The sequence below is a fragment of the Streptomyces sp. NPDC051677 genome, from assembly GCF_044453465.1.
Classification (GTDB): Bacteria; Actinomycetota; Actinomycetes; order Streptomycetales; family Streptomycetaceae; genus Streptomyces.
On sequence record NZ_JBITCT010000008.1, the window covers coordinates 69541 to 166898 of the forward strand.

General features: G+C 71.4%; 93 protein-coding genes and 2 pseudogenes. 47 read left to right on the forward strand and 48 right to left on the reverse strand.

Annotation, left to right across the window (positions count from 1 at the left end; translation table 11 throughout):
* Both ACIBAF_RS11650 and ACIBAF_RS11655 read left to right on the forward strand, forming a co-directional pair.
* A pseudogene (locus tag ACIBAF_RS11650) lies at positions 1 to 102 on the forward strand (1,4-beta-xylanase); the annotation flags it as partial.
* Between the two features lie 27 nt (positions 103 to 129).
* Positions 130 to 1158 (forward strand): polysaccharide deacetylase family protein, encoded by a 1029-nt coding sequence (locus ACIBAF_RS11655; protein ID WP_399462994.1) that lies wholly within the window; start codon positions 130 to 132, stop codon positions 1156 to 1158.
* A gap of 77 nt (positions 1159 to 1235) precedes the next feature.
* Here the strand turns inward: ACIBAF_RS11655 and ACIBAF_RS11660 are convergent, their stop codons facing one another.
* Both ACIBAF_RS11660 and ACIBAF_RS11665 read right to left on the reverse strand, forming a co-directional pair.
* Positions 1236 to 2036: an NAD(P)-dependent oxidoreductase gene (locus tag ACIBAF_RS11660; protein WP_399462996.1), complete on the reverse strand. Its 801-nt coding sequence runs from the start codon at positions 2034 to 2036 to the stop codon at positions 1236 to 1238.
* A 68-nt stretch (positions 2037 to 2104) separates the two neighbouring features.
* The gene (locus ACIBAF_RS11665) at positions 2105 to 3070 is read right to left on the reverse strand and encodes an EamA family transporter (RefSeq protein WP_399462997.1); all 966 of its coding nucleotides are present in this window, start codon (positions 3068 to 3070) and stop codon (positions 2105 to 2107) included.
* Positions 3071 to 3149: 79 nt separating this feature from the next.
* Here ACIBAF_RS11665 and ACIBAF_RS11670 point away from each other — a divergent pair, with 79 nt between their 5' ends.
* Both ACIBAF_RS11670 and ACIBAF_RS11675 read left to right on the forward strand, forming a co-directional pair.
* Positions 3150 to 4037: a LysR family transcriptional regulator gene (locus ACIBAF_RS11670; RefSeq protein WP_399462998.1), complete on the forward strand. Its 888-nt coding sequence runs from the start codon at positions 3150 to 3152 to the stop codon at positions 4035 to 4037.
* Positions 4038 to 4114: 77 nt separating this feature from the next.
* A pseudogene (locus ACIBAF_RS11675) lies at positions 4115 to 4705 on the forward strand (class I SAM-dependent methyltransferase); the annotation flags it as partial.
* A gap of 47 nt (positions 4706 to 4752) precedes the next feature.
* Here ACIBAF_RS11675 and ACIBAF_RS11680 read toward each other — a convergent pair.
* The 4 genes from ACIBAF_RS11680 to ACIBAF_RS11695 all read right to left on the reverse strand — a co-directional run bounded on the left by ACIBAF_RS11680 (position 4753) and on the right by ACIBAF_RS11695 (position 9531).
* Positions 4753 to 6951, reverse strand: a complete 2199-nt coding sequence (locus ACIBAF_RS11680) for an MMPL family transporter (protein ID WP_399462999.1) — start codon at positions 6949 to 6951, stop codon at positions 4753 to 4755.
* Between the two features lie 16 nt (positions 6952 to 6967).
* On the reverse strand, positions 6968 to 7879 hold the full coding sequence (sigJ, locus tag ACIBAF_RS11685) for an RNA polymerase sigma factor SigJ (protein WP_399463000.1): 912 nt from the start codon (positions 7877 to 7879) through the stop codon (positions 6968 to 6970).
* Between the two features lie 99 nt (positions 7880 to 7978).
* Entirely contained in the window at positions 7979 to 9085 is a 1107-nt protein-coding gene (locus ACIBAF_RS11690; RefSeq protein WP_399463001.1) for an acyltransferase family protein, read from the reverse strand.
* Between the two features lie 71 nt (positions 9086 to 9156).
* On the reverse strand, positions 9157 to 9531 hold the full coding sequence (locus ACIBAF_RS11695; protein WP_399463002.1) for a BlaI/MecI/CopY family transcriptional regulator: 375 nt from the start codon (positions 9529 to 9531) through the stop codon (positions 9157 to 9159).
* Between the two features lie 217 nt (positions 9532 to 9748).
* On the opposite strand from ACIBAF_RS11695, the gene ACIBAF_RS11700 reads away from it, so the two are divergent.
* Positions 9749 to 10306, forward strand: coding sequence for a DUF4396 domain-containing protein (locus tag ACIBAF_RS11700; protein WP_399463003.1), 558 nt, complete (start codon positions 9749 to 9751; stop codon positions 10304 to 10306).
* A 93-nt stretch (positions 10307 to 10399) separates the two neighbouring features.
* Here ACIBAF_RS11700 and ACIBAF_RS11705 read toward each other — a convergent pair whose 3' ends face one another.
* On the reverse strand, positions 10400 to 10744 hold the full coding sequence (locus ACIBAF_RS11705; RefSeq protein WP_399463004.1) for a hypothetical protein: 345 nt from the start codon (positions 10742 to 10744) through the stop codon (positions 10400 to 10402).
* 536 nt (positions 10745 to 11280) lie between these two features.
* Here ACIBAF_RS11705 and ACIBAF_RS11710 point away from each other — a divergent pair.
* Together ACIBAF_RS11710 and ACIBAF_RS11715 are read left to right on the forward strand one after the other, a co-directional pair.
* Complete coding sequence (locus ACIBAF_RS11710) at positions 11281 to 12030, forward strand: hypothetical protein (protein ID WP_399463005.1); 750 nt, start codon at positions 11281 to 11283, stop codon at positions 12028 to 12030.
* Positions 12031 to 12063: 33 nt separating this feature from the next.
* A complete protein-coding gene (locus ACIBAF_RS11715) occupies positions 12064 to 12495 on the forward strand; it encodes a MarR family winged helix-turn-helix transcriptional regulator (RefSeq protein WP_399463163.1) in 432 nt (143 codons plus the stop codon).
* Here ACIBAF_RS11715 and ACIBAF_RS11720 read toward each other — a convergent pair.
* Positions 12479 to 13711: an MFS transporter gene (locus ACIBAF_RS11720; protein WP_399463006.1), complete on the reverse strand. Its 1233-nt coding sequence runs from the start codon at positions 13709 to 13711 to the stop codon at positions 12479 to 12481. The genes ACIBAF_RS11715 and ACIBAF_RS11720 overlap by 17 nt on opposite strands.
* 97 nt (positions 13712 to 13808) lie before the next feature.
* Here ACIBAF_RS11720 and ACIBAF_RS11725 point away from each other — a divergent pair, with 97 nt between their 5' ends.
* Both ACIBAF_RS11725 and ACIBAF_RS11730 read left to right on the forward strand, forming a co-directional pair.
* Positions 13809 to 14804: an ArsR family transcriptional regulator gene (locus ACIBAF_RS11725; protein ID WP_399463007.1), complete on the forward strand. Its 996-nt coding sequence runs from the start codon at positions 13809 to 13811 to the stop codon at positions 14802 to 14804.
* A 55-nt stretch (positions 14805 to 14859) separates the two neighbouring features.
* Positions 14860 to 15363 carry a glutathione peroxidase gene (locus ACIBAF_RS11730; protein ID WP_399463008.1) on the forward strand — a complete coding sequence of 168 codons (504 nt, stop codon included), beginning with the start codon at positions 14860 to 14862 and terminating at the stop codon, positions 15361 to 15363.
* Between the two features lie 151 nt (positions 15364 to 15514).
* Here the strand turns inward: ACIBAF_RS11730 and ACIBAF_RS11735 are convergent, their stop codons facing one another.
* The 3 genes from ACIBAF_RS11735 to ACIBAF_RS11745 form a co-directional block, all read right to left on the reverse strand.
* Positions 15515 to 15706: a DUF397 domain-containing protein gene (locus ACIBAF_RS11735; RefSeq protein ID WP_399463009.1), complete on the reverse strand. Its 192-nt coding sequence runs from the start codon at positions 15704 to 15706 to the stop codon at positions 15515 to 15517.
* 186 nt (positions 15707 to 15892) lie between these two features.
* Positions 15893 to 16750, reverse strand: a complete 858-nt coding sequence (locus ACIBAF_RS11740) for a helix-turn-helix domain-containing protein (RefSeq protein WP_399463010.1) — start codon at positions 16748 to 16750, stop codon at positions 15893 to 15895.
* A gap of 356 nt (positions 16751 to 17106) precedes the next feature.
* On the reverse strand, positions 17107 to 17862 hold the full coding sequence (locus ACIBAF_RS11745) for a GPP34 family phosphoprotein (protein ID WP_079661643.1): 756 nt from the start codon (positions 17860 to 17862) through the stop codon (positions 17107 to 17109).
* 238 nt (positions 17863 to 18100) lie between these two features.
* Between ACIBAF_RS11745 and ACIBAF_RS11750 the strand changes: the two genes are divergently transcribed.
* The gene (locus ACIBAF_RS11750) at positions 18101 to 21037 is read left to right on the forward strand and encodes a D-alanyl-D-alanine carboxypeptidase (protein ID WP_399463011.1); all 2937 of its coding nucleotides are present in this window, start codon (positions 18101 to 18103) and stop codon (positions 21035 to 21037) included.
* Between the two features lie 170 nt (positions 21038 to 21207).
* Complete coding sequence (locus tag ACIBAF_RS11755) at positions 21208 to 23217, forward strand: MFS transporter (RefSeq protein ID WP_399463012.1); 2010 nt, start codon at positions 21208 to 21210, stop codon at positions 23215 to 23217.
* Between the two features lie 65 nt (positions 23218 to 23282).
* On the opposite strand, the gene ACIBAF_RS11760 is transcribed toward ACIBAF_RS11755, so the two are convergent.
* Complete coding sequence (locus ACIBAF_RS11760) at positions 23283 to 24122, reverse strand: hypothetical protein (protein ID WP_399463013.1); 840 nt, start codon at positions 24120 to 24122, stop codon at positions 23283 to 23285.
* Positions 24123 to 24202: 80 nt separating this feature from the next.
* Here ACIBAF_RS11760 and ACIBAF_RS11765 point away from each other — a divergent pair, with 80 nt between their 5' ends.
* Together ACIBAF_RS11765 and ACIBAF_RS11770 are read left to right on the forward strand one after the other, a co-directional pair.
* Positions 24203 to 24988, forward strand: coding sequence for an SDR family oxidoreductase (locus ACIBAF_RS11765; RefSeq protein ID WP_399463014.1), 786 nt, complete (start codon positions 24203 to 24205; stop codon positions 24986 to 24988).
* 137 nt (positions 24989 to 25125) lie between these two features.
* Complete coding sequence (locus ACIBAF_RS11770) at positions 25126 to 26697, forward strand: sodium:solute symporter family protein (protein ID WP_399463015.1); 1572 nt, start codon at positions 25126 to 25128, stop codon at positions 26695 to 26697.
* A gap of 59 nt (positions 26698 to 26756) precedes the next feature.
* On the opposite strand, the gene ACIBAF_RS11775 is transcribed toward ACIBAF_RS11770, so the two are convergent.
* Entirely contained in the window at positions 26757 to 27875 is a 1119-nt protein-coding gene (locus ACIBAF_RS11775; RefSeq protein WP_399463016.1) for an ADP-ribosylglycohydrolase family protein, read from the reverse strand.
* Positions 27876 to 28004: 129 nt separating this feature from the next.
* Between ACIBAF_RS11775 and ACIBAF_RS11780 the strand changes: the two genes are divergently transcribed.
* Entirely contained in the window at positions 28005 to 28526 is a 522-nt protein-coding gene (locus ACIBAF_RS11780; RefSeq protein ID WP_399463017.1) for a DUF2165 domain-containing protein, read from the forward strand.
* A 58-nt stretch (positions 28527 to 28584) separates the two neighbouring features.
* On the opposite strand, the gene ACIBAF_RS11785 is transcribed toward ACIBAF_RS11780, so the two are convergent.
* The gene (locus ACIBAF_RS11785; protein ID WP_399463018.1) at positions 28585 to 29169 is read right to left on the reverse strand and encodes a hypothetical protein; all 585 of its coding nucleotides are present in this window, start codon (positions 29167 to 29169) and stop codon (positions 28585 to 28587) included.
* A gap of 99 nt (positions 29170 to 29268) precedes the next feature.
* Positions 29269 to 31872 (reverse strand): bifunctional FO biosynthesis protein CofGH, encoded by a 2604-nt coding sequence (locus ACIBAF_RS11790; protein WP_399463019.1) that lies wholly within the window; start codon positions 31870 to 31872, stop codon positions 29269 to 29271.
* A gap of 239 nt (positions 31873 to 32111) precedes the next feature.
* Here ACIBAF_RS11790 and ACIBAF_RS11795 point away from each other — a divergent pair, with 239 nt between their 5' ends.
* Positions 32112 to 32822 carry a hypothetical protein gene (locus tag ACIBAF_RS11795; RefSeq protein WP_399463020.1) on the forward strand — a complete coding sequence of 237 codons (711 nt, stop codon included), beginning with the start codon at positions 32112 to 32114 and terminating at the stop codon, positions 32820 to 32822.
* 53 nt (positions 32823 to 32875) lie between these two features.
* On the opposite strand, the gene ACIBAF_RS11800 is transcribed toward ACIBAF_RS11795, so the two are convergent.
* Positions 32876 to 33721 carry an LLM class F420-dependent oxidoreductase gene (locus ACIBAF_RS11800; protein ID WP_399463021.1) on the reverse strand — a complete coding sequence of 282 codons (846 nt, stop codon included), beginning with the start codon at positions 33719 to 33721 and terminating at the stop codon, positions 32876 to 32878.
* Positions 33722 to 34022: 301 nt separating this feature from the next.
* Between ACIBAF_RS11800 and ACIBAF_RS11805 the strand changes: the two genes are divergently transcribed.
* Both ACIBAF_RS11805 and ACIBAF_RS11810 read left to right on the forward strand, forming a co-directional pair.
* On the forward strand, positions 34023 to 35564 hold the full coding sequence (locus ACIBAF_RS11805; RefSeq protein ID WP_399463022.1) for a CehA/McbA family metallohydrolase: 1542 nt from the start codon (positions 34023 to 34025) through the stop codon (positions 35562 to 35564).
* Between the two features lie 55 nt (positions 35565 to 35619).
* Positions 35620 to 36507: a DUF4344 domain-containing metallopeptidase gene (locus ACIBAF_RS11810; RefSeq protein ID WP_399463023.1), complete on the forward strand. Its 888-nt coding sequence runs from the start codon at positions 35620 to 35622 to the stop codon at positions 36505 to 36507.
* A 171-nt stretch (positions 36508 to 36678) separates the two neighbouring features.
* Here ACIBAF_RS11810 and ACIBAF_RS11815 read toward each other — a convergent pair whose 3' ends face one another.
* Positions 36679 to 36924: a hypothetical protein gene (locus ACIBAF_RS11815; protein WP_399463024.1), complete on the reverse strand. Its 246-nt coding sequence runs from the start codon at positions 36922 to 36924 to the stop codon at positions 36679 to 36681.
* 43 nt (positions 36925 to 36967) lie between these two features.
* On the opposite strand from ACIBAF_RS11815, the gene ACIBAF_RS11820 reads away from it, so the two are divergent.
* Positions 36968 to 37162 carry a hypothetical protein gene (locus ACIBAF_RS11820; protein ID WP_399463025.1) on the forward strand — a complete coding sequence of 65 codons (195 nt, stop codon included), beginning with the start codon at positions 36968 to 36970 and terminating at the stop codon, positions 37160 to 37162.
* A gap of 36 nt (positions 37163 to 37198) precedes the next feature.
* Here ACIBAF_RS11820 and ACIBAF_RS11825 read toward each other — a convergent pair whose 3' ends face one another.
* The 5 genes from ACIBAF_RS11825 to ACIBAF_RS11845 form a co-directional block, all read right to left on the reverse strand.
* Positions 37199 to 38794, reverse strand: coding sequence for a hypothetical protein (locus ACIBAF_RS11825; protein WP_399463026.1), 1596 nt, complete (start codon positions 38792 to 38794; stop codon positions 37199 to 37201).
* A 63-nt stretch (positions 38795 to 38857) separates the two neighbouring features.
* Positions 38858 to 38986, reverse strand: a complete 129-nt coding sequence (locus tag ACIBAF_RS11830; RefSeq protein ID WP_399463027.1) for a hypothetical protein — start codon at positions 38984 to 38986, stop codon at positions 38858 to 38860.
* A gap of 43 nt (positions 38987 to 39029) precedes the next feature.
* Positions 39030 to 39578 (reverse strand): GNAT family N-acetyltransferase, encoded by a 549-nt coding sequence (locus ACIBAF_RS11835; protein ID WP_399463028.1) that lies wholly within the window; start codon positions 39576 to 39578, stop codon positions 39030 to 39032.
* Positions 39579 to 39715: 137 nt separating this feature from the next.
* Complete coding sequence (locus tag ACIBAF_RS11840; RefSeq protein WP_399463029.1) at positions 39716 to 39964, reverse strand: hypothetical protein; 249 nt, start codon at positions 39962 to 39964, stop codon at positions 39716 to 39718.
* On the reverse strand, positions 39940 to 40764 hold the full coding sequence (locus ACIBAF_RS11845) for a TauD/TfdA family dioxygenase (RefSeq protein WP_399463030.1): 825 nt from the start codon (positions 40762 to 40764) through the stop codon (positions 39940 to 39942). Before ACIBAF_RS11845 ends, ACIBAF_RS11840 begins: the two co-directional genes overlap by 25 nt.
* A 169-nt stretch (positions 40765 to 40933) precedes the next feature.
* Between ACIBAF_RS11845 and ACIBAF_RS11850 the strand changes: the two genes are divergently transcribed.
* Positions 40934 to 41410: an NUDIX domain-containing protein gene (locus ACIBAF_RS11850; RefSeq protein ID WP_399463031.1), complete on the forward strand. Its 477-nt coding sequence runs from the start codon at positions 40934 to 40936 to the stop codon at positions 41408 to 41410.
* Between the two features lie 6 nt (positions 41411 to 41416).
* A complete protein-coding gene (locus ACIBAF_RS11855; RefSeq protein WP_399463032.1) occupies positions 41417 to 42613 on the forward strand; it encodes a helix-turn-helix domain-containing protein in 1197 nt (398 codons plus the stop codon).
* 7 nt (positions 42614 to 42620) lie between these two features.
* Here ACIBAF_RS11855 and ACIBAF_RS11860 read toward each other — a convergent pair whose 3' ends face one another.
* On the reverse strand, positions 42621 to 43061 hold the full coding sequence (locus ACIBAF_RS11860; protein WP_399463033.1) for an ATP-binding protein: 441 nt from the start codon (positions 43059 to 43061) through the stop codon (positions 42621 to 42623).
* A 192-nt stretch (positions 43062 to 43253) separates the two neighbouring features.
* Here ACIBAF_RS11860 and ACIBAF_RS11865 point away from each other — a divergent pair, with 192 nt between their 5' ends.
* Both ACIBAF_RS11865 and ACIBAF_RS11870 read left to right on the forward strand, forming a co-directional pair.
* Positions 43254 to 44105 (forward strand): helix-turn-helix domain-containing protein, encoded by an 852-nt coding sequence (locus tag ACIBAF_RS11865; protein WP_399463034.1) that lies wholly within the window; start codon positions 43254 to 43256, stop codon positions 44103 to 44105.
* A 9-nt stretch (positions 44106 to 44114) separates the two neighbouring features.
* Entirely contained in the window at positions 44115 to 44309 is a 195-nt protein-coding gene (locus tag ACIBAF_RS11870) for a DUF397 domain-containing protein (RefSeq protein ID WP_399463035.1), read from the forward strand.
* Between the two features lie 65 nt (positions 44310 to 44374).
* Here ACIBAF_RS11870 and ACIBAF_RS11875 read toward each other — a convergent pair whose 3' ends face one another.
* The gene (locus tag ACIBAF_RS11875; RefSeq protein ID WP_399463036.1) at positions 44375 to 45112 is read right to left on the reverse strand and encodes an ALF repeat-containing protein; all 738 of its coding nucleotides are present in this window, start codon (positions 45110 to 45112) and stop codon (positions 44375 to 44377) included.
* Between the two features lie 208 nt (positions 45113 to 45320).
* On the opposite strand from ACIBAF_RS11875, the gene ACIBAF_RS11880 reads away from it, so the two are divergent.
* Positions 45321 to 45803 (forward strand): nuclear transport factor 2 family protein, encoded by a 483-nt coding sequence (locus ACIBAF_RS11880; protein ID WP_399463164.1) that lies wholly within the window; start codon positions 45321 to 45323, stop codon positions 45801 to 45803.
* Between the two features lie 170 nt (positions 45804 to 45973).
* Complete coding sequence (locus ACIBAF_RS11885; RefSeq protein ID WP_399463037.1) at positions 45974 to 46462, forward strand: carboxymuconolactone decarboxylase family protein; 489 nt, start codon at positions 45974 to 45976, stop codon at positions 46460 to 46462.
* 11 nt (positions 46463 to 46473) lie between these two features.
* Here the strand turns inward: ACIBAF_RS11885 and ACIBAF_RS11890 are convergent, their stop codons facing one another.
* Complete coding sequence (locus ACIBAF_RS11890; RefSeq protein ID WP_399463038.1) at positions 46474 to 47322, reverse strand: endonuclease/exonuclease/phosphatase family protein; 849 nt, start codon at positions 47320 to 47322, stop codon at positions 46474 to 46476.
* Positions 47323 to 47411: 89 nt separating this feature from the next.
* Between ACIBAF_RS11890 and ACIBAF_RS11895 the strand changes: the two genes are divergently transcribed.
* Positions 47412 to 47807 carry a nitroreductase family deazaflavin-dependent oxidoreductase gene (locus tag ACIBAF_RS11895; protein ID WP_399463039.1) on the forward strand — a complete coding sequence of 132 codons (396 nt, stop codon included), beginning with the start codon at positions 47412 to 47414 and terminating at the stop codon, positions 47805 to 47807.
* Between the two features lie 66 nt (positions 47808 to 47873).
* Here ACIBAF_RS11895 and ACIBAF_RS11900 read toward each other — a convergent pair whose 3' ends face one another.
* The 5 genes from ACIBAF_RS11900 to ACIBAF_RS11920 all read right to left on the reverse strand — a co-directional run bounded on the left by ACIBAF_RS11900 (position 47874) and on the right by ACIBAF_RS11920 (position 54024).
* On the reverse strand, positions 47874 to 48425 hold the full coding sequence (locus ACIBAF_RS11900; protein WP_399463165.1) for a DUF3455 domain-containing protein: 552 nt from the start codon (positions 48423 to 48425) through the stop codon (positions 47874 to 47876).
* Positions 48426 to 48668: 243 nt separating this feature from the next.
* Positions 48669 to 50177 (reverse strand): aldehyde dehydrogenase family protein, encoded by a 1509-nt coding sequence (locus ACIBAF_RS11905; RefSeq protein ID WP_399463040.1) that lies wholly within the window; start codon positions 50175 to 50177, stop codon positions 48669 to 48671.
* Positions 50174 to 51904, reverse strand: coding sequence for an amidohydrolase family protein (locus ACIBAF_RS11910; RefSeq protein WP_399463041.1), 1731 nt, complete (start codon positions 51902 to 51904; stop codon positions 50174 to 50176). Before ACIBAF_RS11910 ends, ACIBAF_RS11905 begins: the two co-directional genes overlap by 4 nt.
* Before the next feature lie 139 nt (positions 51905 to 52043).
* Positions 52044 to 53162 carry an LLM class flavin-dependent oxidoreductase gene (locus ACIBAF_RS11915; RefSeq protein ID WP_399463042.1) on the reverse strand — a complete coding sequence of 373 codons (1119 nt, stop codon included), beginning with the start codon at positions 53160 to 53162 and terminating at the stop codon, positions 52044 to 52046.
* A gap of 91 nt (positions 53163 to 53253) precedes the next feature.
* Positions 53254 to 54024, reverse strand: coding sequence for an SDR family NAD(P)-dependent oxidoreductase (locus tag ACIBAF_RS11920; RefSeq protein WP_399463043.1), 771 nt, complete (start codon positions 54022 to 54024; stop codon positions 53254 to 53256).
* Positions 54025 to 54245: 221 nt separating this feature from the next.
* On the opposite strand from ACIBAF_RS11920, the gene ACIBAF_RS11925 reads away from it, so the two are divergent.
* Entirely contained in the window at positions 54246 to 54992 is a 747-nt protein-coding gene (locus ACIBAF_RS11925) for a hypothetical protein (RefSeq protein ID WP_399463044.1), read from the forward strand.
* Positions 54993 to 55042: 50 nt separating this feature from the next.
* Positions 55043 to 55888, forward strand: coding sequence for a hypothetical protein (locus tag ACIBAF_RS11930; RefSeq protein ID WP_399463045.1), 846 nt, complete (start codon positions 55043 to 55045; stop codon positions 55886 to 55888).
* A 20-nt stretch (positions 55889 to 55908) separates the two neighbouring features.
* On the opposite strand, the gene ACIBAF_RS11935 is transcribed toward ACIBAF_RS11930, so the two are convergent.
* From ACIBAF_RS11935 to ACIBAF_RS11945, 3 genes are all read right to left on the reverse strand, one after another.
* On the reverse strand, positions 55909 to 56568 hold the full coding sequence (locus ACIBAF_RS11935; RefSeq protein WP_399463046.1) for a LuxR C-terminal-related transcriptional regulator: 660 nt from the start codon (positions 56566 to 56568) through the stop codon (positions 55909 to 55911).
* A 91-nt stretch (positions 56569 to 56659) separates the two neighbouring features.
* Positions 56660 to 57598, reverse strand: a complete 939-nt coding sequence (locus ACIBAF_RS11940; protein WP_399463047.1) for an LLM class F420-dependent oxidoreductase — start codon at positions 57596 to 57598, stop codon at positions 56660 to 56662.
* Positions 57595 to 58851 carry an amidohydrolase family protein gene (locus tag ACIBAF_RS11945; protein WP_399463048.1) on the reverse strand — a complete coding sequence of 419 codons (1257 nt, stop codon included), beginning with the start codon at positions 58849 to 58851 and terminating at the stop codon, positions 57595 to 57597. The genes ACIBAF_RS11940 and ACIBAF_RS11945 overlap by 4 nt, the downstream gene beginning before the upstream one ends.
* Positions 58852 to 59066: 215 nt before the next feature.
* On the opposite strand from ACIBAF_RS11945, the gene ACIBAF_RS11950 reads away from it, so the two are divergent.
* Entirely contained in the window at positions 59067 to 62054 is a 2988-nt protein-coding gene (locus ACIBAF_RS11950) for a BTAD domain-containing putative transcriptional regulator (protein WP_399463049.1), read from the forward strand.
* A 207-nt stretch (positions 62055 to 62261) separates the two neighbouring features.
* Positions 62262 to 62459, forward strand: a complete 198-nt coding sequence (locus ACIBAF_RS11955) for a sigma-like protein (protein WP_399463050.1) — start codon at positions 62262 to 62264, stop codon at positions 62457 to 62459.
* Positions 62460 to 62607: 148 nt separating this feature from the next.
* Here ACIBAF_RS11955 and ACIBAF_RS11960 read toward each other — a convergent pair whose 3' ends face one another.
* A complete protein-coding gene (locus ACIBAF_RS11960) occupies positions 62608 to 64002 on the reverse strand; it encodes an MFS transporter (protein WP_399463166.1) in 1395 nt (464 codons plus the stop codon).
* A gap of 153 nt (positions 64003 to 64155) precedes the next feature.
* Here ACIBAF_RS11960 and ACIBAF_RS11965 point away from each other — a divergent pair, with 153 nt between their 5' ends.
* Positions 64156 to 64572 (forward strand): winged helix-turn-helix transcriptional regulator, encoded by a 417-nt coding sequence (locus ACIBAF_RS11965; protein WP_399463051.1) that lies wholly within the window; start codon positions 64156 to 64158, stop codon positions 64570 to 64572.
* A 31-nt stretch (positions 64573 to 64603) separates the two neighbouring features.
* Here ACIBAF_RS11965 and ACIBAF_RS11970 read toward each other — a convergent pair whose 3' ends face one another.
* The gene (locus ACIBAF_RS11970; protein WP_399463052.1) at positions 64604 to 66256 is read right to left on the reverse strand and encodes a FadD3 family acyl-CoA ligase; all 1653 of its coding nucleotides are present in this window, start codon (positions 66254 to 66256) and stop codon (positions 64604 to 64606) included.
* A 154-nt stretch (positions 66257 to 66410) separates the two neighbouring features.
* Between ACIBAF_RS11970 and ACIBAF_RS11975 the strand changes: the two genes are divergently transcribed.
* The 3 genes from ACIBAF_RS11975 to ACIBAF_RS11985 are packed head-to-tail and all read left to right on the forward strand — an operon-like array spanning position 66411 to position 68808.
* Positions 66411 to 67559, forward strand: coding sequence for a lipid-transfer protein (locus ACIBAF_RS11975; RefSeq protein ID WP_399463053.1), 1149 nt, complete (start codon positions 66411 to 66413; stop codon positions 67557 to 67559).
* Positions 67560 to 67609: 50 nt separating this feature from the next.
* Positions 67610 to 68026 (forward strand): Zn-ribbon domain-containing OB-fold protein, encoded by a 417-nt coding sequence (locus ACIBAF_RS11980; protein WP_399463054.1) that lies wholly within the window; start codon positions 67610 to 67612, stop codon positions 68024 to 68026.
* Positions 68023 to 68808 carry an enoyl-CoA hydratase/isomerase family protein gene (locus ACIBAF_RS11985; RefSeq protein WP_399463055.1) on the forward strand — a complete coding sequence of 262 codons (786 nt, stop codon included), beginning with the start codon at positions 68023 to 68025 and terminating at the stop codon, positions 68806 to 68808. Before ACIBAF_RS11980 ends, ACIBAF_RS11985 begins: the two co-directional genes overlap by 4 nt.
* Before the next feature lie 7 nt (positions 68809 to 68815).
* Here ACIBAF_RS11985 and ACIBAF_RS11990 read toward each other — a convergent pair whose 3' ends face one another.
* The 3 genes from ACIBAF_RS11990 to ACIBAF_RS12000 form a co-directional block, all read right to left on the reverse strand.
* A complete protein-coding gene (locus tag ACIBAF_RS11990; RefSeq protein WP_399463056.1) occupies positions 68816 to 69391 on the reverse strand; it encodes a hypothetical protein in 576 nt (191 codons plus the stop codon).
* A gap of 191 nt (positions 69392 to 69582) precedes the next feature.
* Complete coding sequence (locus tag ACIBAF_RS11995; protein WP_399463057.1) at positions 69583 to 72054, reverse strand: PQQ-binding-like beta-propeller repeat protein; 2472 nt, start codon at positions 72052 to 72054, stop codon at positions 69583 to 69585.
* Positions 72055 to 72309: 255 nt separating this feature from the next.
* Complete coding sequence (locus ACIBAF_RS12000) at positions 72310 to 73065, reverse strand: VOC family protein (protein WP_399463058.1); 756 nt, start codon at positions 73063 to 73065, stop codon at positions 72310 to 72312.
* 144 nt (positions 73066 to 73209) lie between these two features.
* On the opposite strand from ACIBAF_RS12000, the gene ACIBAF_RS12005 reads away from it, so the two are divergent.
* A complete protein-coding gene (locus ACIBAF_RS12005) occupies positions 73210 to 73845 on the forward strand; it encodes a TetR family transcriptional regulator (protein ID WP_399463167.1) in 636 nt (211 codons plus the stop codon).
* A 105-nt stretch (positions 73846 to 73950) separates the two neighbouring features.
* Here ACIBAF_RS12005 and ACIBAF_RS12010 read toward each other — a convergent pair whose 3' ends face one another.
* Both ACIBAF_RS12010 and ACIBAF_RS12015 read right to left on the reverse strand, forming a co-directional pair.
* Positions 73951 to 74427: a nitroreductase/quinone reductase family protein gene (locus ACIBAF_RS12010; protein ID WP_399463059.1), complete on the reverse strand. Its 477-nt coding sequence runs from the start codon at positions 74425 to 74427 to the stop codon at positions 73951 to 73953.
* Positions 74424 to 75692, reverse strand: a complete 1269-nt coding sequence (locus ACIBAF_RS12015) for an acyl-CoA dehydrogenase family protein (RefSeq protein WP_399463060.1) — start codon at positions 75690 to 75692, stop codon at positions 74424 to 74426. Before ACIBAF_RS12015 ends, ACIBAF_RS12010 begins: the two co-directional genes overlap by 4 nt.
* A gap of 83 nt (positions 75693 to 75775) precedes the next feature.
* Here ACIBAF_RS12015 and ACIBAF_RS12020 point away from each other — a divergent pair, with 83 nt between their 5' ends.
* From ACIBAF_RS12020 to ACIBAF_RS12035, 4 genes are all read left to right on the forward strand, one after another.
* Entirely contained in the window at positions 75776 to 76948 is a 1173-nt protein-coding gene (locus ACIBAF_RS12020) for a thiolase C-terminal domain-containing protein (RefSeq protein WP_399463061.1), read from the forward strand.
* 84 nt (positions 76949 to 77032) lie between these two features.
* Positions 77033 to 77437 carry a hypothetical protein gene (locus ACIBAF_RS12025; RefSeq protein WP_399463062.1) on the forward strand — a complete coding sequence of 135 codons (405 nt, stop codon included), beginning with the start codon at positions 77033 to 77035 and terminating at the stop codon, positions 77435 to 77437.
* Positions 77438 to 77597: 160 nt separating this feature from the next.
* Positions 77598 to 78605: an expansin EXLX1 family cellulose-binding protein gene (locus ACIBAF_RS12030; protein ID WP_399463063.1), complete on the forward strand. Its 1008-nt coding sequence runs from the start codon at positions 77598 to 77600 to the stop codon at positions 78603 to 78605.
* 15 nt (positions 78606 to 78620) lie between these two features.
* On the forward strand, positions 78621 to 79289 hold the full coding sequence (locus ACIBAF_RS12035; protein WP_399463064.1) for a pyridoxal 5'-phosphate synthase: 669 nt from the start codon (positions 78621 to 78623) through the stop codon (positions 79287 to 79289).
* Between the two features lie 25 nt (positions 79290 to 79314).
* Here the strand turns inward: ACIBAF_RS12035 and ACIBAF_RS12040 are convergent, their stop codons facing one another.
* Positions 79315 to 79638 (reverse strand): helix-turn-helix domain-containing protein, encoded by a 324-nt coding sequence (locus ACIBAF_RS12040; RefSeq protein ID WP_399463065.1) that lies wholly within the window; start codon positions 79636 to 79638, stop codon positions 79315 to 79317.
* Entirely contained in the window at positions 79635 to 80150 is a 516-nt protein-coding gene (locus tag ACIBAF_RS12045; RefSeq protein ID WP_399463066.1) for an ATP-binding protein, read from the reverse strand. Before ACIBAF_RS12045 ends, ACIBAF_RS12040 begins: the two co-directional genes overlap by 4 nt.
* Before the next feature lie 270 nt (positions 80151 to 80420).
* On the opposite strand from ACIBAF_RS12045, the gene ACIBAF_RS12050 reads away from it, so the two are divergent.
* Positions 80421 to 81272, forward strand: a complete 852-nt coding sequence (locus ACIBAF_RS12050; protein ID WP_399463067.1) for a Scr1 family TA system antitoxin-like transcriptional regulator — start codon at positions 80421 to 80423, stop codon at positions 81270 to 81272.
* Positions 81273 to 81282: 10 nt separating this feature from the next.
* Positions 81283 to 81474 carry a hypothetical protein gene (locus ACIBAF_RS12055; protein ID WP_399463068.1) on the forward strand — a complete coding sequence of 64 codons (192 nt, stop codon included), beginning with the start codon at positions 81283 to 81285 and terminating at the stop codon, positions 81472 to 81474.
* On the opposite strand, the gene ACIBAF_RS12060 is transcribed toward ACIBAF_RS12055, so the two are convergent.
* Genes ACIBAF_RS12060 through ACIBAF_RS12070 form a run of 3 tightly spaced genes read right to left on the reverse strand, consistent with a single transcriptional unit; the run spans position 81443 to position 83461 of the window.
* On the reverse strand, positions 81443 to 82342 hold the full coding sequence (locus ACIBAF_RS12060; RefSeq protein ID WP_399463069.1) for a GNAT family N-acetyltransferase: 900 nt from the start codon (positions 82340 to 82342) through the stop codon (positions 81443 to 81445). The two genes, ACIBAF_RS12055 and ACIBAF_RS12060, sit on opposite strands and share 32 nt — an antisense overlap.
* A gap of 52 nt (positions 82343 to 82394) precedes the next feature.
* Positions 82395 to 83042, reverse strand: coding sequence for a GNAT family N-acetyltransferase (locus tag ACIBAF_RS12065; protein WP_399463070.1), 648 nt, complete (start codon positions 83040 to 83042; stop codon positions 82395 to 82397).
* A 23-nt stretch (positions 83043 to 83065) separates the two neighbouring features.
* A complete protein-coding gene (locus tag ACIBAF_RS12070) occupies positions 83066 to 83461 on the reverse strand; it encodes a Zn-ribbon domain-containing OB-fold protein (protein ID WP_399463071.1) in 396 nt (131 codons plus the stop codon).
* 213 nt (positions 83462 to 83674) lie between these two features.
* On the opposite strand from ACIBAF_RS12070, the gene ACIBAF_RS12075 reads away from it, so the two are divergent.
* The 5 genes from ACIBAF_RS12075 (at position 83675) to ACIBAF_RS12095 (ending at position 92002) form a co-directional block, all read left to right on the forward strand.
* Positions 83675 to 85357: a subtype B tannase gene (locus tag ACIBAF_RS12075; protein WP_399463072.1), complete on the forward strand. Its 1683-nt coding sequence runs from the start codon at positions 83675 to 83677 to the stop codon at positions 85355 to 85357.
* Between the two features lie 365 nt (positions 85358 to 85722).
* Positions 85723 to 86913, forward strand: a complete 1191-nt coding sequence (locus ACIBAF_RS12080) for a flavin-containing monooxygenase (protein WP_399463073.1) — start codon at positions 85723 to 85725, stop codon at positions 86911 to 86913.
* A 176-nt stretch (positions 86914 to 87089) separates the two neighbouring features.
* Positions 87090 to 88652 (forward strand): flavin monoamine oxidase family protein, encoded by a 1563-nt coding sequence (locus ACIBAF_RS12085; RefSeq protein WP_399463074.1) that lies wholly within the window; start codon positions 87090 to 87092, stop codon positions 88650 to 88652.
* A 184-nt stretch (positions 88653 to 88836) separates the two neighbouring features.
* Positions 88837 to 91077, forward strand: coding sequence for an acetate--CoA ligase family protein (locus ACIBAF_RS12090; protein WP_399463075.1), 2241 nt, complete (start codon positions 88837 to 88839; stop codon positions 91075 to 91077).
* A 133-nt stretch (positions 91078 to 91210) separates the two neighbouring features.
* Positions 91211 to 92002 carry an enoyl-CoA hydratase/isomerase family protein gene (locus tag ACIBAF_RS12095; RefSeq protein WP_399463076.1) on the forward strand — a complete coding sequence of 264 codons (792 nt, stop codon included), beginning with the start codon at positions 91211 to 91213 and terminating at the stop codon, positions 92000 to 92002.
* A gap of 3 nt (positions 92003 to 92005) precedes the next feature.
* Here ACIBAF_RS12095 and ACIBAF_RS12100 read toward each other — a convergent pair whose 3' ends face one another.
* Positions 92006 to 93010 (reverse strand): hypothetical protein, encoded by a 1005-nt coding sequence (locus ACIBAF_RS12100; RefSeq protein WP_399463077.1) that lies wholly within the window; start codon positions 93008 to 93010, stop codon positions 92006 to 92008.
* A 90-nt stretch (positions 93011 to 93100) separates the two neighbouring features.
* Between ACIBAF_RS12100 and ACIBAF_RS12105 the strand changes: the two genes are divergently transcribed.
* Positions 93101 to 93688, forward strand: a complete 588-nt coding sequence (locus ACIBAF_RS12105; RefSeq protein ID WP_399463078.1) for a flavin reductase family protein — start codon at positions 93101 to 93103, stop codon at positions 93686 to 93688.
* A gap of 21 nt (positions 93689 to 93709) precedes the next feature.
* On the opposite strand, the gene ACIBAF_RS12110 is transcribed toward ACIBAF_RS12105, so the two are convergent.
* Both ACIBAF_RS12110 and ACIBAF_RS12115 read right to left on the reverse strand, forming a co-directional pair.
* The gene (locus tag ACIBAF_RS12110) at positions 93710 to 95248 is read right to left on the reverse strand and encodes a multicopper oxidase family protein (protein ID WP_399463079.1); all 1539 of its coding nucleotides are present in this window, start codon (positions 95246 to 95248) and stop codon (positions 93710 to 93712) included.
* Between the two features lie 128 nt (positions 95249 to 95376).
* The gene (locus ACIBAF_RS12115) at positions 95377 to 95793 is read right to left on the reverse strand and encodes a winged helix-turn-helix transcriptional regulator (protein WP_399463080.1); all 417 of its coding nucleotides are present in this window, start codon (positions 95791 to 95793) and stop codon (positions 95377 to 95379) included.
* A gap of 95 nt (positions 95794 to 95888) precedes the next feature.
* Here ACIBAF_RS12115 and ACIBAF_RS12120 point away from each other — a divergent pair, with 95 nt between their 5' ends.
* Positions 95889 to 96827, forward strand: a complete 939-nt coding sequence (locus ACIBAF_RS12120; RefSeq protein ID WP_399463081.1) for an NADP-dependent oxidoreductase — start codon at positions 95889 to 95891, stop codon at positions 96825 to 96827.
* Positions 96828 to 97358: the final 531 nt, after the last annotated feature.

Consider the following 97358-nt stretch of genomic DNA (forward strand, 5'->3'; position numbering starts at 1 on the left):
GTCCTCACCGCCAAACCCAACGGCAACGGCGACAACTGGGGCGTCACCATCCAGCACAACGGCAACTGGACCTGGCCCACCGTCTCCTGCACCGCGTCCTGATCCCGAGTCACAGGCTGGAGCACCCCCATGAAAGCCAGACCGCTGAAAGCCAGACCGCGTCTCATGATCCTGACGGCCGTCGCCACAGCCGCCGCGAGCACCCTCACCCTCGGAACGCCCGCCCTCGGGACCCCCACGCTCGGAACCTCCGCCCTCGGAACCTCCGCCCCGGCGCAGGCCGCCGTCTGCAGCGGATACGTCGGCCTCACCTTCGACGACGGCCCCGGCGGCACCACCACGGCCCTGCTCAACGCGCTCACGCAGAACGGGCTGCGGGCCACGATGTTCAACCAGGGCCAGTACGCCGCCGCCAACCCGTCCCTCGTGCGGGCCCAGGTGAACGCCGGCATGTGGGTCGGCAACCACAGTTACACCCATCCGCATCTGACGCAGCAGAGCCAGGCCACGATCGACTCGGAGATCTCCCGGACCCAGCAGGCCATCGCGGGGGCGGGCGGCGGCACGCCGGTGCTGTTCCGGCCGCCGTACGGCGAGACCAACGCGACGGTGAAGTCGGTCGAGGCCAAGTACGGACTGACCGAGATCATCTGGAACGTCGACTCGCAGGACTGGAACAACGCCAGCACCGACGCGATCGTCGCGGCGGCCGGCCGGCTCACCAACGGCCAGGTCATCCTCATGCACGACTGGCCCGCCAACACACTCGCCGCCATCCCGCGCATCGCGCAGGGGCTGGCCGCCCGCGGCCTGTGCGCCGGGATGATCTCCCCGCAGACCGGCCGCGCGGTGGCTCCCACCGGCGGAGGCGGTGGAGGAGGAGGCGGGGGCAGCAGTTGTACCGCGACTCTCTCCGCCGGTCAGCAGTGGAGCGACCGCTACAACCTCAACGTCGCCGTCACCGGCTCCAGCAACTGGACCGTCACCATGAACATCCCCTCCCCCGCCAAAGTCCTCTCCACCTGGAACATCAGCGCCGCCTACCCCAGCACCCAAGTCCTCACCGCCAAACCCAACGGCAACGGCGACAACTGGGGCGTCACCATCCAGCACAACGGCAACTGGACCTGGCCCACCGTCTCCTGCACCGCGAGTTGAGCCGCTGCCACGAGTCGAGCCGCTCCCCTGTCGGCCTCGGACTCCTCGTCCGGGGCCGTTCGCGTGGGCGAAGCCGGTCAGCGGGTGGCCGCCGAGGTGCTGGGCGTTCGGGGCCGAGGCGACCCGGGGCTCGCGTGGACGACCGTGATGTGACGGTCGGGGCCGGGCACGGGCGTCTCCAGTTCGTCGAGGACGGCGACGGCCAGGTCCTCGGCGCTGATCCACGAGCGGCCGTCGGCGGCGGTGAGCAGGGTGTCCGTGCCGCGCAGGTAGCGGCCGGTGCGTTCACCGGGTTCGAGCAGGGCCGGCGGGCTCAGGAAGACCCAGTCGGCGTCGGCGTCGGCGTGGGCCTGGCAGGCCCGCAGCTGAGCGATCCCGGCAGCGGCCACGGCCTTCAACTCGGCGGGCACGTACGCGGGGTTGTCGGCGACCAGGAGATCGGTGTCGTCGGAGCTGCGCAACGCACCGGCGCCGCCGACCACGAGGAGGCGCGCCCCGAGCTGTGCGGCGCTGTCCAGGACGGTACGGGTGGCGTCGACCAGGAACTCCTGGTCGACCGGCTCGGTCCGCACGGTCAGCACCACCGCATCCACCGCCTCTCCTTTCTCCACCGCGTCCCTTTTCTCCACCGCCTCTCCTTTCTCCCCGGCGTCTCCTTTCTCCCCGTCGTCTCCCTTCTCCCCGGCACGCGCCGCAAGGCGTGACAACGCCTCGTGTACGGCACGTGGGTCGCGGGCGTCGACCGCTACCGGCGTCACGCCCGGGTCCGCACTCGCCGGCTTCCGGGACAGGGCCAGCACTCGGTGTCCACGTGCGCGGGCCTCGGTGATCACCCGGCTGCCGACCGTCCCGGTGGCGCCGAGCACGGCGATCGTCATCCCTGCACCTGTCCCTGCACCTGTCCCTGCACCCGTACCAGTCCCTGCACCCATACCTGTACCTGTCCTCATCGGTTCCGTGTTCCTCTCAGGTTCGGGGCGTTGAGCTGCGCCGCGAGCAACGCGGCCAGGGCGAGGACGAAACCGACGGTCTGCGGCAGGCTCAGCGACTCGCCGAGCACGATGCCCACGACCGTGGCGACCAACGGCGACAGCAGCACCAGCGGTGCGGACGCGCCGACCGGCAGCGTGGCGATCCCCCGGGACCACAGGGCGTGCGCGATCAGCCCTCCCACGGTGCCGAGCCACAGGTAGCCGCCGACCGCTCCGGCGTCGAGCCGCGGCGGCGGCCCCTCGATCGCGAAGGTCAGCGGGAGCAACAGCAGTCCGCCGGACGCCAGTTGCCAGCCGGCCAGGGTGAGGGGTCCGACCCCCGCGGGACGCCCCCAGCGCTTGAGGAGGACGATCCCGGCGGCCATGGCCGCCGTACCGCCGAGGCCGGCGAGCACCCCCACGGCGTCCATCCGGGCCTCGGGTCCGAGCACCACGAGTCCGACGCCGGCCACGCCGATCACACCCCAGGTCAGCCGCCAGACCGTCGGCCGGTCGTGGAGCGCCGCGACGGCCAGCCCGGCGACCAGCAGCGGCTGCGCCGCGCCGAGGGTGGCGGCGACGCCGCCGGGGAGTCGTTGGGCCGCCAGGAACAACAGGGGGTACAGGGCGCCGATGTTGAGCACGCCGAGAACCACGGCCTTCCACCACCAGTCCCCGTGAGGGAGGACACGAGTGATCGCCAGGGCGAGCAGTCCGGCGGGCAGGGCGCGCATCAGCCCGGAGAACAACGGGTGCCCGGGCGGCAGCAGTTCGGTGGTCACGGCGTACGTGGTGCCCCAGGAGGCGGGGGCGAGTGCGGTCAGCGCGACGGTCGCCGTCTGCCGGCCGGGCGAGGCCCGCAACGGTGAACGCCCGATCGAAGTCGGGGTCTGCCTGCTCTGTGCGTTCTGCGTGTTCCGTGCGTCCTGTGTGCGCTGCATGTGCTGAAGTCTCGACAGAACCGGCCATGAATCCAAAGCATGCTTGTCATAGCAGCCATGAACAATGACGATTGATCGCGTGGATCTTCAACAGATGCGGTACGTCGTCGCCGTGGCCGAGACCAGCAACTTCACCCGTGCCGCGGAGCGCTGCTCGGTGGTGCAGTCGTCGCTCAGTCACCGGATCGCCGACCTGGAACGGGAGCTGGGAGTCAGGCTGTTCGCCCGTTCCAGTCGCCGCGTCGAGCTGACCAGCGCCGGAACGGCGTTCCTGGTCGGCGCGCGGGAGTGTCTGGCCGCCGCCGACCGCGCGGTGGCCGACGCCGCCGCCGCGACCGGCGTGGTGCGCGGCCGGCTCGCCGTCGGCGTGATCGTGACGACGGCCGCCGTCGACGTCCCCGAGCTGCTGCAGCGGTATCGCGCCCAGCATCCGGACGTCCGCGTCGTGCTGCGTTCGGGTCGCAGCGACGAGCTGGCGGCGGCGATCCGCAGCGGCGATCTGGACCTCGCCTTCCTCGGCCTGCCGGAGGGCGGGCGGCCGACCGGTGTGGAGACCGTCGTCCTCGATCACGACGAGCACGTCCTGGTGGTGCCGGCCGGGCACCGGCTGGCGGGCGCGGCCCGGGTCGCGCTGCGGGACACCGCCGACGAGACGTTCGTGGACTTCGTGGGCGGCACTCCCGCCCGAGCGCAGTCCGACCAGGCGTTCGCCGCCGCGGGCCTGGTCCGGGACGTCGCGTACGAGGCCGGCGTCGTCGAGCTGATCACCCGGCTGGTCGCGCGGGGGCTCGGCATCGCGCTGCTGCCGTCGGCGTACATCCGGCCGCTGGCCGCCGACGACCCCGAACTGGCGCTGGTCCCGGTGACCGACGGGCCGCATCGCGTCGAGTACCTGGCGTGGAGCCGGTTCAACCCCAGCCCGGCCACCCGCGCGATGCTCGACGTCCTCGGCGTCAGAGCACCGTAGACATCGGACCGTCGTCGACAGGCCGTCGGCGACGACGGCCTGCTTTCCCTACCATCCGCTTTCCCTACCATCGGACCATGTCCGAGACCTCGGTGACGCGTTTCTACGACGAGCTGGCCGACGACTACCACCTGATCTACGCAGACTGGGACGCGAGCGTGCGCCGGCAGGGCGCGGCCCTGGACGCGCTGCTGGGCCCGGACCGGGCGACGGTGCTGGACTGCGCCTGCGGCATCGGCACGCAGGCCGTCGGTCTGGCGCTGCACGGGCACCGCGTCACCGGGACGGACCTGAGCGCCCGCGCCGCCGCCCGCGCGGCCCGCGAGGCCGCCCACCGCGACGTCCCGCTGGCTACGGCCGCCGCCGACATGCGGCGGCTTCCGTTCGCCGACGCCCGCTTCGACGCCGTCGTCTGCGCGGACAACTCGCTGCCCCACCTCCTCACGGAGCAGAGCGTCCGCACCGCCCTGGCCGAGATGCGCCGGGTGCTGCGCCCGGGCGGCCTGCTGCTGATCAGCACCCGCCCCTACGACGACCTGCTGCGCGACCGCCCCGCTTCCACGCCTCCGCAGGTCCACCGAAGCCCCGACGGGAAGGAACGGACCGTCACCTTCCAGCTCTGGCACTGGCACGAGGACGGCGAGCGCTACGACCTGGAGCACTTCCAGCTGTTGCCGGCGGACGGGGACTGGCGCGTCCGGGTCCGCCGGACCAGCTACTGGGCGCTCGGCCCGGACCGGCTGGCCGGGCTCGTGGCCGAGGCCGGATTCATGGCTCCCGAGTGGCGGACGCCGTCGGAGACGGGCTTTTTCCAGCCACTGCTCGTGGCGCGCTCCGCCGCGTAGGCGTCGTGGCACCGGAACAGGCTGCTGGGCCACCACATCCAGCGGCCCACGTCCAGGGTGAGCGCGGTGACCAGGACCGAGCGGACGATCAAGGTGTCCAGCAGGACGCCGAACGCGACCGCGAAGCCGAGTTCGGCCGCGAACACCAGCGGGAGTGAGGCCATCGCCGCGAAGGTGCCGGCCAGGACCAGCCCCGCCGAGGTGATGACGCCTCCGGTCGCGGACAGGCCCGTCAGCGCGCCGCGCCGGGTGCCGTGCAGCAGTGCCTCTTCGCGGACCCGGGTGACGAGGAAGATGTTGTAGTCGATGCCGAGGGCGACCAGGAACACGAACGTCAGAAGCGGGAACGACGCTTCCGCCCCGGCGAAGCCGAACACGTGGTCGAACACCAGGCTGCTCACGCCGAGGGCCGCGCCGAACGACAGCACCACCGTCGCCATGAGCAGCAGCGGTGCGACGATCGCCCGCAGCAGCAGCGCCAGAATGAGGAACACCACCGCCAGCACGATGGGAATGATCACGTTGGAGTCCCGGGCGGCCGCTTTCTGCGTGTCGAGTGCGACCGCCGTGGTGCCGCCGACCTGCGCGTCCGCACCCTCGACCGCGTGGACGGCGGTTCTGGCCTGCTCGACGGTGCGCATCGCGGCCGTGCTGCTGGGGTCGTCCGTGAGCTCACCCAGCATGAGGGCGTCGCCGTCCTTGAGCGTCGGCGCCGAGACGGCGGCGACTCCCGGGACGTCGGCGAGGGCGGCCCGCACCCGCTCGGCCTGCTGCGCCGACGCGGCCCTGGCCACGACGTAGACGGGGTCGCCCGACCCGGCCGGGAAGTGCCTGGCCTGGATCTCCTCGCCGACGGCCGTCTGCGGTGTGCCGGTGAACTGGTCCTTGCTGGAGAGGCCGTCGGCCTTCAGCCCGAACACCCCGACCGCCATGACGCTCAGGGCGAGCGCGGTGCCGATCCACACGAGCCGCGGCCGACGGGAGACGGCCGTGCCGACCCGGGTCCAGACACCGCCGTCCGCGCCCTCCTCGGCCGCCCCGTGGGCCGGCTTCACCGGCCAGAAGATCCAGCGGCCGCAGACGACCAGCAGGGCCGGCATCAGGGTGACCATGGCGAGCAGCCCGACGAGGATGCCGACGGCGCAGGCCGGACCGAGTCCCTGGGTGGAGTTGAGGGTGGCCAGCATCAGCAGCGTCAGGCTGACCGCGACGGTCGCGGCGCTGGCGAGGATCGCCGGGCCGGAGCGGTACAGGGCCTGCGCCATCGCCTCGTGCCGGTCCTCGTGCCGCCGCAGTTCCTCCCGGTAGCGCGAGGTGAGCAGCAGGGCGTAGTCGGTGGCGGCGCCGAACACCAGCACGGTCAGGATGAAGCCGGTCTGTTTGTTGACGGTGAGTCCGGCGTGCTTGGCCAGCAGGTAGATCAGCGCCTCCGAGGTGACCAGGGCGCCGCCCACGGTCAGCAGCGGCAGCAGGGGCAGCACCGGGCTGCGGTAGGTGAGCAGCAGGATGACGACCACCACGGACGCGGTGATCGCCGTCAGGCTGCCTCCCGAGCTGAAGGCCTTGATCGAGTCGGAGGCCTGACCGGCCGGTCCGGTGACGTGGAACCCGAGGCCGTCGGCGTTCTTCTCGCCGACCTCGGTGAGCGCGTCGACGACCTTGCCGATCCCTTCCCAGCCCGTCCTGTCCTTGTGCACCTGGACCACGGTCTGGACGGCCTCGCCGTCCTGCGACGTCACCGGGCCCTGCGGTTGCCCCACGACGTTCGCGACGCCCTTGAAGGCCTCGGCGTCGGCCCGCGCCTTGCTCAGGTCGGCCGGGGTGACGCCCCCGGGCCGGTCGTAGATCACGATCGCGGGGACGGTGTCGTCGGGCCGGAACCTCTCGGCCCGCTCGACGACCGCGGTCGACTCCGCGTCGCCGGGCAGCCAGGCGGAGTTGTCGTTCTCCTCGACGTCGCCGAGCCGGCCCGCCAGCAGGACGGCCGGGACCAGCAGGGCCGCCCAGAGGGCGAGGACGACCCACTTCGTCACTCTGCCGCTGGGCAGGGACGCCATTTTCCGCATCATGTGGATCCCCCGGTGTTCAGTTGACGTGAGAGAGCTTGTCGGGGTTGGCGACGGTGTAGATCCCGCACACCTGATCGCCGTCCGGTGTGAGGTCGAGGACCATGACGGCGTAGGGGGTGTCACCGGCGAACAGCAGTGCCGACGGGTCGCCGTTGACCCTGCGGTAGACGACGTCGAGGCCCTGGCCGGAGCGGGGGGCGAGCGCGGCGAACAGCCGGGCGACCTTGTCCCGGCCGTGGACCGGACGCAGGCTCGCCGTCCGGGTCCTGCCCCCGCCGTCGCTCCACAGGGTCACGTCCGGCGCGAGGATCCGCAGGAGGGCGTCCAGGTCGCCGCCGAGCGCGGCGGCCAGGAACCGTTCGGTCACCTGCTGCCGGACGTGCGGGTCGGGCTCGTAGCGGGGGCGCCGGGCGTGCACGTGCTCGCGGGCGCGGTGGGCGAGCTGGCGGATCGCCGAGGGGCTGCGGCCGAGGATGTCCGCGATCTCGGTGTGCGCGTAGCCGAAGACCTCGTGCAGGACGAACACCCCGCGTTCCAGCGGAGTGAGCGTCTCCAGGACGACCAGCAGCGCCATCGACACCGACTCGGCGTGCACCGCCGCGTCGGCCGCGTCGTCGCCGACGGGCGGGTCCGTGAGGGGGCCGACCAGCGGCTCGGGCAGCCACGGCCCGACGTACGTCTCACGGCGGCGGCTGACGGCAGCCCGGTGGGCGAGGGCCCGGTTCACCGCGATCCGCACCAGGTAGGCGCGCGGCTGCTCGATCGGCTCCGCGTCCTGCTCCCGGTTCCTGGTCGCCCAGGACAGCCATGTCTCCTGTAGTACGTCCTCGGTGTCGGCGACGCTGCCGAGCATGTTGTAGACGATGGAGAAGAGCAGCTCACGGTGCTCGTCGAAAGCCGCCTGAGGATCTGGCGGAGAGTGGGACATCGCTGGGCCTCCCGTCACGGATGCGGTCCGTCGCGGACGCATTCCGAACTGAGAGGTATCCCGGCCCCCGGAGTGTGACATTCACACCGAGAATGTGATCTACGTCTCCCCTGCTGGGGCCCGCCTCCTGAACGCCCACTGCGCCCTCGGCTCCAGCACGCACCGGAAGACCCGTCGGACGGGCGGTGTGCACAGCAGGGTCACGGTCAGGGCTGCGGCGAGGGTGACCGCGACGGCGCCGAGCGGCCGGTGGATCCAGGCGGGGGCGTACCAGTGGGCGGGGCCGGCGGTCTGCTGGACGAAGCCGTGCAGGAGGTAGCCGTAGAGGGTGCCCGCGCCGAGTGCGGTGAACCAGGTGCGCCGTCCCGGCACGCAGGCCAGGAAGCAGGCCACCAGGATGACGGAGCAGCCGAAGGTGGCCGGCGTCGTGAGCAGGCCGTACCAGGCGGGCGCGCCGAGTTGTGCGGCGCTGTCGTCGTGGAAGAACCAGGCGTAGTCCATGCGGGGGACCGCCCAGTACGCCACCGCGAGGGCTCCCACGAGGACCGGCGCCGCCACGGCCCGCACCGCGCGACGGCGCACCAGCAGGAAGTGCTCCGGCCGCAGCAGCAGCCCGAGGACGAAGTAGGGCAGGAACTGCAGGACCCGTTGCAGGGCGAGGTCCTTGCCGATGGCGGAGGAGAGGGTCGCGAGCATCGCGACGGCCAGCGCGAGCGGCAGCGGCCACCGGACGAGCCGCCAGACCGGCGCGGTCAGCCGCCAGATGAACAGCGCGGCCAGGAACCAGGTCAGGTAGAGCGGGTCCAACAGGCTGACGTCACGGTCCGGGGCGTCGTCCGTCCATCGCGTGAACAGGGTGTACGCCACCTCGAAGACCACGTACGGCACGGCCACGCCGGTGATCAGCCGCCGGACGCGCTGCGGACTGCCGTCGAACCCGCGCGAGAAATAGCCGGAGACGACGATGAACGCGGGCATGTGGACGGCGTAGACGAGCGTGTACAGCGCGGTGACCGTACGACTGCCCTCGCGCAACGGCTCCCAGGCATGGCCGACGGCGACCAGGACGATCGCCAGGTACTTGGCGTTGTCGAAGAACGCATCCCTCTGCGGAACGTCCGCCTGCGGAACGCCCGTCTGCGGAACGTCCGCCTGCGGAACGTCCGCCTGCGGAACGTCCGTCCGTGTGGCCTGCCCGATGCCCATGCCTTCCTGCAGCGCAGCCGTGACACCTGTCCCGGCGCTGCTAACCGCCCTACGGCCGGGCAAACCTCCCGTCAGTCCTGCCGTCCCAGCAGTTCGCGCAGGAGCCGCTCGTCGTCGGGGCCGAGGCCGGTGACGAAGCTGGCGAGCACGGCCGCGCGATCCCGCTCGGCGTCCAGCACCCTGCGCATCCGGAGGGCGGCGAGCCCCGCCTCATCGGACGCGGGCAGCCACGCGAACGAGCGTCCGCCGCGCTCGCGGGTGACGGCGCCCTTGGCGAGCAGCCGGGTCAGAATCGTGATCACCGTCGTGTAGGCGAGGTCGCCGCCCAGGCGCTCCTGCACCCACCCTGCCGTGGCCGGTCGGTCCGCCTCCCGCAGCGCCGAGAGGACCAGCGCCTCCAACTCGCCCCGCCCCCGCCGCCGGGGACGCTGCCGGTGATCCGTCATGCCCTGGTCTCCTCTCCGCCGCCGTCCGTACCCACCCCGAACGGGTCTCTACAAAATCGTAGAAGAGGGTGACGGAACGATCTGCCGGACAGACAGCAACAGGGCGAACCCCAACCGGTTCGCCCCCGCCGTGCCCTGCCCACTGGATTTCAGATACCCCCAGGGGGTATACATGAGGGACAGGACGGCGGAGCCCGCCCGGGACGGAGAGGAAGCCATGCCCCACAGCGCCCACCACAGCGACCATCACGACGTCCACCGCAGCGACCATCACAGCGACCCTCACGGTGACCATCACGGCGATCACGCATCCCACGCACCCCACGCGGCGCACCGCCCGGGCGCCTCCTGGGAGATGGCGGTGAAGGCGACGCTGCACTGCCTGACCGGGTGCGCCATCGGCGAGATCCTCGGCATGGTCGTCGGCACGGCCTTCGGCTGGGGCAATGCGCCGACCATGGTCCTCGCGATCGCCCTCGCGTTCCTGTTCGGCTACTCCTTCACCCTGTTCGCGGTACGCCGGGCCGGGCTGGACCTCAGGGCCGCGATCAGGGTGGCGCTGGCCGCCGACACCGTGTCGATCGCCGTGATGGAGCTGGTCGACAACACCATCGTCGCCCTCACCCCGGGCGCGATGGAGGCCCAACTGTCGGACGGGCTCTTCTGGTCGGCCCTCCTGGGCGGCTTCGTGGTCGCCTTCGTGATCACTACGCCGGTGAACAAGTGGATGATCGGCCGGGGCAAGGGCCACGCCGTCGCCCACGCCCACCACTGACCCGCTCGTACGGCCGGCGCACCTCCACACCGCAGTCCGCCCGCCGGCACTCCACCCGCCGGCGGCCCAGCGCCCGCCGCCCGCCCGGCCGCCTCACAGCCTGCCGAACGCCACGCCCCGCCAGACCCACCCCGCCGTCAGGACCGCCTCCCGCAGCCGGTACTTCAGCTCCACGGGGTCGAAGCGGTCCACCTCGGCGAGGTGGCGGCGGCCGTCGGGGCCGCGCTCGAGCTCCCAGCGTCGGGAGACCGTGACCAGCTGGCCGCGGCTGAACCCGCGCGACACCGTCAGCCGGGGCGGATCGCCGATCCACTTGGCCTCGTGCTGCTGGTCGATGTTGCGCACCTCGTGGGTCTCCGGCACCAGCCGCAGCCGGGTCTCGAACGTCTGCTTGAGCTGCGTCCGCACGAAGTACGTCTGCCAGGCGGTCTCCCGCACCCGCCACTCCGCGACCAGGTCGCCGCGCTCCTGGGGCAGCGGGGGGGGGGGGCGCGCGCGGGCCGGGCCGCCCCACCCCCACCCCACCCCCAACCCCCAACACCCCCCCCCCCCCCCCCCCCCCCCCCCCCCCCCCACCCCCCCCCCCCCCCCCCCCCCCCCCCCCCCCCCCACCCCCCCGCCCCCCCCCCCCCCCCCCCCCCCCCCCGCCCCCCCCCCCGGCGGGCCCCCCCCCCCCCCCCGCGCCCCCCCCCGCCCCCCCGCCCCCCCCCCCCCCCCCCCCTGCCCGGACCTCCTCGACGGAACGCGGCACGACCCCGCTCTCGGGATATCTGGTTCCGGTCAACTTGTCGAAAAAGGCCATCGGATCAACCTATTACAAGCTTGATGGCGGAGAAAAAATACGCCAGGGATCGGCATCCGACCCGGTGACGGCGACGATCGCCGCGGGGAGAAATCCAGCGGGCCCACGCCCCAGCCCCCGCACCCGCACCCGCACCCGCACCCCGACCCGGTCCCGATCGGAGCACCCCTGGATGAGCAGCAGCCTTCGCGACCTTCTGGTCAACCTGGCGTCCGCGGCGATCGCCTTCGTGGCCGGCTGGTCGTTCGGCAGGGTGCGCGACTTATGGCGGTTTCGCAGCATGCGAAGTTTCTGGAAGCCGTTCGTCACCAGAGACCTCAGGGTCGTGACGTCGATCTTCATCAAGGAAGAGCACTACATCTGGGAGCGGTCCGGACTGGTCGGCGTCGGAGACGTGCTGGCGCTGAACGAACTGCGCCAGCAGTTGCAGCGGGCGGGAGTCGGCCATCTGCCGCTGACGCCCAGCCACCAGCTGACCGGCCCCGAACGCCAGGGCAACCTCGTGCTGGTGGGCGGGCCGCACTCCAACCAGGTGACCGCCGAGGTCATGCAGCGGCTGCCCGTGACGTTCACCTTCGGCTCGGTCGACGCCCACGACGCGAACATCTATGACGCGACCACCGGGGAGGTCATGCGCTGTGTCATGGATTCCCATGACCAACTGGTCGTCGACCAGGGCATTCTCATTCGCGCGGCCAACCCGTTCAACCGGGAGCGCCACATCGTCATCCTCGCCGGGAGTTTCGGGTTCGGCACGAGCGCCGCGGCGCGACTCCTGTCCGATGCCGGCTTCCTCACCGACCCGGTCGTCGCCGAGGGGCAGCCGTTCGAAGCCGTCTTCTCCGTCGAGATAGTCGGCGGCACGCCTCAGCAGATCGATCTGAAGGAGCTGCGCCCGCTCGCCCCCGCGCCCCGCCATTAAGCTCCCCTCATGGGGAGAACCGCAGGTGAACAGATGGGGGTCGTGTCCGCGTTGGCGCGGTCGGCGTTCCTCGTGAACGCCGTTTACGCCGAGTCGAGCCGGGTCCACGGCATCACTCCGCAGCAGGGCCAGTTGCTGTGCGTGCTGATGCCGCAGCCGTACGGCATGAGTGAGCTCGGCGAGATGCTCGGGCTCGCCAAGTCGAGCCTGACGGGGCTCGTGGACCGGACGGTCCAGCGCGGCCTGGTGCGCCGCGAGCCCGACCCGCGGGACGGGCGGGCGGTACGCGTCGGACTCACCGAGAAGGGCAACCGGCTCGCGCACGGGTTCTACGACGAGACGTGCCACCGCATCGAGAACCTGCCCTCGGGCCTGACCGCGAACGAGCGCGACCAGCTGACCGCGCTCCTCGCCCGCGTCGTCCTCGACAACAAGGTCCCAGCGGTCTTCACCGACGACGCCTAGAACTCGCCCAGAGCCTTTCCCCCTGCTGGGCGGGCTCGTTCGGCGTGCGGACCGCGTTCGTTCGCGCGGCGAGCTTCAACGTCACGGTCACCGCGATCGACATGAGCGCCATCGCCGTCATCGCCGTGGCCGGTGAGGTGAGTTGGGCGGCCGTGCCCGCCAGGGCCGCGCTCACGCCCTGCATCGTCAGCATGCCGGACGAGTGCAACCCCAGGGCGTGGCCGCTGAGTTCGGGCGGGGTGAGAGCCATCAGCCGCTCCTGCTGGATCAGGCTCGCGCCGAACCCGACGGAGGCGAGACCGGCGCAGGCCGCGGCGAGCGGACGGGCGGGGTGCAGGGCGAAGACGACGTAGGGGGTGGCGAGGAGCAGCAGGAACGGGGTGGCCAGGCGGGGGCGCAGCAACGGCGGGAGGAGGCGGCCCACGGTCACGTCGCCGATCAGCATGCCCAGCGCCGCGCAGGCGAACAGCAGGCCCGCCGCGCCGGGGTCGTAGGACACGAAGAGCGCCTCGCAGCCGACGACCAGGCCGTTGGGGATCCACAGGCCCAGGAAGGTGAGGCGGCGGGGCCGGGAGGACCACAGGACGGCGTTCGTGCGCCGGGTCTCGGCCGCCGAGGGACGGCCGACGGCGCGCGGCGGGCGGCCGGTCAGCCCGAGGCGGGCGGCCAGGGCGGAGGTCGCGTAGAGCAGGACGGCGAGGAGAAGCACCGGTCGCGGGGAGAGGGCGGTCACCAGGGCGCCGCCGGCGGCGTATCCGGCGATCTGCATGAGCCCGCTCATCATGTTGAAGAGCGAACGCCCGGGCAGATAGCCGTCCTTGGTGAGGATCTCGTTCAGCAGACCCCAGCGGACGCCGCCGCCGAGCGAGGCGATCAGCCCTTGGACGAGGACGACGGCGAAGACCCCCCACACCGGCAGCCCGGGCAGGGCGAGGACGGCCGTCGCGGCGGCGAATCCCACCGAGAGGCCGGTCAGCGTCCGCCGCGGGGGAAGCCGGTCGGCGCCCGAGAGGAGGAACGTGGCGCCCAGCACCTGGGCGAGCGACGGGCCGAACATGCTCACCGCCGACAGCAACGGGGAGTCGGTGGCCCGGTAGACGAGGGTGCCGAGGGCGAGTCCGCTCACCGTCTGGGCGGCGGTGTGGGCGGCGGAGGAGAGGAAAAGAGGGGTGAACTCGGGGACGCGGAAGAGCTGTCGGTACGGGTATCCGGTCATGGCCGGAGTCTGGGGCGGGTCGGGGAGGGGCGGTTATTGTTTCGCGGGGGCGCGAAACGTCCATCGTGGCCGCGCCTGCACGGGGGGGCGGACGGTCATGGGCTGGTGGCAGGTGAACGCGGACACTCTGGCCCGCAGCCGGTTCGTGCTCTCGCCGCTCGCCGAGACCTTCGCGAGCCTGAAGCTGCTGCACGCGGGCGTGGGCACGCATCCCGGCGAGCACGGCTGGCTGCACGACCATCTCCCCGGCTACCGCGCCGTGCTCGCGGCCGACCCGGTGACCGCGCTGCTCGTGCGGGCCGGGCTGGGGCGGCACTGGATCGCCGACTTCCTCACGCCCACGCCGAGGGACGGCGAGAGTTTCGAGGAGGGCGTGGACCGGGTCCGGGCGGCCCGTCCGGCGGACGTCCGCGACCATCTGCGGATGTCCCTGGCCGGCCCGCTGCCCGCCGCCCTGGACCGCGACGACCTGCCCGAGCGGGCGGCCGCGCTGCTGGAGCACGTGTGGGAGGCGGGCGTACGGCCGTACTGGGAGCGGCGGCGGCGCGTCCTGGAGGCCGACGTCGTGGCGCGGACCGCGCAGGTCAGCAGGGGCGGGTGGGCCGCTGTGCTGGACTCCCTGCGGCCGGGGACGCGGTGGCTCGGCGAGAGTCGGTTTCAGGTCAACCTGCATGAGTATCCGCCCCGCGAGATCTCCGGGGCCGAGCTGGTGTTCGTACCGGTCACCCCGAAGGCCGGGTGGGTGTCGTGGGAGGGTCGGGAGCGGTACGCCGTCGTCTACCCCTGTGCGGGGGCGCTCGCCGAGGACCACCGGGAGCGGGCCCGTGCCGCGCCGGCCGCGCTGAGCGCGCTGCTGGGGCCCGCGCGGGCGACGGTCCTCGTCCTCCTCGGCGCGGGCCCCCTGAGCACCACCCAACTGGTGGCCGTGACCGGCCAGGGCCTCGGCTCGGTGGGCCGCCACCTGCGCGTGCTGCTGGACGCGGGCCTGGTCCGACGTCATCGCGCGGGCCGCTCGGTGCTGTACTCCCGCACGGCGGCCGGCGACGCGGTGGCGAGAGCGGCCGGGGCACTCGGGCGGGGGCCGGAATCGTAAGCGGGGGAAGCCCCCGGAAGGGGTGGGGTCACTTTGCGGGGTTAGCATCCGGAGCATGACTACTGATGCCGGTACTTCTCCCCTCGATGTCCAGATCGGCGCCCTCAAGGGCGGTTCCGCGGAGCTCTCGCAGTACGCGGGCAAGGCTGTGCTGGTGGTGAACGTGGCCTCCAAGTGCGGCCTGACCCCGCAGTACACCGGCCTGGAGAAGCTCCAGGAGCGGTACGCCGACCAGGGCTTCACGGTCCTCGGCGTGCCCTGCAACCAGTTCCTCGGGCAGGAGCCCGGCAGCGCCGAGGAGATCGCCGAGTTCTGTTCCGCCACCTACGGCGTGTCCTTCCCGCTGACCGAGAAGGTCGAGGTCAACGGGGAGGGCCGGCACCCGCTGTACGAGCGTCTCGTCGGGTTCGCGGACGGTGAGGGCCACGACGGCGACATCCGCTGGAACTTCGAGAAGTTCCTGATCGGCCGGGACGGCTCCGTCGTCGCCCGCTTCTCCCCGCAGACCGAGCCTGAGGCCGCCGAGGTCGTCGCGGCCATCGAGGGCCAGCTGGGCTGACCGGGCTGACCGGGCCGGCATCCGCGGAGCCGGCATCCCCGGGAACAGCACCGGGCCCTCTCGGCTAGGACGGCGAGCTGGACGAGAGGGCCCGTGGGTGGTTCTTGTGCAGTTGTATCGGTGACGGTCGAGCGTCGGGAAGTCCTCTGCCCTACGCCTTGACCGATGCCACGAAGTCGCTCCACGCGTCGGCGGGGAAGACCAGGTTCGGACCGTCCTGGACCTTGGAGTCCCGGACGAACATGGCCTGGACCACCGGCGACTTGACCTCGACGCACGCACCGTTGCCCGTGGAGTACGAAGACTTGGTCCACGACTGTGCGCTGCCCTGACGAATTGCCATTTTTGCTCCGGAGTGCAGTTGTTGAGTTGCTGTCATCGCGCCAACCTTGTTGCTCGATGGCGTGATCGACGCTACTCGCCAACATCGACTGACGAAGCGACTATTCACTCGACCGGATGACATATTCCATTGGAAACTTCCATCCGGACGAGAGGAGGCGTACAATGCGGCCCCGTTACGGGTCTGTCAGGGCACGTACTTCTTCGCGATGTCGGCGATGAACTGGCGCGACTGGTCCACGTTCAGGGCCTGGGCACGCAGATGCTCGTACATCACGCTGTACTTCTGCACGTCGTTCGGCTTCTCCAGATAGAGGTCGCTCGTGACGCCCTCGATGTAGACGACGCTGGAGTCGGCCGTGTCCGGGAACTCCAGGATCGCGTACTGGCCGTTCAGACCCGGATGCGCGCCCATCTCGAAGGGGATCACCTGCACGGTGACATGCGGCAACTGTGACTGCTCCACGAGGTGTTCGAGCTGTTCCCGCATGAGCTCACGGCTGCCGACGACCCTGCGGAGCGCCGACTCGTCCATGACGCTCCACAGCCGCAGCGGGTTCTCGCCGGAGGAGACACGTTCCTGCCGACGCATGCGCACCTGCACACGCTTCTCGACCTCCGTGTGCGCGGTCTCCGGCAGCGCGCCCGAGATCAGCGCCTCCGCGTACTGACGGGTCTGCAACAGCCCGGGCACGACCTGCGGGTCGTACACGCGCAGGCTCGCCGCGTCCGTCTCCAGGCCGATGTAGACGCTGTAGGGGACATCGCCGAAAGCGTGCCACCAGCCCTGCTGACGGGAGTCCTTGGCCATCTCCATCAGCGAGTCGACCATCCGCTGGTCCTCGACCTCGTACACCCCGCACAGGTCACGGACGTCACGCTGACTGATGCTGCGCCGGCCGTTCTCCAGCCGGCTGATCTTCGACTGGGACACCAGCAGGCGCTCGGCGACCTCTTCGGCCGTCATGCCCTTGAGCTCGCGGAGCCGACGCAGCTCCTGGCCCAGCCGGCGTCGCCTGACAGTGGGATTGACATTGGACGCCACGGGACGTGCACCTCCGGCTGCGTGCCTGTAACCAACACTTTGTGTATCTGCTGCTGAGCAGACTGCCACCAAGGTGCTTTCTACCGCTGGAAAACGGTGGATATGCGGCCGGTACACGCCAGTTCGGGTCGCCCCCCGAAGGATGCGGGGCAAAGCCGGAGAACCGCCGACGCGTTCGCGGCATGCGTCCGCGCGGGGCGGCGGGACACTGGTCCCTCCACCCCGCGCGGGCCGCGGCGGCTCCCGAACGGGTCTTACGTCCACCGGGACTTACGTCACACGTGCTGCGTCTTGCGTTGTACGTCCTGCGGCTTGCGGCTTGCGACTACGACCTGCGTGCGTCGTGGGACTGCGGCTCAGTGGGCCACGACACGCGCCATGGAACCTCGGTGCGGCTGCGCCGGAACGCCACGGGCCGGCTCCGGAGCGGGCCTGGCCCCCGGTCCTGCCTGACGGCCGGCGGGCGCCTGCTGCCGACGCGGCTGTGCGGCCGCGCCGTTCTGGACGTCCATCACGGCGTGCGCCACGAGGCCGCCCATCGGGTCGTGCCTGATCAGGTCCCGCAGCCGGGAGCGGGACGAGCGTCCCTCGTTCCCCGGATACAGGTGCTTGCCGAGGCCGACCGCGTGCGCCAGTGCGGCGAGCGCCGCGGTCCGCGGGTCCGGCGGTACGCCGGTGCGGATCGCGGAGTCCAGCCGGGCCCTGATCTCCCGGCTGATGTCGTTGTCCGTCGCCTGGTAGCGAGTCGTCGGCAGCACTCCGCACATCTGGCCCGCGACGGCGGTAACCATGCCGCAGCGTTCCAGATGCGAGAGGTAGGTCTGGCGCAGCCCGAGACGCGGCCCGCCGATCCAGTGGACGGCACGCACAGGAGCGCCGCGCCTTCGCAGCAACTCCAACGCGCAGTCCAAAGTCGGATCTCCAGTCGGCCGTGGTGCCACCACGGCGATACGATCCCCGTCAGGGGCTATCCGTCCGGCCAGCGCCAGCTCCACTAGCTGCGCTCCGGCCAGACCGAGGTCGAGCGACTGCGGCTGTGCGGTGGTACCCGTGGTCGGGTCCAACGCCAGCAGCAACAACTCTTCCGGAAGAGTTCTGCGGCTCATGCCCATCCATGCCTCCCCGCGTGGATGAATGACAGGGTGACCCCTCTCACATTGGTCTGTCGAGGGTGCGTGACCTGTTTGTAGTGGAACCAGTAGGTATGTCGTTCTCGTCTACCGCAGGAGCCAAGCCCTCTACACAGGACACTGGTACATGGTTCGGACAACGCCGCGAGGCGGGTTCAGGGCGGGCGGTTCACGGTTCGGCAGGCGCGCGGACGGCGTGCGGCACATGGAGGAGGCATCGGTGGCGGGCGAGTCCCCCGACAGGTCGAAGCAGCGCGAGTCGTCGGCAGAACCGACGTCGGGGAGCGCGGGTGCGGTTCCCGACCCGCGGGTCGCGGCGTCCACGCCCCGAGGCGGCGTGGACACGGCGACCCGGGTCTTCTCGGTACGAGACCTGAAAACCGAAACCCCCGAGGAACCCGCAGCCGCGGAAACCCCGGAGGAACCCGCAGCCGGGGAAACCCGCGAGGAACCCACCGCGTCCGGCGCCGCCGAGGACGCCACCGCCTCCGGCACGGCCGAGCAGCCCGGCGAGACCGGCTCTCCGGACCAGCCGGACACCCCCCGCTCCGCCGACGAACCCGACGAGGCCGGGAAGCCCGCGGGAGCAAGCGCGGCCGGGAAGGCCACGGGGACGGCGGGGCCCGAGAGTTCCAGCGAGGACGAGATCGAGGACGCCGTGAGCGCCACGGGGTCGACGGAGACCGGGAAGCCCGCGAAGGTCGGCGCACCCCGGACTGCTGCCCGGACCGCCGAGACCGAGGCCGCCGACGAGACCGAGGACGACAACGCCGCCGGCGACACGGCCGAGGCCGGGGCGACCGACGATGTCGCGGAGTCGGCGAAGGCCGGGGCCTCCAGGACCGCCGCGCGGGACGGTGAGCCCGCCGAGGCCGGTGCCGTCGGCACGACCGGGACTGCCGCGCAGGATGGCGAGGCCGCGGAGGCCGGTGCTGCCGCGTCGGGCCGCGCGGGCGCTGGTGTCCCTGAGGGCCCGGAGGGTGCTTCGGAGCGCTCCAAGGGTGTCGAGGCGGGCCCGGGGGACTCTGAGGCGGCCGGGGGCGGTGACGAGCGTCTGCGGGCGGCTGTGGCCCAGTGGGTGGCCTCGGCGGACGAGAAGGGCTCAGCCGCGGACACGGCGGACCAGGAGAGCTCAGCCGACGACACCGCGGACCAGAAGAGCTCAGCCGCGGACACCGCGAGCGCCGGTGGCGGGGCGAAGGAACGTTCCGAGAGTGACGCCGGGGCGGCCGAGGCCAAGCCCGACTCCCAGACCGCGCCCAAGCCTGTCTCCCAGCCCGCGTCCGAGTCGGACTCCAAGCCCGACTCCCAGCCCGTGGCCAAGTCGGACTCCAAGCCCGTGGCCAAGTCCGCGCCCAAGTGGGCGGCGGGCGCGGACGAAGGCGAGGGCGACGACCCCGGGTCGGGCGCGGACGAGGGTGAGGGCGACGAAGCCGGGGCGGAGAAGGACCGTGCTGCCGACGGGGCGGCCGTCGATCAGCCGACCGCCGTCTTCAAGGCGCCGCGGCCCAAGCCCGCCGTCGACCAGCCGACGACCATGCTGAAGCTGGGCGGCGCCACCAAGCCCAAGCCGGACGCGGACAAGGGCGACGCCGACGCCGAGCCGGGGGCTGCCACCAAGCCCACGCCGGACACGGACCAGGGCGACGCCGATGCCGATGCCGAGCCGGGGGCTGCCACCAAGCCCACGCCGGGCGCGGACCAGGGCGACGCCGAGCCGGAGGCCGACGCGCCTGCCGAGCGGACCAGCAAGTTCGTCGCGCTGAAGCCGCTCGACGAGCCTCGGCCGCTGAAGCCCGCCGCCAAGGCGTCGCCGGAGGTCACCGCTCTCGTCCCGCAGATCGGTCCCGAGCGCACCACGCAGCAGCCGCTGCCGCCGAAGCCGCCGCTGGACCTGCTGGCCGAGCTGACGAACACCCCGCCGCCCCCGCCGACCCCGCTGCGCACACTCGGCCGGCGGATCAAGATCTGGACGCCGCTGGTCCTCCTGCTGGTCGTGATCTTTGCGATCGCGCAGGCCGTGCGCCCGCTGCCGGCGACCGCGCTCACCCTCACCGCGAAGGCCTCCTACACCTTCGAGGGCGGCAAGACGCAGCTGCCGTGGCCGGGTGAGGGGCAGGGCTGGATGGACGCCGACGGCGTCGGCACGATGGGCAGCTTCGGCCAGCAGAAACCCGTGGCCATCGGCTCGGTCGCCAAGACCATGACCGCGTACATCATCCTCAAGGACCACCCGATGAAGGCCGGGGAGGAAGGCCCGAAGATCGAGATCGACGCGACGGCGGAGAAGGAGGGCGGCTACGACGTCACCGGCGACGAGTCGACGCTCAACACCGTCAAGGCCGGTGACCAGCTCACCGAGAAGCAGGCGCTGTCGGCCGTCCTGATCCCCTCCGCCAACAACATCGCGCGGCTGCTCGCGCGCTGGGACGCGGGCTCGGAGGCGGCGTTCGTGAAGAAGATGAACGCCACCGCCAAGGAGCTGGGCATGACCCGCACGACGTACACCGACCCCTCGGGCCTGAAGGAGACCACTGTCTCCACGGCCGAGGACCAGGTGAAGCTCGGCCGTGCGTTCGTGCAGGTCCCGGCGCTGGTCGCCATCTCCAGCGCGGCCAGCTGGACCGACCCGTCCGGCAAGTACTGGAACAACTACAACGAGCTGCCGTTCAAGATCGGCGCGATCGGCATCAAGACCGGCAGCACCACCGCGGCCGGCGGCAACCTGCTCTTCGCCTCCCGCAAGGTAGTCGACGGGAAGTCGGTGACCCTCGTCGGCGCGATCCTCGGCCAGCACAAGCAGAAGATCCTCGAAACGGTCAACGCGGTCAGCAAGACCGCGCTGCTCGCCGCCCAGGACGCGCTCACCTCGGCGAAGATCCTGAAGAAGGGCGACGTCGTCGGGTATGTGGACGACAAGCTGGGCGGCCACACGCCCGTCGTCATCACCAAGGACGTCTCGGCGGTCGGCTGGGCGGGCATGACGGTGAAGCTGTCCTTCGTCGCCGACGAGGTGCCGCACACCGCGAAGGCCGGCGCCCAGGTGGGCACGCTCACCGTCGGGGACGGCTCCGGCAGCGCGGTCAAGGTGCCGGTCGCCCTGCAGACGGACCTGGTCGAGCCGGGCTTCACGGACAAGCTGACCCGCATCAGCTGACCCGCGACCCCCGTACGCACGCTCCGTCACCCCGTCGGGCAGCCGCCCGGCGGGGTGCGTGCTAGCGTCGCGAAACGGGACACGTCGCCGCTCGCAAGGGCGCAGCCGTGAAGCGGACGCGAACGGGAAGCGGCCGGAAGCAGAAGACGGGACACGGGGAGTGCCTTCAGGTGGCCACTGCGGAGCCGACACGAGCCGACGACACCGGTCCGGGCCCGGACGCCGGCCCGCGGACCAAGGTGCCCGCACCCCAGTCGGGCGACCACGACCGTGACCCGGCCCCAGCCCGACCCCCAGCCCCAGCCCCAGCCCCAGCCACGGAGCCGGAGCCGGAGCCGGCGGCGCAATCCGCGGCGGAACCGGTGGTAGAGGTCGAGCAGGGGCCCGCCCCGGACGCCGCCCGTCGGACGTCCCGCGTGAGATCCGTCCTCGAACCGCTCCGCGCGTGGCTGCTGCGTCACCTCGTGCTGTCCATGACGGCGCTGTCCGGCGTCCTGCACCTCGTCTGGTTCTTCACCTTCGCGAACAGCGGCGGCGACCTCGCGGCGCAGGACGCGTGGGCCGAGTTCGTCGGCCGGCACCCCGACTCCGCGTACAACCTCGCCTGGTACGGCGGCATGCACCCGGTGTCGTACAGCATGGTGTCGCCGTATCTGATGTCCGTGCTCGGCGTCCGGACGACGATGATGATCGCCGGGACGATCTCGGCGGGCCTTCTCACTCTCATCCTGCTGCGCTGCCTCCCCCACTCTCGGCTTCGCTCGAGCGGGGGGACCCCCATGGTGAACAACCCGGTGTGGCCGGCGCTGGCCGGTGTCTTCGCCCTGCTGTGCAACGCCGCTTCCGGGCGGGTGACGTTCGGGCTCGGCAACATGTTCGCGCTGGCCGCGGTCGCCGTCGTGTTCTGCTGGCCGTACCGCTGGCGCTACAAGCGGTGGGCGAAGGCGCTGTGCGCCGCGCCGCTGGCCGCGCTCGCCACGATGGGCTCGCCGGTGGCGGGTCTGTTCGTGGGCATAGTCGCCGTCGCGCTGTTCCTGCAGAAGCGGCGGCCGGGCGCATGGGCCCTCGGGCTGGCCCCGACGGCCGTCGTCGCCGTCTCCGCGTTGCTGTTCCCGTTCTCCGGCACCCAGCCGATGTCCTTCGGCTCGGCGTCGCTGCCGCTGCTGTTCTCGGCGATCGTCTTCGCCGTCGTCCCGCGCGACTGGAAGACCGTGCGGATCACCGCGGCGGTGTACGGGCTCGGGGTGCTCGGGGTGTGGCTGATCAGTTCGCAGATCGGCTCCAACATCACGCGGCTGCCGATGCTGGTCTCGGGTGTGGTGCTTCTCGCGGCGCTGCCGTTCGCCGTGCCGCGCAGCCGCAAGTGGTACGTGATCGTGCTGTCGTCGCTGCTGTTCGTGGGCTGGATCGGCTTCAAGTCGGTGGACGACGTCGTGCGGACGACCCCGGCGGCCTCCTGGGCGCGTGAGCTGGCGCCGCTGGTCAACGAGTTGCAGGAGGTCGGTGCGGAGAAGGGGCGGGTGGAGGTCGTCCCGGCCCGCTCGCACCGCGAGGCGTCCGCGCTCGCGCCGTACGTCAACCTCGCCCGGGGCTGGAACCGGCAGGCCGACATGGAGCGCAACCCGCTCTTCTACGACGACACCCTGAACTCCGCGAACTACCACGAGTGGCTACAGCGGTGGGCCGTGCACTTCGTCGTCGTCCCCAAGGAGGCGCTGGACGGCGACGGGGGCGAGCGGGAGCGGCAGCTGGTGCAGCGGGGGCTGCCGTATCTGGAGCAGATCTGGGGCGACGCCAACTGGCAGCTGTTCAAGGTCACCGACCCGGCGTCGCTCGCCGAGCCGAACGCGGTCGTGCAGCGCGCCGAGCAGGGCGAGATGACGATCGACGTGAAGAAGGCCGGGCGGATCCTGATCCGGATCCCGTACTCGCCGTGGCTGAGCATCGTCGACGCGCAGGGCAAGAGCCTGAAGCCCCCGCAGGAGACGCAGGAGTCCAAGGACCGGTCCGACGGGGAGCCGAAGACGTACGACAACGTCAACGGATGCCTGTTCGAGACGGAGGAGGACGCGGAGGGCGACAAGTGGACGATGCTCGTCGCTCCGCGTGCCGGTGTGTATCGACTTGCCGCGCCCTACCAGCTGCGCCGGGGTACGCCCTGCCCCGACGCGTTGAAGTGACCCTGCGCTGATCCGGGCCTCGTCCTCAAGCGGCGGACGGGCTGGAGTTGGCGACCTGTGCGTGGTCAGCGCAGGTCGGCCACGTATCTGTCCGTGCCCGGCACCGTCGGTATGAAGGGCGCGGCCAGTTCCACCCGCCCCAGCCCCGACTCCCCGACCGCTTCCCCCAGGTCGGCGAAGTGCTGTTGCCAGCAGTCCCTGGGGTCGCTCTCCAGGAACCAGAGCAGGGTCAGGCGGGTGTCGACGCCCTCGACCTGTTTGACGTAGGTCATGCGGTCGCCGGGGAGGGGGGTGGGGCGGAAGACGGTGACCATGGCCGTCGGGGAGGCCGCCGCCCGCTCGGGGAGGTGGCGGGCGCGCAGCCACTGGAGGAGTTCGGCGCGCTGCTCGGCCGAGTCGGTGTCGATGACTTCCAGGACCAGGCCCGCGTACGGGTGGTCGAGGGCGTGGAAGTCGCGGGGACCGGCGGCGCCGTCGCGGTAGACGGTGCTCTCGTGGTCCTGGAACGCGGTGAAGACGTGGGTGCGGTCCTGGTAGACGCGGGCGTCCCGGTTGAGGCGCTTGTTGATGGCGACCGTCCACTTCATGTGGTCGTCGTAGCGGCCGTCGGTGATCCAGTAGGTGGAGAGGTAGCAGCCGGCGGTGACGGGCTGGGCGATCGCCGACTTCTCCGGGTGGCGCAGCAGCTGGAGGTCGCGGGTCGCCACCCATCGCCGGCCCGAGTACATCCAGGGCATCGCCATCGCGCCGGCGTAGTAGTGGTCGTCCTCGTACCAGCGGTTGTAGGCGTACTCGTGGCCGGGGTGCGGTTCGACCATGGTGATGAGCGCATGGCCGGGCCGGACTCCGTACGGTCCCACGGCGGCCAGTTCGGCGTAGGTCTCGCTGCGGGTCTCCTCGCTCACGTTGTTCCCCTTCCGTCCTTCTGCGGTGGCCCATACTCTGACGCTCCGTCAGATGATGCGCCAGGGTCAGGGAGGTTCCGATGTCACTGCTCAGCGGCAAGACCGTCGTCGTCTCGGGAGTCGGCGCCGGGCTCGGGCACCAGGTCGCCGCCGCGGTCGTACGGGACGGCGGGAACGTCGTGCTGGGGGCGCGGACCGAGGCGAACCTCGCCAAGAGCGCGGCCGAGCTCGACCCGGAGGGGGCGCGGACGGCGTACCGGGTCACCGACATCACCGACGAGGGGAGTTGCGAGGCGCTGGCGGGGCTGGCGCGGGAGCGGTTCGGGGGGATCGACGCGGTGGTGCAGGTGGCGGCCTGGGACTCCTATTTCGGCGGGGTCGAGGACGCCGACTTCGCGACCTGGCAGTCGGTGCTGGACGTGAATCTGCTGGGCAGCCTGAGGATGACGCGGGCGTGTCTGCCCGCGCTGAAGGCGAGGGGCGGGGCGGTGGTGTTCATCGGGACGCAGTCCGCGGTCGCGGCGCCCTCACAGGTGCGGCAGGCGGCGTACGCGGCCTCCAAGGGGGCGCTGACCAGCGCCATGTACTCGCTGGCGCGGGAGCTGGGGCCGCACCGGATCCGGGTCAACACCGTGCTGCCGGGATGGATGTGGGGGCCGCCGGTGCAGGCGTACGTGCAGTTCACCGCGGTGACGGAGGGAGTGGCGGAGGAGGAGGTGCTGGGGCGGCTCACCGGACGGATGGCGCTGCCCGAGCTGGCCACGGACGGGGATGTGGCCGACGCGGCGGTGTTCCTGGCGTCGGATCGGGCGCGGGCGATCACGGGACAGTCGTTGCTGGTCAACGCCGGGGAGCTGATGCGGTGAGTTCATGTAGGTGAACGCAGGCCACTATGTCGAATACCTTTACCTCCCTTTGACCTTACGGTTACTTGTCGTGTTCACGCAGCAGCGCACACGATGAGCGCCGGGCTGAACACGGTCTGACTCCTGGGAGGGCGCACATGAACGGTCTCGACTGGGCCGTGCTCATCGGCTACTTCGGCGTGATGGTGGCCATCGGCGTCTGGTCGCACAAACGCGTCGACGACGTCAGCGACTTCTTCACTGCCGGCGGCAAGATGCCCTGGTGGCTGTCCGGCATCTCGCACCACATGTCGGGCTACAGCGCGGTGATGTTCACCGGCTACGCGGGCATCGCCTACACCTACGGCGTCACCTCCTTCGTCACCTGGTCCTTCCCCATCGCCCTCGGCATCGCCATCGGTTCGAAGCTCTTCGCGCCCCGCATCAACCGGCTCCGCTCGCGACTCCATGTGGCCTCCCCGCTGGAGTACCTGAAGAACCGCTACGACCTCAAGACGCAGCAGGCGCTCGCCTGGTCCGGGATGCTGCTGAAGATCGTGGACGTCGGCGCGAAGTGGGCCGCCATCGCGACCCTGTTGTCCGTCTTCACCGGGATCTCCCTCAACCAGGGGATCCTCATCACCGGCGCGATCACCGCCGTCTACTGCACGATCGGCGGGCTGTGGGCGGACGCGCTGACCGAACTCGGCCAGTTCGTCATCCAGTTGCTGGCCGGCATCGCGATGTTCGTCGCCGTCGTGCTGAAGCTGAACGACAAGGGCATCGGCTTCCTCGACGCCTGGGACCAGCCCGCGCTCCAGGGTCACGACAAGCCCCTGGTCGGCCAGTACGGCACGGTGTTCCTGCTCGCGTTCCTCTTCATCAAGCTCTTCGAGTACAACGGCGGCATGCTCAACCAGGCCCAGCGGTACATGGCCACGGCCACCCCGAAGGAGGCCGAGCGCTCCGCGCGGCTGTCGGCGGTGCTGTGGCTGGTGTGGCCGGTGGTGCTGTTCTTCCCCATGTGGATGTCGCCGCTGCTGGTGACGTCGAAGAAGCCGGACGGCTCCGACTCCTACGGCCTGATGACCGAACAGCTGCTTCCGCACGGCCTGTTGGGCCTGGTCATCGTCGGCTTCTTCTCCCACACCATGGCCATGTGCTCGTCCGACGCCAACGCCATCGCCGCCGTCTTCACCCGGGACTGCGCGCCCGTGATCTCGGCCAGGGCACGTGAGTGGAACCAGCGGTCGGGGCTGATCGCGGCGCGTGTGACGACCGTCGTCTTCCTCGGGCTGTCCATGGCGGCGGCCACGCAGGTCAACTCGCCCGCCTTCAAGGACATCATCACGGTCGTCATCAAGTGGGTGGCCGGACTGATGGGCCCGATGGCGATCCCCATGATGCTGGGCCTGCTGCGCCCCTTCCGCCGCTCCGGTCCGACGGCCGCGCTGACCAGCTGGTCGATGGGTCTGCTGGCCTTCTGGCTGGTCAACTACCCGATCAACTGGAACGTCGACGGCGGAGTCCCGCTCCAGTACCAGGTGTCGATCCCGCTGGCCGTGTCGCTGGTCCTGTACATCCTCGTCGGTTTCCTCAAGCCCGAGGACACCCCGGAACGGCTCGCGATCATCGACCGGATCAACGGGGACGGCGACGGCGACGGCGACTCCGCGGGCGCGGCAGCCGTCGTCCCGGGCCCCCGGGACGCGGTGCCCGCGAAGGACTGACTCCCGACGGCTCCTGACCGCTCCCGACGGCTCCCGACCGCTTCCGGCCAGGACAGGTCCTAACTCCCCCTGGGATACCGGGCCAGCCAGCCCGGCGACGCCCCGGCGGGGTTGTGGAGGGCCGGGCCCTGGGTCATCTCCATGGCGAAGTCGTCGGCGAGTTCCAGGATCGTGGGACGGCCCTCCAGCTCGGCCAGCCAGGCCGGCGGGAGGGCCGTCTCGCCGTGCAGGGCGCCCAGGAGACCGCCTGCGACGGCGGCGGTCGGCGCGGAGGGGGCGCCGTGGTTCACGGCGAGCCGCAGCCCGTGCCGGACGTCCTCCGCGACGAGCGCGCAGTACACGGCGCCCGACAGCACCGCCTCCGCGGTCCCCTGTCCCGCGAGCTCCTCCACTCTCCCCGGCCCCGGCAACCCCTGCCGTACGGCGCCCAGCGCGCGCTGCAACGCCTCCGACACCGGCTCGTGGCCCGGCCGCGCGGCCAGCAGGGCGAGCGCCCGCTGCACCGCGCCGTCGAGACTCTCGCCCCGGGCCAGCGCATGCACGGTGACGGCGTACGCGCCCGCCGACAGGTACGCCGTCGGATGGCCGTGGGTCTGGGCCGCGCACTCGACGGCGAGCTGCGCGACGAGCTGCGGCTCCCAGCCGACCAGCAGCCCGAACGGCACCGACCGGGGGACGACCTCGGGTCCGGCCGCGCCGGGGCTCTTGGGCGAGTCGAGCGTCCCCATCACCTCGTCACCGAGCCCGAGCAGCAGCGTCCGGGTCGGCTCCCGCCGGGCGTACAGCCACTCCTCGCGCGCGAGCCAGCCGTCGTCCTTGCGCCGCAGGTCGGGCCCCCAGTCCCGCTGGGTGGCGGCCCAGCGCAGATACGCCCGGTGCAGATCGGTCGGCGGATGCCAGGCGCCGGTGTCGCGCCGGACCTGGGCGCGGATCAGACCGTCCACGGTGAACAGGGTCAGCTGGGTCAGATGCGTGACCGCTCCGCGCCGCCCGTGGGCGGGGGCCAGGTCCACGACGCCCTCGGGGCCGTGCGCCTGCCGGATCTCCTCGATCCCCAGCCCGTCGACGGGCGCCCCGAGCGCGTCCCCGAGCGCAGCGCCCAGCAGCGTGCCGCGCACCCGGCCGCGGAAGTCCTGCTGTTCGGCACGGCCCCAGACGGGCCCGGCAGTCGCACCCACCAAGTCCTCCCGGGCACCGTCCGTACGTACGACGTCCGTCACTGTAATCGAACAGCGCTCCGCCGCCGCGCCGTGCACGGGCTGTCCGGTGGAGGGGTGATGGAGACCTCGTGGGGTAAGGACACCGGCATGACCACCCCCACCTCACGTATCACGCACGCCACGCGTGCGTTGCCCCTCGCCGCGACGTTGCTCACCGGAACGGTCGCGCTCTACATGCTGCTCGTCGCCTTCGGGAACATCACCGACTTCGGCACCAACCAGCAGTTCGTGCAGCATGTGCTGGCGATGGACACGACGTTCAAGGACGACGACCTGATGTGGCGGGCGGTGACGAGCAAGGGGCTGCAGGACACCGCCTACGTCGCGATCATCGCGTGGGAGACCGTCGCCGGGCTGGTGCTGGCCGCCGGGACGTGGTTCTGGGCGCGCCAGGACCTCATACGCGCCCGCGCGCTGTCCACGTACGGGCTGCTCATGGTCATGCTGCTGTTCGGCGCCGGGTTCATCGCCATCGGCGGGGAGTGGTTCGCGATGTGGCAGTCGAAGACCTGGAACGGGCTGGACGCCGCGACCCGGGCGTTCCTGTTCAGCGGCGTCGTCCTCGTCGTCGACCACCTGCCCGTCGCACGGGACGACGCCCGCGCGTGAGCCTCCGGGCCCCAAGGCCCTTTTACTCGACGTACTCGACGTACTCGACCTACTCGACCTACTCGACGACCCTGACCTTCGTCCCCGTCTCGCCGAACGCCCACAGGGCCGTTCCGTCCGCCTTGGGCATCCGGATGCCGCCGGTCTTCGTGCCGGCGGCGGCCGGGGGCGGGGAGGAGCCGTCGACGGCGTTGGAGAAGGCGACGTTGACGCCCGACGTGGCGGAGAAGTAGACGACGTGCTCGATCGCCACGCCGTCGGAGCCCGTGACGGCGTCCCTGCGCAGCGACACCGTGTAGCTGCCGACGCCCGGGTCCACCGTGCCGGGCCAGACCGTGAACGTACGGCGGGCCGTGTCGTCGGCGTCGACGAGCCAGACCCGGTGCTGCCCCAGGGAGTACACGATCCGGCGCCCGGCGCCCGAAGCGGCGGGCACCGCGGCCGCCTTCGGGGTGGCCGACGGTTTCGGCGAGGCCGAGGGGCGGGCGCCCGCGGACGCCGAGGCGTTCGGGCGGCTCGCCGACGCCGTCGGGTGCGGGCCGTTCTCGGCCTGCGCCGTCAGCACGACGACCGCGGCGATCGCACCGACCGTCAGGCCGGTGACCCAGGCCCAGGAGGGAAGCCGTCGGGCAGGCACGGGCACGCATCTCCTCAGCTACGGGACCCCTCGGCCAGGAGGGGTCCGATCATCGTACTGTGGGGATCCTGTAGGGCTGTCCTGTTCCAAGTCCCCGGCGGGGTATCAGTCGAGCACCGGCAGCAGTTCCGGCAGGTGGCCGTCCGAGGCCGCCGCGGCGCGCTGACGTTCCTGAGGCACCTCGCCGTACAGCGTCGTGCGCGGTCGGGCCGGGCGACCCGCCGCGTCGGCCACCGCGATCAGGTCCTTCACGGACTTGTAGGAGCCGTACGACGAGCCCGCCATCCGGGAGATCGTCTCCTCCATCAGGGTGCCGCCCAGGTCGTTCGCCCCCGAGCGGAGCATCTCCGCCGCCCCCTCCGTGCCCAGTTTGACCCAGCTGGTCTGGATGTTGGGGATGTACGGGTGGAGGAGGAGGCGGGCCATCGCCGTCACCGCCCGGTTGTCGCGCATGGTCGGGCCGGGCCGGGAGATGCCGGCCAGGTACACCGGCGCATTGGTGTGGATGAAGGGGAGCGTGACGAACTCCGTGAAACCGCCGGTCTGTTGCTGGAGGCGGGCCAGGGTGCGCAGGTGGCCGAGCCAGTGCCGGGGCTGGTCGACGTGGCCGTACATCATCGTCGAGGACGACCGGATTCCGACCTCGTGCGCCGTCGTGACGACCTCGATCCAGGTGGCCGTCGGCAGCTTGCCCTTGGTGAGGACCCAGCGCACCTCGTCGTCGAGGATCTCGGCCGCCGTGCCCGGAATGGAGTCGAGACCCGCCTCCTTCGCCGCCGTCAGCCACTCGCGGATCGACATGCCGGTGCGGGTCGCGCCGTTGACGACCTCCATCGGCGAGAACGCGTGCACATGCATGCCGGGCACCCGGGACTTCACTGCCCGGGCGATGTCGAAGTACGCGGTGCCGGGCAGGTCCGGGTGGATGCCGCCCTGCATGCAGACCTCCACCGCGCCCAGCTCCCAGGCCTGTTGGGCACGGTCGGCGACCTGGTCGAGGGAGAGGGTGTACGCGTCGGCGTCGGTGCGGCGCTGGGCGAAGGCGCAGAACCGGCAGCCCGTGTAGCAGACGTTGGTGAAGTTGATGTTCCGCGTGACGATGTACGTGACGTCGTCGCCGACGGCCGCGCGGCGGACGTCGTCCGCGATGCGCGTCAGGGCGTCCAGCGCCGGGCCGTCCGCGTGCAGCAGGGCCAGGGCCTCGGCGTCGGTGAGCTTCGTGGGGTCGTCGGCGGCGGTCGCGAGGGCAGCCCGTACGTCGGTGTCGATGCGCTCCGGGACCATGCCGGGGGCGGCGGCCTCGCGCAGGGCGGCCCAGTCGCCGTACACCTCGTCGAAGTCGTCGCGGCGGTCGGCGGTGCGGCCCTCGGTGTCGATGGTGCGGTGCAGGTCCGTACGCCCGGACGGCACGAACACCTCCTCCGGCTCCTGCCACGGGCGGCCCTCGACGACGGCGTCCGGCACGGCGAGGCCGGTCTCCGGGTCGGCCAGCGCGCGGACGTGCGGGAGCAGCCGCGGGTCCAGCCAGGGCTCGCCGCGCCGCACGAACTCCGGGTACACGCAGAGACGTTCCCGCAGTTCGAAACCGGCCGCCGCGGACTTCTCGGCGAGTTCGTCGATCTGCGGCCAGGGGCGCTCGGGGTTGACGTGGTCGATGGTCAGCGGGGAGACCCCGCCCCAGTCGTCGATGCCCGCGCCGATGAGCCGGTCGTACTCGCTGTCGACCAGGTTGGGCGGGGCCTGGAGGCAGGCGCCCGGCCCCAGCAGGAGACGGGCCACAGCCACCGTCGCGACGAGCTCGTCGAGTTCCGCGTCCGGCATGCCGCGCATCGCGGTGTCCGGCTTGGCGCGGAAGTTCTGGATGATCAGCTCCTGGACGGAGTGGTAGGCGCGGGAGATCTTCCGGAGCGCGAACAGGGACTCCGCGCGCTCCTCGTACGTCTCGCCGATGCCGATCAGGATCCCGGAGGTGAAGGGGACGGAGGAACGGCCGGCGTCCTCCAGGACGCGCAGGCGGACGGCGGGCTCCTTGTCCGGGGAGCCGTGGTGCGGTCCGCCGGGCTCCGACCAGAGGCGGGTGGCCGTCGTCTCCAGCATCATGCCCATGCTGGGGGCGACGGGCTTCAGCCGCTGGAAGTCGGTCCAGGACATGACGCCCGGGTTGAGGTGCGGGAGCAGTCCCGTCTCCTCCAGGATGCGGATGGAGACGGCGCGGACGTAGGCGATGGTGTCGTCGTAGCCGTGTGCGTCGAGCCACTCCCTGGCCTCCGGCCAGCGCTCCTCCGGCTTGTCGCCGAGGGTGATGAGGGCTTCCTTGCAGCCGAGGGCGGCGCCGCGACGCGCGATGTCGAGCACCTCGTCGGGGGACATGAACATCCCGTGTCCGGCCCGACGCAGCTTGCCGGGGACGGTCACGAAGGTGCAGTAGTGGCACTTGTCCCGGCACAGCCGGGTGAGGGGGATGAAGACGCTCTTCGAGTACGTGATGACGCCGGGCCGGCCGGCCTCCGCCAGCCCGGCGTCCCGCACCCGGGCGGCCGACGCGGCGAGGTCGCTCAGCGCCTCACCGCGCGCCTGGAGCAGTACGGCCGCCTCGCCGACATCGAGGGCGACGCCGTCACGAGCCCGTTTGAGAGCGCGACGCATGGAGTTCTCGGTGGGGCCGGGGGTCGGGCCGGGGCCGGTTCCGGAGGTCGCGGAAGTCGTCATCCTTTGAGCATACGATCACGATTTCCAAATGTTCGTCCGCGGTCCGGGGCGGAACGGGGACGTTCCGACCCGGACGCCGACTGTCCGCCGGGAGTGGCCCGACACGCTTTCCGGCAGCCGGGTCCGGGACCCGGCGGCCAGAAGGGAACACGTGGGCCTGAGGCCTGAGTACGTGTACCCACCCCCCGTGTGCAGCCGCACCGATGCCCCGCGCACCCCGGCCGATCTACGGTCCCGTCATGCCCGAGGAGACCGCCCCCGCCGACACCGCCGCAGACGCCGCAGACGCCACGCCCACGACCCCCGCCGCTGTCCCGAAGCGCACCACCGCCGCGCAGGCCGTCGGGATCGGCTGCGCGGCACTGCTCGCCGTGCCGCTGCTCCTCGCGCTCGTCGTGGTCGTCTGGATCGCCGTGGTGACGAAGGACCCGTCGGACTTCCCGCGCGTCGCGCCCGAGGAGATGGCGAGCCGCGCGGTCGAGCGCTCCCAGGAGGCGTACGACGTCCTGGGGTTCACGCGCACCATCAAGCCGGGCGTCGAGAAGGTGGGCGTCTCGCCGGAGAACACGCTCGGCTCAAACTCCTGCTACCGGGGCGGCCTGACGGACGAGACGGTCGACGGCGCGTACCGCATGTACCACAGCTGGGCCCTCGACCACGTCCCCGCCGAGCAGGCGAGCGCCGGCCTGCGCCGACTGCGCGACCACCTCGAGGACACCGGCTGGGACATCACCTCGTACCGGGAGGACGTGTCCGGCGACTACTGGGACCTGTACGCCTCGCGCTCGGACGGGGACGAGCGGATGTCGTTCCAGTGGTTCGAGGACCGCGGCTACTTCACCGGCGGCGCCTCCACCCCCTGCGCCGTCGACCCCGCCTGGCGGCAGGGCGACGACGAACCCGCCGGGGACGGTCTGACCCCGCCCGACTTCGGACCGCGGACGTCCTAGAGGCAGGCGGCGGTCATATGGGCAGGCGGAGGTCCTAGAGGTAGGCGGAGGTCCTAGAGGTAGGGCGCGAACCCGTCGAGCAGGCCCAGCACCTCCGCCTCACCGGCCGGCGGCAGCTGCACCACGACCTCCTCGATGCCCAGCTCCGCGTAGTACGCGAGCTTGCCGGGGGACGGCTGGACGGCGTACGGCACGACCTGGAGGGCGGACGGGTCGCGGCCGGCGTCCGCCCAGGCCGTGCGCAGGGCGGGCAGCGACTCGGAGAGACCGCGGCCGCCGATCGGCAGCCAGCCGTCGGCGTACTCGCAGATGTGCGAGAACAGCTTCGGGCCCGCGGCCCCGCCGAGGAGGGTGCGGGGGCCGGTGACCGGTCCGCGCGGCTTCTGCACCGGCTTGGGGTACGCCGTGCTGGCGCGCACGCTGCCGTACTCGCCCTCGTACGCCGTCGGCTCCTCCGCCCACAGGGCCTGCATCAGCCGCATCCGGTCCCGGACCAGCTCGCGGCGGGTGCGCCACTCGACGCCGTGGTCGGCGGCCTCCTCCACGTTCCAGCCGTAACCGAGGCCGAGGGTGAGCCGGCCGCCGGAGAGGTGATCGACGGTCGCGATCTGCTTGGCGAGGTCGATCGGGTCGTGCTGGGCGACGAGGGTGATGCCGGTGCCGAGACCGAGCGTCTCCGTCACCGCCGCCGCCTGGCCGAGGGCGACGAAGGGGTCGAGGGTGCGGCCGTACTCACGGGGCAGGTCGCCGCCGGCGGGGTAGGGGGTGGTCCGCTCGACCGGGATGTGCGTGTGCTCGGGCAGGTAGAGCCCGGCGAAGCCGCGCTGCTCCAGCTCACGGGCGAGGCGGGTGGGGGTGATCGTCTCGTCGGTGAGGAAGATCGTGACGGCGATGCGCATGGGCGGGCCTTTCGCTGCGTACGGCGACATCTGGACTGCTGGGCGGTGTTGGCTGGGGGGTGCTCTGCGGGTGCGTCTGGGGGTGTGTCTGCGGGTGCGTCTGGGGTGTGTCTGGGGTCTGTTTACGGGTGTGTCTGCGGGTGACGTCCTCATCTGTACCGGGAGACGGAGCGGGTGTCCATACCGACTGGTCGGCATCACCCGAGGGCGCGGCGACCCTACTGGTGTACATGACATCCCGACGGACGGCGATTCCCTTGCCGTCCACGGGAGTTCACCCGGACCGGAGAGACTGGGGCGCATGTGTGAGGACGCCCACCCCATCGCACGCCGAGCCCTCTTCGTGACGGGCGCCGCGACCGCGCTTACGTTGGGAGGCGTGAGCTTCGCAGCGGCGGCCGGCCAGAAGCAGAGGGCTCAGGGGGCTCAGGAGTCCCACACCCTGCGGGGAACCCTGCCCACCGGATCGCCGGATTTCGTCTACGTTCCGGTGGAAGTCCCGTCAGGCGTACGGGAGTTCAGGGTCGCGTACGCCTACGGCCGGCCCTCCGTCCCGGCCGGCACACCCGGCAACGCGCTCGACATCGGCGTCTTCGACGAACGCGGCACCGAGCTGGGCGGGAAGGGCTTCCGGGGCTGGTCCGGGGGCGCCCGCAGCGAGTTCTTCATCCGGTCGGACGAGGCGACGCCCGGGTATGTCGCCGGCCCGGTCCGCAAGGGCACCTGGCACCTCGCCCTCGGCCCCTACACGGTGGCGCCGGAGGGCCTGCCGTACGAGATCACGGTGACGCTGACATACGGCGAGCCGGGGGCGGCCGCAGCGCCGTCGTACCCCTCCTCCCGGGCGAAGGGGCGGGGCCGCGCCTGGTACCGGGGCGACTGCCACCTCCACTCCTGGTACTCCGACGGACGCCGCACTCCCGCCGAGATCGGCGCGCTGGCGCGGGCGGCGGGCCTGGACTACATCAACACGTCGGAGCACAACACGCATGCGGGGCACGGTGCTTGGGCGGACGTGGCGGGCGACGACCTGCTGGTGATGCTGGGCGAGGAGATCACGACGAGAAACGGCCACGTACTGGCGCTGGGCACGGACCCCGGCACGTTCGTGGACTGGCGCTACCGGGCCCGCGACAACCGCTTCGGCCGCTTCGCCCGCCGGATCCGACAGGCGGGCGGCCTGGTCGTGCCGGCCCATCCGCACGCGACGTGCATCGGGTGCGGCTGGAAGTTCGGATTCGGTGAGGCGGACGCGGTCGAGGTGTGGAACGGCCCCTACACGCCGGACGACGAGGTGGCGCTGGCGGAGTGGGACGCGATGCTGGTGGCGGGGGTGCGGGGCGGGGCCGGCACCGGTGCCGGCGCCTGGCTTCCGGCCATGGGCAACAGCGACGCGCACCGGGATCCGGACGCGGTGGGACTCCCCCAGACGGTGGTCCTGGCCGACGACCTGACCCGGGAGGCGATCCAGGAAGGCATCCGGGCGGGACGGTCGTACGTGGCCGAGTCGAGCAGGATCTCCCTCTCCTTCACGGCGACGGGCGGCAAGGGCGCACACGCGGGCATCGGCGAACGCCTGAACGTCGACGCCGACACCACGGTGACCGTCCGCCTGGAGATCACCGGCGCCCCGGGCTGCACGGTCCGCTTCGTAACGGACCAGGGCGTGCTGTTCACGAGCGCCGCGCTGCCGGAGTCGGGCGCGGGTGTGGCGCAGTGGCGTACGACGGCTGCGTATGCGGCGTACGTACGGGCGGAGGTCCGACACGAGGCGACGGCGGTTCCCCTGCCCGGCGCGTTGGCGGCGTTCACGAACCCCGTGTTCCTGGGCGGGCAGGGGTAACGGGCAGGGTTGACGGAGGCCGGTTCCCGACGCGTTCACGACATACTCGGCGAAGATGGGCATGATGCCGAAGTCGACACGCAAGAACGAGAACGTGAACATGAAGGCCCTCGGGAAGCGTCGAGGCCGAGGCCGCACCGCTCTGCAGGCCGCGCTACTGCCCCTGCTCCTCGCCTTCACCACCGCATGCCAGACGACCACGCCGGCCGAGCGCCCGAGCACCGGTGGGGCGAGCTTCAGCATCCGCTATGACCAGCCGTCGACCTCGGACGCGGCCGACGCCGAGTTCCTCCGGAAACGGAAGCTGCCGGAGGAAGCCGCGCGGAGCGTCACCGCTCTCGTCGAAGTGAGTCCACCGGTCGCGATGGTCGTGCGGTCCTGCAACGGTGAGGGATCCGTCTACGACCCCGACACCCGCCGCGTGGAGGTCTGTTACGACGAGATCTCCGAAACACGGGACCTGTATCAGGACGCCGGACAACCGCTCTCCGAGGACACCCTGTCCGCCGTCATGCTGGAAACCCTGTTCCACGAGAGCGCACATGCCGTCCTCGACGCCCTCGACCTCAAGGGAAGCGGCCGGGAAGAGGACTTCGCCGACCAGTTCGCCGCCCTCATGCTGCTCCGCCAGGGCGTGCGGGGAGAGGACAGACTGCTCGCCGCCGCCGAGACCTGGCGACTGTCCGCGATCACCTACGAAAACGTGGACGACGGCCAGGCGGACGAACACTCCACGGACCACCAACGCGCCGTCAACCACCTCTGCTACGTCTACGGAGCCGCCCCGGCACGTCACCAGAATCTGGTCGACACGCACGCACTCCCCCCAGACCGGGCGCGCGGCTGCACAGGGGAGTGGAAGACCGCACAAACCACCTGGCTGAACACCCTCGGCCGACATGCCAAACATGACGCCGGGGGGTCTTCCACGTCCACACCTTGATCATCCAGAAGCGGGCTCGGTCCACCACCTGTGGATCACGGAAGTACTGGACGACCGTCACGGCCAATGCCTGGATTGTGCGTGTAGACGACCGTGATCGCCTCGGCCGAGTCGCGGGCGAGGGGTGCGGTGTACGTGCACTCCACGGAGGGTGTGCGCCAGCCGGGGGCTTCACTCACCCCGGCCGCCCCTGGGACGCGCGTCTTCCAGGGCTGCCATGATGTCGGGCGAGTTCCTGATCAGGATGCGGTGCCGGTACGCCCGCACCACCGCTGCGGCGCCCTCGAGGTCGTTGGTCGGTGAAGCCCCTATGGCCGCCGCCAACTCCTCCTCGAACCGTTCCCTGTCCCCCGGAAAACCGTAGCGGCTGAGCGCGCTGCGCAGGTCGTTTACGGTCGAAATATCCGGGAGAGGCATCCCTCCAGCCGTGCTCGAGCTGTGCGCACCAAGGGGGTCGCCCTTGAAGCCGGGGCGGGACGCGTGGGTCCGTGTCCCAGACGGCGACGCGGACTCCGCCCAGGGCGAAGCCTGCGTCCGCATAGCCGCCCATCTCGACCCCGTCCTGCGTGCTGAATTCGCCGAGCCGATCCGCGCCATTCTCGCCATCATTCCCATCGCCTTCGCCGCCCTGCTCGACGCGCTTCGCGCACGGTGACGAGCAACGCGACCAGACGGATACGACGCGCCTGCTTCACGGTGCTGGTGTCGCAGCCGGTACGGCCAGGGAGCGTAGGGCGGCCTCCAGAGCCAGGGGCCGGTACAACTCGCTGGCCCCATGCCGAGTCGTGGCTACGGTCGCGCATTGGGCGCTCAGCTCGCCGGGATCCAACAGGCCCTGAAGCATGAGGATCGATCCGGGCAGCCACTGGGACAGGAGTGGCAGGCCGTCCTGAAGCATGGCCGCTTCGCATGTGGCTGCGAAGTTCTCCCGCAGCGGCGGGTGGACGACCTCGCGGGAGTACCCCGCCTGTTGCAGGCGGATACGCATCAGCTTCTTGCCGCGTCGCCATGCCAACGGCAGGGATTCGCCGAATCGCAGCACGAGCGGGGTGGCCAGCGGGCTGATCGGCCATAAGCCGTGACGCATGGCGGTCGCGCTGTGCACAGCGAGGGCTGTGAGGGTGGAGGCGTGGAGTACGGAAGCGGGTGCCAGGTCGTCCTCGATGTGAGGCAGGGTGTCCCGGGCGCGGGGGCCGAGGTGGTCGGGCACGGGGTGCAGGTTCCACGGATCGCCGGTAATGGCGCGTTCCTCCGGACGCTGGAAGCACAGCTCGTCGCCGCCGACCCCGGTGAAAACCCACCGGGCACCGGCAGCCCTCAGGCGGCTGTACAGCTCGTTCATGGCTTCGGCGTAGGTGCCGTCCGTGGGGCTGGTCGGCCGACCGCTCGCGCGAGGTCCGGTGGAGTGGAAGGGACCGAACTCTGCGACGGGCACGGTCAGATCGGGGCCAAGGCAGGCGCGCGCGGAGATCTCGCAACGCCGCCGATGCTGCTGATCGCCGACATCTCCGCCGAGCGTCAGCGCCGCCGTACGAACCGGTCCGACGGTCTCGGCAAGTGCGAGTGCGGTCATGGCGCTGTCCATGCCGCCGGAGAGTTCTACCGCGCAGCCTTCGATGGACAGTGGACGGGCTGTGATCTCGCGTCGTAGCAAGTCGCTGAACACGGCTACCGGATCGGCGGCGGCGTGCAGGACACGGGGCCTGGAGTGCAGGGCCGGGGCCGGGTACGTGATGCTCAGGCCAGTAGCGCAGTCCCATGTGGCGGTGGCGCGTTCGGTGAGATGACGGATGGTGCGAAAGACCGTCGCTGTGCTGTAGCGGGTGCGGTAGGCAAGCACCGCGGCGACTTCGCGGGCGTCCAGATCGTCGGATCCAGGATGCAGGTCGAGCAGGTCCCACGAAACGGTCAGCTGAGTGCCTGTGGGGCGGAGGTACAGCGGTGCGACGCCTCGTTCCCCGCACGTGATCCGTACGCTCTGCCCGGCGGTCACCTCCACTCGCACTACTTGCAGGGGCCATGAATCGACCTCTTCGACCTGCCGCCGGAACTCCGGACCGCCTGTCACCTGCCGGAACATCGTCACCGGCGGCCGGTCGGCGGCGGCCTCACGCACGATCAGGCAGGACTGGCCGGATTCGGACGTGGTGACCGGCGTGGTGACCATGACGTGTTCGATCGCCGGGTGCGTATAGGGCTCGATCCAGGACCGCCCCGAGATCCACCTGTGCCCGTCCCACTGCCAACCACCCACGCCTGCCGTTCCCGTCAGCCGCATCTTGATCATCGCGCTCCTCCTGCTCCGAGCGGTGGGCCAGGCACTTTGCCCCTGGCCCACCGCCGAGACCTGTCAGATGTCGTCAGTCTCGGTCTGCGTGTCCGAGCTGCCCTGCTTCTTGGTGTAAAGAAGGTCCAGGCCCGGAACCTCACGGATCTCCTGGTCGGCGAACAGTCCCTCGAACGGGGTGTTCTGTTGCATGGCAATCACCTTTCTCATCGGGACAAGACATGTGGTGCCGCCGTCACTCCGTCGGAGTGCCGGAGTCTTTGATCACCGCCATCAACTCGGGCAGGTCCTCTGCCCGGCGGGCCATCAGGTAGGCGGTGCGGCCCTTGCGCCGCGGGGTGTGGACCAACTCCCAGCCCTGCACGTCGCGGTAGTAGGTCATGAGCCGTTCCGCGAAGGTGCCGCGGCGCACCCACTCGATGCCTTTGCGGGCAGCCCGGTCCAGGACCCACCACGCGATCAGGCGGCCAGGCTGGTCCCGTCGGCGGGCGGGGTGCGTGAACGACGTTGCAAGGAAGTACGCGCTCTGGGCCAGTTCCTCGGCGGTCCAGCCCCACTCCGGGGTCGCCGTGAACACGGTGGTGCAGCCGATAACCTGGCCGACGTCGACGAGCACCCAGACAGGGAAGTTCGGGTCTGCGGCCTGGGAGGCGATGATGTCCACGTCTTCATCGGTCCTGGGCCAGTCGGGGACACCGCGCTCCCGCATCCAAGCCATGCGCGCTCGCACCATCGCGGCAATCGCATCCTGATCCTCGGCGGCAGCCGGACGCATCTCGTACACGGCGATCCTCCTGGCCTTTGTAGCTCGTGAGCTGCACCGCAGGGGGTCCGTCGGCGCATGGTGTCCAGGGCGGATCGGGCCGCCCGGCACCCGGCCCCGCCTCGATCGTCGCGGTGGAAGGGAGGGCGCGTATGGGCTCACCGACCCCACCGTCCGTTGGCTACGGCCACCTTGGCGCTCAGTTCCTCGGCCTGGGTCGGACTTCGTAATTCCGTCGGTGGAACGTCCCACTCCCTGCCGCCCCTCGGCGGGCGGAGTTGGACGTAGGGCCCCGCGTGCCCCATGACGACGCCCACTTGGTCATTGCGCTTGTCGACCATCAGCGTTCCCACGTCCGTAGGCTCGGTGTCCGACACATCGGTCACCTCCTTGTCGTGTTCGCCCATGAGTCGGGCTCCCAGGTCCTGGAAAGGAAGGCGGCCGTCGGGTGCGGAGCGAATCCGCTGGGTAGAGCGAAGCGGGGTTCGCCCAGGGCCCGCAGGAGTCGTCGGTCTCCGGTGAAGCGTGTGCGGGCATGCAGCCAGCGGTGGTTGTCCAGCAGATAGCCCTGTCCGGCCCGGAGCATCAGGCGGTGCTGGCCGGCGGCGATGGCGCTGCGGAGGACGGGTAGGTAAGGCTGGACGAGGGGGCTCCAGCGGGCCAGACCGTCCTGACGGAGCCGCATGGAGATCCGCCCATCTGACTGGACGGTGAAGACCTGTGTCGCGTGGCCGGTGCCTGCTCCGAAGTAGGCGGTTCGCGGCTGGCAAAGGGCGACTGCGGCTTCTCGGCTCTCGCCGACGAGGCGGGCGTGCACGTCGCGTCCGTCGGCCAGAAGGGTCTCGCCGCCGATTGACGCGGACTGCTCGCACACCAGGAGGATCAGGCGCGGCGGCCTGGGAGTGCCCGACCTCTCGGTGTGGGCGGATAATTCGCCGTTACCGAGACCGGCGAAGCCGGCGCGGTGGGCGTGGGTTCCTGTGTCGTGGATCAAGGTCAGGCCGTCCTGGGCACCATGTGGGTGGGGCGTGACCGCCATCAGCCGGGAGGTGAACGCCAGGGTCTCCGGCCGGGTCCGCAGCCCGTCGAAGGTGACCAGGCCGGTCTCACGAACTTGTGCGGCGATCGCGTCGCCGACGTGCGGGACGCGCAGGTTGATGTAGTGGTCCGCGAAGAGCGACTCGGAGCCCGTGCAGGCGTCGAGCATCGCCGTACTCCTTCGATCGGGGGCGTTGTGATCAGAGTGGGAAGGTCGGGTGGCCGGAGTAAAGCGACTGATTGTCGACTCGGACAATTCGGTCGCCGCACTGGTGAGTTGAGGGACCCGTGCTACGTTCCGAAAGCCCGGGCTCGCACACATCAGGACGAGGACCGCCATGACGTACACGCCGCCGCTCTGGCCCGTCTCCGTGAAAGGCGTCGCGCTCGACGCTCGTGAACGTGTGCTACTGCTGCGGAACGAGCGCGAAGAGTGGGAACTGCCCGGGGGACGCCTGGAGATCGGCAGTCCCGACGGGGCACAGTCACCGGACATCAGTCCGGAGGCGGCACTCGAGCGCGAGATCCGGGAAGAGACAGGCTGGGACGTCAAGGCCGGCCCGCTCATCGAGGGCGGAGCATGGATCTATCAGCCCATCCCCGGACGGCGGGTACTGATCGTGACGTACGGCTGCACCGTACTGACTCCCGACCGGCCGCCCGTCGTCAGTCACGAGCACAAGCAGTTGGGCATGTTCACCGCTGACGAAATGCCGAAGCTGAACATGCCGGACGGCTACAAGCAGGCCATCTCCGCCTGGTACAGCCACGGGCGCACCGACTTGGCGGTCCTGGACAAGCCCGAGGGGATGTAACCGACCATGGCCGGGGGCGGGATCGTCACGCGACCTGGTGAGGACACGCTCCCGCTTCCCCAACCCTCGGCCCAACACGCCCAGTGGCACTGGGCGACACCGCAGGCTCACCTCGTACTGGCCACAGCGGACCTGGCCGGCATCCTGCGCTTCTACCGCCGGGTCCACGGCCTGAACCAGACCGCGCTCGGCGCGCTCCTCGGCTACGACAAGACCTACATCTCCGCTCTGGAGTTGGGGAAGCGTGCCCTCGACGACATCGGCTCCCGCCGCCGGATCTGCGAGGCCCTTCGCCTGTCGCCCCATGTCCTCGGCATCACCGACCCCGCAGACACGGACCACCGGGCGATGCTGCAGTTCGGTGAGTCGACCGTCCGCCTTGCCGAGATCGCACGTCAGTCCGGGCACGCCTCCGAAGCCGTCTCCGAGCTGTGGCCGCTCGTCGCCCGCCTCGAAGCCCGTGTCGACGATGGTCACACCGAGCGCGATGTCCTGCACTTGCTCGCCCGAGCGCGTGTCGGCCTCGGCGTCGCCCTGGGTAACGTGCTGCCCGAGGAACGCCTGGCCACCGCCGCCCATTGGACGGCCAAGAGCCTGAAGATTGCGGAGTATTTCGCAGATCCACGCATGACCTCGTACGTACTGCGCATGCACGGCAACGAGCTGCGCAAGGCCAAGCTGCGGGGCGCGGCAGTCCAGCGGCTGTGCCGCGCCGCGGCCACGGCTCCGGATGACTGCGCCCGCGCCGCCGTCCTGCCGCTCCTCGCCCGGGCAGCCGGCGCGCTGGGCAACAGTGGACTGTTCGACCGGGTGATGCGTGAGAGTGACGCCCTGCTCGACCGTGTCGACCACACAAGCTTGTTCAATCCCTTCTCGCTGCACGAGATCCGCTTGCGCGGTCTCGTCTCCACGGGTCGGCCCGACGGAGCCATGCGGCTTGTGGAGCAGAGCCCGACGCCCACGACCGTCGTGGCCCCGCAGTGGCGCGTCATCGAACTGGTCACCGTCGCAAACGTTCAACTGCTGGCCGAAGATCGCAGTGGTGCCGCACAGTCGCTGGACATCGCGACCCGGGAGGCGGTGACGCAGCGCCTCCCGCATCAGCTTCAGCGCGTCATGCGCACGGCGGGGGCGCGGTTGCCCTCGCAGCACGCCGCAGCGTCCCAGTCCCTGGACCGGATACGGAGCGAGATGGCTGCCTGACGGCCGTTCACTCCGCTGTTCCGCCCCCGCAGTCCGCCCACAGCAGCTTGCCGCCCTTCGACGCGCCCAGGTGGCGGAGTACCGAGACACCGACGTCGTTTGTGCAGGCCCGTACGAGGTGCAGGCCTCGGCCTTGTTCGGAGTCTGCCGGCGGGGCGGCGCCGAGAGGGTCGCCCTTGAAGCCGGGAGGGACGTGCGGGTCCGTGTCCCAGACAGCCACGCGGACTCCGCCCGGCCGGGTCGACATCAGGCGCAGGGCGTAGGAGCCCTCGGTGTGCAGGTGCGAGTTCGCCAGCAGCTCTGCGGCCACGAGTTCTGCGGTGGGGGTCAGCTCGCCCAGCTCATGCGCGGTGAGAATCAGTCTCAACGCGCCCCTTGCGATGCCCGGTGCGCGTGGATCGCGGGGAAGGTGCAGGGTGTAGTTCCAGGACGGGGATACGGTGGTCACGGAAGTCTCCGATCGCTGAGGGGAGTTGGGCAGGTGCCTGGTGTCATTGCCGCGGCGTCCCACGGTGCGCTTCCGGGCGGGGCGCCTGTGTAAAGAAGGTAGGCGCTCCGCAAAGCAGCTTTGCGGAATTCCGAAGAATCTCGGCATCCTTCCCCTCGTGTGGGTGACAAACTCCCGGAGAGAAAAAGGCTCATGACGACGCGGCCCGCTCCCACGGCACGACGAATCCGGCTGGCCACAGAGCTGCGCAAGCTCCGCGAGCGGGCTGGTTTGACGTCAACAGAGGCAGCGAAACTGCTCGGCACGAGCTCCGGACAACTCAGCAATGTCGAGTCGGCCCGGTTCGGCGTGAGCGCGGAACGGGTCCGGGCGATGGCCAACGTCTATTCGTGCGCGAACCCGCCCTACGTCGATGCCCTCACCGACATGGCGGTGGACAAGACGCGCGGATGGTGGGACACGTATCGCGAGGTGCTGCCGTCGGGACTGCTCGTCCTGGCCGAGTTGGAGCACCACGCCACGGCGATCCGCACCGCGTTCACCGCGCACATCCCCGGCATGCTCCAGACCGCCGAGCACGCCCGGGAGATCTTCAGCCAGGTGATCCCGGCACCCACACCCCCGGAGGTCGAACACCGCGTCGCTCACCGCATCCGGCGTCAGGACGTGGTGTTCCGGGAGGACCCGAACCCGTACAGCACCGTCATCCACGAGGCCGCCCTGCACATGCAGGTCGGGGGCCCCAGGGTGGCCCGCGCTCAGCTCCAGCACCTCATCGACATGAGCCAGCGGAAGCACGTCGCTCTGAGAGTGCTCCCCTTCGGGGTCGGCGCGTTCCCCGGATCAGGGCAGTCCATCAACTACCTGTGCGGTTCCGTACCGGAGTTGGACACTGTGCAGCTCGACCAGTTCCACGGCCCCGTTCTGCTCGACGCCGAAGCTCACCTGGAGAAGTACCGACGTCTTCTGAACGTCGTAGAGGCCACCGCTCTCAGTCCCGCGAAGTCGCGAGACCTGATCCGTTCCATCGCCCGGACCTTCTGAAGGAGCCCCATGCCCACGACCGACTGGCAGAAGTCGTCCTACTGCCAAGAAGGCGAAGCCTGTGTCCACATATCCGCCGGCCCCCGCTCCCTGGCCATCCACCTCACCGAATCCGCCGACCCCTCCCAAACCGTCCTCACCACCACCCCCTCCGCCTTCGCCGCGCTGCTCGGCTCGCTGACGGGGTCGCTCAGCGCGCCGTGACCTTGTGGAAGAAGGTGCCGGCGCCCCTGTGGCCGCGCCGGCGCCCCGGAAGCTTCGGCCGTGGCCTAGCGGTCTACCTCGTACTGGCCGACCTCCAGGAAGTAGCGGAGTTCCTCCGGCGTGCCGTCGATGGCTTCCTCGGCAGCCGCGCGGAGGGCGGCGCTGATGGTCGGGTCGGCGAGGATGCGGGCCACGGCGACGCGGTCGTCCTCGGCCTGGGCCAGGCGGAACCCGGTCTCCAGGAAGGCGCGCAACGCCTCCGGGGTGCCGACGTCGAGGGCCCTGCTGGCCTCCCGGACGACCGCCTTGCCGGACTTCTTGTCGCCCAGGATGCGGAACACGGCGACGCTGTCATCCTCGGCCTGGGCCAGGCGGAACCCGGTCTCCAGGAAAGCACGCAGGGCCTCCGGGGTGCCGACGTCGAGGGCCCTGCCGGCCTCCCGGACGACCGCCTTGCCGGACTTCTTGTCGCCCAGGATGCGGAACACGGCGACGCTGTCGTCCTCGGCCTGGGCCAGGCGGTAGCCGGTCTTGAGGAAGGTGCGCATGTCGTCCACGGTGCCGTCGAGGGCGGCGTTGGCCTCTCGGACGACCCTCTTGCCGGAGTCCTTGTCCGCCAGGATGCGTGCGATCGCGATACGGAGTTCCTCGTCGGACATCTCGTCCACCGGCGTATCGGTCGTCGCCGTCGCAGTCGTCGCTGTGGCCGCCGTCGTGTCGGCGGCGAACGCCGGGGTGGCGAAGAGGACGGCCGGGGTCAGGGCGATGGTCGCGACGAGCAGGGCGGCGCGATGCTGCTTCATGGGTGTGTTCCTCCGTGGTCCGGCAGTCGATGCGGAGATTCTCGCCGTTGGGCCGTTGAGCACCAACACAATAAGGAGGAGCAACTCCCGCTGCCGTAAAGGTGGTTACGTGGGAGGTAATCGCGTGAAGCCGTCCTGGGCGCCGAGAATGACGGTCTCGCCGCGTCGGCAGGGCGCGGTGTCCGACGTCATCAGGGAGGGGTCGGTCATGTCGTCCGGCACGCCTACTGTCACCACCCGCACTGTCACCACCCGCACTGTCACCACCCGCGCCGCCGTCGAGGAGCTGCTGCGGCGGATCGGGGAGGGCGATCCCGAGCGGATCGCCGAGTTGTACGCCGAGCACGGGGACTGGAAGCTGGACTGGCCGCAGGACGAGCACGGTCGTCAGCACAGCGCCACGCCGTGGATCCGGCACCGCTCCAGCCGTGCCGACGCCGCCGCCCACTACCGCGAGCTCGCCGAGCACCACGTGCCCGGGCAGGCGGCGACCGAGATCGAGCGGATCCTCGTCGACGGCGACGACGCGGTCGTACTCGGCGAGATCCGCCAGACCGCCCGCTCCACCGGACGCGCCTACCGCGCCCGGTTCGCCCTGCACCTCGCCTTCGAGCAGGGCAGCGGCCTCGTCGTCCGCCACCACGTCTATGAGGACAGCCTCGCGGTCGCGCGCGCCTTCGACACCGCATGATCTGGTTGGCCGCACGGCCTGGACGAGTGAGTCCGATGTCTGCCCCGGCCGCGACCATGGCCAGGTCCGGAGCACGCCCAAGAACTTTCCCGATTCCCGTCACATCTGCGTGCGCCGACCCGTCAGTGCTGTGAAGACGCCAACCAGGCCGAAGCAAAAGGAGAGCAGCCATGACGAACTCCTCCATCTCCCGGATGCCCAACCCGGCCGAGTTCGTACCCGAGCTGAACGACATCAGCGCCGCACTCTTCCGGGCCACGGGCAACCGCTCGGTGCCGCGCACCACGATGAACCTCGTCCACCTGCGTGCCGGGCAGATCGTCGGCAACACCTACCTGACGGTCCTGAACACCGGCTTTCTGCGCAAGGCCGGGGAGTCCGAGGAGCGCATCACCGCTGTCTCCTCCTGGGAGGACGCCCCGTACTTCACCGCCTCCGAGCGCGCCGCCCTCGCCTTGGCGGAGGCCACCCTCCAGCCGGCCCCGCACGGCAAAGAGCGCGTCTCCGACGAGCTGTACGCCGAGGTGGCGAAGCACTACGACGAGAAGGCACTGGCCACCCTGACCATCGCGATCGGCCAGATCAACTTCTTCATCGCCCTGGCCGTCATCGGCAAGCCGCAGCCGGTCAGCTCCCTCGCCGACGAGCAGTGGGACTGAATTGACCGCCGTCAGATGATCGCCGTCTCCCCCTCCGCCAGATCCGCGACGACCGCCGCGTGGTCGGAGGGCCAGACGCCGTCCACGGGGCCCTGGCCCGCCCGCTGGACGCGGCGGACGTGGCCCTCGCCGGCTGGGCCGGGCGGGCCCACGTGGATGTAGTCGATGCGGGCGGGCGGCTCCAACAGGCGGGCCGCGTACGGGTTTTCTGGGGTCCAGGTGGCGGCGGGCGCGGTGGGGTCGGCGTAGTCCCAGGCGTCGTGGAACACCAGGCCGGGGACGGCCGGCGCGGTCCTCGTGCCGGCGAAGAGGCGCACCTCGTCGGAGTCCGGCCAGGCGTTGAAGTCGCCGGTGACGACAGGCGGGCAGGGGGTGCCGCCACGGTGCCGGGCGACCAGCTCCGCGAGGGCCGTGACCTGGGCGCACCGCACCGCCGACGCCTGCACGGCCGACGTGAGGTGCGCGGTGAAGAAGGGGACGTCGAACGCGGGGGCGGCCACGCGCGCGTAGAGGGCGAGACGGCCGTCGGCCAGGTCGGCCGGCGCGGGCAGCAGCAACGTCTCCCGTTCCGTCACCGGCCAGCGGCTCAGCACCGCGTTGCCTATGTCGGCCGAGCCGGCATCCGCGTCCACGTCCGCGATCCGGGTCCGCCAGCGTTCCGGGAACGGCGACGCGGCCCACGTGCAGTGCAGGCCCAGCTCGTCGGCCAGCCACTCGGCCAGGTTCTCACCGCCGGCCGCCCACACCTCCTGCAGTCCGACCACGTCGGGGCGCAGCTCGCGCAGCACGGCCAGGATCGCCTTCTGGCGTTCTCGCCACGGGCCGAACCGCCACCACAGGTTCCAGCTCACCACGCGCATGTGCAGCCACCCGCTCTCGTCACGCCGACGGCGTCGGGGACCATTGAAGCAACAGCAGCAATCCTGCGTGCGAAGGAGTCCCACAGATCATGGCCTCGCCCAGCGACCTCCGGTTCCGCGCAACCACCGCCTTCCAGCGGCACGTCGCCAACCCGCTCATGCGCCGCCTGCCGTTCCACACCCTCCTGGAGACCACCGGCCGGGTCTCCGGCCGGCCCCGCCGCACCCCGCTCGGCGGCCGCCGGGTCGGCGACGCGTTCTGGCTGGTCTCGGAGTTCGGCGAGCGGTCGCAGTACGTCCGCAACATCCAGGCCGATCCACGGGTGCGGGTGCGGATCGGCGGGCGGTGGCACCACGGCACCGCCCACCTGCTGCCCGACGACGACCCGGTCGCCCGCCTGCGCACCCTCCCCAAGGCCAACAGCACTGCCGTACGGGCCCTGGGGACGGGGCTGCTGACGATCCGGGTCGATCTCAGCGACTGAGGTGACTGAGGTGATGAAGGCGCTGAAGGTGATGCAGGTGCTGGAGGTGGCTGAGGCGCCGGAGGGTCACTTGGCGGGCTTGTAGAAGGCGTACGTCGCCGAGTACGGCACGCTGACCTGGTCGGCGCCGGTGCAGGCGGTGGCCGGGGCGACGCCGCCGGCCGTGTCGAGGCGCTGGATGTAGGTGACGTCGGTGAAGACCCCGGCGCCGCGCGTGGCGGTGGCCTTCAGCAGCAGCTCGGGGATGGTGCCGGCCTTGGGGGACGTGACGAGGGCGGCGGCGTTGACGGCGCTGCCGTCCACCGTGGACACCCAGACCGGGCCGCGGGAGTGCAGGGCGACGGGGCGGTGCGCGCGGTCTCTCTTGTAGGACAGGGTGGCGGCGGGCTCCAGGAGCTTCCAGGCGCCGTCGGCACAGGTGTACGTCTGGACGCCCTTGGCGGCGAAGACGCCGGTCAGCCGGTTGCCGTCGGGCACCTTGAGCGCGGCGGGCGCGTCGACGTGGGCGGTTGCGGACTGAGCGGGCGCGGCATGGCCGACCGTGGTGCTCAGCAGGGTGCCGGCGGTCGCGACGGCGAGGGCCGTGGTGGTGAGGGCGAGTCGCTTGGCGAGCTTCATCTGGTGCATCGGGTGGTCTCCGAACGATTTCCGGACATGTTCACGGGCGGGGCCGGGCCCGGCCGGACGCCGTCCAGGCCCCTGCGCCCGGAGGCTACGGGTCCGCCTGCGACTCCGACGCCTGTTCGGCGTTCTCTGAACGATCTCTGCACACCCGGGACAGTCCTCCTGGCTCAAAGGGCAAGCAAACAGCCCCTGTTGTTCACCCCGGCCAGTCCACTTCGACCGGTTCGCCGCGACCGGTCACCCCGGCCAGACGATCGACTGCACCTCGCTGTAGGCGTGCAGCGCGTACGAGCCCACGTCCCGCCCCACCCCGCTCATCTTGAACCCGCCGAACGGCGCCTCCATGTTGCGGCCGGCCGTGTTCACGCCGACGCCGCCCGCGCGCAGCCGGCGCGCCACCCGGAACGCCCGGGCCACGTCCGACGACCAGACGTAGTCGATGAGGCCGTAGTCGGAGTCGTTCGCGAGGGCCACGCCCTCGTCCTCCTCGTCGAAGGGGACGACCGTCACCACCGGCCCGAAGATCTCCTCCCGGGCCACCCGCATGTCGTTCGTGCAGTCGGCGAGGAGCGTCGGGGCGACGTAGAAGCCCCGCTCCAGCGGCGGGCGTTCACCGCCCGCGACGACCACCGCGCCCTCCTTCCTCCCCAGTTCCACATACGCCTCCACCCGGTCCCGGTGTGCGGCCGAGATCACCGGGCCGACCACGGTGTCGGGCTCCCGCGGATCGCCCACCTTCAACCGCCTCGCGTACGCGGCGAGTTGCTCGACGAGCTGGTCGTACACCGTGCGGTGCGCCAGCACCCGGGTCGGGGCCGTGCAGATCTGGCCGCTGTAGAAGGAGAAGGTCGTCCCGATGCCCGCGACCGCCGAGGCGACGTCCGCGTCGTCGAAAACGACCGCCGCGCCCTTCCCGCCCAGCTCCATCAGCTGGCGCCGCATGTCCCGGCCGCACACCTCGGCGATGCGCCGGCCCACCGCCGTGGAGCCGGTGAAGCTCACCATGTCGACGTCCGGCGACGACACCGCCGTCTCACCGATCTCGACGGCGCGCCCGGAGACGACGTTGACGACCCCGCGCGGCACGCCCGCCGCCTCCAGCGCCTCCGCCATCCGGTAGACGGACAGGGGGTCCTGCGGGGCGGGTTTCACGACCACCGTGTTGCCCATGGCGAGGGCGGGGGCGATCTTCCCGGCCGGGTTCGCCCACGGGTTGTTGTAGGAGGTGATGCACGTGACGACGCCGACGGGCTGCCGGACGGCCACCGCGCCCATCACGCCCGCCTTCCCCTCCCCCACTGCCTTAAGGGCGTGGGAGGTACCCCCATGGCCGGCCTCGTTGATCTGCGGCGGGATCGGCCACTCGGCGGGCTCCACGCGCGCGTAGCGCTTGAAGCGGGCCGCGCCGACCCCGACCTGCATGGCGCGCGCGGTGCCGGTCGTGGCGCCGGTCTCGGCCTGGGCCAGCGCGGCGTACGGGAGCAGCCGGGCGCGGATGACGTCGGCGGCCCGGCCCAGTACCGCCGCCCGTTCCTCCGGCGGGGTGCGCGACCAGGGGCCGAAGGCCTCGCGGGCCGCGGCGCAGGCCGCGCGCACCTGATCCCGCGAGGCCTCCGGGGCCAACCCGACGGTCCCCTCGGTCGCCGGGTCGACGACCTCGTAGTGGCCGCCGTCCGGTTCGACCCAGACCCCGCCGACGAAAAGCCGCTGCCTCTCGCTCACCGCCTTGGCGGCTCCCTCGCTCACCGGGTGTTCACCGTCCTGGTGTCCCGCCCCGAGCGCAGCACCCGCCCCGGTACGGCGCCGGTCACGACGTCGTCGCGGATGGCCGCCACGCCGTTGACCCAGACCGCCCGCACCCCGATCGCCTTCGAGTCCAGCCGCGGACTGTCACCCGGCAGGTCGTGCACCAGGGTGGCCTTGCCCGCGTCGATGCGCTCCGGGTCGAACAGGACGAGGTCCGCATGGAAGCCCTCCTGGATCCGGCCCCGCTCGCGCAGCCCGAAGAGCCGCGCCGGGTCGTCCGTCAGCATCTTCACCGCCTGCTCCAGGCCGGCCAGTCTCCGGCCGCGCAGACAGTCGCCGAGGAAGCGCGTGGTGTACGGCGCCCCGCACATGCGGTCCAGGTGCGCGCCCGCGTCGGAACCGCCGAGCAGGACGTCCTCGTGGGTCCAGGCCTCCGCGCGCAGCGCCCACGAGTCGGGGTCGTTGTCGGTCGGCATCGGCCACAGGACCGTGCGCAGTTCGTCGGCCACGCAGATCTCGACCAGGCAGGCGAAGGGGTCGAGGCCGCGTTCGGCGGCGATGTCCTCGACGACCCGCCCGGTGAGGCCCTCGTTGGCCGCGCTGTAGGTGTCGCCGATGACGTACCGCCCGAAGTTCGTCAGCCGCCGGAAGACGCCGGCCTCCTTCGACCCGGCGTGCCGCAGCAGCTCGGCCCGGACGGACGGTTCCCGCAGCTTCTCGATCCGCTCGGGGACGGGCAGACCGAGGACCGGTCCCCAGCCGGGGATCAGGTTCAGGGCGCAGAACGTGCCCAGGGACATGTTCATCGGCGTGAGGATGGGCATGGTCAGCGCCACGACCCGGCCGCCGGCCTTCCGTGCCCGCTCGCTCGCCATGAGCTGCCGGGGCACCCGCTCCGGGACGGCCGAGTCGATGGTGAGGACGTTCCAGTTCAGGGGGCGTCCGGCCGCCGCGCTCATCTCCACGAACAGGTCGATCTCGGCGTCGCTGAACTGGTCCAGGCAGCCCGCGACGATCGCCTCGATCTGTGTGCCCTCGTGCTCGCCGACGGCCCGCGACAGCGCCAGCAGCTCGGCGGGCAGGGCATGCCGGGACGCGACCGGCTGCCCGTCCCCGTCGGAGTGGGTCGAGGACTGCGTGGTGGAGAACCCCCACGCCCCCGCGTCCATGGCCTCGTGCAACAGCCGTACGATCTCGGCGAGTTGCTCCTCGCTGGGCTGCCCGCCCACCGCGTCCGGCCCCATCACGTACCGCCGCAGCGCGCAATGCCCCACCATGAACCCCGCGTTGACCGCGATTCGCCCTTCGAGGGCGTCGAGATACTCCCCGAAGCCGCTCCAGCTCCAGGGCGCGCCCTCCTCAAGTGCGACCAGCGACATGCCCTCCACCTTGGACATCATGCGGCGGGTGTAGTCGGCGTCGGCGGGCCGGGCCGGGTTGAGCGGCGCGAGCGTGAACCCGCAGTTCCCGGCGGCGACGGTGGTCACCCCGTGGTTCAGGGACGGGGTGGCGTACGGATCCCAGAAGAGCTGGGCGTCGTAGTGCGTGTGCGGGTCGACGAACCCGGGCGCGAGCACGAGCCCGTGAGCGTCCTCGGACGTCCGCGCCTCCTCGTCGACCGTCCCGACGACGGCGATCCGGCCGTCGCGAATCCCCACATCGGCGACGAACGAGGGCGCACCCGTCCCGTCGACGACGGTCGCGCCCTTGATGACGTGATCGAGCATGGACCTTGCCTCCTTGAACTCCGGTGCAGCGGACGTGCCTAAGGGGCGCGGGGCTGTATCCATGTGCGGCTGCCGCCGCGTGGGCGCGACAAGCCACGACCGGCCCGCAGTCGCCGGACGACCCGCACGCCCGCGGCGATTACGCGCCCTGGCGGAACCGGGTCGTCCGGTGAACCGGATCCGTGTCGATCTTCGGAATCACGTGCTCCCCGATCAACCGGATCGTCTGCAACGTCTCCTCCTTCGGCACCCCGACCGGCAGCCCGAAGGACAACTGGTCCGCCCCCGCCTGCTCCCACCGCTTGCACTGCCGCAGCACCTCGTCCGGGTCGCCGCAGATCAACAGCTCCTCCTCGACGAGGAGTTCGACGAAGTCGGCGTTGTACTCGGGCAGCGTCTCCGGCCAGACGGGGAAGCCCTCGGGCCGCGGGAAGGTGTCGTGGTAGCGGAACACCAGCGACGGCAGGTAGTGCAGTCCGCCCTCGACGGCGATCCGGATCGCCTCGTCGTGCGTGGGCGCGCAGATCGCCGTCGTCGTCACCATCACGTTGTCGTTGACGAAGTCACCGATCGGCTCGGCGTTCACGACCGCCGTCTTGTACTGCTCCAGCACCCACTCCATGTCGGAGACCTTCTGGATGCTGAACCCGAGGACGCCCAGCCCCTTACGCGCGGCCATCGCGTACGACGGCGGCGACCCGGCCGCGTACCACATCGCCGGGTGCGACTTCCCGTACGGCTTCGGCAGGATCTTGCGCGGCGGCAGCTGCCAGTGCTTGCCCTGGAAGCCGACGTACTCGTCCTGGAGCCACATCTTGGGGAACTCGGCGATGGTCTCCTCCCAGATCTCCTTGGTGTAGTTCATGTCGGTGATGCCGGGGAGGAAGCCGAGGATCTCGTGCGACCCGGCGCCACGGCCGGAGCCGAACTCGAAGCGGTTCTGGCTGAGATGGTCGAGCATGGCGACCTTCTCGGCGACCTTGACGGGGTGGTTGACCTGGGCGAGCGGGTTGAAGATGCCCGATCCCAGATGGATCCGGTCGGTCGCGTGTGCGAGATACCCGAGGAAGACGTCGTTGGCGGAGAGGTGCGAGTACTCCTCCAGGAAGTGGTGCTCGGACGCCCAGGCGTACTTGAAGCCCGACTTGTCCGCCTGGATGACGTACTCGGTCTCCTCCATCAGCGCCTTGTGCTCGGCGAGGGGGTCGGTCTCGGCGCGCTTGCCCACGTATCCCTGTACAAAGAGCCCGAATTCCACGGAGGTTCACCGTCCCAGGTCCTGGATTGGGGTCCATTCGGATACCTGACGATCCGTCAGTTCGGTTGGATGGTCAATACCTGACGACCAGTCAGATGATGGAGACCCCCGCCAGCCACCCCCCGTCGATCACGAACGGCTGCCCGGTGATGTACGAGGAGTCGTCCGAGGTGAGGAAGAGGGCGAGCCGGGCCACCTCCTCCGGCCGGCCCACCCTGCCCAGCGGCACGAGCTTGCGGTACAGCCCGTCGAGGGCCTTCGAGGTCTCCTCGGGGTCCGCGTCCGGGTCCAGGAGGGACGGGTTGGACATCGCGGTGTCGACGGCGCCGGGGCACATCGCGTTGACCCGGATGCCGCGCGGCGCGAGCTCCAGGGCGGCGACCCGGGTGAGCCCGAGGATCGCGTGCTTGGTCGCCGCGTACGAGCCCACCGCCGCCATCCCGGTCACGGCGGTGTACGAGGCCGTGTTGACGATCGTGCCGCCGTCCGCGAGGACCGGGGCGGCCGTTTTCACGCCCAGGAAGCAGCCGACCTGGTTGACCTGCACGACCTGCATGAACTCGTCGAGGGGCGTGTCGACGAGGGCGTTGAAGCGCAGGATGCCGGCGTTGTTGACGAGGCCGTCGAGGCGGCCGTACGCGTCCTGCGCGGCGCGCACGGCGGAGCGCCAGTCGTCCTCCCGCCCCACGTCCAGGTGCACGTACAGCGCGCCGATCTCCTCGGCGAGGGCCGCACCCTGGTCGTCGAGCACGTCGGCGACGACGACCTCGGCCCCCTCCGCCCGGAACAGCCGGGCCTCCTGCTCCCCCTGACCCCGCGCGGCCCCTGTGACGAGGACGACGCGCCCGTCGAGCTTGCCCATGCCGAACCCCCTTCGCATCGCATCACTGGAGCTCAGCATCGTAACGCCGGAACTGACGATGCGTCAGATGTGCGCACCGAATTGCGTGCCACCGTCACTCATCGCACAAGCACACACCAAGTGACCTGCCGGTAGGGACATTTGACTCTGTCCACAGCCTGTGCAGAACGCCAATAATCCACAGCGGAACTGTAAAGACACCCTCAAGAGCGGAACACGATATGGCCAAAAGAAGCAGGAAGTTCAAGAACAAGAAGATCCGGTTCGTCGCGATCGGCGCGGCACTGGCGACCGGAGCCGCCGTCGTCGCGCTGCTGCCGTCGGCGAACGCGGCCGACGCGAAGACTCCCGAGCAGATCATGGACCTGTGCAACAGGGCCGAGGTGCTCAACGGGAAACAGCAGTCCATCAGTGACTTCGGCGGGCATCCCATCGCCGGCCCGAGTTTCGGATCCGACAACTGTGATTTCGTCGAGACCAATTTCGAGACATTCAACGGACCCACCGAAAAGGCCTCCATCGACTTCCCGAACTGTGAGCCGAACGCCACCGATCCGGCCAAGGTGTCCATCGCCTGGGAGTCCGAGGTGGCCCAGGGCAAGGGCAAGCAGATCACCATCGTGCAGGGCGGATCGGGCGGTCTTCTCGGTGTGCTGACCGGCTCCTGGTCGGTCCACAAGAGCACGCTCAACATGACGACCAACAGCGCGAAGGCCGGCAGCAAGGACACCGTCGAGGTCCCGGTCGGAAAGGTCGCCCATATCGAATTCACGCCGAAAATGCAGCGCATGACGGGCGAATGGCGGGTGCGGATCGACGCCCGTGAGGCGACCCTCGCCACCAGCGCCACCCCCGAGCAGAACTTCGTCCTCCAGGACGTCGTCGAGGGTCCCTCGATGCTGGCGGGAGCCGCCGGCGCCCCCGGAGTCGTGGACGGCGTCGCCAAGACCGTCCTCGAAGACTGCTGACCCCAACCCCCGGAACAGCCCCGCACCACCCCCCACCAGGAGAAACCATCATGTCCCGAACCAGCCGTACCAGAAGCCACGGCCACCGCAGCCGCAAGAAGCGCCTCGCGCTCGTGATCGTCGCCCCCGTGGCCGCCGTCGCGGCCGGCGTCACACTGATGAACTCGGCCGGCGCCGCCACGCCCTCGGAGGTCTCGGCCGACTGCAAGTCCGACTCCGACAAACTGGCGAACTGCGAATTCGTCGACGTCCAGTTCAAACAGGACAGCCTGGGCCCCAACGAGCGGGTCTCCGGCATCTCCGACAACTGCGGAAACGCGTCGACCTCCACCAAGACCTTCAGCGTGAGCGCCTCGGTGACCCGGACCGTTCAGCTGGAGGAAGGGTTCGTCAGCGACAGCGGCATCAAACTGGGAAATTCCTTCTTCGAGGTCGGCGCGAAGTTCCAGACGAGGGAAGTGAACATCACGCGGGACGACAAGAAGACCACGCTGGCCTTCGACCGGTCCGACACCGTACAGGCGGACAACATCGGCTTCTTCATGTGGTCGCACAAGCGGACCGACGTGAGCGGTTTCATCAAGGCCACGTACAAGGAGCCGCAGGACGGCAAGACGGTGTTCTTCTCGCCGAGCGAGGGCTCCACCGCCATTCACGTGTTCTACCCGCAGATCCTGAAGAACGGCACCCCGGACGGACGGCTCTGGCTGCGCAATGTGAAATGCGGCACTCCCGAGGCCAGCGCACTGCTGAATTCCTCCGGCGGCGGCGCGAGCACCAACGACGTCGAGGACGGCGGCAGCAGCGCGGCCCTCCGCGCGGAGCCCGGATTCGGCCAGGGCGGGGATAACGTCACCGACGTGGAAATCCCGCTGTCGGACATCGCCGTACCGTAGAGCGGAAACCTGACAGATTCTCAGGTGCGAAGCACGGGCGCGGCCGGGGTGGCCCCGAGCCACCGCAGGACCGCGTCCGTGCTGCCCCGGGCGTCGAGCTTGGCGTAGATGTTGCTGAGGTTGTTGCGGACGGTCTTCTCGCTGAGTCTCAACCGCAGCCCGATCTCCTGCGCGCCGAGGCCGGTGGACAACAGCTCCATGATCTCCCGCTCGCGCGGGGAGAGCAGGGATCGCAGCCGTTCCATGACGCCGCCGGCCGTCGACATCCGCCGCGCCCCCTCGCGCAGGGCGGCGCAGGCGGTCGGCGAGAGGTAGGTGTGGCCGACGGCTGACGCCATCACCGCCGAGGACAGCATGTGGGGGCAGTAGTCGCCCTCGACCAGATAGCCGACGCCGGCCCGGAAGAACTCGACGACCGTGTCGACGTCCGTGCGGGCGCTCACGACGATCAACGGGACACTGCGGCCGTCCAGCGCCCTCAGCAACACCGGGAAGGCCTCCCTCGGCTCCGTACAGCGCAGTACGACGACGTCCACCGCGCGCTCGCGCAGGGCGTCGTAGGGCGGGGTGGTGCGCACCACCCGGTCCACGTAATAGTCGTCGGAGGCGGGCCAGCCGTCGGGCGGCCAGTCGCCCTCGGCGCAGGCGAGGGCGACGGAGAATCGCGGGCCGGATCGCACTTCCGGGGTCCTTCCGCCGGAGCCATCACATCCGTACCTCCGTACATACGCGAACCGGCGTGGACATGTTCAAAGGTTCAAGGGAAACCGCTCAGGGCGAGGCAACCAGCAGCGGCCCCACCGCCGCGCCGAACTCGCCGATCTGGTCGGTGAGTTCGGTGCGGCTGCGGCAGCGGAAGCGGACCTGGATCTGGTCCACGCCCATCGCCTGATAGGCGCGGAGGGACTCGGCGAGGGCCTCCGGCGGGCCGGTGAGGGTACGGCGGCCCACGTCCCAGCCGGGGGCGCCGACGTAGAGCGGCTCGGTGATGGCGCCGACGGTGAGCGGCTCCGTCAGACCGGCGTCCTCCCGCAGCCGCCGCAGCCGTTCGATCTGCGCGGGCAGCCGGTCCCTCGGGTCGCCCTGGGGCAGCCAGCCGTCGCCCTTGAGCGCGGCCCGGCGCACCGCCGCCGGGGAGGAGCCGCCGACCCACAGCGGCACCCGCGCCTGTGCGGGCCGTGGCCGTTGGCCGAGGTCCTCGAAGTCGTACAGCTTGCCGTGGTGGGCCGGGAACTCGTCCGGCCCGAGCGCGGCGCGCAGGGCGTCGATCGTCTCGTCGAGCACGGCGCCCCGCCGCTCGAAGTCCACCCCCAACGCCTCGAACTCCTCCCGTACGTGCCCGGCGCCGACCCCGAGGATCAGCCGGCCGCCGGAGAGCGCGTCCAGGGTGGCGTACTGCTTGGCGGTGAGGAGGGGGTGGCGCAGGCCGACGACGGCGACGTGGCTGAGCAGGCGGACGTGTTCGGTGACGGCCGCGAGGTGGGCGAGGGTGGCCACGGGGTCGTACCAGACCGTGCTCATGGCCTCGGCCAGCCGGCGCGGGATCGCCACGTGGTCGCAGACGGCGACGTAGGCGAAGCCGGCGCGGTCGGCGGCGCGGGCGATCGCGACGAGATCGGCGGGGCCCGCGCCGGCCTCCCAGGGCTCGGCGTAGATCGTCGACTGGGACTGGACCGGGAGCTGGATGCCGTAAGCGAGGGACGTGCTCACCGCGTGCCGCCGTCCCAGAGGCCGTCCTTCGTCAGCCCCAGCAGGTCGATCGCGTTGCCGCGGACGATCCGCTCCACGACGTCGGGCGCCAGGTGCCCCATCTGCGCCTCGCCGACCTCCCGCGACTTCGGCCAGGTGGAGTCGGAGTGCGGGTAGTCGGTCTCGTAGAGGACGTTCCCGAGGCCGATGGAGTCGAGGTTGCGCAGGCCGAAGGCGTCGTCGAAGAAGCAGCCGTAGACGTGGTCGGCGAACAGCTCGGACGGCGGCCGGTGGACCTTGTCCGCGACCCCGCCCCACCCGCGGTTCTCCTCCCACACCACGTCGGCGCGCTCCAGGATGTACGGGATCCAGCCGATCTGGCCCTCCGCGTACATCACCTTCAGGTTGGGGAAGCGTTCGAACTTGCCGCTCATCAGCCAGTCGACCATCGAGAAGCAGCAGTTGGCGAAGGTGATGGTGGAGCCGACGGCGGGCGGGGCGTCCGCGGAGGTGGAGGGCATGCGGCTGGAGGAGCCGATGTGCATGGCCACGACCGTGCCGGTCTCGTCGCAGGCGGCGAGGAACGGGTCCCAGTAGTCGGTGTGGACGGACGGCAGACCGAGGTGCGGGGGTATCTCGGAGAAGGCGACCGCACGCACCCCGCGGGCGGCGTTGCGCCGGACCTCCTGCGCCGCCAGCTCGGCGTCCCACAGGGGGATGAGGGTGAGGGGGATCAGCCGGCCGTGGGCGTCCGGGCCGCACCACTCCTCCACCGTCCAGTCGTTGTAGGCGCGCACACAGAGCAGGCCCAGCTCGTGGTCGGCGGCCTCGGTGAAGGTCTGCCCGCAGAAGCGCGGGAAGGTGGGGAAGCAGACGGCGGACTGGACGTGGTTGACGTCCATGTCGGCGAGGCGGGACGGCACGTCGTACGACCCCGGGCGCATCTGCTCGTAGGTGATGACCTCCAGCTTGATCTCGTCACGGCTGAAGCCGACGGCGGTGTCGAGGCGGGTGAGGGGACGCTGCAGGTCCTCGTAGATCCACCAGTCGCCGAGGGGGCCGTCGTCGCCGGGCTCGCCCATGACGGGCTTGAAGCGGCCGCCGAGGAACGTCATCTCCTTCAGCGGGGCGCGGACGACGCGGGGCGCGGTGTCGAGGTACTTCTTCGGCAGCCGGTCCTGCCAGACGGTGGACGGCTCCACGGTGTGGTCGTCGACGGAGATGATCAGCGGGAGGGGCGTCGCAGGCGATGTGGTCCTCGATGTGGTCTCCATGGGGGCACGGTAGCGCTGATCTGACGGATCGTCAGCTATCGCGTTCTCGCCGGGCGCGAGCCGGACTTGATCGACTCTGTGGGGATGTGTGCACACAAGATGTGAGGGATGTGTGGACTCCTGCGCACCTCCCGGATACCAAGACGGGAAGCTGACGGTTCCGGCATGGACAGGGCAAACTGAACAGGTAATTCGGATGCCTAAAGGGAGCCCTGATGGACGACCGGGTAGGACACGGCGGCCCGCGTGTGCCGGAGCAGTGGCGCCCCGCCTCCCCCGGGGAGCCGGCGACGCTGCGCTTCGCCGTGCTCGGCCCCGTGCGCGCACGGCGCGGGGACGAGCAGCTGGCCACCGGCTCCCCCCAGCAACGCGCCCTGCTGGCCGCCCTGTTGCTGCGCGAGGGCCGGACGGCGACGGCCGCCGAGCTGATCGACGCCCTGTGGGGCGAGGAACCGCCGTCGCAGGCGCTGGCGGCGGTGCGGACCTACGCCTCGCGGCTGCGGAAGGTGCTGGACCCGGGCGTACTGGTGAGCGAGTCCGGCGGGTACGCGGTGCGCGGGCTGGGCGAGGGCGCCCTCGATCTCGGGGTGGCGCAGGAGTGGGCGGCGGAGGCCGAGAAGGCCAAGGCGGCCGGGGACCTGTCCCAGGCCCGCGAGGTGCTGAACCGCGCGCTCGGCCTGTGGGACGGGGAGGCCCTCGCCGGCGTCCCCGGCCCGTACGCGGAGGCGCAGCGCGTCCGGCTGGAGGAGTGGCGGCTGGGGCTGCTGGAGTCCCGGCTGGACATGGACCTGGAGCAGGGCTGCCACGCCGAGGCGGTCTCGGAGCTGACGGCGCTGACGGCCGCGTACCCGCTGCGCGAACGGCTGCGCGAGCTGCTGATGCTGGCCCTGTACCGCAGCGGCCGGCAGGCGGAGGCCCTTGCGGTGTACGCGGACACGCGGCGGCTGCTGGCGGAGGAGCTGGGCGTGGACCCGCGGGCGGGGCTGCGCGAGTTGCAGCGCCGTATCCTCCAGGCCGACCCGGAGCTCGCGGGGCCGTCGGCCCCGGCGGCGGAACCGGCGGTGGTGCGGGTCCGCCCGGCCCAACTCCCGGCGACGGTGCCCGACTTCACCGGACGGTCGTCGTTCGTGCGGGAGCTGAGCGCGGTGCTGTCGGCGGCGTCCGGTCCGGAGGGCGGCGGCGGGACGGGCCGCGTCATGGCCGTGTCGGCGCTGGCGGGCATCGGGGGCGTGGGCAAGACGACCCTCGCCGTGCACGTGGCCCACCAGGCCCGGTCCGCCTTCCCCGACGGGCAGTTGTACGTCGACCTGCAGGGCGCCGGGGCCCGGGCCGCGGAACCGGAGACCGTACTGGGCTCGTTCCTGCGGGCGCTCGGCACGGCCGACTCGGCGATCCCGGACTCCCTGGAGGAACGGGCGGCGCTGTACCGGTCGGTGCTGGACGGGCGCCGGGTGCTGGTCCTGCTGGACAACGCGAAGGACGCGGCGCAGGTGCGTCCGCTGCTGCCGGGCACCGAGGGGTGCGCGGCGCTGGTCACCGCGCGGGTGCGGATGGTGGATTTGGCGGGCGCGCACCTCGTCGACCTGGACGTCATGTCGCCCGACGAGGCGCTGGCCCTGTTCACCAAGATCGTGGGCGAGGAACGGGTGGCCTCTGAGCGCAAGGCCGCCCTCGACGTCGTCGCCGCGTGCGGCTTCCTGCCGCTGGCGATCCGCATCGCGGCGTCCCGGCTCGCGGCCCGCCGCACCTGGACGGTGTCCGTGCTGGCGGCGAAGCTCGCGGACGAACGCCGTCGCCTGGACGAGCTCCAGGCCGGCGACCTCGCCGTGAAGGCCACCTTCGAACTGGGCTACGGCCAACTGGAACCGGCCCAGGCCCGCGCGTTCCGCCTGCTCGGCCTGGCCGACGGCCCGGACATGTCCCTCCGCGCGGCGGCAGCGGTCCTGGACCTTCCCCCGGAGGACACCGAAGACCTGCTCGAGTCCCTGGTGGACACCTCCCTCCTGGAATCCGCGGCCCCCGGCCGCTACCGCTTCCACGACCTCGTCCGCCTCTACGCGCGTGCATGCGCGGAACGCGACGAGCGTCCGGCGAGCGAACGGGGGGCGGCGCTGTCGCGGTTGCTGGACTTCTGTCTGGCGACAGCGGCAGGGGTCTACGCGATCGAACGGCCCGGGGACCGGACGGTCACGCACCTGGAGCCCACCTCGTACACCGGTCTGACGTTCACGGACCGGACGGAGGCCCTGGACTGGCTCTTCCTGGAGGCTCAGTGCCTGCTGGCCTGCGCACGGCAGCAGACCACGGGCAGCGGGCTGCGTCGCGCCGTCGATCTGCTGTGGGCGGCGAAGGACCTGGCCGAGTCGGGCGCGAACGCGAAGCAGTACGAGACGGCCGCGATGGTCCTGCGGGACGCCGCGCAGGACGTCGGCGACATCCGCGCGGAGAGCCGCGCCCGCACGGCGCTCTCCAACGTCCACCTGGCCGCCGGACGCTACGCCGAGGCGGACGAGGAGGCCCGGCGAGCCATCGAGCTCGCCACCCTGGCGAACGACGCGACGCCGATCAGCTGGGCCGCCACCGACCGCGGGATCATCGCGCTCAGCCAAGGCCGCTACGACGAGGCCGAAGCGTTCCTCACCACCGCCAGGGACGGCTACCGGGCGGACGGGAACCGGCCCGGCGAGGCCAGCGCGCTGTGCAACCTGTCACGGCTCTACGAGCGCATGAACCGCCCGCCCGACGCGGTCACCCTGGCCCAGCAGGGCGTCGAGATCTTCCAGCAGCTCGGACTGACCCTGCGGCTCGCGAACGGCCGCTACGCTCTCGGCGTCGCGCTGATCCGGGCCGGCAGGCTGGCCGAGGGGCTGGTGCAGCTGACCGACGCGCTGGAGATGTTCGGCAGCAACCGGCAGCGCCTGTGGGAGGGGACGACGCACTTCCGCATCGCCCAGCTGCACCTGGCCGACCGGCGCCCCGCCCAGGCGGCCCAGCACGCCGAACAGGCGCTGGCGATCGGGTTCATCGGCGGCGACCTCATCCGGGGCAGTGTGCTGACCGCACTGGGCAGGAGCCTGCACGCACTCGGGCAGTCGGACCGGGCACGAGCCTGCTGGCGCGAGGCCCTGCTCCTCCTGGAGCAGTCGAGGGTGCCCGAGGCCGCCGAGGTACGTCGTCTGCTGACGCCCCTGGACGCGTCATGAGCCCCGCGCCCGCGACGTTCATCGAACGTTTATGACGCCCTGGCAAGGTCGACTCAACGGTCCGTCGCGTCGGGGGGCAGACGGGTCGCACGGGCCCACTGGGGGGTGGGCTCCGGCATATGCCCTCTGTCCGGCGATACTCGGGGGAATCGCCGGACAGAGGCGTCGCTCAGTCACCCGAACACCACTCCCAGGGGGAGCCTGCACATGAGCAACACCGAGAAGCAGACGACGGACGCCACCGCGGACATCAAGGCCATGGAGAACCACGCGCCGATCCTGCCGGCGCTCGACGACCTCAAGAAGCCGGACACCGAGAAGGCCGAGCCGGCGGCCGACGACGAGATCGTCACGCTGGAGAACCACGCGCCGGTCCCGCCCGCCCTGGACCTCGGCGGCAAGTAGACCTTCATCACGACGGGGATCGGCCGCGGCGGCGCGGAGGGGGAGCCGCCGCGGCCGAGGCGTGTCCGAGCAGGGCCCAAGCCCTTCCTCGAACGGCAGTTCACGGAAGGGCTTGGGCCCAAGGGCGGTTGTCCACAGGCCTGCCTGGTCAGCGAGTGGCGTGCTCGGCGACCGGCTTCCTCTCGGCCGCTGGACGTCGGGCCGTGGTGGAGGAGCGCAGCAGGGTGGCGCCGAGGAGGAGAGCGACGGCGACGAGGCCCGATCCGATGCGGAAGGCAAGCCGGTAACCACCCGTGAGCGCCGAGGCGGTGCTCGCCCCGTCGCTCAGCAGGGCATCCGTATGCGCGTTGGCGAGCGTGCTGAGGACCGCGAGGCCGAAGGCGCTGCCGATCTGCTGCATGGTGTTGAACATGCCGGAGGCGATCCCCGAGTCCTGGGGCGTGGCCGCTGACATCGCGAGCGTGGCCAGCGCCGGCATCGCAAGGCCGAAGCCGATGCCGAGCGGCAGCAGCGCGGGCAGGACGTCCACGACGTAGCTCCCGCCCGCCGGCACGCGGCCGAGCGCGGCGAGACCCGCAGCGATCAGCGAGAGTCCCGGAAGGAGCACGGCACGGGGACCGAAGCGCGCGATCAGCTTGGGCGAGAGGCCGAGGGACAGGGCGCCGATCGCGACCGAGACCGGGAAGATGCCGAGGCCGGTGTGCATCTCGTCAAAGCCGAGCACCTTCTGCAGGTAGAGGACGCACAGGAACTGGAAGCTGAACATCCCGGCCACCATGAGGGCCTGGATGACCATCGCTCCTGAGACGTTGCGCGAGCGGAACACACGGAGCGGAAGCAGCGGGTGGGACGCCTTCGTCTGGCGGGCGACGAAGGCGATGAGCAGGGTGAGGGCCGCGGTGCCGAAACTCAGCGTGTGCGCGGAAGACCAGCCGTGGTCGGTGGTCTCGACGATCGTGTAGACGCTGAGCATCAGTGCGGATGTGACCAGGAGCCCGCCCACGAGATCGGTGCCCTTGTCGAGGCCGACACCGTGCTCGGACGCGAGCACGCGCCCAGCCATCAGCGCGGCCACGATGCCGATCGGGACGTTGACGAAGAAGATCCAGTGCCAGCTGATGGCCTGCGTCAGGGCGCCGCCGGCGAGGAGGCCCATGGAGCCACCGGCGGACTGGACGAAGCTGTAGACGCCGATGGCCTTCGCCCGCTCCCTCGGCTGCGGGAACAGGGTCACGACCATGCCGAGGGTGACGGCGGAGGTCACCGCGCCGCCGATGCCCTGGACGAACCGGGAGGCGAGCAGCATCGCCGGGTCCTGGGACACACCGCACAACAGCGAGGCAGCCGTGAAGACGCCCAGGCCGGCGATGAAGACCCGCTTGCGCCCGATGAGGTCGCCGAGCCGTCCGGCAAGCAGCAGCAGGCCGCCGAAGGGGACCAGGTAGGCGTTGACCACCCAGGCCAGGCTGGACGAGGAGAAGCCGAGGTTGTGCTGGATGGACGGCAGCGCCACGCTCACGATGGTCCCGTCGAGAATGACCATCAACTGCCCGGCACAGAGCACCGCCAGTGCCAGCCAACGCGACGTCTGTGCTGATGAGTCGACTCTCCGCACGGGAACCCCTTCCAATGGTGCACGATTTGTTACAGCAGTCATCCTCTGTAACCATGAAGCGATGCGGAAGGAGGCACTTTGATGTCACGCAGTCACACCGATGTGTCCGACCAGGTCAGCAACGAGGCGTGCCCGATCACGGAGGTCCTCGACCATGTCGCGGGCAAGTGGAGCATCGGAATCCTCGTCGCTGCCGCACCCGGACCGGTCCGGTTCACCGAGCTGGAGCGCACCATCACGGGCATCAGCCGACGCATGCTCACCCTGAATCTGCGCAAGCTGGAACGCGACGGCCTGCTCATCCGGACCGTCTACCCCACGGTGCCGCCCAAGGTGGAATACAGCCTCACGCCCATGGCCCGCGAACTCCACGCGACCCTCGCCGGGCTCGTCGGCTGGGCAGAACGCCACCGCGCCGACATCACCACCGCCCGCGTCACCTATGACGCCGCCGCCACGTCGGCTCCCGACGCCCACGCAGGACCCGGCAGGCGTTGAACAATCGCCTGCCGGCGCCTCTGCCAAGGGCTCACCGCAGCTCCCCCTTCACCACCTTGCCGCTCGCGTTGCGCGGCAGTTGGGGGATGAACTCCACCGTCCTCGGGACCTTGTAGTTGGCCATTTCCCGGCGGGACCAGGCGATCAGGTCGTCGGCTGTGGAGGTCGCGCCCGGGCGGCGGACCACGTAGGCCTTGCCGACCTCGCCCAGCCGGGGGTCCGGGACGCCGATGACCGCCACGTCCGCGACGTCCGGGTGCAGGCCCAGGAGTTGCTCTATCTCCGCCGGGTAGGCGTTGAAGCCGCCGACGATGAACATGTCCTTGAGGCGATCGGTGATGCGCAGGTTGCCGGCGGCGTCCAGGACGCCGACGTCGCCCGTGCGCAGCCAGCCGTCCGGCGTGAGGGCCTCCGCCGTCGCCGTCTCGTCCTCGTAGTAGCCGCGCATGACGTTGAAGCCGCGGACCAGGACCTCGCCCGGCGCGCCCGGGGCGAGGGCGGCCCCCGTCTCGTCGCCTGCCGCTACGACCTTCACCTCCGTCCCGGTGATCGCCCGGCCCGACGTCGAGGCGATCACCCTCGGCTCGTCGCCGCGGCGGCACATCGTGACGATGCCGCTGGCCTCCGAGAGGCCGTACGCCGTCAGGACCGTCCGCACGCCGAGCTCGCCCCGCAGCCGCTCCACCAGGCGCAGCGGGACGACCGCCGCGCCCGTGACGACCAGCCGCAGCGCCGAGAGGTCGTACGAGGCGCGGGACGGATGGTCCAGGAGGGACTGGTGCAGCGTCGGCGGGCCGGGCAGCACCGACACCCGTTCCGAGGCCACGTTCGCGAGCACCGCGTCCACGTTGAACACCGGCTGCGGGATCATCGTCGCGCCCCGCATCAGACAGGCGAGCACGCCCGCCTTGTAGCCGAAGGTGTGGAAGAAGGGGTTGACGATCAGGTAGCGGTCGCCGTGTCGCAGCCCCGCCAGGTCGGCCCAGATCCCGTACGCCCGCAGGGTCTGCGCGTGTGTGATCACCGCGCCCTTCGGGCGGCCCGTCGTACCCGAGGTGTAGACGATGTCCGACGGCCACTCCCCTCGCACGGCGTCCGCCCGCGCCCGCACCTGCGCCGCTCCCACCCCGTCCCCGCTCGCGAGGAAGTCCTTCCAGGTGCGGAAGCCGACCGGCGCGTCGTCGGACAGGACCACCGCGTGTTCCAGCGCGGGCAGCCCAGGCAGCGGCCCCGCCGCCGACCCCGACCCCGTCTCCGACCCCGCGCCCTCCCCCGCCGCCCGTCGCAGTGACGCCACGTACGACGTGCCGAGGAACGTGCCGGTGACGAACAGCAGCCGTGCCCTGCTCCTGCGCAGCACATACGCGGCCTCCGCCCCTTTGAACCGGGTGTTCAGCGGGACCAGGACCGCCCCCGCCGACACCGCGCCGAGCGCCGCGACCATCCACTCCAGCGAGTTGGGGGCCCAGATGCCGACCCGGTCCCCCGCCCGCAGCCCGCCCGCGATGCACGCCGCCGCCGCACGTTCGACCCGTGCGCCGAGTTCGCCGTACGAGATCCGGGTACGGCCGTCGACCACGGCCTCGGTGTCCGCGTACCGCTCGGCCGCCGACCGGACCAGCGCCCCGATGCTGTCCCACTCGCCGTAAGTCCCGTCCCCCGCTACGTCTTCTTCTCCACCCACGACGTCTCCACTCACTACGTCTCCACTCACGCCTTCTCCGCCCACGACCGACCTCCCGCGCCCGCCGCCCCACTCCACTAGCTGACGACCCGTCAGATTAGCTGTAACCTGACGTCCTGTCAGCTCACCAGTCCCCGCCGCGGAGGTGCAGCCAGTGACCGGGCTCAAGGACGCCACCGCCGTCGTCGGCATCGGACAGACGCCGTTCGCCAAGCGCCTCCCCGAGGACGAGCGGACCCTCGCCTGCCGTGCCGTCCTCGCCGCCCTCGACGACGCCGGGATCGCCCCCGGCGAGGTCGACGCCCTCGCCTCCTACACCATGGAGGAGACGGACGAGGTCGAGCTGGCGAAGGCCGTCGGCTTCGGCGACCTGACCTTCTTCAGCAAGGTCGGATACGGCGGCGGCGGCTCCTGCGCGACGGTCGCCCACCTCGCCGCCGCCATCGCCTCCGGCCAGGCCACGGTGGGCGTGGCGTGGCGCTCGCGCAAGCGGGGCAGCGGGCCGCGCCCCTGGACCAACACGGCCGTCCAGCTCGCCACCCCCGCCCAGTGGACGCGCCCCTTCGGCCTCCTGCGGCCGGTCGACGAGATAGCCATGCTGGCCCGCCGCTACCTGCACGAGTACGGCGCGACCCGCGACCACCTCTTCAACGTCGCCCTCGCCTGCCGCAACCGCGCCAACCAGAACCCGGCGGCGATCATGTACGACCGCCCCCTCACCCGCGAGCTGTACATGACCTCCCGGTGGATCAGCGAGCCCCTCTGCCTCTACGACAACTGCCTGGAGACGGACGGGGCGTTGGCCTGCGTGGTCGTCAGCAGCGAGCGGGCCCGGGACTGCCGGCAGCGGCCCGTGTACGTGCACTCGGCCGCCCAGGGCCTGCCCGCCCAGCACCACGGCATGGTCAACTACTGGAACGACGACCCCCTCACCGGGCCCGCCTGGGCGGCCGCCCGACACCTGTGGAAGCACGCCGACTTCACCCCGCAGGACATCGACGTCGCCCAGATCTACGACGCCTTCACGCCCCTGGTCCCCCTCTCCCTGGAGGGCTACGGGTTCTGCGGCCGGGGCGAGGGCGGCGCCTTCACGGAGCAGGGGACCCTGGAGATCGGCGGACGGCTGCCCCTCAACACCGGCGGCGGCGGGCTCAGCGAGGCCTACGTCCACGGGTTCAACCTCATCAACGAGGGCGTGAAGCAACTGCGCGGGACCAGCACCGCCCAGGTCCCGGACGCCGCCACCTGCCTGGTCACCGCCGGCGAGGGCGTCCCCACATCCGCCCTCCTGCTGAGGAACTGAGGACGCGAGAACCGAGGAACTGAGGAACTGAGGAACTGAGGGAGCCGAACATGCTGAGTCCCGTCCCCGACGCCGACGGCGCCCCCTTCTGGCGGTACGCCGCCCAGGGCGAACTCCGCGTCCAGGCCTGCGCCGACTGCGGCGAACCACGCTTCCCGCCCCGCCCCTGCTGCCCGCACTGCCAGTCCTTCGCGAGCGAGTGGCGGCAGGTGTCGGGCCGCGGCCGCATCTGGTCCTACGTCGTCCCGCACCCGCCCCTCCTCCCCGACTACGCGGCGCAGGCCCCGTACAACGTGATCCTCGTCGAGCTGGCCGAGGCGCCCCGGATACGGCTGGTGGGAAACCTGGTGAGCGGGCCGGGGGCGCGGCTGGACTCCGTCTCCCTCAGCCGCGTCCGGATCGGCGCCCGGGTGCAGGCCGTCTTCGACGGGGACGGCCTGCCGAGTTGGGTCCTGGAGCGGTCATGAGTGCGGCCGTGAGCGTGCGCCTCGACGTCGACAAGGACACCGGGGTGGCCGTCGTCACCCTCGACCGGCCGGGCCGGCTCAACGCCGTCGACCTCGACACGGTCCGCGAACTGCAGCGGGTCTGGCGGGAGTTGCGCTTCGACGACGCCGTACGGGCCGTCGTGCTCACCGGCGCCGGCGGGCGGGCGTTCTCCACCGGGCTCGACCGGGACGCCGTCGTGCCGCAGCCCGCCTCCCCCTATATGCAGGACGATCCGCTGCTCACCGTCGGCCCCAAGGCGAACGACCTGTGGAAGCCGGTCGTGGCCGCCGTGGAGGGGATGGCCTGCGGCGGCGCCTTCTATCTGCTCGGGGAGTGCGAGTTCGTCGTCGCGGGCGCCGACGCCGTGTTCTTCGACCCGCACACCACGTACGGCATGGTCAGCGCGTACGAGTCGGTGCTCCTCGCGCAACGGATGCCGTACGGGGAGGTCGCGCGGATGATGCTCATGGGGACGGCGGAACGGATCTCCGCCCGGCGTGCGTTCGAGGTCGGATTCGTCTCCGAACTCACCGACACGGGCGGGGCGTTGGCGGCCGCCGTCGCCTGCGCCGCCGTCGTCGCCGGGTATCCCCCGGCCGGCGTCCAGGGCACCGTACGGGCCCTGTGGGCGGCGAAGGAGGCGACCCGCGCGATGGCGTTCGCACAGGCGCCCCATCTCATCTCCCTGGGCAATCTGCCGACCGAGCAGCAGGCGGAGCTGTTCGCCGGGCGGCGGGGCGGCGGGTTCCGGGTGCGGTGAGCGACTGTCAGCCGGAGCCGGCGGGTGCGTACGGCTCCGGGTTGCAGTGGTCGACCTTCGCCGCGACGCCCGGGGTGGACAGGTCGACCTGGAGCGTCGTCGTCTCGTTCCCGGCGATGTAGGTGTCGGTGCGCTGCTCTTCCAGCCGGGTGGAGCCGGCGTCGAGGAAGTCGACCGTGACGGTGAAGTGGGCGCCGGTCGCGTTGGGGTTGGTGACCTGGACCGTCGCGTACGGCCGGGTGGGCGTCGCGCAGTCGATCAGTTTCACCGTGGCGTCCTGGAGTGTCGTGGACGCGTCGGAGGAGCCGCTGTCGCCGTACGTGCCGTCGGTGGCGGTGTCGTCCGTGACGGTGTCGTCATCGTCGTCGTAGTCGTGGTAGCGCGATCCCGAAGTGCCGCCGCTCGAACCGCCGCTCGACGACGAGCTGTCGTGGTCCTGGCCGGAGCTGCTGCACCCGCCGCCACCGCCGCCGCTGTGGCTGCTGCCGTGGCCGTGGCCCCTTCCCGTCGAGAAACCGGTCAGCGCCAGTACGACGAACACCGACACCGCGGTGAACCTGAACTTCTGCCCCCGTCGATCCATACCGACACCCTAGGCACGTTCTGTCACGACCATGTCACTGCCTGGCGACCGCCCCATCCCCGGCGTAGCGTCTGGGGTGGCGGCCGCCGTCTGGATCCCCTTCCGTGCACCCGGCACGACGGCCGTCCCATGACCCGTGCTCGTACCCGTACTGGCACGGCAACCGGCCACCGGCCACCGGCGCCGATGGCTTACGCCGTTCGGGCCGTGCCCGTGCCCTTCTCCGCGTCCAGCGCGTACACGCAGCGGTCCTTGCTGCACGCGTACACGACGCCGTCGCGGACCACCGGGGAGCCGGTGATCTCGCCGCCCGTCGCCAGCTTCCAGCGCAGCCGGCCGTCGTCGGCCTTCAGGGTGTAGAGCAGGTGGTCCGTGGAGCCGAAGTGGATACGGCCCTCCGCGACCGCCGGGGCGCCCACGATGTCGCCGCCCGCCTGGAACCGCCACTTGGGCGTGCCCGTGACGGCGTCCAGGGTGTACAGGCCCTTGCCGCTGCCGACGTGGACATGGCCGGCGGCGACGAGGACGGGGTCGACGGACGCGCGGGACTCCGTCGCGATGCGCCAGCGGTCGCGGCCGTCGGTGGCGTCGATGGCGTACACCGTGCCGAGGTAGTCGGCGAGGTAGACGCCGCCGCCGGTGACGGCCGGGCCGGGCACGAAGGTCGGCGCGGACAGGAACACCGCCGGGGCCTCGAAGTGCCAGCGCACCCTGCCGCTCGCGACGTCGACGGCGAGGACGCGGGTGCCGGCGGAGAGGTAGACGTAGCCGTCGGGGGCGGGGGTGACGCGGACCGGGACGCCGCCGCAGGAGGCGGTGTCGCCGATGGGGTACGACCAGCGTTCGTCACCCGTACGGGCGTCGAGGGCTCTGAGTCGGGCGTCCTGCCAGACGAAGACCGTGCCCTCGTGGAGCGTCGGCCCGGCCTCGGGGGACTCGAAGTCGGTCTGGCAGCCGCTGATCTCCCAGAGCTTCTGCCCGTTCGAGGCCTCCCAGGCCTGGACGCCGCCGCCGCGGGTGCCGGTGACGACCGTGCCCCGGTCGGCCTTGAGCGAGTACACCCAGGCGTCCGTGGACAGCCGCCACAGGTCGCCGCCCTCGCGGGCGTCCAGGGCGAACAGGGTGGGGCCGTCGGAGGCGTGCACGCGGCCGTCCGCGACCGCCATCGACCAGGCGACGTCCCGCGTCTTGAAGCGGCGCCGGCCGGTGGCCACGTCCAGGGCGTGCACCTCGAAGGAGGTGACGTAGACGAGGTCTCCGGCGACCGACGGCGTGCCCCACACGTCGTTCGACATGCGGAACCGCCAGGGCCGCCAGCCCGCCGGGGTCTCCGGGGGCGCGCTCTGGGCGGCCGGCAGGGCGGTGTCGGCGCCGTTGACGCCGGGGTGCAGGCGGGACCAGTTCGCGACCAGGCCGGGCTCGGCGACCGGCGCCTTCACGGCGGCCGTGGCGCGGACGTCGGCGACGCGCGGGCCGGGCCCGATCGGCACGGCCGCGCCCGCCAGCCGGACGGGACCGGTGTCGGGGGCGCCGACGGCGACGGCCGCGGGCGGCTGCGCCGGACGGGCGAGGACGACGGGGTCGTGGGACGGCGGGGGCGGTACGGCCTGCGCGGCGGGCCCGCGGCCCATGGCCACGCCACCGCCGCCTCCACCGCCGCCTCCACCGCCTCCGCCCACGTTGCCGCCCGCGAGGCCGCCGCCTGCGAAGCCGCCGCCCGCTCCGCCGCCGCTGCGGGGGCCGGAGGGCGCCGGTTTCGGCGCCGGGCGGCCGCCGCGGCGCGTCTCGATGAGGGTGACGGCCTTCTCGGGCAGCCATGCCGACGCCGTACCGCTGTCGTCGGAGCCGGAGCCGAAGAGGTGGGGGGCGAGCTGGGCCTGGAGGTCGGCCGGGTTGGGGCGGGCCTTGGCGTCCATCTGCATGAGGGACTCGATGAGCGGCCGCAGTTCGTCCGGCAGGCCCTCCAGGTCCGGGCCCTCGCGCAGCAGCATGAAGACGGTCTCGACCGGGTTGGCGCCGTGGAAGGGCGGGTGGCCGGTGGCGGCGAAGACGAGCATCGAGCCGAGCGAGAAGACGTCGCTCGCGCCGGTCACGCTGCGCGAGTCCTTGGCCTGCTCGGGGGACATGTAGGCGGGGGTGCCGACCGCGACGTTCGTCATCGTCAAACGCGTGTTCGAGACACCGGACGCGATACCGAAGTCGATCACGCGCGGGCCGTCCTCGACCACGAGCACGTTGGACGGTTTCAGATCACGGTGGACCAGCCCGGCGCCGTGGATCGACTGGAGGGCCTCCGCGACGCCCGCGGCCAGCCAGCGCACCGCCTGGGCCGGCATCGGCCCGCACTCGTTCACTATCTCTTCGAGGGAGGGCGCGGGCACGTAGGCGGTGGCCAGCCACGGCACGGCGGCGCGCGGATCGGCGTCGACGACCGCGGCCGTGTAGAAGCCGGAGACCGCCCGGGCCGCCTCCACCTCGCGCGTGAAACGCACCCGGAAGAGCTGGTCCTCGGCGAGCTCGGTCCGGACCGTCTTGATCGCCACGCGCCGGCCCGAGGCCGAGCGGGCCAGATAGACCAGCCCCATGCCGCCGGCACCCAGCCGTCCCAGCACCTCGAACGGCCCGATCCGCCGAGGATCGTGCTGCGTCAGCTGATCCACCACTTGCCTGCCACCTCCCCGTACGAGCCGCGTCACCCACTTGTGTACACGGCCCCGTGCAGCGTCTCACCACCGCACCGCCATGGCGGCACGCACCCCGATTCTTCCTGGCCGGGCGGCTGGTTGCGAACCCGGGGGCAATCGGGGTGTCTCATTTCATATGCGGGCAAAAACTACTCACCGTAGGACAAACCTGCCGGTGAGGAGCCGACCAGGGGACGGCGAGCGGTCGGTGAGAGCGGGCCGCTGAGCGTGCGCTCAGCGCTGGAGCAGCGCGAACGAGGCCCCCTGGCTGTCGGTGACGACGGCCACCGTGCCGTACGAGGCGGTGAACGGCCCCGCCTGCAGCCGCCCGCCCAGCCGGCTCACCGCGCCGATCGCCGCCTCGCAGTCCTCGACGCCGAAGTGGACGAGGAAGTGCGGCGGCATCACCTCCGGGAAGACGTCGCCGACCGGGGCGCGGCCGAAGTCGGGGGCGGCGCCGGGGCCGAAGAGGGCCGCGTGGAAGAGGTTCCCGTAGAAGGTGTTGGCGGCCTCGGTGTCGCGGGCGTAGAGCTGCGCCCAGGCGAAGGCGCCGGGCCGGTGCCGGACGCCGAAGCCGGGGTGGCTGCCGGGCTGCCAGAGCCCGAAGACGGCGCCCTCGGGGTCGGCGGCGAGGGCGCCGGTGCCGAGCCCGTCGACCGGCAGCGGGGCCATCACCACCTGCCCGCCGGACGCCTGGATCCGCCGGGCGGTCGACTCGGCGTCCGGGGTCGCGAAGTACACGGTCCAGACGGTGGGCATGCGGCCGTCCGTCTTGTGGGCGAGCGCGGCGACGGGCTCGCCGTCCAGCCGGGCCCACACGGAGTCGCCCTGGCCCTCCGGCCGCCCCTCGAAGGTCCACCCGAAGAGCTCGCCGTAGAACCGTCTGCCCGCGTTCACGTCGGGGAGCTGGGCGTCCACCCAGCAGGGGACGCCCTCCGGGAATCCCCCGGGGGGTCCCGCCGCGTACACCGATGCCCTGTTTTCGGCCATGCAGCCAAACTAACGGGGGTTCACGCCGCGCGCAGACCCGGCGCGACCAGGCACACCCGCCTCCGTACCCCCGTGCACCCCATTTGCAGTCGGCCGAATAGCGCTCCGATCACCCCTCGGTAAGCTGACGGCATGACAGGACAAGTGCGTACCGTCGACGGCCGCGTGGCCGGTCGGCGCGGGCAGGCGACGCGGCAGAAGCTGCTCGACTGCCTCAGCGAGATGCTCAGCTCCTCTCCCTACCGGGACGTCAAGGTCATCGATGTCGCCCGGAAGGCCGGTACTTCGCCCGCGACGTTCTACCAGTACTTCCCCGACGTCGAGGGAGCCGTCCTGGAGATCGCCGAGCAAATGGCCACCGAGGGAGCCGAGTTGACCGAGCTGGTCGCCGGCCGGTCGTGGGTCGGCAAGGCGGGCTGGCAGACGGCGCAGGAGCTCGTCGACGGCTTCCTGGAGTTCTGGCGGAAGAACGACGCGATCCTCAGAGTCGTCGATCTCGGCGCGGCGGAGGGCGACAAGCGCTTCTACAAACTCCGCATGAAGATCCTCAACTCGGTGAACAACTCCCTGTCGGACGCGGTCGCCGAGCTGCAGTCCAAGGGCAGGGTCGACAAGGACGTGAACCCGGCCGCTGTCGCCGGTGCGCTCGTCGCGATGCTCGCGGCGGTCGCCTCGCACCAGAAGGGCTTCACGACGTGGGGCGTCAAGCAGGCTGAACTCAAGCCGAACCTGGCGCTGTTGGTGCACCTGGGCATCACCGGCAAGAAGCCGACGAAGTAGCCCGCCCCCACTTTTTACGTCAAGTCCTGTCTGCCAGGCGGCAGTTCACGCCAGTGAGCTGCCGCCTGCCGCGTTGCCGACGAGGCCCGCCCGCCAGGGCCTGTCCTAGCTGCTTCTGGGGAAAATCCGGAACAGCCGGATCTCCCGCTCCACGCGCGCCTGATACGTCGCGTACGGCGGCCAGAACGCCAGCAGTTCCTTCCAGACGGCCGCCCGTTCCTCTCCCGTCAGCAGCACGGCCGTCACCGGGACGTCCGTGCCCTTCCAGTTGATCTCGGCGTCGGGGTGGGCGAGCAGGTTGGCGGTCCAGGCGGGATGCCCGGTGCGGCCGAAGTTGGAGCCGATCAGAACCCAGCTCCCGCCGCCCTCCTCGGGCATGCAGGCCAACGGCGTCCGGCGCGACTGCCCGCTCCTCGCCCCCGTGGAGGTCAGGATCACCCCCGGCAGCATCTGCGCGCTGAGCAGCACCTTCCCCCGGGTCAGGCGGTGGACGGCCCGGTCGAGGGCGGGGACGACATGCGGGGCGACTTTCGCGAACGCCCGCGTCGAGGACACCTTCTGCACCAGTCGGACGCCGATCACACCGACACCTCCGCCCGCTCGAAGAGCCGGGCCTGCCCGGCGGCATGGGCGCGGAGCCGGTGCACGGGCCCGAACAGCAGCTCGTCTCCGGCGGCCCGTTTGAAGTACAGGTGCGCCTCGTGCTCCCAGGTGAACCCGATGCCACCGTGCAACTGGACGCCCTCGGCGGCGGCGCAACGCAGCGCTTCCAGCGCCTGAGCGAGGGCGAGCCCCCCGACCCGCTCGCCGTGACCGTCCCTGCCGCCCGGCCCGCCAGGACCGTCCTCACCGCCCTGCCCGCCCTGCCCGTCCTGCCCGTCCTGGCCGTCCTGGCCTGCTGCCCAGGCGGCGTAGTAGGCGGCGGACCGGGCCGCCTGGATCTGGACGTACACGTCCGCCAGCCGGTGCTGCACCGCCTGGAAGGACCCGATCGCCCGCCCGAACTGCTCGCGCTGCTTGAGGTGCTCGACGGTCCGTTCCAGCGCCCGGTCGGCGGCCCCGACGGCCTCGCAGGCGAGGAACGCGGCGGCGAAGTCACCGACGCGGGCCAGCGCCGCCGGAACATCCGCCGCCGCCTCCTCGCCGAGCAACTCGGCGTGCACCTCCCGGAGTTGGACCCGCCCTTGCGGACGGGTCGCGTCCAGTGCCGTCTGCCGGGTCCGTACGAGTCCGGCGGCGGCCCCCGCCACCAGGAACAGCAGGGTGCGCGACCGTGCGAACCCCCCGGTGTGCGCGGCGACGACCAGCAGTTCGGCGCTGTGCCCGTCGAGCACTTGCACGGCCTCCCCGTACAGCCGCCAGCCGCTCCCCGCACGGCGGGCCTGGACGCCCCCCGCCCGCCCGCCGCCGGACCAGTCGCCGCCGCCCGGGCCGGTCAGGGCGAGGGCGGTGGCGAGGGCGGGCGCCGGGACGGCGAGGGCGACGGTCAGGGCGCCGTCGCAGATCCGGGGCAGCAGGCCGGCGCGCTGGGCGTCGGAGCCGAGGGCGAGGATCAGGGGCGCGGTGAGGACGGAGGTCGCCAGGAGCGGGGAGGGCGCGAGGGCCCGGCCGGTCTCCTCGGCGGCGAGCGCGAGGTCGGCGCGGGGGCAGCCGACACCGCCGTACTGCTCGGGGAGGGCGAGGCCGGGCAGGCCGAGCTGTTCGGCGAGGGCGGTCCAGAGGGCGGGATCGTGGCCGTCGGGGGTGTCGAGGGCCGCCCGCAGATCGTGCGGGCCGCAGCGTTTGTGGAGGAGTTCGCGCAGTGTGCGCCGGATCTCGCCCTGTTCGGCGGTGAAGTTGGGGTCCATGGCACTTCCCTCCGCATCTGACGGTCCGTCATATTAGGAGTCCGGGAACGAGATGCACAGAGGGAAGAGGGAGGTGGCCCCTCATGGCCGCGGGAAGCCGGAAGGTGGCGGTGGTGGGCGCAGCGCTCTCCGACTGCGGGCGGGTGGACGAGGCGACCCCGTACGCCCTGCACGCCCAGGCGGCCCGCCGCGCCCTCGCGGACGCGGGACTGGAGCGTTCGCGGGTGGACGGCTTCGCCTCTGCGGGCCTCGGCACGCTCGCCCCCGTCGAACTGGCCGACTACCTGGGCCTGCACCCCACCTGGGTCGACTCCACCTCGGTGGGCGGCGCGACCTGGGAGGTCATGGCGGCCCACGCGGCCGACGCGATCGCCGCGGGCCACGCCGACGCGGTGCTCCTGGCCTACGGCTCGACGCCCCGCGCGGACATCAGGGCGGGCCGCCGCACCGGCACCTTCGCCTTCGGCGGACGCGGCCCGCTCCAGTTCGAGGTCCCCTACGGCCACACGCTCATCGCCAAGTACGCAATGGCCGCCCGCCGCCACATGCTCCAATACGGCACGACGATCGAGCAGTTGGCGGAGGTCGCGGTCCAGGCGAGGGCGAACGCGGCCATGAACCCCGAGGCGATGTTCCGCGACCCGATCACGGTCGACGACGTTCTGTCGGGCCCGATGATCGCCGACCCGTTCACGAAGCTCCACTGCTGTCTGCGCTCCGACGGCGGCGCGGCGCTGCTGCTGGCGGCCGAGGAGTACGCACCCGACTGCCGCACGGCCCCGGTGTGGATCCTCGGGACGGGAGAGCACGTCTCGCACGCCTCGATGTCCGAGTGGGACGACTTCACCGTCTCCCCGGCGGCGGTGAGCGGCCGGCTGGCGTTCGAGCGGGCGGGGGCGGGCCCGCAGGAGATGGACTTCGCCGAGATCTACGACGCGTTCACCTACATGACGCTGGTGACCCTGGAGGACCTGGGCTTCTGCGAGAAGGGCGAGGGCGGCGCGTTCGTCGAGAAGGGCCGGCTACGGGCCGTGGGCGGGGAACTGCCCGTGAACACGGACGGCGGCGGCCTGTCGGCCCAACACCCCGGGATGCGGGGCCTGTTCCTGCTGGTGGAGGCGGTACGGCAGCTGCGGGGTGAGGCGGGGGCCCGACAGGTGCGTGCGGCGGACGGCGGCTTGCCCCGCCTGGGGGTGGCGTCCGGGACCGGGGGGTGGTTCTGCTCGTCGGGGACGGTGGTACTGGGCCGGGACTGAACCGGAACAGAGGCGGAACCGAACTCCGCGACGGCTCCCACCCGCACAGAGTCCCGGCCGGACGCTCCTGCCAGTCTTCTCCCCATGTCCGCACGAAACCGAAGACTGCCCAGGCACCGCGCCTGGCCCCTGACCACCACCGACGTCAACGAGTGTCTCGGCGCCGCCATGGCCCACGTCACGGACCTGGAGTTCCTCACCGGGCACGACAGCGGCACCATCGTCCTGGGCGCCGCATGGGTCGCTCCACTCCCCCGCAACTACGGCCGTGGCGTCCACCCGGACACGGTCGGCGTCCGTATTGACGTCCACCCGGTCGCCGCCGCCGAACGGGCCGCCACCCGCGCTGTTCTGCGCTCACAGGCCCTCCCCCAGCTTCTGCGATGGATCGAGGGTGCGATCACCGCCGACGAGACCTGGCGCCTGACCCCCCACCAGCACTACTGGCACCTCACCGACGGCCGCCTCACCCACCGCGACGCAACGTGAGACGAAGGCGTCGGACGGGATGACCGGCAACCTTTCCGGGTTCGGCGGCCACTGACAGGTCGGAAGCTTCCGCCCCCGGGGGATTCCGACGCCGGTGGCTCCCGTCTCCGGAAGTCTCGTTTGCCGGACGTGCTCCGCCGAACCGCGTAAGGATTCATCCGTGGCATCCTCCTCGCACCGACGATCCCGCCGCCCAGAGCGCCGCCCCGAGAGGCGCACGGGCCGCGTCCCCATGGTGACCGTGGTCGCCGTGGCGGCCGTAGCGCTCGTCGTGTCGCTGGTCGTGGCCTTCCGCCCCGACGGCGGGGGCGACGGCGGGGCGGGCACGGTCAAGCCGGTGGCCGGCGCTGAGGCGAGCGGGTCGCCGACGGCCGCGGCGGACACGGCGGCATCCGCGTCACCGACGCCTTCGACGGCGTCTGCGACGACTAGCCCGACGGCCGGCGGGACGACGTCGCCCTCCGCCACCCCGTCCAAGTCCAAGCGGCCCGCGGCCAAGCCCGCCGCGCCTGCCGCGCCCGCCGCCCGGACGGCGTCCGGCTCGGCCCCGCAGGCCGGGCGCATCCAGCCCGGCACCAGCTACCAGGGCATCGCCACCTCCTACGACATCGGAAACGGCGACGGCTCCTGCTCCTACGGCCCGACCTCGGACGTCATGACCGCGGCGATGAACACGGCGGACTACGAGACGTCGAAGGCGTGCGGCGCGTACGTCCTGGTCCGTGCGACGGGCGGGGCGTCCATCACGGTGCGGATCACCAACGAATGCCCGGCACCCTGCCAGCCGGGCCAACTCGACCTGAGCCGACAGGCGTTCGCGAAGCTCGCTCCCCTCTCGGCGGGCCGGATCCCGATCACGTGGAGCCTGCTGAGCCCGGCCACGTCCGACACGATCTCGATCCGCTACAAGACCGGCTCCACCCAGTACTGGTGCGGCATCCAGGCGATCGGCCACCGCAACCCGCTGGCCCGTCTGGAGGTCCGCGCGAACGGCTCCTGGCTCGCGCTGCCCCGCACCGGGTACAACTACTTCCTCTCCGAGCAGGGCCGCGGATGCGGCGGAACGATCAGGCTCACCGACATCTACGGGGAACAACTGACGGTCGAGGGGATCGCCGTCCGCCCGGAGACGGTGCAGCCGACCCGGGTCCAGTTCGCCCGGCACTGACCTGATACTCGGAGCATGGCTACCGATCTTCATGAGCTGCTCAAGTCGCTGCGGGTCTGGGACCCGGAGACGACGAACCTGCCGCCCTTCGACCCGACGACCGCCCCCGAGGACCCCCTCCCCCTCTTCATGGAGTGGTTCGCGGACGCCGTGGCGGCCGGTGAGACCGAGCCGCACACGATGACGCTGTCGACGTCGGACGAGGAGGGTCTGCCCGACGGCCGCATCGTGATGCTGCACGGCGCCGACGCCCACGGCTGGGCCTTCGCGACCCACGCGACCAGCCGCAAGGGCCGCCACCTCGCCGCCCGCCCCTACGCCGCGCTCACCTTCTACTGGCCGGTGCAGGGACGCCAGATCCGTGTCCGCGGCCCGGTCGCCGTGGCTCCGGCCGAGGAGGCGCAGACCGACCTGCACGTCCGCTCGACGGGCGCGCTGGCCGCTGCGCTGACCGGACGGCAGAGTGAAGTGCTGGGCTCGATGGAGGAGTTGGCGGCGGCATCGGCGGAGGCCTGGGAACAGGCCGCGAGGGAACCGAAGTCGCAGGCCCCCTCCTGGACCCTCTACCGCCTGCGACCGGACACGGTGGAGTTCTTCCAGGGCGACGCGCGGCGGCGGCACGTACGACTGGCATACCGGCGGGAGGCTGCAGGAAGCTGGGCCAGGGAACTGCTCTGGCCTTGAGCGACGTGCGCACACGTCCGTACGGTCAGGCAGCGCGTTCCTCGAACGCCACCGTGTTGTGCCCGTCGGAGACGACACGCAGGTCCACGGTGACATCCAGCGCCGCCGCCAGTCTGACCAGCAGGTCCGCCGTGAGCGGCAGCATCCCGCCGAGCTCGATGGTCTCCACGTCACCGGAGGCCATCCCAAGGCGCTCGCCCAGCCCTGCCTGAGTCAGCCCGAGGGCCACGCGACGATCGTGCACCAGCTGCCCCAAGGCGAGCGCCAGCCGAATCTGCTCCCGCTCGGCGACGACCTCCGGAGGCTCGACATGACCCTCGGCAGCCCGCCGTCGCCTTGACGACGTCACCTCGACGAGCGTCGCTCGCGCAGGTAGTCGCAGGCTCCCGCGCGTGGCAGTACCGCCCACATGCGGGTGCCGCCGCCCGGTTCACGGCCGCCGCCGATCCCCCAGTCCCCGCAGCACGTTCGCACGACGCGGTCCAGCACGCGCAGGGACACGCGTCGGGACAGGTCGCAGGCGGCGCCCAGGCGGGCGTGGGCGTGGCGGGGGTGGCCGTCGTAGAGGGTGACGCGCAAAGCTTCGTCGCGGTAGCGGATGGACACGTACACGTTGGCCGTGGAGGAGAAACGGCAGGCACAGGCGGCCAGTTCGCTCACGACCTGCACGGTCGCGTCGGTGGCCTCGGCGAGGTCGTGCGCGTGGAGGATCGTACGGGTTGCCGCGCGGGCGATACCGGGACTTCGTGGGGTGGCGGGCAGCGTGAGGCTGTAGGCGAGGGCCTCCGGGCGGGCCGGCGAGAAGGGGGCGTCGACGGGGGCGAGGGTCGGGGACTGGCAGGACGCGATATCGAAATGCACGGCAACTCCCTTGTGCGTGGGGAAGGTTGAAGACCCCGGTGGCCTGTCACCCTGACGCGGGCCCACCCCTCCCAGGGGAGGAGACGACGGGCGGACACGCGTGATGCGCTTCCGGGACGGCTGTAACGGCTCTGTGGTCGACCTGTTGCAGACTGTAGGGGAAGCGCGTGGAAAATTGCCACCGAATCAACGGACTTGCCACCAATACGGGTGGACCGGTGCAGCGAAAAAGGGGCAGACTGACGCCGCGACCACTGGAGGAACTGACACATGCCGCCAAGGGCAACACCCAGCGAGCGCCAGAAGCGACTGGGCGCCGAGCTGCGAAAAATGCGTCTCGCAGCACAGGTGACCACGGAGTACGCCGCAGGGGTCCTCGGGACCGACCGGACGAAGATCTCCAACATCGAGGCCGGCGTCCGGATCATCACGCCGGAACGTCTACGAACCCTCGCCTGCAACTACGAATGCCGCGACCACGCGTACGTCGACGCGCTGGCCGACATGGCCGCCGACAACACGCGCGGCTGGTGGGACACCTACCGGGGTCAACTCCCCGCAGCCCTCATGGACATCGCGGAGTTGGAATGGCACGCCCGGCACATACGGGCGGGCCTGGCCATGCACGTTCCGGGTCTCCTCCAGACCGACGCCTACGCCCGCACACTCTTCGCCGCCGCCCTGCCTCCCCTGTCGCCGGGTGAGGTCGAACTTCGCGTGGCCCTGCGCATGCAACGCCAGCAGGTGCTGCACCGCGACAACTCCGTCACCTACGTCGGATACGTGCACGAGGCCGCCCTGCGCGTCGAGTTCGGCGGCGTCAAGATCATGCGTGCTCAGCTCGAACGCCTCTGTGAGCTGTCCGAGCTGGAGAACATCGAGGTACAGGTGATCCCGTTCCGGGCCGGGGCCTTCCCCGGAGCCGGGCAAGCCGTGATCTATGCGGGAGGACCGGTGCCTCAACTCGACACCGTGGAACTCGACTCGGCCCACGGACCCGAGTTCCTGCACGGTCAGTCCCAACTCGACAAATACCGCGCGCACCTTGACTGGATGGAAGCGGCATCACTGCCGTCCGCTGAGTCACGCGACTTCATGCGCAACATCGCCAGCCACCTCTGAGGAGCCCCCCATGAACCAGATCACCTGGGAAGAGCCCTACTGCGCCGAAGGCGCCAACTGCTTCCGCATAGGCACCGACCCCACCGGCAACGCCTACATCGCCGTCGCCGGGCAGGAAGAGAACCCCCTCACCGACACCCACGACGCTCTCCGCGCCCTCATCCTCGAAATCAAGGCAGGCAAGGCGGACCACCTGCTGTAGGCAAGCACGGGAACTCGTACACCGCGAAGTCCGCCACCGGCCGGTAGCCGATCCGTTGGTAGAGGCCGTTGCTCGTCGGGTTCGCCAGGTCGGTGAAGAGGAGGACCTCCGCCGCGCCCGAGGCCAGCGCAGCGCGGCTCACCTCGGCCGTCGCCGCGCCCGCGTAGCCGCGGCCCCGCAGCTCGGCCGGGGTGTAGACGGGGGCCACCCTGATCTGGCCGGCCACCTCCGGGGTGACACCGGCCATGGCGACGGGGGCGCCGTCGGGTGTCTCCCAGAGGGTGATTCCGCCGTAGGCGATCCGGGAGTCGGCCCAGGCTCCGCTGTCCTGGGCGGCACCCGCGCCGACCTGGTCCATGAACTCGGCGTACCACCGGACCAGTCGGGCGCGGTCGGCCGCGGTGGCGACCCGCGCACGGCCGGGAGGGGACGGCTTCGGGGACGTCAACTCACCCAAGCGGTAGAGGCGTTGGCGTTCGTACAAGTGCGGCTCGGCACCTGTCCGCCGCTGCCACGCCTGCGCGAAGGCGGCCGCGGTGTCGCGGTCGGCGGACACGCCGGGCAGGTGGTGCCCGAGGGAAGCCAGCCTCGCTGCCAGGGCGTCGGCCTCCTCCGCCGTCAGGGAGGTGGGATAGATCCGGTGCGGGGGCGTGCGGAAGAACACGGCGCGGATCCCGCCGTCCCCCGAGTCCAGCGTGCCGAAGAGGGGATCCCCGTCGCCGTACACGTGCAGGCCCCTGCGCCGCAGACCCTCGGTCACGGTCAGCGGGACCGTGTGCAGGGCGGGGCGGGAGTGCAGGAAGTCACCGGCGCGGTCGAGGAACGCGTCGAGGTCGTGGGTGAGATGCCAGTCGTCGGGGCGTCGCATGCCCTCATGGTCGCGCCCGGGCGCCGGTGACCGCCTCCGGATTACGCCGCGTTCACGGCGCCTCCGGCTCCGGGTCCGTCGCCGTCTTCAGCTCCAACTCCGGCTCCGGGTCCGTCGCGAGGCGTCCGTGCAGGTGGACGTCACGGAACGCGTCGCGGCGGGCCGATTCCCACATCGCGCCGCGCAGGGTCCCCTCGTACCGGAACCCGCAGCGCTCGGCGACCCGGCAGGAGGCTTCGTGGCCGAGCGCGTGGCCCAACTCCAGGCGGTGCAGGCCGACCTCGGTGAACGCCCAGCGCGAAGCGAGCAGCAGGGAACGGGTCGCGACATGCCGGCCGCGCGCCTCCGGCAGAACCCAGTAGCCGACTCTGGCGACGCTCAGCACGCGGTCGATCGTGTGGACGGCGATCTGCCCGAGGATCGTGCCGTCGGCGCTGTCCGTGACGCAATACGACATGGAGCTCCCGGCCGCGCCGTCCACGCTCCTGGCCTTCACCGCTTTCAGGGCTTCCCGGGCGCCGGCGGTGTCGGTGATCGTCCGCAGCGGGGTGTTCCAGCGCCGGAAGGCGGGGTCGAGGTGCCCGCGCAGCCAGGCGTCCACATCGGTGGCGGACTCCGGGTCCCAGGGCCGCAGGGTCAGTCCGTGGCCGTGGAGACCGGTGACGAGGGGGGCCGGGTGCGGCTCACGTATGTCGGTCATCCGGCCATTGAACACCCGGTGTTTCAGGTCGCGGGCCGGAACACCGGCGCCCCTTCGCGGAACGCGACGGTCAGTTCCAGCCCCGCCCGCAGCCCCCCGGGGTCGGCCCCCACCACCTCCGTGGACATGCGCGGCCCCTCCGCCAGGTCGACCACCGCCGCGACGTACGGCGTCCGCTGCCCGAAGGGCGGCAGGTCGTTGCGGTGGACGACGGACCAGGTGTAGAGGGTGGCCAGGCCGCTCGCGTCCTCCCAGGTCACGTCCTCGCTCCAGCAGTGCGGGCAGAACTCCCGGGGGTAGTGGTGGGCCCGGGCGCAGGCCCCGCAGCGCCGGATCAGGAGCCGGCCCTCGGCGGCCGCGTCCCAGTAGGCGCGGGTGAAGGCGTCGGCCTCGGGGACGTCGTAGCGCTGTGCCGTCATAGATCTGACGGTACGTCAGACAATGGGATCCGGGAACCCCGCGCCTTTCGCATGAGAGAAGCCTGTGCGCCTGCCGTGAACCTGTGCGTCCCCCGTGAATGCCCCGCAGATTGTTGACGATTTTGTCGGCCACAACTTACGTTCGCAACCACAAGCCAGTCAGCACGCCAGTCGGCACGTCAGTCAGCACGCCATCCGCAGAGGGGCAGCATCGTGAAGCACAGGGCAGTCAAGCGCAGGTCGGTCGTCTTGGGGCTCGGCGCCACCGCGGGCGTCGCGGCAGTGGGCGGCATCGCCCTGAACGCGCAGGCGTCCGACGGCACCTCGTCCACGTCGGCCTCGTCCTCCGCGTCGTCCGCCTCGGGCCCCCTGGTCTTCGCCCCCGACGGCTACACGGAGCTGACGGCGACGGTCACGGACACCGACGGCGACGAGCACACCGTGAAGTACCACTTCTGGAAGGCGATCACCTACGTCGCCAACCCGGTCGACGAGAAGTACCAGAGCCTGAACGTCAGCGTGCCGGTCGAGATCGACGGCACGGCGGTCGACGCGAGCGACGCGCCGATCCTGCTCGCGAACACCGTCGGCGGCTACATGCCGTCCACGGTCACGGAAGCCACCGGGGTCGGCGCGTCCGGCGCTCCCGTCGGCGGCGGCATGGGCGGCGGCGCCGGCGGCGGCACGACCTCCGCCGACCCCGCGCCCAGCGCATCCGCATCCGCATCCGCATCCCCCTCGGCCCCCGGCGCCAACGGGAACACCAACGCCAACGGCGGCGCCCTCAACACCAACCAGTACCTGGCCCTGGGCGCGGGATACGTCGTCATCGAGCCCGGTGCCCGCGGCCGCACCCTCAAGAACTCCGCCGGTGAGTACTACGGCGTGGCTCCCGCGGTGATCGTCGACCTCAAGGCCGCCGTGCGGTACATACGGGCCAACAAGGGCCGTATCCCCGGCGACACCGACCGGATCGTCTCCGCCGGCACCAGTGCGGGCGGCGCCGTGTCCGCGCTCCTCGGCGCGTCCGGCGACAGCCCGCTCTACGACAGGTACCTCAAGGAGCTCGGCGCGGCCGACGCCTCCGACGCGATCTTCGCGACCGGCGCCTGGTGTCCGATCACCGACCTGGAGCACGCCGACGGCGCCTACGAGTGGAACTGGGGCGGCAACGCCCTCAAGACCGGCACGCAGGTCGACCAGACCGTGTCGAAGGCCCTCCGGTCGCAGTTCGCCGAGTACCAGGCCGGGCTGAAGCTCAAGGGCCTGAACCGCTTCGGCGCGCTCAACGCCCGCAACTACGACGAGTACCTGGTCAAGCAGTATCTGGAGCCGTCGGCCACCGCCTACCTCACCGCCCTCTCGGACGCCGACCGCGCTACCTACCTCGCCGCCAACACCTTCATCACCTGGAAGAACGGCAAGGCCACGTTCTCCTGGGCGGACTTCCTCACCCACGTGGGCGCGCGCAAGAAGACCACCCCGGCCTTCGACGCCTTCGACCTGTCGACGGGCGAGAACAACCTGTTCGGCAAGGGCGCCACGATCACCCGTCACTTCACGGCGTACGGCCTGAAGAACGACACCACCGGGGTCACCGCCAAGCGCCTCGACAGCGACATCCCCGAGGTGCTGCGGCTGATGAACCCGATGCACTTCCTGACCGGCAAGCCCAACGCGGGCCGCAGCAAGCACTGGTGGATCCGCCTCGGCACGAAGGACTCCGACACCTCGCTGACGGTCTCGGCCAACCTCGCCGCCGCCGCGAACGGCCTCGGCGACGACGTCAACCACCTCTACTACTGGGACGAGGGCCACGGCGCCAACACCGACCCCGGCGACTTCATCACCTGGATCGCCAAGGTGACCGGCCACAAGACCAAGGTCAAGAAGTAGTCGTCCCCGCGCCTCCCGGCCCCTCCGGCAGGCACCCTGAACGCGGTGGTGTCCGTTTCCCGTCATAAGTCACCGACGCCTCCGCCCACGACGCCTGGCCCGAACACACCCGGGCCGGGCGTCGCCCCCTTCCCGGCCCGCCACGCGTCCCTCCCGGCCCGCCACGCGTCCCTCCCGGCCCGCCACGCGTCCCTCCCGGCCGTCGCGCCCTTGCCGCCCCCGGCCCGCCGTCTTTTCCCTTCGCGCACAACCAGGTGGCCTACGTCACAAGCCCCACCCACACCTCCCCCACACGTGATCGATCCGCAACCAATTCCCCTCTTGACCGAGACCCATCAATCGCGCACGTGATTACGCTCGCGCTCATGGAAGACTCCGCACCGCGCCCGGCCCCCCGGACGATCACCACCGCGAACCCGGCCGACCGCCCCGTCTACGTCATCGGCGGCGGCCCCGGCGGTCTCGCCACCGCATATGCGCTGCGTGCCCAGGGCATACGCGCCGTCGTCGTGGAGAAGGCCGACGGGGTCGGCGCGTCCTGGCGGCGCCACTACGACCGGCTGCATCTGCACACCACCCGCCGCCTCTCCGCCCTGCCGGGGCTGAAGATGCCGCGCCGGTTCGGCCGTTGGGCGGCCCGCGACGACGTGGTGCGGTACCTGGAGAAGTACGCCGAGGTCCACGAGCTGGAGCTCGTCACCGGCGTCGAGGTCACGCGGGTCGAGCGCACCCCGGACGGCGCCGGCTGGCTGCTGCACGCCACCGGCGGACGCGAGCTGGTCGGCTCGGCGGTCGTCGTCGCCACCGGCTACAACCACACCCCGCTCCTGCCGGACTGGCCCGGCCGCGAGACGTTCACCGGTGACCTCGCGCACGCCGCCGCCTACCGCAGCGGCAAGGAGTACGCCGGACGGGACGTCCTCGTCGTCGGCGTCGGCAACACCGGCGCGGAGATCGCCGTCGACCTGGTGGAGAGCGGTGCGGCCCGGGTGCGGCTGTCCGTGCGCACGGTCCCGCACATCGTGCGGCGTTCGACGGCCGGCTGGGCCGCGCAGTACACGGCCGTCCTGGTACGACGGCTGCCGGTCCGGCTCGTCGACCGGCTCGCGCGGCCCATGGCGAAGCTCAGCGTGCCGGACCTGTCGGCGCACGGCCTGCCCCGCCCGGACACGGGTCTGTACTCCCGCGTCAAGGACGGCGCCATCCCGGTGCAGGACGTCGGTCTGATCGACGCCGTCCGCAAGGGCAAGGTGGAGATCGTGGCCGCCGTGGAGGGCTTCGAGGACGGCGGCAAGATCGCGCTCGCCGACGGCACCCGGATCTCGCCGGAGGCCGTCGTCGCCGCCACCGGATACGTCCGCGCCCTGGAGGGCCTGGTCGGCCACCTCGGCGTGCTCGACGACCGCGGGAGACCCGTGGCCCACGGCGCCCGCGCCCCGAAGGACGCCCCCGGCCTGTACTTCACGGGCTTCACCACCCCCATCAGCGGAACGCTGCGCGAGCTGGCGATCGACGCGGAGAAGATCGCGAAGGCCGTCCGCCGCCAACTTCGGTGACCACCCGTTACTCCCGGTAACTCCGTTAATTCCTCTGCCAGTTACACGTGTGTCAGATGTGCCGAGAGCGTTGTGGCGCGCCCTCGCACGGAGCCAGAATGTGAGCCCTGTTCATCTTTCTGGCTCCATTCTCCGACTCCACCCCTCTCGCTCTCGAAGCTCGACGGAGGACGCACGTGGCAAGTGAAAGACAGCACTCCCCCAGCAGCACCCCCAGCAACGCCCCCGGCAACGCCCCCGGCCTGTCCCGCCGCTCCCTGCTGGGCCGCACCGCCGCCGTGGCCGCCGGCGCCACCGCCCTCACCGCGACCGCCGCCGCCACCCCGGCGTCCGCGGCCACCACGGCCACCACGGCCGCCAGCCGGGACGTCGACGTCGTGATCGTCGGCGGCGGACTCGCCGGCCTCACCACGGCCCGCGACCTGGTCGCCGCCGGGAAGACGGTCACCGTCCTGGAGGCCCGTGACCGCGTCGGCGGCCGGGTCGTGAACCTCGGCCTCGCGAACGGCGGGGTCACCGAGGGCGGCGGCGAGTTCATCGGCCCCACCCAGGACCGCATCAAGGCGCTCGCCGACTCCCTCGGCGTGGGCACCTTCCCCACCTACAACACCGGCAAGAACCTCCTCTACAAGGACGGCAAGAAGACCCCGTACGCCACCGACGGCATCCTCGGCTCGGTCCCGCCCATCGACGCGGCCGGGCTCGCCAACGCCGCGATCGTGCAGGCCTCGCTGGACGACATGGCCAAGCAGGTGCCGGTCGACGCGCCCTGGACCGCCGCCAAGGCCGAGGAGTGGGACCGGCAGACCTTCGAGTCCTGGCTGCGCGCCAACGCCGTCATCCCGTCGGCGAAGTTCCTCCTGGACGTGGCCTGCACCTCGATCTTCTCGGCCGAACCCCGGGAACTCTCCCTCCTGTTCGTCCTCTTCTACATCGCCGCCGCCGGCAACGAGACGACCCCCGGCACCCTGGAACGCCTCACCGAGACCGCGAACGGCGCCCAGGAACAACGCTTCGTCGGCGGCTCCCAGCAGGTGCCGATCAAGCTCGCCGGCACGCTCGGCGACCGGGTGGCGCTGAACGCGCCGGTGCGCACGGTCACCAGGTCCGGCGGCAAGTACGTCGTGACGGCCGACGGCATCACCGTCACCGCCAAGCGGGTCGTGGTCGCCGTACCCCCGCCGCTGGCCGCCCGCATCACGTACGACCCGCTCCTGCCGGCCGCCCGCGACCAACTCATGCAGCGCCTGCCGATGGCCTCGGTCGGCAAGGCGATCGCGATCTACGACACCCCGTTCTGGCGCGCCGACGGCCTCAACGGCCAGGTCGTCAGCGACACCGGAGTGGTCAGCTCCACCTTCGACAACTCGCCGCCCGACGCCTCCTACGGCGCGCTGATGGGCTTCATCGAGGCGGACGAGGCACGGGCGTACGACGCGGCGAGCGAGGCGGAGGTCAGGGCGGCCGTCCTGAAGGACTACGTCAGGTACTTCGGCGAGAAAGCGGCCTCCCCCACCTCCTTCGTGCTGCAACGCTGGAACAACGAGGCCTACACCCGCGGCGGCCCCGTCTCCATCGCCGCGCCCGGCGTCCTGACGCAGTACGGTCCGGCGCTGCGTGCGCCCGTCGGCGGGATCCACTGGGCCGGGACGGAGACGTCCGTCCACTGGATGGGCTTCATGGACGGAGCCGTGCGGTCGGGCGAGCGGGTGGCGAAGGAGGTGCTGGCGGCGCTGTAGACGGCGCCCCGCAGGCGGCGCCGCGGGCGGCGGCCCGCGCAGGTCCGTTCCTTTCTGTGTGCACGCCCATTCCTGACATCCCGTCAGTTCTGTAATCTGACAGAGCGTCAGTTACTTGACGGTCACCTATGGCAGTCACTCATGGCAGTCATCCATGACAGTCGCACAGGAGCGGGGCGGACCGATGCTTGGATCAACCCACGGCACCCTCACCACCGACTCCCGCCGGGCCCGGGTCATCGCGTGCGGCGAGCAGCCCGGGCCCGCCGTCCACGGCCGGCCGGGCGACGTCGACGACCTCGACGTCAGCGGCCGCCCGCTCTACGCGGCCGTGCCCGACCTGGACCGGTTCTTCCGGCCCGAGTCGGTCGCGGTCGTCGGCGCCTCGGACGCCGAAGGACGCCCGAACACCGGTGTCACCCGGCAACTGGTGGACTGGGCCGAGCGGGTGGGGGCGCGGCTGCATCCCGTGCACCCCACCCGCGAGAGCGTCTTCGGCCTGCCCTGCTTCCCGTCCGTCGCCGAGCTGCCCGAGCAGGTCGACCTGGCGGTGCTGCTGGTCGCCGACCCGCTGCCGGTGATCGAGGAACTCGCCGAGACGAAGGTGAGGTTCGCGGTCGTCTTCGCGTCCGGGTTCGCCGAGACGGGCGAGGAGGGCGCGCTCGCGCAGCAACGCCTCGCGGCGGCGGTCGCCCGCTCCGGCCGGTCCGGCAGCGGCCTACGACTGCTCGGACCCAACACCAACCTCAACGCCTTCGAACGCTTCCGGGACGACCTCAGCGGCCCGTCGATCGCCCTCATCACCCAGTCCGGCCACCAGGGCCGCCCCGTCTTCGCCCTGCAGGAGCTCGGCATCCGCCTCTCCCACTGGGCGCCGACCGGCAACGAGGCCGACCTGGAGACCGCCGACTTCCTCTCCTACTTCGCCGAGCGCCCGGAGGTCGGCGCGATCGCCTGCTACGTGGAGGGGCTGAAGGACGGCCGGTCCTTCCTCCTCGCCGCCGACCGGGCGGCCCGGCGCGGGGTGCCGGTCGTCGCGGTCAAGGTGGGCCGCACCGAGACCGGCGCCCGCACCGCCGCCTCCCACACCGGCAAGCTGACCGGCGCGGACGAGGTCGTCGACGCCGCGATGCGCCAGTACGGCGTGATCCGCGTCGACGGCCTGGACGAACTCCAGGACACCGCAGCCCTGTTGGCACGGGCCCGTCCCCCGCAGGCGGACGGCGTCGTCGTCTACTCCATCTCGGGCGGCACCGGCGCGCACGCGGCCGACCTGGCGACGGCGGCGGGCCTGCGCCTGCCGCCCCTGTCGCCCGCGAAGCAGGCCGAGCTGCACCAGTGGATCCCCGAGTACCTGAACGTGGCGAACCCGGTCGACAACGGCGGCCACCCGGTGGGCGACTGGCGCGGCCGGAAGATCATCGACGCGATCCTCGACGACCCGGCGGTCGGCGTCCTCATCTGCCCGATCACCGGCCCGTTCCCGCCCCTGAGCGACCGCCTGGTCCAGGACCTGGTGGACGCGGCGGAGCGGACGGACAAACTGGTGTGCGTGGTCTGGGGCTCCCCGGTGGGCACGGAACAGGCGTACCGCGACGTGCTGTTGGGCTCCTCCCGGGTGGCGACCTTCCGCACCCTCGCGGGCTGCATCACGGCCGTCCGCGCCCACCTCGACCACCACCGCTTCGTGAGCGACTACCACTCCCCGTTCGACCAGGCCCCGCGCACCCCGTCCCCGTCCTTCCGCAAGGCGCAACTGCTGATGCGGCCGGGCCAACAGCTCAGCGAGCATGCGGCGAAGCAACTGCTGCGGGCGTACGGCATCCGGGTCCCGCGCGAGCAGTTGGTGACCAGCGCGGCGGCGGCCGTACGGGCGGCGGGCCTCGTCGGCTACCCGGTGGTGATGAAGGCGTCCGGCGGGCAGATCGCCCACAAGACCGAGCTGGGCCTGGTGAAGATCGGCCTCACCTCGGCCAGCCAAGTACGCGACGCCTACCGCGAGTTGACCGACATCGCCCGCTACGAGGGCGTGGACCTGGACGGCGTCCTGGTGTGCCAGATGGTCGAGCGGGGCGTGGAGATGGTCGTCGGCGTGACCCACGACGACCTGTTCGGCCCGACGGTGACGGTCGGCCTCGGCGGCGTCCTGGTGGAGGTCCTGCACGACGTCGCCGTCCGTGTCCCGCCGTTCGGCGAGGACCAGGCCCGCGCCATGCTCGCCGAACTGCGCGGCCGAGCCATCCTGGACGGCGTCCGCGGCCGCCCGCCGTCCGACCTGGACGCCCTCGTCGAGGTCGTCCTGCGCGTCCAGCGCATGGCCCTGGAACTCGGCGACGACCTCGCCGAGCTCGACATCAACCCGCTGGTGGTTCTGCCCTGGGGCCAGGGAGCGGTGGCATTGGACGCCCTGGCGGTGTGCCGGTGAGGAGCGCCGTCGCGGACGAGATGCACGTGGCCGACCCGCACGTGGCCGACCCGCACGTGGCCGACCCGCACGTGGCCCGCCCGCACGTGACCGGCCCGCACGTGACCGGCCCGCGCGAGAACGGAGCAGGCCCGTGCCCGAGCCGTGGATAGAGAAGACGACCGACCGCCAGGTCACCCACATCACCCTCAACCGCCCCGAGACCCTCAACGCCCTCACGCCCGACATGCGCGACCACCTGATCGGCCTCTTCGCGGACGCCTCGGCCGACCCGGACGTCCGGGCGGTGGTCCTCACCGGCGCCGGCCGCGGCTTCTGCGCGGGAGCGGACCTGCGAGGCGGCTCCACGGCGGGCGAACGCGTGGCCGGCGACGTGGCCCGCACCCTGCGCCTCGGCGCCCAGCGCCTGATCTCCGCCGTCCTGGACTGCGAGAAACCGGTGACAGCGGCGGTCAACGGCACGGCGGCCGGCCTGGGGGCTCACCTCGCGTTCGCCTGCGACCTGGTCCTGGCGGCCGAGTCGGCCCGCTTCATCGAGGTGTTCGTCCGCCGCGGCCTGGTCCCCGACGCCGGCGGCGCCTACCTCCTCCCCCGCCTGATCGGCCCCCAGCGCGCCAAGGAACTGATGTTCTTCGGCGACGCGCTCACCGCGCCGGACGCCGAACGTCTGGGCCTGGTCAACCGCGTCGTCCCGGACGGGGAGCTGGACAAGACGGCCCGCGCGTGGGCGACCCGCCTGGCCGCGGGCCCCACCCGAGCCCTGGCCCTCACCAAGCAACTCGTCAACGCCTCCCTCGACACGGACCGCACTGCCGCCTTCACCGCCGAGGCCACCGCCCAGGAGATCAACATGACGACAGCGGACGCAGGAGAGGGAGTGGCAAGCTTCGTCGAGCGGCGAGCGGCCGAGTTCAGGGGCCGCTGACGCCTACCGGGCGGCGGCCCGCTTCAGAATCCGCAGCTCCCCGCCGTCCGGGTCCCCGAAGATCACGAACAACTCGGGCGCACGATCCGTCCCGCTGACCCTCCAGGTCGTCTCCTCCCCACAGCCGCTGCCCGTGCCGCTGCCGGCGCTCAGGCGTACGACGACCCGTCCCCGAGCCTCGTACGGTCCTTCCGTCGCATACGTCCAGGCGCCGACGCCGTCGCACACGGCCATGTCCTCGCCCGACCCGAACTCGCCCTCGGCGGGCGTCCTCGCCAACTCGGCCCGTCCGCCCGGCAGGAGCCGCAGCTCCGCCCCGCCGTCGCCGCGCCAGACACCGGCGACCTGCGCGGCGGACAGCTCCGGAGGCTCGTACTCCTCGATCAGGCCCGTGGCGTCGGCCAGGGCCGCGCCCGCGAAGGCGAGCACGCACAGCGCGACGGAGCCCACCCCCGCCCACCACCAGACGCCCCAGGTACTCCAGGCACTCCGGGTGCTCTGGGTGCTCCAGGCACTCCGGGTGCTCTGGGTGCTCTGGGTGCTCCGGGTGCTCCGGAGGGCCTTGCGCCGCGTGTACGCCATCGCGAGGACGGGCAGGACTCCGAGCGCCGCGAGCACCAGGGCGGTGGCGAGGAACGGCCAGTCCCACAGCAGGCCGGTCACCGCGGCCCACCCCAGTGCGACCAGCACGGCACCCAGCAGATGCCGTCCCCAGCGCGGCCACCGGAGTCGGGCCAGGGCGAGGTCGGCCAGGATGACGCCCGGAAGGGTGTGCGTCCAGGCGTGCAGCAGGCCCAGCACCGGCAGGTACACGGGCGCGAAGAGGAACAGGCAGGCGAGGCCGAAGCCGCCGCCGTAGTCGCGGCCGTAGGCGTCGGCGGCCAGGCTGTGGAACCACCACAGGAGAAAGGCGGCCGGGAGCTGTGCCGCCCCGGCCGCGATGGCGGCGACCACCTCGGGTTCCGCCCGCTTCCACCCCGTCTTCGTACGTACGTTCTCCCACCCCATGCCCGCAGCGTACGCACGCGCACCACCGGGTCCTCCCGCGCCCCGCACCCCTTCCCATCTGACACACCGTCAGCTTCAATGGGGAGTGTGATGGGACATGCGGGGATGGCGGCCGCCGCCGTTCGTTACCTGAGGGCAGGGCCGGTCGAGGCATTGCCCCGGCCCGAACTGCGGTGCGTCCGGGAGGACGAACGGGCGCCGGTCGACCAGGGTGAGTTCCGGCGGGTGCTGGGGAGCTTCGCCTCGGGTGTGACGGTGGTGACGGCGCCTGCCGCCGACGGCGAGGACGGGCCCGCGGGCTTCGCCTGTCAGTCGTTCTCCTCGCTCTCCCTCGATCCGCCCCTCGTCGCCTTCATGGTCGGGCGGACGTCCACGACCTGGCCGCGCATCGCCCGCGCGGGCGTCTTCTGCGTCAACGTGCTGAGCGCGGCGCAGGGGCCGTTGTGCCGCGCCTTCGCGAGGAGCGGCACGGACAAGTTCGCGGGCGTCGACCACGACGCCGCCCCGGTCTCGGGCGCCCCCCGCCTCACCGGCACGCTCGCCTGGATCGACTGCACGATCCACGCGGTCCACACGGGCGGCGACCACCTCATCGTCGTCGGCCGGGTGAACGCCCTGGGGGCGGGCGGCGGCGCGGACGAGCAGCCGCTGCTGTTCCACAAGGGCCGGTTCCTCTGACCGGCCCGCTGCCCCTCGGCGTCAGCGCACGTACTCGATGATCTGCATCATGCCTTCGTCGCCGTGCTGGATGTGATGGCAGTGCAGCATGGCGCGGCCGGTGAAGTCCTGGGCGCACAGCAGGAAGGTGACCGTGCCCTGGGGCGGGATGTCGACGGTGTCGTGCCAGACGGGTGTGGCCAGGCGGCGGTTGTCGACGGCGATGAGGAGAAAGTGGTTGGTGTGCAGGTGGAAGGGGTGGTGGCCGTGGCCGCGGCTGCGGGAGTCGTTGGCGACCGTCCACTGCTCGACCTCGCCCAGGCGGATGCGCTGGTTGACGTGGTCGGGTGAGAAGCGGCCCCAGGCGCGATCGTGCCGGCCCGCTGCGGGGTCGGCGGGCGGAGTCTCGCCGTCGCCCAGAATGCGGTAGGCGTTCGGGAAGGCGCCCGGAAAGACGTTCTCGTCGGTGCGGAAGGTCAGCGCGCGGGTGCGGGTGGGCTCGGGCAGGTCGGTGGGCCGGCCGGGCAGGCTTTTCGGCAGCGGCATCGGCTTCGGGCGGGCGTCGCCGGTGACGACGAGCGTCAGCAGCGGCCCGGAGGCGCCGCCGCCGGTCAACCTGTAGGTGCCGGGCTTGCCGCCCCGGATCAGCAGATCGGTTCGCCCGCCCATCGACAGCGTCACACTGGTGGTGGCGACGGGGTTCATGAAGGTGATGCCGTCGCACGCGATCTGGTGCATCTCGTGCCCGCCCAAGCTCAGGAAGTGAGCGCTGAGCGGCCCGGCGTTGACGACCCTCCAGCGCTGCACCTCCCCCGGGGCGATGGTCAGCACGGGGTTCAACGCGCCGTTGACGAGGAAGGTCGAGGCGACGCCGTCGTAGGTGCCCTGCGACGTCAGATCCGGCACCCGCCCGCCGGACACCTTGAGTTCGCTGATGCAGACGACGACGTCCTTGGCGGCGGCGATCTCGGGCACCTGGTCGATGTCGCCCTCGACGATGATCACGCCGCCCATGCCGCCGAGCATTTGGGTCGCCGTGGATCCGTGATGGTGGGGGTGGTACCAGAAAGTGCCGGCCGGATGGCTGTCCGGGACGGTGATGCTGGTGCGGTAGGTCGTGGTGCCTCCGGGCGTTTCGGCGGGCTCGAAGGCACGGAAGACGTTGTCCGCGTCGCCGGTGGGATCCACCTCCATCCCGTGCGTGTGCAGGTTGAAGGTGTTGAAGTGATGCGGGACGTTGACGTCGTCCTGGTGCTTCCCTGTGTTCGGCGGCAGCGCGTTGACCTGCGTGATCTCCAGCAAGTCCCCCGGGCGCACCCGCAGCGTCGGCCCTGGGACCGACCCTTCGTAGGTGCGCGTGACCACGCTGCCGACCCCGGGCACCGCCACCTTGGCGAGCCGGACGGTCAACCGGGTCGCCAGCCTCCCCGACGGCGGTCTCCTGCGCGTCTCCGGCTGCGGAAAGGCGGCGCCGGCCGCCGGCCGCGCCACCGCGTGCGACCCCGTCGCCACAGGGGTCACGGCTGCCCCGGCGGCGACCGTCAGACCCTTCAGCACACCACGACGGTCCAGAGAAGTCATGAATCGCCTCCACGGGCAACAGACGGGCAGCACAACCACGCGTCACGGACTACGGACTGTAGCCATACAATACGTGGAGTAGTCGCCCGGTGGCCGTGCTTGCGCTCGCGTCGGCGAGCCGGGACGGTTCAGAAGGCCGCCCGTGGAGGTTGGCGGGCGGTCCGTTCGTCGAAGTCCTCGCGTGCCGCCCGGATGGCGTCGATGTTCGCCTGCGACCAGTCGGTGATGCTCTGGATCAGTCCGCCCACCTCCTGCCCGAGCCCGGTGAGCCGGTACTCCACACACGGCGGCACGGTCGGGTACACGCTGCGGGTCAGCAGACCCTCGCGCTCCAGCGCGCGCAGGGTCTGGGTCAGCATCTTCGGCGTCACGCCGTCCAGCCGCCGGCGCAGTTCGGCGAACCGCATGGGCCGGCCGTCCTCCAGGGCCACCAGCACCAGCATGGTCCACTTGCCCGCGATCAACTCCAGCACGGCACGGGTCGGGCAGTCGCGGAGAAAGACATCCACGCCACCGTGTTTCCTCAGGTCGAAGCCGGTATCCATAAAGAACCTCGATATCAGACAAGTGCCTTCTTCCGCGCGGACATCGCACAGGCCGACGATGGAACGCATCGCGCCCCGCCGACGAGGAGTCCCTGATGTCCGCCCGTATGCACGCCATCGTCCAGTCCGCGTTCGGCGGTCCCGAGGTGCTCGTCCACACCGAGACCGACGTGCCGGAACCCGGCCCCGGGGAGGTGCTGCTGCGGGTCGCCGGCGCCGGGGTCAACCCGGGCGACGCGGTCCTCAGGGCCGGCCGGGTGCCGGGGCTGGTCACCCTGCCGTGGACGCCGGGCAACGACGTGTCCGGCGTCGTCGAGCGGGTCGGCGAGGGCGTGACACGGTTCGCGCCGGGCGACGAGGTGTACGGGATGCTCGCGGTCACCCGGCATGGCTCGTACGCCGAGTTCACCGCCGTACCGGCCGACGCGCTGGCGCCCGCGCCCAAGAACCTGGACCTGGTGCACGCCGCGGCCGTACCCCTCGTCGCGTTCACCGCCTGGCAGGCGCTGACCGTGCTGGCGCGGGTCCGGCCCGGCGACCGGGTGCTGATCCACGCGGCGGCAGGCGGCGTCGGCCATGTCGCGGTCCAGCTCGCCAAGGAGCTCGGAGCCCATGTCATCGGCACCGCGCGGGCGGCCAACCACGACTTCCTGCGCGGGCTCGGCGCCGACGAACTGATCGACTACACCGCCACCGACTTCCGAACCGCCGTGGCCCCGGTGGACGTCGTCCTGGACCTGGTCGGCGGCGCGTACGGACCGCGTTCCCTCGACGTGCTGCGGCCCGGCGGCCTGCTCGTCGGCGCGTCGATCGACCCCGGAACAGACGAGAAGCAGGCCGCCGACCGCGGCCTGCGCTACGTCTGGGTCACGGCCGAGCCCTCCGGCAAGGTGCTGCAGCAGATCACCGACCGCATCGAATCAGGCCGCCTACAGATCAGGGTCGAACGCGTCTACCCCCTGACCGAAGCCACCACAGCCCACCACGCAATAGAACAAAAACACACCCCAGGAAAAATCATCCTGACCCCCTGACCCCGCCTGACCACCTGCCCCCTTGACCCCGCCTGGCCCCTTGACCAGCCGGGGCGGAGGCACGGCCGGGGCGCTGTCACGAGCAGGGTGTGTCACGGCCAGGGCGAGCGCACGGCCGGGGCGCTGTCACGAGCAGGGTGTGTCACGGCCGGGGCGGTGGCACGGCCGGGGCGGAGGCACGAGCAGGGTGTGTCACGGCCAGGGCGAGCGCACGGCCGGGGCGCTGTCACGAGCGGGGTGTGCCACGGCCGGGGCGAGCGCACGGCCGGGGGGCAACGCGACCGGGGCAGCGCGACCGGGGCGGGGTCACGCCCGAGCGGCACCACGGCCGAGGGTGCCACCGCCGAAAGCGCCACCGCCGGGGCGTCACGGCTGAGGTGCCGCGCCCGGGCGGCATCGCGGCCGGGGGGCGCCACCGCCGGGGGCGTCACGGCCGGGAGGCACAACCGCCGGGGGCGTCACGGCCGGGAGGCACAACCGCCGGGGGCGTCACGGCCGGGAGGCACAACCGCCGGGGGCGTCACGGCCGGG

Coding starts and splice junctions, on each gene's coding strand:
- ACIBAF_RS11655 (WP_399462994.1), top strand. CDS start 130: ATGAAAGCCAGACCGCTGAAAGCCAGACCGCGTCTCATGATCCTGACG.
- ACIBAF_RS11660 (WP_399462996.1), bottom strand. CDS start 2,036: ATGACGATCGCCGTGCTCGGCGCCACCGGGACGGTCGGCAGCCGGGTG.
- ACIBAF_RS11665 (WP_399462997.1), bottom strand. CDS start 3,070: ATGCAGCGCACACAGGACGCACGGAACACGCAGAACGCACAGAGCAGG.
- ACIBAF_RS11680 (WP_399462999.1), bottom strand. CDS start 6,951: ATGATGCGGAAAATGGCGTCCCTGCCCAGCGGCAGAGTGACGAAGTGG.
- sigJ (WP_399463000.1), bottom strand. CDS start 7,879: ATGTCCCACTCTCCGCCAGATCCTCAGGCGGCTTTCGACGAGCACCGT.
- ACIBAF_RS11690 (WP_399463001.1), bottom strand. CDS start 9,085: ATGGGCATCGGGCAGGCCACACGGACGGACGTTCCGCAGGCGGACGTT.
- ACIBAF_RS11695 (WP_399463002.1), bottom strand. CDS start 9,531: ATGACGGATCACCGGCAGCGTCCCCGGCGGCGGGGGCGGGGCGAGTTG.
- ACIBAF_RS11700 (WP_399463003.1), top strand. CDS start 9,749: ATGCCCCACAGCGCCCACCACAGCGACCATCACGACGTCCACCGCAGC.
- ACIBAF_RS11710 (WP_399463005.1), top strand. CDS start 11,281: ATGAGCAGCAGCCTTCGCGACCTTCTGGTCAACCTGGCGTCCGCGGCG.
- ACIBAF_RS11715 (WP_399463163.1), top strand. CDS start 12,064: ATGGGGGTCGTGTCCGCGTTGGCGCGGTCGGCGTTCCTCGTGAACGCC.
- ACIBAF_RS11720 (WP_399463006.1), bottom strand. CDS start 13,711: ATGACCGGATACCCGTACCGACAGCTCTTCCGCGTCCCCGAGTTCACC.
- ACIBAF_RS11725 (WP_399463007.1), top strand. CDS start 13,809: ATGGGCTGGTGGCAGGTGAACGCGGACACTCTGGCCCGCAGCCGGTTC.
- ACIBAF_RS11730 (WP_399463008.1), top strand. CDS start 14,860: ATGACTACTGATGCCGGTACTTCTCCCCTCGATGTCCAGATCGGCGCC.
- ACIBAF_RS11735 (WP_399463009.1), bottom strand. CDS start 15,706: ATGGCAATTCGTCAGGGCAGCGCACAGTCGTGGACCAAGTCTTCGTAC.
- ACIBAF_RS11745 (WP_079661643.1), bottom strand. CDS start 17,862: ATGGGCATGAGCCGCAGAACTCTTCCGGAAGAGTTGTTGCTGCTGGCG.
- ACIBAF_RS11765 (WP_399463014.1), top strand. CDS start 24,203: ATGTCACTGCTCAGCGGCAAGACCGTCGTCGTCTCGGGAGTCGGCGCC.
- ACIBAF_RS11770 (WP_399463015.1), top strand. CDS start 25,126: ATGAACGGTCTCGACTGGGCCGTGCTCATCGGCTACTTCGGCGTGATG.
- ACIBAF_RS11780 (WP_399463017.1), top strand. CDS start 28,005: ATGACCACCCCCACCTCACGTATCACGCACGCCACGCGTGCGTTGCCC.
- ACIBAF_RS11790 (WP_399463019.1), bottom strand. CDS start 31,872: ATGACGACTTCCGCGACCTCCGGAACCGGCCCCGGCCCGACCCCCGGC.
- ACIBAF_RS11795 (WP_399463020.1), top strand. CDS start 32,112: ATGCCCGAGGAGACCGCCCCCGCCGACACCGCCGCAGACGCCGCAGAC.
- ACIBAF_RS11800 (WP_399463021.1), bottom strand. CDS start 33,721: ATGCGCATCGCCGTCACGATCTTCCTCACCGACGAGACGATCACCCCC.
- ACIBAF_RS11805 (WP_399463022.1), top strand. CDS start 34,023: ATGTGTGAGGACGCCCACCCCATCGCACGCCGAGCCCTCTTCGTGACG.
- ACIBAF_RS11810 (WP_399463023.1), top strand. CDS start 35,620: ATGGGCATGATGCCGAAGTCGACACGCAAGAACGAGAACGTGAACATG.
- ACIBAF_RS11815 (WP_399463024.1), bottom strand. CDS start 36,924: ATGCCTCTCCCGGATATTTCGACCGTAAACGACCTGCGCAGCGCGCTC.
- ACIBAF_RS11825 (WP_399463026.1), bottom strand. CDS start 38,794: ATGATCAAGATGCGGCTGACGGGAACGGCAGGCGTGGGTGGTTGGCAG.
- ACIBAF_RS11830 (WP_399463027.1), bottom strand. CDS start 38,986: ATGCAACAGAACACCCCGTTCGAGGGACTGTTCGCCGACCAGGAGATC.
- ACIBAF_RS11840 (WP_399463029.1), bottom strand. CDS start 39,964: ATGGGCGAACACGACAAGGAGGTGACCGATGTGTCGGACACCGAGCCT.
- ACIBAF_RS11845 (WP_399463030.1), bottom strand. CDS start 40,764: ATGCTCGACGCCTGCACGGGCTCCGAGTCGCTCTTCGCGGACCACTAC.
- ACIBAF_RS11850 (WP_399463031.1), top strand. CDS start 40,934: ATGACGTACACGCCGCCGCTCTGGCCCGTCTCCGTGAAAGGCGTCGCG.
- ACIBAF_RS11855 (WP_399463032.1), top strand. CDS start 41,417: ATGGCCGGGGGCGGGATCGTCACGCGACCTGGTGAGGACACGCTCCCG.
- ACIBAF_RS11865 (WP_399463034.1), top strand. CDS start 43,254: ATGACGACGCGGCCCGCTCCCACGGCACGACGAATCCGGCTGGCCACA.
- ACIBAF_RS11870 (WP_399463035.1), top strand. CDS start 44,115: ATGCCCACGACCGACTGGCAGAAGTCGTCCTACTGCCAAGAAGGCGAA.
- ACIBAF_RS11875 (WP_399463036.1), bottom strand. CDS start 45,112: ATGAAGCAGCATCGCGCCGCCCTGCTCGTCGCGACCATCGCCCTGACC.
- ACIBAF_RS11880 (WP_399463164.1), top strand. CDS start 45,321: ATGTCGTCCGGCACGCCTACTGTCACCACCCGCACTGTCACCACCCGC.
- ACIBAF_RS11885 (WP_399463037.1), top strand. CDS start 45,974: ATGACGAACTCCTCCATCTCCCGGATGCCCAACCCGGCCGAGTTCGTA.
- ACIBAF_RS11890 (WP_399463038.1), bottom strand. CDS start 47,322: ATGCGCGTGGTGAGCTGGAACCTGTGGTGGCGGTTCGGCCCGTGGCGA.
- ACIBAF_RS11895 (WP_399463039.1), top strand. CDS start 47,412: ATGGCCTCGCCCAGCGACCTCCGGTTCCGCGCAACCACCGCCTTCCAG.
- ACIBAF_RS11900 (WP_399463165.1), bottom strand. CDS start 48,425: ATGAAGCTCGCCAAGCGACTCGCCCTCACCACCACGGCCCTCGCCGTC.
- ACIBAF_RS11910 (WP_399463041.1), bottom strand. CDS start 51,904: ATGCTCGATCACGTCATCAAGGGCGCGACCGTCGTCGACGGGACGGGT.
- ACIBAF_RS11920 (WP_399463043.1), bottom strand. CDS start 54,024: ATGGGCAAGCTCGACGGGCGCGTCGTCCTCGTCACAGGGGCCGCGCGG.
- ACIBAF_RS11925 (WP_399463044.1), top strand. CDS start 54,246: ATGGCCAAAAGAAGCAGGAAGTTCAAGAACAAGAAGATCCGGTTCGTC.
- ACIBAF_RS11930 (WP_399463045.1), top strand. CDS start 55,043: ATGTCCCGAACCAGCCGTACCAGAAGCCACGGCCACCGCAGCCGCAAG.
- ACIBAF_RS11945 (WP_399463048.1), bottom strand. CDS start 58,851: ATGGAGACCACATCGAGGACCACATCGCCTGCGACGCCCCTCCCGCTG.
- ACIBAF_RS11950 (WP_399463049.1), top strand. CDS start 59,067: ATGGACGACCGGGTAGGACACGGCGGCCCGCGTGTGCCGGAGCAGTGG.
- ACIBAF_RS11955 (WP_399463050.1), top strand. CDS start 62,262: ATGAGCAACACCGAGAAGCAGACGACGGACGCCACCGCGGACATCAAG.
- ACIBAF_RS11960 (WP_399463166.1), bottom strand. CDS start 64,002: ATGGTCATTCTCGACGGGACCATCGTGAGCGTGGCGCTGCCGTCCATC.
- ACIBAF_RS11965 (WP_399463051.1), top strand. CDS start 64,156: ATGTCACGCAGTCACACCGATGTGTCCGACCAGGTCAGCAACGAGGCG.
- ACIBAF_RS11980 (WP_399463054.1), top strand. CDS start 67,610: ATGCTGAGTCCCGTCCCCGACGCCGACGGCGCCCCCTTCTGGCGGTAC.
- ACIBAF_RS11985 (WP_399463055.1), top strand. CDS start 68,023: ATGAGTGCGGCCGTGAGCGTGCGCCTCGACGTCGACAAGGACACCGGG.
- ACIBAF_RS11990 (WP_399463056.1), bottom strand. CDS start 69,391: ATGGATCGACGGGGGCAGAAGTTCAGGTTCACCGCGGTGTCGGTGTTC.
- ACIBAF_RS12000 (WP_399463058.1), bottom strand. CDS start 73,065: ATGGCCGAAAACAGGGCATCGGTGTACGCGGCGGGACCCCCCGGGGGA.
- ACIBAF_RS12015 (WP_399463060.1), bottom strand. CDS start 75,692: ATGGACCCCAACTTCACCGCCGAACAGGGCGAGATCCGGCGCACACTG.
- ACIBAF_RS12020 (WP_399463061.1), top strand. CDS start 75,776: ATGGCCGCGGGAAGCCGGAAGGTGGCGGTGGTGGGCGCAGCGCTCTCC.
- ACIBAF_RS12025 (WP_399463062.1), top strand. CDS start 77,033: ATGTCCGCACGAAACCGAAGACTGCCCAGGCACCGCGCCTGGCCCCTG.
- ACIBAF_RS12035 (WP_399463064.1), top strand. CDS start 78,621: ATGGCTACCGATCTTCATGAGCTGCTCAAGTCGCTGCGGGTCTGGGAC.
- ACIBAF_RS12050 (WP_399463067.1), top strand. CDS start 80,421: ATGCCGCCAAGGGCAACACCCAGCGAGCGCCAGAAGCGACTGGGCGCC.
- ACIBAF_RS12055 (WP_399463068.1), top strand. CDS start 81,283: ATGAACCAGATCACCTGGGAAGAGCCCTACTGCGCCGAAGGCGCCAAC.
- ACIBAF_RS12060 (WP_399463069.1), bottom strand. CDS start 82,342: ATGCGACGCCCCGACGACTGGCATCTCACCCACGACCTCGACGCGTTC.
- ACIBAF_RS12065 (WP_399463070.1), bottom strand. CDS start 83,042: ATGACCGACATACGTGAGCCGCACCCGGCCCCCCTCGTCACCGGTCTC.
- ACIBAF_RS12070 (WP_399463071.1), bottom strand. CDS start 83,461: ATGACGGCACAGCGCTACGACGTCCCCGAGGCCGACGCCTTCACCCGC.
- ACIBAF_RS12080 (WP_399463073.1), top strand. CDS start 85,723: ATGGAAGACTCCGCACCGCGCCCGGCCCCCCGGACGATCACCACCGCG.
- ACIBAF_RS12090 (WP_399463075.1), top strand. CDS start 88,837: ATGCTTGGATCAACCCACGGCACCCTCACCACCGACTCCCGCCGGGCC.
- ACIBAF_RS12100 (WP_399463077.1), bottom strand. CDS start 93,010: ATGGGGTGGGAGAACGTACGTACGAAGACGGGGTGGAAGCGGGCGGAA.
- ACIBAF_RS12105 (WP_399463078.1), top strand. CDS start 93,101: ATGGGACATGCGGGGATGGCGGCCGCCGCCGTTCGTTACCTGAGGGCA.
- ACIBAF_RS12110 (WP_399463079.1), bottom strand. CDS start 95,248: ATGACTTCTCTGGACCGTCGTGGTGTGCTGAAGGGTCTGACGGTCGCC.
- ACIBAF_RS12115 (WP_399463080.1), bottom strand. CDS start 95,793: ATGGATACCGGCTTCGACCTGAGGAAACACGGTGGCGTGGATGTCTTT.
- ACIBAF_RS12120 (WP_399463081.1), top strand. CDS start 95,889: ATGTCCGCCCGTATGCACGCCATCGTCCAGTCCGCGTTCGGCGGTCCC.